Source organism: Chryseobacterium sp. MYb7, assembly GCF_002979455.1.
In the GTDB taxonomy this organism is placed as follows: domain Bacteria; phylum Bacteroidota; class Bacteroidia; order Flavobacteriales; family Weeksellaceae; genus Chryseobacterium.
On record NZ_PCOU01000010.1, the window covers coordinates 1 to 115343 of the forward strand.

Below are 115343 nucleotides of genomic sequence, written 5' to 3' on the forward strand. Positions count from 1 at the left end.
AACCCAGTAACCAGAAACTCGCAACATAATAACCCGAATCACTATACCCCGAAACCCATCATTCATCATTCATCATTCATCATTTATAATTCATCATTCATAATTGACTCCCCTCCCCTAGCCCTGATAGAAATGATTACCCCGCAGTATGGGTTGGAGGGCGAGAGGGTTTGGGTGTGGGAGTGCGCTGGCGCGAGGAGTATGAATGAATAGCAGGATGAAGCTCCTGAGAATGTTCGGGAGTGAGAGAGTCTGAGAGTGGGAGAGTGAGAAGGTTTGAGTGTAAGAGGTTGTGGGTGGGAGTTTTTTTGAGAGGAGAATGGTTGGGGAGAATTGGAGTGATTGAGAGGAAGATGAGAAAGTAAAGGATAAAGAGATTTAGAGAAGTGATGTACTAAGAGGTAAGAATAGGAATTCTGATATGTTTTAAGGGGAAGGAATAAAAAAACATTCCGTAAGAATCCTTTATATAAGGAACTCCTACGGAATGGGTATAAAACGAAGTTATATTTTTAGTTCAGGACGTATGATGTTCCGTCTCTTCCGTCTTTCAATTCGATACCTTCTGCAAGCAGTTTGTCTCTGATCTGGTCTGACAGGTCAAAGTTTTTGGATTTTCTTGCCTGGTTTCTCAATTCGATCAAAACTTTTAAGGTCTGATCAAGCTTTTCATGGTTGTTTTCTTCTACTGTCTGCAGTCCTAAAACATCAAAGATAAAGGCATTGAGAGTGGTTTTCAAATCTTCAAGATCTCCTGTTGAGATTGTTTCTTTACCATCGTTTAAGGCAAAGATGTATTTCACAGCTTCAAACAGGTGAGCAATCAGGATTGGTGAATTGAAATCGTCCGTTAAAGCTTCATAGGCTTTATCTTTCCATTCTTTCAGGCTAAAACCGGATTGTTTTGTGTCATCAGGAGTAATTGTATTCAATACTTTTACAGCTTCCATTAATCTGATGAATCCTTTTTCACTGGCAATCATGGCATCGTTTGAAATATCCAGCACACTTCTGTAATGCGCCTGCAGGAAGCAGAAACGCACGATTGAAGGATGGAAGGGTTTTTCAAAGAAGTCATTATCTCCGGTAACCAATTGCATTGGAAGGATATAATTCCCTGTAGATTTACTCATACGCTGAGAATTCATCGTTAACATGTTGGCGTGCATCCAATAATTTACAGGTGCTGCATCATTGCATGCTTTCCCTTGTGCGATTTCACATTCATGGTGAGGGAATTTAAGATCCATTCCTCCTCCATGGATATCGAATGTTTCACCTAAATATTTAGTACTCATTGCAGTACATTCAAGGTGCCATCCCGGGAAACCTTCTCCCCAAGGCGAATTCCATCTCATGATGTGAGCTGGGGATGCTTTTTTCCATAATGCAAAATCCTGTGGGTTCTTCTTTTCTCCCTGTCCGTCAAGGTCTCTGGTATTGGCAAAAAGTTCTTCTATATTACGTTTTGAAAGTTCGCCATAGTTCAATCCTCTCCTGTTGTATTCCAATACATCAAAGTATACTGAACCGTTGCTTTCGTAAGCAAAGCCTCTTTCAATCAGCTTTTGCGTTAATTCAATCTGCTCTACAATATGTCCTGTAGCGGTAGGTTCGATGTTTGGAGGAAGCAGATTGAACATATCCAATACTTTGTGGAAATCTACAGTGTACTTCTGTACAATTTCCATAGGCTCCAGCTTTTCAAGTCTGGTCTGTTTTACGAATCTGTCGTTGTCTACATTGCCATCATCGGTAAGATGCCCTGCATCGGTAATATTTCTTACGTATCTTACTTTATACCCTAAATGCACCAGAGTTCGGTAGATGAAATCGAAGGAAAGGAAAGTTCTCACATTCCCTAAATGCACATTGCTGTACACTGTAGGTCCGCAGACGTACATTCCGATATTTCCTTCTAAAATAGGTTTGAATATTTCTTTTTCCGCTGTAAGGGAGTTATATATTTTTAATTGCATTTATTTTTAAGTTAAAAGATTTAATGATTTTAAAGATTCAAAAATTAGTTAAAAAATTATTCTGTCACAACAAATAATCGTTGTGATAAAAATCTTATGGGAAACTTTTTTAAATTTTATCATAATTAAATCGCTTTTAGATGATGCTGTAAGTGGTCTACATAATCATCAATAATAAACTCCAGCGTATACACCCGAGGTTCTGTTTTTGTGGTATCGCAAGTTCTCTGCAATGCTTCATCGGGGATATTTTCCACGATATGAACAATCTGATAGTTCAAAGACTTCCACAGATCAATAAGATCTGAAGTAGGAACATTCTGATAGTTTTGAGCTTTTACCCAGAAATTCTGATCATATACAATATTTTCGTTCTCTTTATATTGGGTCACAACAAATCTACGGATATTTGTAAAAGCACTGTCACAAAGATGGCCAATAATTTCTTTTTTAGACCATTTTTCCGAAGAACTTCTATACGACCATTCTTCTTCCGAGATGTTTTGAAATCTCTGAAGCTCGGCATCAATAATATTTTTAAGGATCTGGTAGTTCATTGTTTAATAATCCAGTTTTGCATGGCTTCCTACGTAATGTAAGAATTCCTGTCTTGTAATAGGGTTTGTTCTGAAAATACCGCTCAATTCTGCAGTAATGGTAGAACTTGCCGTATCTTTTATTCCTCTGCAGTTTACGCAAAGGTGCTTTGCATCAATGATACACGCGACATCTTTTGTTCCCAAAGCTTCTTTCAAAGCATCTACAATCTGCATGGTAAGCCTTTCCTGAACCTGTGGTCTTTTCGCATAGTAATCCACAATTCTGTTAATTTTTGAAAGACCAATTACTTCTCCATTGGAAATATAAGCAACATGAGCTCTTCCAATGATAGGTAAAAAGTGGTGTTCGCAGAAAGAATATACGGTGATATCCTTTTCTACCAGCATCTGGCGGTATTTGTATTTATTGGAGAAAGTAGATATTCCTGGTTTGTTTTCAGGAAGCAGTCCTCCGAAAATCTCGTTGACGTACATTTTGGCAACACGTCTTGGAGAGTCTTTCAGAGAATCATCCGTCATGTCCATTCCTAATGTTTCCATAATCTCGCCAAAAAGCTCGGTAATTTTTTCAATTTTTTCCTGTGGCGATTTATCAAAAGCATCTTTCCTTATAGGCGTATGTTCTTTTCCAGTGAAAATATCATCGTCGTTATCAGTAAAATCAACCATTTTTATTTAATTTGCAGCAAAAATACGGATAATATCTATTTCTCTATTTTAAATAAGATGAAAAACATTATCTTTTATAGCTATTCTGATTAAAAAGCCTATGATTATTGTCGAAGAAGTACAAAACAAACTCCATAAGAGGGAATTTCTGGAATTCCCAGCCCGCCTTTATCAATCCGACAAAAATTATATCCGCCCTTTAGATAAACATATTGAGGAGATTTTTGATCCTGAAAAAAACAAGTTCTTTAAAAACGGTGAATGTAAAAGGTTTTTGTTTAAAAAGAATGGCGACACTGTTGGTAAAGTAGCCGTTTTTGTGAATGGTTGTTATGAGCAAAAGCAGCCTACAGGAGGATTTGGTTTTTTCGACTGCATTCATGATCAGGAAACGGCCAATTTTATTTTTGACCATTGTAAAAACTGGCTTCAGGAAAAAGGAATGGAAGCAATGGATGGTCCTATCAATTTTGGGGAACGGGATAAATTCTGGGGACTTTTGATTGAAGGCTTTATTGAGCCTTTGTTTGGAATGAATTACAACTTTCCTTACTACAAAGATCTTTTTGAAAATTACGGGTTTCAGATTTATTTTGAACAGCTTTGTTTTACCCGGCCTGTTTTTGCAGAAGTTTCGAGGATTTTTACGATTGCTCATGAAAGAAACAGAAGAAATCCTGCAATTTCGGCTCGGCCTATGAAAAAGAATAATCTGGCGAAATTTGCAAAAGATTTTACTGAGGTTTATAATAAAGCATGGGCATCTCATGGGGAAGGAAAACATCTGGAAGAATCCAAAGTTCTGAAAATGTTCAACACGATGAAACCTATCATCAATGAGCATATCTCCTGGTTTGTTTATGAAAATGAGAAACCGATTGCCATGTGGATTAATATTCCTGACCTCAACCAATGGTGTAAATATTTGAATGGGAAGTTCGGAATTTTTGAAAAGCTTAAATTTTTGTTTTTAAAGCGATTTAAAAAGAACGAGAAAATGGTGGGACTTGTCTTCGGTGTTGTTCCTGAGTGGCAGAAAAAAGGTATTGACGGATATATGATCTGGGAAGGAACCCAGCATTTGAGAAAACATACAGACTTTACTATTACGGAGCTTCAGTGGATTGGTGACTTTAATCCTAAAATGATCAAAATTGCAGAAACTCTTGATACCAGTATTACCCGAAAGCTGGCAACCTATAGGTATTTATTTGACAGAAATAAGGAGTTTGAGAGACACCCGAATTTATAGCTCAAGAACAATTATTTCTTTTCACATAAATTGATGGAATAGTTGTATTTTTGAAAGTAAATTTTTAACAAACTAAATAAAACCATATACAATGAGAAAAATCATTATAAGTATCTTATTAGTATCATTCATTCCTCTTTCTGCACAGCAGATGACTACATTGAGCTATGACGGATCACGATTACTGAATCACACGTTTTATCAAAATGGAGATTCAACCGGTAAGGGAATCAGCTATGATGACATCCAGGGTACTCCTTACTATGATAAAGCATTTTCGGCTGCCAAATTTATTGTTGCAGACAGAGCTGAAAATGCTGTAGCACGTTATAATATGTATTTTGATGAAGTAGAGTTCAAGAAGGATGAAGAAACGTATTCTTTAGTTCCGGACAGCCCTTTTACCAGAATTGAATTTACCAGAACAAAAGAGACATTGGTAAAGCTGGACACTGGTGATGATTTAAAAGGATATTTCTTTGAATTGGCAGGGGGTAAAAACGGACTTTATAAAAAACTGAAATCTCAATTTAAAAATGCTGTTGCTGCGAGAAATTCATACGAAATGGACAGACCAGCAAGCTTTAATACACTGGATCCGGTTTATTATATCAAAACAGAATCGGGATATATTAAAAATCCAAAGAAAGTAAAAGAGATAACGGAAGCTTTCCCAGCAAAAAAAGATGATATTGAAAAATTCGTAAAATCGAATAATATTAAAATCAATAAAGAAGCAGACCTCATCAAACTGGTTAAGTTCTTAAATCAATAAAAAATAAACCCCTGTGAAATTCACAGGGGTTCCTTCATTTTTGGTACTTTTATTAGAATAGCTCACCGGCTACTTTTTTAATGTTATCACTTTTCCCCATTGAGTAAAAGTGCAGAACAGGAACTCCGAAATCCAGAAGCTCTTTGCATTGTGCAATGGCCCATTCTATTCCGATTTGCTTCACTGCTTCATTATTTTTTGCATTTTCTACTTCATTGATCAGTTCTTCGGGAAGATCTATTTTGAATACCTGTGGCAGGATTTTCAAATGTTTCTTTGTGGCAATAGGTTTTATTCCTGGAATAATTGGAACCGTGATTCCTATTTCTCTTGCTTTCTGAACGAATTCTATATACTTTTTATTGTCAAAAAACATTTGGGTAACAATATAATCTGCTCCGGCATCAACTTTTTGTTTCAGCCACTTCAGGTCATAATTCATGGAAGGGGCTTCCATATGTTTTTCCGGATATCCGGCGACACCAATGCAGAATTTATTCAGTTCATCACATGCCTGTTCTTCGTTATGAAGATATTTTCCTCTTCCGAGATTATTAATCTGATTAACAAGATCCATGGCACTTGGATGTCCTCCCTGAGTAGGTTCGAAATACTGATGTCCTTTCATGGCATCTCCTCTTAAAGCCATTACATTATCAATTCCGAGATACATACAGTCTACCAACAGATATTCTGTTTCTTCTTTAGTGAATCCTCCGCAAAGAAGGTGTGGTACTGTATCTACATTATATTTATGCTGAATGGCGGCACAGATTCCCAGTGTTCCCGGACGCATTCTTGTAATACGGCGTTCCATTAACCCATTTCCTTTGTCTAAATAAATATATTCTTCTCTGGATGTGGTAACATCAATGAATGGTGGTTTGAATTCCATTAACGGATCTATATTGGTATAGAGATCTTCAATCCCGATTCCTTTCTGTGGCGGAACAACTTCTAAGGAGAATAAAGTTTTTCCATTGGCGTTTTTAATGTGTTCTGTTATCTTCATGTTAATTTTAATCTGCTAAATTTGGCGACAACCATTTTCTCGCTTCCTGAATGCTGCAACCTCTTCTTGCTGCATAATCTTTAAGCTGGTCTTCTGTAATTTTTCCTAATCCGAAGTATTTGGCATGCGGGCTTCCAAAGTAATATCCGGAAACAGATGCTGTTGGGAACATGGCAAGGCTTTCTGTAAGGAAAACGCCAGTATTTTCTTCTACTTTTAGTAGATCCCAGATTGTTTTCTTTTCCAGGTGGTCTGGGCAAGCCGGATATCCCGGAGCCGGACGGATTCCTTTATATTTTTCGGCAATCAATTCTTCATTGCTTAAAGTTTCCTGATTGGCATATCCCCAATATTCTGTTCTGACTTTTTTATGTAAAAATTCGGCGTAGGCTTCTGCAAAACGGTCAGCCAGGGCTTTTACCATGATGGAGTTGTAATCATCATTGGCTTTTTCATATTCGTTGGATAGTTCATCAGTTCCAAATCCTGTTGTTACACAGAATGCTCCTACATAATCAGTTTTTCCAGAACTTTGAGGGGCGATGAAATCACTTAGAGCTAAATAGTCTTTTCCTTTTGATCTCTGAGCCTGCTGTCTTAAGGTTAAAAACTTCGCTTGCTCATTATTATTTTCGTCAAAAATCAAGATATCATCAGAGTCATTGGAATTGGCTTTAAAGATTCCGAAGATGGCTTTTGCTGTTAGTAATTTCTCATCCAGAATTCTTTTCAGAATCACCTGGGCATCTTTAAATAGTTCTTTTGCCTGAGCACCTACAACCTCATCTTCTAATATATTTGGGTATTTCCCGTGAAGATCCCAGCTCCTGAAAAACGGAGACCAGTCGATGAAAGGAAGAAGTTCTCTCAGATCCTGATTTTCAATTACTTTTATTCCTACAGTATTCGGAGTGAAGATCTCTTCGTTTTTCCAATCAATTTTAAAATTGTTTTCTCTTGCTTCTTCAATGGAAACATAATCTTTGTCTACCTGTCTGTTCAGGAACTTTTCTCTGAAATCAGAATAGTCATTCTTTAAATCCGAAACATATTCTTTATTTCTGTCACCCAGCAATGAGCTTACTACATTTACAGCTCTTGAGGCATCATTCACGTGAACGACGGCATTTTTATATTTTAAATCGATTTTCACTGCGGTATGTGCTTTGGATGTTGTAGCACCACCGATTAATAAAGGAAAATCTAAGTTTTGTCTTTCTAATTCTGAAGCGATATATACCATTTCATCCAAACTTGGGGTAATCAATCCGCTTAATCCTATAACGTCTACTTTTTCTTCAATGGCAGTCTGGATAATCTTTTCAGCAGGAACCATTACTCCAAGATCAACAATTTCGTAATTGTTACAACCCAGAACAACGCTCACAATATTTTTACCAATATCATGAACGTCCCCTTTTACCGTTGCCATTAAAATCTTTCCGTTAGCCGGCCTTGTCCCATCTTTTTCTGCTTCAATGAAAGGCTGTAAATAAGCTACTGCTTTTTTCATTACTCTCGCAGATTTTACAACCTGCGGCAGAAACATTTTTCCGCTTCCGAATAAATCTCCTACAACCCCCATTCCAGTCATCAGATTAATTTCGATGACATGTAGAGGTCTTGAAGCCAATTGTCTTGCTTCTTCTACATCTTCTTCAATAAAACGGTCAATCCCTTTTACTAGCGCATAGGTAATTCTTTCCTGCAAAGGATTGTTTCTCCATTCAAGGTCTTCTGTTTTTTCTTTTTTTACTGATTTGTGCTTTTCGGAATAGTCAAGAAGTCTTTCTGTAGCATCTTCTCTTTTATCCAGAATTACATCTTCTACAAGCTCCAGTAATTCTTTATTGATCTCATCATACACCTCAAGCATGGCCGGATTCACGATACCAATGTTCATTCCTGCCTGGATTGCGTGGTAAAGGAATACGGAGTGCATCGCTTCTCTTACGGTATCATTTCCACGGAAAGAGAATGAAACATTGCTCACTCCCCCACTTACAGAGGCATAAGGAAGATTTTGTCTTACCCAGCGTGTCGCTTCAATAAAATCGATGGCATTTCTTCTGTGCTCATCCATTCCTGTTGCTACCGGAAATATATTTAAGTCGAAAATGATATCTTCTGCCGGGAAACCAAGCTGGTTTACCAGAATATCATAGGACCGTTTTGAAATTTCAATTCTTCGTTCAAAACTGTCAGCCTGCCCTACCTCATCAAATGCCATTACAATAACTGCTGCACCATATCTTTTAATGGCTTTGGCATGTTTGATAAATTCTTGTTCACCTTCTTTTAAGCTGATAGAATTCACTACACATTTTCCCTGAGCTACCTGAAGACCTGCTTCCAGGATTTCCCATTTGGAAGAGTCTACCATAATTGGAATTCTTGCGATATCCGGTTCGGAGGCAATTAAGTTCAGGAATTTGATCATGGATGCTTTTCCATCAATCAACCCATCATCAAAATTGACATCCAGAATCTGGGCACCTCCTTCTACCTGATGGCGGGCAATATCTAATGCTTCAGAGAATTTCTCCTCTTTGATCAGTCTTAAAAACTTTTTGGAACCGGCAACGTTTGTTCTTTCACCAACATTGATGAAATTACTTTCCGGCGTTATGATAAGAGGCTCAAGGCCTGATAATCTTAAATACTTCATTTTATTCTTCTAAAATATAGTAGGCATTATTGGCATTCTGCCTCAATAAATTCCAGTACTTGCCTGAAAGTTGCAATCACTGAAAATTTCCCGTATGCTAAATAACATTCTTTAGCAAATCCCCTGCTTTCCTTGGCGGATACTGTTCTACCAGATCAGCGATCGCTTTAATATGTTCAGGAGTTGTACCGCAGCATCCTCCGATAATATTGATAAGCCCTTTTTCCACATATTCTTTGATCTGTCTTGCCATATCTTCAGGGGTTTCGTCATATTTTCCGAAAGCATTGGGTAAACCGGCATTCGGATAAGCTGAAACATAGAATTCTGAATTATGAGCCAGTGTTTCAAGGTAAGGAGTCAGCTGATCGGCTCCCAATGCACAGTTGAAACCTACGCTTAATAAGTTCAGGTGGGAAACTGAGATCAGGAAAGCTTCTGCTGTCTGTCCGCTCAATGTTCTTCCTGAAGCATCGGTAATGGTTCCTGAAACCATGATTGGAATTTGTATTCCTCTTTCGTCTTGTAATTCATCAATCGCAAATAAGGCTGCTTTCGCATTCAAAGTATCGAAGATGGTTTCTACCAAAAGGATATCTGAACCTCCGTCAAGCAAAGCTTCACATTGTTGTTTATAAGCTACTCTCAATTCTTCAAAAGTAATTGCTCTGTATCCTGGATCATTCACATCCGGGCTTAAACTTGCCGTTCTGTTCGTTGGTCCAATAGATCCTGCTACAAATCTTGGTTTGTCCGGATTTTTTGCAGTGTATTCGTCACAGGCTTTTCTGGCAATTTTTGCAGACTCATAGTTCAGGTCGTATACCAGATCTTCCATATGATAATCTGCCATCGCAATAGTAGTTCCTGAAAACGTATTGGTTTCTATGATATCAGCTCCCGCTTCAAGGTATTTCTTGTGAACTTCTTCAATCGCCTGAGGCTGCGTCAGGGAAAGCAGGTCATTATTTCCTTTTACAGGATGTTCCCAGTCTTTGAAACGCTCTCCGCGATAGTCTTCTTCTTCAAATTTGTATCGCTGAAGCATGGTTCCCATTGCACCGTCAAGAATTAAAATTCTTTCGGATAGTGCTTTATATAATTGTTCTGAATTCTTCATTTTCTATCAATTTGTAACAGTTTATAAATCCGATGACCAATTTTTTACATAAGAGGATTTTTTTATTGATGACTTCAAAATCTTCTTTAGAAATGTAATGTTGGTCTAGAGCCAAATGGAAATGAGATTCCAGCTTATTAAGAGATTCTCCTGCGATATGTAGAAACTGTAAAGTATCTTCAGGGGTCACTCTTCTACTTCCTTCCGTAATATTGAACGAAACTGAAGTTGCCATTCTTCTTATTTGACTTGTTAAAGCCAATAATTCTTCTCCAGGAAAGTTTGTGGTCAAAATATAAGTCAGAGTAACCAACTTTCGTACTTCCCTATAAATTGCTAATTCTGTGTAGTCTCTATCCATTTTGGCTTTATAAACTGTTAATGATTAACTAATCTAAAGCCTGTTTCAGGTCTGCAATGACATCTTCTACATTCTCCAGTCCTACTGAGCAACGAACCAATCCTGCAGTAATCCCTACTTCATTTCTTTCTTCGTCTGACAGTTTGGAGTGTGTAGTAGATGCCGGGTGAGTAACGATCGTTCTTGTATCACCTAAGTTAGCAGACAGCGAACACATTTGTATCTTATCTAAAAAGGCTCTTCCCCCTTCTATTCCGCCTTTTATTTCAAATGCTACGATATTTCCTCCCAGCTTCATCTGCTTTTTGGCTATTTCATAACTTGGATGGGATTTCAGGAAAGGATATTTTACCAATTCTACATTAGGATGGTTTTCTAAAAACTCAGCTACCTTCAATGCATTTTCACAGTGCTTTTCTACTCGGATAGCTAATGTTTCAAGGCTTTTTGATAATACCCATGCATTAAAAGGAGACAATGCAGGTCCTGTATTTCTTGCAAAAAGATAAATTTCTCGGATCAGGTCTTCTTTTCCTACTGCTATTCCTCCTAAAACTCTTCCTTGTCCATCAATCAGTTTCGTGGCTGAGTGTACAACAATATCTGCACCGTATTTGATAGGCTGCTGAAGATAAGGTGTTGCAAAACAGTTATCTACAATAAAAATAAGATTATGTTTTTTAGCGATCTGCCCGAAAAACTCAAGATCCAGAATTTCAATAGCTGGATTGGTAGGTGTTTCAAGGTATAAGATCTTGGTATTAGGTTTAATATATTGCTCAATATTTTCTGCATCTCCTGCTTTGAAGTAAGAGGTTTCAATATTCCATTTCGGGAAATACTTAGTAAACAAAGTATGTGTAGAACCGAATACTGACTGACAGCTTACGATATGATCTCCTGCATTTAACAAAGCTGCAAATGTAGAATAGATCGCTGCCATTCCTGTTGCAAAGGCGTATCCAGCTTCTGCGCCTTCCATTTTAGCAATCTTATCTGTGAATTCTGTTACGTTGGGATTAGAAAAACGGCTGTATAGGTTTTTAGGTTTTTCTTCTGCAAAGCTTGCTCTCATATCTTCCGCATCCTGAAATATAAAACTGGAAGTAAGATAGAGCGGCGTAGAATGCTCATCAAACTGAGATCTTTCCGTTTGGGTTCTTATTGCTGATGTTTCAAAATTTTCCATATAGTTTTAATTTTAATAATGTACAATGTATTTTCAGGCTGCTATTCTATACTCCATTAAACAAATCCTTCTGCAGTGCTCTCTTCTTCATGAATACATTGTACATTTTACTTTGTACAAATTATTTAGTTTCACTTACTCTTAAAATATCTCCGAATACACCTCTTGCTGTCACCTGTGCTCCGGCTCCGGCTCCCATAATCACGATTGGGTTTTCACCATAGCTTTCTGTATAAATTTCAAAGATTGAATCTGAACCTTTCAGCTGTCCTAATGCGGAAGTTGCAGGAACAGAAACCAGTTTTACATCCAGCTCACCTTTGTCTTTCTGCAAATCACCGTGTAAGTCACCCACATATCTCAATACGTGTCCGGGTTCCTGATTTTCTTTTATTTTCTGGTATTCTTCATCCAGTTCTTCCAATCTTGAAAGGAATTCTGATTTTGAAACTTCAAGTAAGCTTTCCGGAACCAGATTTTGAATATTGATATCTCCAAATTCGTTGATTAAGTCTAATTCTCTTGCCAGGATCAATAATTTTCTTGCCACATCATTTCCAGATAAGTCTTCTCTTGGATCCGGTTCTGTGTATCCTTTTTCCAAAGCTTCATTGATAATGGTTGAGAATTTATCGTCTCTCAAAGAAAAATTATTGAAAACATAACTCAAGGTTCCGGAGAATACTCCTTTGATTCTTGTGATATTTTCTCCTGAAAGGTGTAATAATTTAATGGTATCAATTAACGGTAAACCCGCACCAACATTGGTTTCATACAGATAACGTCTGTTATTTTTACTTAACGTATATCTTAGTTTTCTATATTCTTCTATCGGAAGGGTATTGAAAATTTTGTTGGAAGAAACGAGATCGAATCCGTTTTCTGCCAAAGCATGGTAGTTCTTTACAAAATCTTTGCTTGCTGTATTATCCACAACAATTAGATTTTCCAGTTGATTTTCATTGGAGAAATTAATCAGTTCTTCTACATTCGATGGGTGTTCTGCTGTCAAAACCTCATCCCCCCAATTGGCATCAAATCCTTTTTTGTTGAAGGCAATTTTCTTTGAATTAGCTACTGCAACTACTTTAAGGTCTATTTTTTTACGCTTTTTAATTTCTTCTGCAGATTCCAAGACCTGTTGTATCAATGTCTTTCCTACGTTTCCATGACCAATGATTGCCAGATGAACTGTCTTTGGTTTTTTGAAAATTTCAGATTCTATAATGTTTCTCGTTTTTTCATCCTGTGAGGAAGTCACTACGATGTTGACTCTGTTTTCTCCTGCTACCTGATTCAAAAGCAACGGGAAAACATTGTTTCTTGCCAGTTCTGCAAAGACTTTATTGAAATCTTCTGCTACAAAACCGATTACAGAAACATTATTGATACTATAGATCTGAGAAACTTTTCCAGATTTTCTTTCTGCTTCGAACTCATCAATAAGACAAGCTACTGCTTTTTCTGCATCAATTTCCTGAACCAGGATAGAAATTCCGTTTTCTATGGCCTGCTGAGAGATTACTCCTACACTGATACGCGCTAAAGTAAGCGCTTTAAAAATTCGTCCATCAATCCCGATTTCTCCCAGGAAATCTTCTCCTTCAAATTTGATGATTGATCTGTTCTTCAAAAATTTTATTTCGTTAGCATTTTTCATTACTTCTGTAAAATGTTTTTAATGATATTATTTAATTGTTGATATTCCATTAGGAAGGCATCATGCCCGTGTATAGATTGGATCTCGTGATAAGAAACATCCTTATTTTTCTCTTGTAAGTTTTCAAAACACATTCGGATTTCAGAAGCCGGGAAGAATAAGTCTGTATCTACTGAGATCATGTGCATTCGTGCCTGTATGTTCTCCAGTGCTGTTTCATTAGCATTGATATTCATCAAGAGATGATTCATCAGTTTGTATGCTTTTAAACTAAACCTTTCGTTTAGTGCATTACCATGATAAACCAACCAGTCTTCTGATTCCAGGCGTTGTTTGTCCTGATTATATTGGTTTTGAAATCTGTCATTGAGTGACTGTGGAGTTCTGTAACACAGCATGGCGTGAATTCTTGCCTTCTGTAATGGTTCCTCTTTATCATTCAATAAAAATTTCTGAACCAGACACTGTGCATGAAGCCAGTCGTGTGTTCTGTAATCACAGGCTATGGGAATAAATATTTCTGCGAGATCTGGCTGCTTGGCAAGCATTTCCCAGGCAATCCCTCCTCCCAGAGAGCCTCCGATAATGGCATATAAATTTTTGATATGTAAAGCTTCAAACCCTTTCAGAAATATCGCTGCGATATCCGAAGGAGTGAAGTCTTCATAGTCTTCAATTAAAAAATCGTCATATCCGTTCCCGGGTATGTTGAAGCATAGAACAGTATATTTATCGGTATCAACGACCTGATTTTTTCCTACCAATTGTTTCCACCAGCCATTATCTTCGGATACATTGGAATTTCCGGTAAGAGCATGATTGATTAAAATGATAGGGGCTGTAAACAGATCTTTCCCAAAAAGCTGATAGCTTAACGGGATATGGTATTCCTTTTGGGAATAAGTTTGATACGAAAGATTAATATAGTTTAATTCTGTTTTCAATTCTATTAAATTTTAATACAATTGAAAATGCCACAGGAAATGGCTGAAAAAGAACTTCAGTGAGTTATCTGTCCAAAATACTTTGGTAGAACGTAGCACCTTCTTTGCTTGCGCAAAGGGTTGCTAAGGTTTCATAGGGTCTAATCCCTCAACCTTTCTTGATAACATTTTCAATATTTGAATGAACGAATGATGCAAAGGTAGTTCTTTTCTTTTAATTTCAAAAAAAAATTATTTTAATATTCAAAAAAGCCCTTAAACACAAGTATTTCAAGACTATATTAATAATTATTCAGATGAAAAAAATTGGAATTGCTTCTCAAAAAAACTAACTTCGTGGGGAAAAATGATGAGATATGACCGCTGAAAAAGAAAGATTACAAGATACCAAATGGAAAAACTGGGGACCTTATGTAAGCAACCGGCAGTGGGGAAATGTACGCGAAGATTATAGCCCAAACGGAAATGCCTGGAATTTTACCAATCATAATAATGCCGAAAGCTATGCCTACCGCTGGGGTGAAGAAGGTATTGCCGGAATTTCTGATGTAAAGCAGATTTTTTGTTTTTCGTTTTCATTTTGGAACAAGAAAGACAAAATGATAAAAGAAAGGTTCTTCGGATTGAGCAACCCCCAGGGGAATCATGGGGAAGACATCAAAGAAATCTTTTATTATCTGGATAATACACCTACTCATAGCTATATGAAAATGGTTTACAAATATCCGATCAACGAATTTCCTTACGATGAGCTTGTTGCAGAAAACGGGAGACGCAGTAAAAAGGAACCGGAATATGAACTATTCGACACCGGGATTTTTGATAATGATGAATATTTTGATATTTTCATAGAGTACTGTAAAGCCGACCACAATGATATTCTTGCCAGAGTAACCATCTGCAACCGAAGCCAGCACGAAGCACCTATTCTGGTAGCACCTACTGTATGGTTCAGAAACAACTGGAAATGGGGATATAATACCTATAAAGGAGAAATAAATGCTTCTGAGAACGGAAGTATCAATATTGGCCATGATAGTATTTCGATCAAAAAGTTCTATTCCCGAAATACCAATGCACAAAGCGTATTTTGCGATAATGAAACCAATAACGCTAAACTTTATGGAACACCTTCTGCTGAAAACAGCTATTTCAAAGATGGGATCAATCATTTTATTACCCATCAGGCAAATACGATAAATCCAGAAAAGAAAGGTACAAAAGCTTCTTTACTGATTGACGAAATTATTGGCTCCAGAGAATCAAAAGTTTTTGAATTCAGATTATGCCCTGATGAGGCAGATGAACCTTTTGAAAACTTTGATGAAATTTTCAATACTCGACAGGCTGAAGCTGAAGATTTTTATAAAGAAGTTCAGAATGATACCGTAAACGAAGATGAAAGAAATGTTCAGAGACAGGCTTTTGCAGGACTGCTTTGGAATAAACAGTTCTATCATTACAATATTGGAAAATGGCTGAAAGGTGATCCTAACTTTGAAGCCCCGAGAAATTTCAACGAATATGTAAGAAATACAGAATGGAATCATCTCCACAATAAGGATATTATTTCCATGCCTGACAAATGGGAATATCCATGGTATGCTACTTGGGATCTGGCATTTCACTGTGTTCCTTTTTCTATCATCGATGCAGAATTTGCCAAAGGACAGCTTTTACTCCTTACGAAAGAGTGGTATATGCATCCTAATGGCCAGCTTCCTGCCTATGAATGGAATATGAGTGACGTGAATCCGCCAGTACATGCATGGTCATGCTTCCGTGTTTTTAAAATTGATGAAAAAAATAACGGAAAGCCGGATTTATTATTCCTGGAGAAAGTATTCCAGAAACTGCTTCTTAATTTCACATGGTGGGTAAACCGAAAGGATAAAAACGGGAAAAACATCTTTGGAGGAGGTTTTCTTGGTCTCGATAATATCGGAGCTTTTGACCGAAATATGGAACTAAAGGATGGTCAGCATCTTGAACAGGCAGACGGAACAAGCTGGATGGCGATGTATGCACTGAATATGATGCGTATTGCAATGGAACTTGCCCAATATTATCAGGTATACGAAGATATGGCGATCAAATTTTTTGAACATTATCTTTATATTGCCGAAGCGATGGAAAATCTGGGTGAAGGTACAAAAGGTCTCTGGAATGAAGAAGACGGATTTTTCTATGATGTATTACAGCTTGGAAACGGAGACAGTGTTTCATTAAAATTAAGAACTATTGTAGGCTTGATTCCTATGTTTGCCGTTGAGATTGTGGATCATCATTTACTGGAAAAGATGCCGAATTTCAGAAGCAGAATGGAATGGATCTTAAAAAACAAGCCGGAACTCACCAAACTTGTTTCCCATTGGGACGAGGAAGGGCAAGGCCGAAAACACCTGATGAGCATCCTGCGTAAAAACAGACTGACAAAGGTTCTGACCAGAATGCTTGATGAAAATGAGTTCCTGAGTTCTTACGGAATCCGTGCCATGTCTAAGGTATATGAGGAAAATCCTTTTGTCTTCTCAGTGCACGGAAAAGAAAATATAGTATACTACACGCCTGCAGAAAGTGACAGCCGAATGTTCGGAGGAAACAGCAACTGGCGCGGACCCATCTGGTTTCCTATCAACTTTCTGATTGTAGAAAGTCTGCAACGTTTCCATTTTTATTATGGAAACAGTTTAAAAGTAGAATTCCCAACGGGAAGTGGTGATAAAAGAAATCTTGATGAAGTGGCTCAAAATATCAGCAAAAGACTTTGTTCGATATTTTTAAAGGATGAGCATGGGCAAAGGGCTTTCAATGGAGGTAATCCCAAGTTCAATTATGATGAACATTTCAGAGATTATATTACCTTCTTTGAATATTTCCATGGGGATAATGGCCGAGGTGTAGGCGCTTCCCACCAAACAGGATGGACTGCCACCGTGGCAAAACTGATCAAACCAAGACTTACCTTCTAGATGAATAATCAGTAATAGGTAATGAGTAATAAAAAAGCCGGATGAATCATCCGGCTTTTTCTATTTTTTTAAATGAGAGATTAAATTTTTTCTCCGTTCACGTATACTTCGTATCCGATTTCTACATTCGGTTCTAACGTTTTTGATACAGAACAGTATTTTTCAAAAGATAGCTCTGCTGCTTTCTGGGCTTTTTTAGGATCAATTTCTCCTTCTAAAAGGAACTTAACGTTAATCGATTTAAAAGGTTTTGCATCATCTACCTGTACTCTTTCTCCTTCTACTTCTGCCTGGAAGCTCTTGATTTCCTGACGTTGCTTCTTCAGAATAGAAACTACATCAATTCCGCTGCATCCAGCCACTGCCATCAGTACACTTTCCATGGGGGAAACTCCTTTTGCTCCCGGTTGGGAAGTATTATCCAAAAGAATAGAATTTCCCTGAGCGTTAGTACATTCAAATAAAAAATCGTCGTTTATTCTGTTAAGTGTAATTTTCATTATTTATTGCTTATTACTTCTACAAAGTTATAAAATTCCTCTTGCTTTTATCTCCAAATATTTATTGATAACATCGATATTCAAATTTTCCGGAAGAGTATACACTGTATAAATTCCATATTTACGGAGTTCCTGGATGATCAGTTTCTTTTCAAATTCGAATTTTTCAGCAATGACCTCATCATAAATTTCTTGCATATTCTCAGGATTTTTGTTGATGAGTGTCTGCAATTCCGAATTTTTGAAAAAAACGACAACCAGCAAATGGTTTTTAGCAATTCCACGAAGATATTTCAGCTGTCGGTTCAATCCGTCAAGAGTTTCAAAGTTGGTAAAAAGCAGAATTAAGCTTCTTTGATTGAGGGAATATTTTACATCCTGATACAAACGGTTGAAATCACTTTCAAAGAAATCTGTTTTAATATTATAAAGCGCTTCAGAGATTTTCTTTAGCTGTCCGGATTTATTATCAGCGGCAATTTTATTTTCAGCTTTTTTAGAAAATGTCATCATTCCGGCTCTGTCTCCTTTTCTCAAAATAATATGAGACAGTGCCATCGTAGCATTGATGGAATAATCCAGTAAGCTTAGTCCGTTAAAAGGCATTTTCATGGTTCTTCCTTTATCAATCAGCATAAAAATACGCTGTGATTTTTCATCCTGAAACTGATTTACCATTAAACGGTTAGTCTTGGAAGTAGCTTTCCAGTTGATCGTTCTGATATCATCGCCGGGAACATATTCTTTGATCTGTTCAAATTCCATGGTGTGTCCCAGCTTTCTGACTTTCTTGATTCCACCTAATAAAAATTCACTTTGAATGGCCATCAGCTCATATTTTCTGAGGTGAATAAAAGACGGATAAGCAGGCAGCATAGCATCCTTCTGGAAAATAAATCTTTTTGAGATTAATCCCAATGGTGATGATGCATAGACATTCAGACCTCCAAAATGATATTCTCCTCTTTCTTTAGGCTCTAATGTGTATTGAAAAAAAGTGTTCGCTCCTGAAGCAATTCGTTTTTCAATCAAAAAATCTCTTTTCTGAAACTGGAACGGGATTTCATCAATAATCTTAGTGTCTATGGTAAAGCTGTAATTATTTTTGATATCAATTTTTACAAAATTTTCATCTCCGTTGGAGAGCTTTTCCGGCAGAATCCTTTGAACCTGTAATGCATTCTTTTGATTAAAAAGCAACAGAAAATCTACCATTGCTGCAAGAAAACAAATCAGGAGTGCGATATGGGCTACCCACATCAGCATCGGAAAGAAAAATGCCAGGACATACAGAATCCCCACTCCGATGAGTGTAAAAAAGAAACGTGTATTGATGTATAAGTTTTTCATTGGTTAGGTGGCAGGTTGCAGATGAAAGGTTTTAGGTGGTTCTTTATTAGCTTTTTCACAATCATTATTATTGTAGAGAATTAATAAGTCCGTTCAACATTTTGGATATTTCTATAATTTCCTGATTTAGTTTTAAATAATCATCCTCACTAAAAAAAACGAGATTTTTTGAAATCATTAATTGTGTTTCTACTTCTGCACAACTGCCTCTTTCTATTTTTAAAAATTGTAGATAATCAGGCTTGCTTCGTCTCGAGTTTCCCTCAGCAATATTGGAGGGGATGGAAACAGCTGCTCTTCTGATTTGTGATACCAATCCGTAGATTTCGGCTTTAGAAAAAGTTTCGGTAATCCTATACATTTCAGTAACAAAATCAATAGACTTCTGCCAAACTAAAAGCTCTTTAAAATTTGCCATATGTAATATTTTGTACTTAATTAGAATTATTCACCCACTGCTACCTGCCACCTGTTATCTACTACCTAATATCTATTTACCTATCTCGGTATTTCAATTCCTTCTAAAATCTGACGGATAATTTCATCAGCGGTAAGTCCTTCCATTTCTCTTTCGGGAGATACGATTACCCTGTGTCTTAAAACAGCGTAGCTAGCTTCTTTAATATCTTCAGGAGTTACAAAATCCCTTCCTCTTAGTGCTGCAAATGCTTTTGAAGCTGTAAGAAGTGCCAGTGATGCTCTTGGAGAAGCTCCCAGATATAAGAATTGATTTTCTCTGGTATTGATGATAATTTTAGCAATATATTCCATCAGCTGAGCTTCCACAATGATTTCTTTTACCAGATGCTGGTAGCTCTTCAACTGTTCGGCTGTGATAACCCGGTTTACCCCTTCTGTTTTATCTTCTTTTTTACTTTCGTGCTGATTTTTAATGATCGCTATTTCCTGCTCAAGATTAGGATATCCTACATTAATTTTGAATAGAAAACGGTCCAGCTGAGCTTCCGGAAGCCGGTATGTTCCCTCATGTTCAATCGGGTTTTGTGTAGCAATAACCAGGAAAGGCTCTTCCAAAATATAACGTGTTCCGTCCATTGTGATCTGCCTTTCTTCCATTACTTCAAATAATGCAGACTGTGTCTTTGCCGGTGATCTGTTGATCTCATCAATCAGGATGAAATTGGAGAAGATAGGCCCTTTTTTAAATTCAAATTCCGAATTTTTCACATTGAAGATGGATGTTCCCAGAATATCGGAAGGCATCAAATCCGGTGTAAACTGGATTCTACTGAAACCTACGTCAATGGTCTTGGCTAGTAATTTTGCTGTAATTGTTTTCGCTACTCCCGGCACCCCTTCAATAAGAACATGGCCGTTAGAAAGTAGTGCAGCCAAAAGATGTTCAATCATCTTCTCCTGCCCTACAATTACTTTTCCAATCTCAGATTTTACTTTCTCTAAGCTTGCACGAAGTTCAATCATATCAATTCTCGACTGAAACTGTTCTTCCTGTTTATTAAGATTAATAGAACTTTCGTTTTCTATATTGGGATTATCAAAATTTTCCATAATAAATTTTCATTAGTCAGTTTAACAATGCATCTCTATAACCACACTATTCAGATGAATTACCGTTATCAGCATTGAAAAACTGTTGCATCTTTAGGTTATTATATTCTTCTATTATTTAAGTATTTCATCAAGGAGCTTATTGATCCTTGCAAGGTCTTCCTTCATTACACTGGCGTAAGGATCCTGAGCTTTTTTGATAAGTACTATCGCCTCACTGATCATTTCAATCGGTTTTCCGGTTTTCATCTGTAATTTTTTCGCAAATTCTTCGTCTAAATTCTGGGTATCTATCAACAGATCCATTCTCACTTTATTCAGAAAATATTGTGCTTTTTTTGCCATCATATCATGAAAATCTCCTTCCTGAAGATACAGATTTCCAATGCTTTTCACAAAATCCAGGGAAGTATTTCGCAAGGGTTCTTCTACAGGTACTATTCTCTGTTTTCTTTTTGCATTAAAGAAAATGAAAAGGACAAATCCACCCAAAAATACCCACCAGGCATATTTTAAAGCAGGATTCGACAATACGAATCTCATAAAGAAACGGGATGCAGAACTTTTGTTGGATACAAACCAAAGAGTTTCTCTATCCTTCAGGTATGAAAACACATCCTGAGCATATTTTACATTTCCGGGTTTCAGAAGATAATAATTAGTCAGGAAAAGAGGTTCGGTGTGAGCATAGATATGTCCTTTTCCAAATTTTATTTTAATAAAGTTGGCCTGATCCGTATTCTTTTTCTCTACTGTTTTACCAAGAACTTCCACTCTGGGTTTTATAAATGAAAATCCTCTCCCAGACGGAAATTTATCAAGCTTAATAAAATCATTCTGAAATTTTTTATCCGTAAGTTTCAGAACATTTTCCTCTTCGAAAGAGATCTCAGAATCATAATATCCAATACTGTCTGAGACTTCTTTAGGCATACGGGTTACCATCAGCATTGCATCTGAACCTTCAGATACCTGAGTCAGAATTTTATTCCAGGATTCTCTGTCAATATTATTTTCAATGACGACAATATTGTGAGGTGCTTTTTTATGCTGAGTGTAATATTCGTAAGGTGCCTGTTCAATCTTCTTCAGATTATTTTTAAAAAGATCTTTGGCTTCATTATTAAAAACAAACAACCCGAACGGAGACTTTTCGTTAAGATCAAAATTCCTCCGCCAGTCTGTCGTCTCTTTTTTGTTAACTTCAAGCAACGCCAAAATAATCATCACAATGACGAAAATTACAGCATATGTTTTGAAAGTTTTATTCATGGTTACTATTGTTATGGTTTAAATGCCTGATACTGATTTTTAAATTTCTGATAGCTCTCTTCTTCAATATTGAATTCTCCGTACCAAACATAATCAAAGATATAAGAAAGGTTCGAAAATTCATTTTTCAGATGAGGAGCTTTTAGCTCTGCAGCATAGTCTTTATTTGTTTTTTCCGGATTCCAGTTGATCAGCTTTTTGTCACTCAGTTTTTTAAGAACAAAAAGAAATTGGTAGCGAACTGCCGAACGATAATCTCCTGCATGTTCAAATTTCGCAATACTTTCAGGGAAATTGATTTCATGGATATTCTCATGAAGTTCCTGTACATTGAGATCCAGCTTTTTATTCTTTTTACCAAAAATAAAATTACCATCTTTTCCCATGATATATTTAATGATAAAATATAGCAGAAAACCAACAAGAAGAATCGCAAACAAACGAATAAGGACAGTGGTAAATTCTCCCGACTTACTGAGCGTAGTTTCACCAAAAATACTCTGTATGATCTGATCCAGTTTTCGCATCAGCTTCTGAAAGAAAGATTCTCTCGGTTTTGATACAGAATAATCAAATTCATTTCCTTTATATCTAGACGAAATGTTTTCTTTGAATGTTTTCGGATAAACCTCATTTTCTGAGACCGGATTTTTCATCAATACAGAATCCGCACGCAGCATATTTCTGTAATGTCCGGTGGTGTATAATGAATCTACCAGATCATCAGAATCGGAATTATCATCCTGAGCATGAACCAGCCCAAGAGAGAAAAAAAGCAGTATGAAAAAAATAATTTTATTCATTGATTCCAATCGTATCTATTTCTGCCAATTCTACTTTCTGGTGAAGATCTGTTCTGCTATCATAATACATCAGTCCTGCATTCACATACATCAGGTTTGAAAGAAAAAATGAAAGCAGCATCGAAATTCCATACAATACAAAAAACAGGATTCCCGCAGTTCCGGTAAAAGGATTTTGCTCAAAATTTCCGTCTGGTGTAGAAGTAAGAAGTGATCCGTAAAAAAACATCATCGGGATCAATGTGAATATGGATGTTATCATATAAATAATAATAAACATCACAAATGCAGATCCCCAATATTTCCAGTATGGTGATTTTTCACTACCATTCGGGTAAGAAAACTGAGAACGTAAAGCATAGCTCAAGCTTCCCCAGAAACCTCTGTCCGAATTAAAATAATCATACATCAGAAAGGTAGTAAAATTAAATATCGTAGGATAGAGCAGCAGGATCAAAAACAATCCGATAATAATAAAAATGAGGATATAAGAAAAACCTACAACAAACAATACAGCAGGAGTAACAATGAAGATCATCCCAAGGCACAGCTTGCCAATTCTTCCTGCATTATTTTTAAAATCACTCAGAATTTCATCCGTCTTTATCTTTTCTGTTCCCTGTGCTATTCTTTTTAAATAAAAAACAGGATACAGGTAATTGACAATCATCAGAATCATGAAAAGCAGGAATGTCAATAATCCCACAGTAATCAGCATTCCTGAATTTTCTGAAAAATATTGTTCAAAATAATACGTTTCACCGCCAAGATTAGACCCAAATATCTGTGAAAAGAGTTCTTTATACCCGAAAATCACCACAGTAACCATTAAGATCAAAAGCAGGCCATTGATCAGGATATAGTTTTTGAAATAATTCTTTCCGTATAATTTGAAAAAATTGAAACTATCGCTGATGAAAGTTCCAAAATCTCTTTTTTTATAAAATTGTATCATGGATGTGTTTATTAGTTTTTTTGTAGACAACAGACGGATATACAAAATAGTAGAATCCTATAATTGCCAGTGATCCCAAAATGATGATGAGGTTCAAAATTAAAGGCATTTTCAAAGCATGTCTTGTAACATAACCTTCTATAATCCCTGCACAAATAGTGAAAGGAACCGTACTTAAAAATATTTTAAATGAATCTTTAAATCCTTTTTTAAAAGAATTAAACCTTGAAAAAGTTCTCGGGAATAAAATAGAAGCTCCCAGAATCAATCCACACATGGCTTCCACCACCATAGCAAAAATTTCAAAAACTCCGTGAAGCCAAATTCCTCTTGCACTGTCTTTCAATGCTCCGTAATCATAGAAAAAATATTGAAAAGCTCCCAGCATGACACTATTGGAAAGTAGGGCAAACAGAGTTCCCACTCCTCCGGCAATTCCGTAAATATATAATTTTGCTCCAACCTGAATATTATTAAAAATAATTCCGATCGTGCTTCCCCACGTGCTTCCACTCTGATAAACGCCTACCGCATTATTATTTTTGATATTTTCAACGGTTTCATTCACATACCCTTCACCCAGAATAATATTCACAAAATCTTTATCATAGATTGCAGAAAGCACTCCTATTGAAGTAAATAAAATGAAAAAGAGAAATGCGTACATCAGATATCTCCGGTACTGATACATCAGCAATGGAACCTCAGTTTTAAAAAAATAAACCAGTCTGTTCTCCTCTACCCTTTTTGTTTTATAGATCTTCTGAAAAATCTGGGCAGATAAATGATTCAGATAAACAGTGGTGTTACTTTTAGGATAATAAGTCTGGGCAAAAGAAAGATCGTTGATCAGGTTTATATACAATGAAGACAGATCATCAGGATTTTTTTTAATTTTCCCTTGAATAACCTGTTCGATTCCCAACCATTTTTCTTTATTTTGTTTAATGAAATAAACTTCTCTCATAATTATTAAGGCTAAAATAATAAAAAATATGTCTCAAATTGCGATAAATACCTCACAAAATGTAAATATTAACTTTAATATTGCAGGCGTAGGAGAAAGAATGCTCGCCTTCATTATTGATCTTCTGATCAGGATTGCTTATGTGGTGATTGTCCTGTATTTATTCTTCAATATTTTTGATTTGGGATACATCTTAAATGGTCTTGACGACTGGTCTATAAGAGCAGTATATCTTATTCTTACCTTTCCCATCTATATTTATCCTCTTGTTTTGGAAAGCCTGATGGAGGGACAGACTCCCGGTAAAAAACTGATGAAAATAAAAGTGGTAAAAATTGATGGTTACCAAGCCAGTTTCGCAGATTATATGATCCGATGGGTTTTCAGAATTGTAGATGTTTCATTTGCCGGTGTGATAGGACTTATTTCTATGATTGTTTCTAAAAATAACCAACGTCTTGGCGATATTGCTTCCGGAACGGCTGTAATTTCTCTGAAAAACAACATCAATATCTCTCATACAATTCTGGAGAATATTCATGAAAATTATATTCCTTCTTTCCCTCAGGTAATTGCTTTAAGTGACAATGATATGAGGATCATCAAAGACAATTATACCAAAGCTTTAAAAGTAGACGACCGCCAAATCATCAATAAACTTTCCAATAAAATCAAAAGTATTCTGAAACTGGAAATAGATCCCACTAAAATGACAGAGAGACAGTTCATCAATGTTATTATCAAAGATTACAACTATTATACAGGAAAAGACAATTAGTAGAGTCAATCGTCAATTTTGCTTCGCAAGTGAATAGTCAATTTAAAAATGTTGAAAATTAACAACTAAGCACATCCATAATTACTTATTGCTTATGCAAAGCCCGGTGCAATTTTTGTATATTTATCATTAAAGTCCTGAAACATGAAATTTGAAAACAATAAATCCGGAAACGGCGGTGTTCTTACTTTAAATAATGAAACAAAAGAAGTGGGAAGGCTTACCTATACTATTTTCCCGGAAGATCATAAATTTATCATCTCTTTTGTATTGGTACACCCGGAATTTGAAGGCAGAGGAATGGGAAAATTTTTAGTAGAAGAAGCCATCAAATTCGCCAGAGAAAACAATTGGAAAGTATACCCGCATTGTTCCTATGCCAGATCTGTTATGATGAGAATGAGTGATGTGGAAGATATTTTTTTAAAGAATTAAAACTTCATTGAGTAATATATCTTCAATATCATCCGGATAATCTACTTTAAGATGATGGTCTGAGGCTACCCACTCCATAATTTCCTGAAGATTTAAAACCTTAGAATTGGGGATCCCCATTTTGTCAAGAGCACATGCATTGCATTCCTGCTCATATTGATTGTGGATAGGAATCACAAATAGTTTTTTGTCCATAAACAATGCTTCTGCAGGGCTCTCAAAACCTGCGTTGCATAAAATACCTTCACAACCTTCAAAATATTTCAGGTACTGGCTTTCATCAATAGGAAACACTTCTACGTTTTTCACTTTCACCTGTACTTTGCTGTATTTTGAAAATACTTTCCATTCTACAGGGATTTTTCTTAAAACCTTGATGATATTCTCGTCTGCAAAGCTGGGTAAATACACAAGATAATACCCCTGTTTGTAAGGATTAAGATTTCTGATCTTTCTTCTGATTACCGGTTTTTTGATCTGTGGATGATAATTTTCAAAATGAAACCCTATTTTTCTCTCACTGGGAACATAGTATTTTAAAATCATTTCTCCGAGAAAGTCTTTTTTCTTAGGTTTTGGAGTTTCCGGGAAACTCATGGAAGCCTGATGGCTGAGTTCTATCATCGGAAGATTTTTCAGTTTGGAGGCCCAACCTGTCAGAGGCTCATAATCATTAATGATTAAATCATATTGGGATAGTTCCAGTTCTCTGATTGTTTTGGCTGCTTCGATGAACTTATTTTCTGTAAACGTTTTTCGGTATGATAAACCGCCTGTTTTGTTATAAAGAAGGGAAATCCCTCTATATTGGAAATTAATGTCGAAATCAGCCTTTAATTGCGATTGGTGCCCACTAATCAATGTATCAACAGATGCGTATTTTTTAAGAAGAGGAATAATTTCCTGTGCTCTGGCAACATGCCCGTTTCCAGTACCCTGGAATGCATACAAAATCTTCATTTAGGAAAAGTTGGTTACAATTTTTAAAAGAGCAGAATTATCCATTTCCGGGATTTCTTCCACTTCATCATCTTTCAGTAAGTGTTTGTGTTCATCATAGTAAAAAATCTTCCATTCCTTATCATGATATTCTAAAGCAGATAGATTTTCAATCCAGTCACCGGAATTCAAATAAGTACAGGCTCCTTTTTTATTAACTACCTCACGAATCTGCGGCTGGTGGATATGCCCACACACCACATAGTCATATTGATTGTCAATAGCCAGTTCAGAAGCTGTAAGTTCAAAATCTCCAATGTATTTGACTGCTTTTTTCACATTATTTTTGATCTTTTTAGAAAACGAGTATTTCTCTTTACCCATTTTTTCTAAGAACCAATTTACAACATTATTGATAATAATAAGAAGATCGTAACCTTTTCCGCCAAGTTTGGCGATCCATTTGGAATGCTGGACGGATGCATCGAAAACATCACCGTGAAATATCCAGGCTTTTTTCTGATCGATAGTGAGACAGACTTTATTACACACTTTAAGTTTTCCCAGTTCAAAGTCTGTGAACTTACGGAACATTTCATCATGATTGCCCGTAATGTAATACACATCTGTGTTTTTTGTGGCTAATGAAAGAATCTTTCTGATTACTTTCAAATGAGGTTTAGGGAAGTAAGACTTTTTAAACTGCCAGATATCAATAATATCACCGTTTAAAACTAAAGTTTTAGGCTGGATAGAATTGAGGTATCTCAACAATTCTTTAGCCTTACATCCATAAGTTCCCAAATGAACATCCGATATAACAACTAATTCAACGTTTCTTTTCATAGTTTTGTACAAAGAAACTAATTGAAAATTAACTGTATATGAATGCTATATTATTTTTTATAAAGAGTCCATCAGCTCTTCTGTGATTTCCATGTTGTGGTAAACGTTTTGAACGTCATCATCCTCTTCGAAACGCTCAAGCATTTTCATATTAGCTTTGAACTGTTCTGCATTTACTTCTTTTGTATTGTTTGGAATTCTTTGAAGTTCTGCACTTTTAGCTTCAATTCCAAGATCATCCAGTTTGTGAGATAAAGAACCGAAATCTTCAAAAGCAGTGGTAATCATTACTTCTTCTTCGTCTTTTTCTACATCTTCTGCACCACCGTCAATCATTTCCATTTCGAAATCATCCCAATCCATTTTAATCTGAGCCAAATCAATTGTGAAAATTCCTTTTCTGTCGAAGATAAATGCTAATTCGCCATTTTTACCAAGGTTACCGTCAAACTTATTAAAGACAGCCCTTACATTAGCTACAGTTCTTGTCGTATTGTTTGTAGTACATTCTACAAAGAACGCAACACCACCTTGTCCATAACCTTCATAAGTGATTTCTTCATAGTTTTCTGCGTCTGCACCACTTGCTTTCTTAATAGCTCTTTCTACATTATCCTTAGGCATGTTGGCTCCTTTCGCGTTTTGGATACATCTTCTCAGCGCAGGATTAGATTCAGGATCTGTTCCGCCAGCTTTTACAGCTAGTGCAATGTCCTTTCCTATTTTAGAGAATGTTTTGGCCATTTTATCCCATCTGGCCATTTTAGAAGCTTTTCTATATTCAAATGCTCTTCCCATTTTAATTTTTAAATTTCCAACAAAATTACTCAAAAGTCAACAAAAAAAAAAATACCTCCAATAAAATTGGAGGTATTCATTATTTAGAAAAATTAATTATTTTTTCTTTTTAGCAGCAGCTTTTTTCTTAGCTGGAGCTTTTTTAGTAGCTTTCTTAGTAGCTTTTTTTGCTGGAGCAACAACATCAGATTTCTGATATTTGTTCCATTCGCTGTCATCACCAATGTATCTAACAGTTACTTTTCTATCAGCTTGTCTTTCAGCATCAGATGCAGATTCTGCAACTTTAGCATTTTGCTCACCAATACCTACTGATTTCAATGCGTTAACATCTACACCTCTTGCATCTAAAGCAGCAACTACAGAAGCAGCTCTTTCTTTAGATAATTTCAAGTTGTAAGCATCACTTCCTTTTTTGTCAGTTTCACCAACTAATAGGAATCTACCTCCATCTTTCTTGATGATTTCAGAAGCTGTATCTAAAGCACCTTTAGATTCTGGTCTGATAGTAGCTTTGTTGAAATCGAAGTATACGCTCTTAAGGTTCTTTTCAACGTCAGTAGCTGTTACTTCTTTTGGCTTAGGACATCCGTTGTATTCAGGAAGACCTGGAACAGTAGGACAAGCATCATCTTTATCTAAGATACCGTCACCGTCTGTATCTGGCCAAGGACAACCGTTGTTTTCAGCAGGACCTGCTACTGTAGGACAAGCGTCATCTTTGTCGATTACACCATCACCGTCAGTATCTGGCCAAGGGCATCCGTTGTTTTCAACTGGACCAGCCACTTCTGGACATTGATCGTCTTTATCTGGAACTCCGTCACCGTCAGTATCAGGACATCCTTGGAATTCTGGTAAACCTGGTGTATCTGGACAAAGGTCATCTTTATCTAGGATACCATCCTTATCTCTATCTCTGTTTCCGAATCTGAATAAGATAGAAGCAGAAGCTTGCCAGAAGTTAGCCACTGTAGAGTGGTCACCTGGAGTTGATACATAGTCTCCTTGAACACCAAGACCGAAGTTCTTAGTTACCCAGAAGTTAGCACCAGCACCTGTAGCTAAAGCAAAGTGGTTAGCTTTACCGTTTTCGTTACCATCCTTACCATTTGATACATTTTCGATTGGATTACCGTTAGCATCTACAGCAGTTCTTGGGAAAGTAAGAGCAGTATAATCGTGTCTTAAGTAGTTAGCACCAACTCTTAAATATGGATCAAACCAAGATTCTTCGTTCCATAAAAGACCTGCAGCGTGAGCCTGGAAACCAAGACCTGTCATTAGGAAAAATTCTTTCCCCATGTTGAATCTTTTGTTTTCAACATTTCCAACAGAAGTCTGCCAGTCAATTACTAAACCTTTACCAACGTTTCTAGCAACTGTTAACTTAGATAATGGAGGTGTAATAGAAAAGTTGTTCACATTGAACATACTTTTTGTCAAATTGTTAGCAGAGAACGTATTACTGAAACCTGCACGTGCTGCTACGTGGTTTTCTGCATGAGCACCAACTCCGATTAACCACGGATTGTTGGTAGTCTGTGCGAAAACAGTAGAGGCAACAGTAAGCGCCAATGCTGAAATTCCTAATTTTAGATTTTTCATAGAATTAAATGATTAAATAATTGATAATGCAAAATAAATATAATTTTTCTTTATATACAAAGTTTTTCAAATGATTTTTAACTTTTCTTTAATATTCTGTCCAGGTTCCGTTTATTTTCTCTATCTTTTATCGCCTCTCTTTTATCGAAAAGCTTTTTCCCTCTACCCAGCGCTATTAGCACCTTTGCTTTACCTCGGTCAGTGATATATAATTTTAAAGGTATTATGGTGTTCCCAGCATCCTTTAACTTTTTTTCAAGTTTTTGCAATTCTTTTTTGTGCAAGAGCAATTTCCGTTCCCTTTTTGTTTTATGATTGTAAAAAGTTCCTAATTTATATTCATCAATCATCATGTTGATGATGTATAATTCCCCATCAATAAACTGACAGAAGGATTCTGTGATGGATGCTTTGGAAGAACGTAAAGATTTTATTTCTGTACCCGTCAAAACCATTCCGGCTTCGTATTCTTCCAGAATTTCGTATTCAAAACGGGCTCTTTTGTTTAATATGCTAACTGTTTTCTCAATCTTCATCATTTTAAAATTTCGTTAATGAAATATATAAAAAATACCATACATTTAAAAACTTGACTATTATATTATTACAGAATACCCAAATTCTTTTCGTATTTTTGCGCCAAATTTACAAAACTATATGTTAACAGTATCTAACTTATCTTTACAATTCGGGAAAAGAGTTCTTTTTGACGAGGTAAATATTATGTTTACCAAAGGAAACTGCTACGGGATCATCGGAGCAAACGGTGCGGGAAAGTCTACATTCCTGAAAATACTAACAGGAAAGCAGGATCCTACAACAGGACATGTATCTCTGGAACCAGGGAAAAGAATGTCAGTTTTGGAGCAGGATCACTTTGCTTATGATCAGTATACTGTTCTTGAAGCAGTTTTAAGAGGTAACAAGAAATTATTTGAGATAAAAGAGGAAATGGATGCGTTATACGCAAAAGAAGATTTCTCTGATGAAGACGGAATTAAGGCCGGTGAATTAGGTGTAATTTATGATGAAATGGGAGGATGGACTGCAGAATCTGATGCACAGACTATGCTTTCAAATGTTGGAATCAAAGATGATATGCACTGGCAAATGATGAGTGAACTTGAGAATAAGGACAAAGTAAAAGTTCTTTTGGCTCAGGCACTTTTCGGAAACCCTGATGTATTGATTCTGGATGAACCTACCAACGACCTTGATATTGATACCATCTCATGGTTGGAAGATTTCCTTGCAGACTATGAAAACACCGTAATTGTTGTATCTCACGACCGTCACTTCCTGGATACGGTTTGTACGCACATTGGTGACTTGGATTATGCTAAACTAAACCTTTATACGGGTAACTACTCTTTCTGGTACCAGGCTTCTCAATTGGCAACAAGACAAAGAGCTCAGGCTAACAAGAAAGCAGAAGAGAAGAAAAAGGAACTTCAGGACTTCATTGCAAGATTCAGCTCTAACGTTGCTAAGGCAAAACAGGCTACTGCAAGAAAGAAAATGATCGACAAATTAAATATTGACGATATCAAGCCTTCTTCAAGAAGATACCCTGCAATTATTTTCGAAATGGAAAGAGAAGTAGGAGATCAGATTTTAGATGTAAAAGGTCTTGAAAAAACAAAAGACGGAGAATTATTATTCTCAAATATCGACCTTAACCTTAAAAAAGGTGATAAAGTAGCTATCCTTTCTAAAAACTCTTTAGCGATTACAGAATTTTTCGAAATTCTAGCGGGAAATGTTGAAGCTGACAAAGGAACTGTTGCCTGGGGAGTTACAACGAACCAATCTCACATGCCTTTAGACAATACAAGTTTCTTCCAGGAAGATCTTAGCTTAGTTGATTGGTTAAGACAATTTACTAAAAATGACGAAGAGCGTCACGAAGAATTCATGAGAGGATTCTTAGGAAGAATGCTATTCTCAGGAGATGAAGCTTTAAAATCTTGTAAAGTACTTTCCGGAGGTGAGAAAATGAGATGTATGTTCAGTAGAATGATGCTTCAGAAAGCTAACGTTCTTTTATTAGATGAACCTACCAACCACTTAGACCTTGAAAGTATCACAACTTTGAACAACTCTTTATCCAACTTCAAAGGAAATCTTTTACTGGCATCTCATGACCACGAAATGCTTTCAACAGTCTGTAACAGAATCATTGAACTGACTCCTACCGGAATCATTGACAGAGAAATGACTTATGACGAATACCTTGCTGATAAAAAGGTAAAAGAATTAAGAGAAAAAATGTATTCATAATCTGAACAACATTAAAATCTATATAAAAATACCTCAAAGCGTTGCTTTGGGGTATTTTCGTTTAAACAATAAATAAAATAATTATTTCGTTAATCTCACTGCAGGCAAAGAAACAGTTCCTGGATCTTTCCATAAGCCGTCTTTCTCTGCTTTCTTTTTAATAGCTTCTGCTCTCTTATTACTATCCGGATGAGAGTTGAACATTTTCTCAAAGTTGGTCTGCGTACTTCCTTCCGAAAGCAAACCTAATTTTTTGAATGCTGTGTACGCTCCTACTACATCATATTTATTAGCTTTCATAAAGTCACAACTTTTTTGACAATTATAAAGTCAAAAATTCTCCGAAATCTTTTTTGAATAGTATCTTTATTCCAGACAAAATGATCATAAAAAACACTTGAAAAGTATCATTTGAATGAGTACAGTATTATTATAAAGACAACCTCTGAAAGAAACAGAAAGAGAGATATTACTATCTTTTTTACTAACAGAGATAAGTTTTACAAAGGACACCCTTAGTCTTATTTCAAAATCTAATTTGCTGATTTTTAAAGCCACTTTTAGAACTTTTTTCCTTATTTTTGTGAAATGAGTCAAAAATGGATTTACAAGCCTGAACCCGATGAGGAAGTTGTGGACAGACTAAGTTCGTCACTTGGTTTTGGTACTTTTGAATCTAAACTTCTCGTTCTGAGAGGAATTGACAATTACCAAAAGGCCAGAGAATTTTTTAAACCCAACCTTAACGATATCCACAATCCATTTTTAATGGCAGATATGCAAAAAGCTGTAGAGCGTATTGCAACCGCAATTGAAAATGGTGAAAAAATATTGGTATATGGTGACTATGATGTGGACGGAACCACAGCGGTTGCTTTAATGTACCTTTATCTCAGTAAGATTGTTGAAAAAAAATATTTAGAATACTATATTCCAGACAGAAATTCTGAAGGATATGGTATTTCTACAGAAGGAATTGATTTTGCCAAAGAAAATGGTTTTTCATTAATCATTGCTCTGGACTGCGGAATCAAAGCACTAGACATGATCAGCTATGCCAGTAATCTGGATATAGATTTTATTATCTGTGATCATCACCTTCCGGGTGAAGAAATCCCCAATGCTGCAGCAGTACTTGATCCTAAAAGAAATGACTGCCGATATCCATTCAAAGAACTTTCAGGATGTGGTGTTGGTTTTAAACTATGCCAGGGACTTAATACAATTTATAAATTACCGGAAGCAGAATTATTTGAACTGACGGATCTTCTGGCCATCTCCATTGCAGCAGATATTGTTTCTATGACTGGAGAAAACAGGGTTTTGGCTAAAATGGGATTGAAAACACTCAGAAAGACCAGAAATCTTGGGTTAAGACTCTTAATTCCTGAGGATAAGCTTTCTCATTTTGAAATTTCCAATATTGTTTTTGAAATAGCGCCTAAAATCAACGCTGCCGGAAGAATCTCTCATGGTAAAGCAGCTGTAGAACTTATGGTTTCTGACAATCTGAAACATGCCAACCAGATTGTAAATGATATCATGAATCTCAATGATGAAAGGCGTGAACTGGACATGAATTCTACACTTTCTGCATTAAACCAGATTATAGAATCTCAGCAGGAAACCAAGCATACCACTATTGTTTACCATCCTGAATGGAACAAAGGAGTCATTGGTATTGTGGCATCAAGACTTATTGAAACCTATTATAAACCAACCCTTGTATTTACCGATGGTAATAACGGGGAAATGGTAGCTTCTGCAAGATCTGTTTCTGATTTTGATGTGCATGAAGCTCTTGATCTGTGTTCTGAATATTTCCTTAAATTCGGGGGACATCACGCTGCTGCCGGTCTTTCGATGGAGAAAGATAAGTTTGCTGCTTTCAAGGAAAAATTTGAAAGAATTGTTTCTGAAAAAATTAAAGAACATCAGAAGGAACCTTCCATTACCATTGATACGGAGATTACGGTGGATGAAATCAACAGAGAGTTTATCAATTTCCACAGAAAATTGGCTCCATTTGGGCCTCATAATATGAAACCTATTTTTACCCTGACAGATCAAAAACTTTCAGGATATGTAAAAACTATGGGGAAAGACAATAATCACCTTAAGTTTTATATCAAGCAGGAATCTACAGGACGAAATATTGAATGTGTCGGATTCAAACTGGGACAGTTTGTTGAAGATTTTAAAAATAAGAATTTTGATCTTGCTTTTACACTGGAAGAAAACCATTGGAAAGGCAATGTAACGCATTATCTGAACATTAAGGATGTAAAATTTAGGGAGTAAGAAGGTTGCAGGATTTAGGTTGCAGGGAGTAAAAGCCTGCACAAAGATAAAATTCTGATCAAAATATTGATATTTCAAACTACTGTAACCCGCTACCTACTACCTATTACCTAACAAAAATGAAAAAAATCGGTTTATTTTTCGGATCATTCAATCCTATTCATATCGGACATCTTATTCTGGCAAATTATATTCTGGAAAATTCTGATATGGACGAACTTTGGTTTGTGGTAAGCCCACAAAATCCTTTCAAAGACAAAAAATCTTTGCTGAAAGATCATAACCGGCTGGATATGGTACAGCTTGCAGTAAAGAATTATCCGAATATGAGAGCTTCCAATGTGGAATTTTCTCTTCCGATGCCCAGCTATACCATCGATACTCTTACTTATCTTCATGAGAAATATCCTGAATATTCTTTCAGCCTGATTATGGGAGAAGATAACCTGAAGAGCCTTCACAAGTGGAAAAATTCTGATATTCTGATCAAGAATCATCATATTATTGTATATCCAAGAGTATTTGAAGGAGAGAAAAAAGATTCCGAGTATTTACAACACGAAAATATCTCTTTGATAAAAGCACCGGTCATAGAGCTTTCTGCTACTGAAATCCGAAATATGATCAAAGATGGTAAAAATGTAAGACCTATGCTGCCTCCTGAAGTTTTTGAATATTTGGATGGTAGCAGTTTTTATAAGTAATTTTGCAACCAGAAATGAGAGGCTAAAAACTAAAAGCCAGAGAAAGACTCTTACCTTTTACCTCTCACCTCATACCTCAAGAAATGGAATTCATCGAAAAAATATTCTCAAAATATTCTCAGGAAAAAATCATCAAGTGGTTTAAACAGATTTGTCTGGCAGAAGCCATTTCATGTCTTTTACTGTACTGTGTTGCGATGATCTGGATTCGATATGATGAAAATTTATATTCTATTATCTTCATCAGCGTTATTGGGAGTTTACACGGATTATTTTTTACACTTTACCTCCTACTCTGCCTTCCTGCAAGAAAAATTTATCATTGGGACGATGAAGATTTTGTTTTCGCCTTACTATCTGCATTTTTCCCTTTTGCAACAATTTGGGTGGATAAAAAACTTGCCCGATTCGACAGAGAATAAATAATACAATAAAAAAAGGACCTTTTCGGTCCTTTTTATTTTTACAGTGATTACAGATCACGTTTTACGTGCCCTGTTGCCGTGAAAGTATGATTTCCTGAACTATTGGTGTAAGTTCCATTGACGGTGAAATCAATATAATCTCCTACAGCTCCAAAAGAAGTTACATTTACAACGAGGTTGCCATTATTTGAAGTAATAGCACCTCCTGAAAATTCAAATCCATAATTTGAAGTAAAGCTTGCAGCAACTCCCAACATATTATTCTGAGTCATGGAAAAAAATGGGCCTGCAGCATTCATTGAATTTATTCTCAATTGTTTAGGTGACATATTAGGTGATGTAGGTGTGAGGCCTGTCCATTGTGCATTAATCAGTCCTAACACATAAACAACAGGCTGATTATCAATCTTATAATTGATAAATTCACTCAAAGAATTACAAGCCATAATATTTCCCAGATTTACAGTATTAGTTGTTGCCGTGAAAGTAATTTCATTGGTTGTCTGAAAATTAACACTGTCAAATCCTTCATAAGTAAACTGTGGATTTGCATTGCATGAATAGGTATTAAATGTAAAAACTCCGGTACTGTTTACCGGTACTGACAAATATTGAAAGTAGTTAGTACTTATTACAGGTTTCAGGATTACATAACCATCTGTAACATCAGTATTCGAACAGGTTTTCAAATTTCCCTGAATGGTATAACTGGTAGTTGTAGTGGGATTTACAGTAATATCTGGGATTGTTGTTATAATCCCAGCTGGAAATGGCCCAACATTCGAGGTATAAATTACATTATTACAGATATCATAAACTTTTAAGTTAAGAACTTCACCTGCGGGAACAATTCCAGACACCATACCTGTATTATCTGTCATTCCATAGGTTTCATAGGATTGAGAACTTCTCTTTAAGGTCACTCTAATATTAGGCAAAACTTGTCCTGCTGAATTTTTTACCGTTACTTTCATGGTTGCCTGTGCAAACTGTGCATCACAATTCCACCAGGAAAAATGATTTACTGTTCCTACATAGTTATTTCCAATCTTTGTTGCGGAACCTTCTTCTTTCCACATTCCTGTGTCTTCGTTATAAGACCATAATGGAATTGTGCTGGGTGAATTGGAAGTTTGTGAAGCATCTACCGGAACTGTAATTTCCGCAGTATGGCCGTTTGCAATCTGAAGATTTTGTCCGGCACTACCCGTTAACTGTACATGCAACATCCCAAAAGTTTCCATCACTCTTGCATTCCCCCCGGAATTGGTTGCCAAAAAAGATCCTGGCATGAGTTCATTCAGGTATTGATTGGATGGAGCTAAATGAAAAACTCCAACACTCACATTTCCTGAATAAGCATTTCCGTTTGCATCTTTAAAGCTTCCGTCAAATTTTACTTTAGTTCCGTTTGGAAGTGAAACTGTAGAGGTAGAGCCTGAAGTAATTGTAGAAGTAGTTGTTACAGGAATCATCATGATATTCACCTGATTTATTCCGTTGGTAGGAACTAAAACCCTTGAGGCATTCACGTATCCGGTCTTTGTCACTTTTACATGGGCAAAGTTTTCTTTTACTGAAGCATTTTTAAAGGTAAACAAACCTTTAAGGTTGGTTGTTGCCGTATTGGCTCCAATGGTAACGGTTGCTCCTGAAACCGGTTGTCCGTTTGTGTCGAGAACTACACCCTGGAAATTCTTTTGCGCAGTACTTCCAAAATTATAATTAGATGTAGGATCTGATGTGTTGTCTTCTATTTCTAAGAAAGATTCATTTTTACATGAAAATATTAATATTAACAACAAAAATAATAAGTAAAATTTTCTCATATGATAATGATTTTTAGTTTTCACTAAATTAATAATAAAAAACAACCGCTTACATTTTTTATTCTTTTTCTTTATTTTTTTTATAAAAATCTTCATGAATTTCATTTTGTGATGTAACATTTACGATCTGTCATTTGTCTTATCATACAGAAAGATCAAGTACACTAAATTTTTAATTAATTTTTATTAACTGATAATCAATACGTTAAATTTAATTATAAATATTTTCAAGTACTTTGTATTGCATGATACTAAATTTATTATATATCTTTGCAATGTAAAATAACAAACCATACAAGCTATTAATTAAAAAAGAATAATCATGAAGACTCAAATTCTTATCGCAGCACTATTTTTCGGTGGACTTGTAACTGCCCAGCAGAAAAAAGACAGTATGAAAGTAAATGCTATTGATGCAGTGAATATCAAGAAGCAGGTTTTCAAAAAACAAGGTGACAGATTAGTTTATGATGTAGCATCTTCATCTATTGCTAAGGGAACCAACACCTTCAATCTTTTGAAACAAACTCCGATGATTTCCAGTATAGATGGAAAAACGCTGAAGATTTTGGGAAAAAACGATGCAATAATCTACATCAACAATAAGAAAACCAATATGGATTCTGAGGCATTGATTGAAATGCTGAAATCTACTCCATCAGAAGATATACAGAAAATTGAGGTCATTACAGTTCCGGGAAGTGAATTCCAGGTAGAATCTAAAGAAGGAGTTATCAATATTGTCATGAAAAAAAGTAAAAATAACGGCTACAACGGAACGTTGAAAATGCAGAATGAGCAAGGTTATTACAACAATCCCAATGCAGGAGCTTCTTTTAATTTCAGACAAGGAAAATGGTCCGGTAATTCTAATTTCAGAACAGGAAGCTGGACAGACAGACAAAGATACACACTGTCTAACGGAGACCCTACCTTCAGAAATGAGTCTTATGGATATAATGATGATCCCAATAAAAACTACGGTGGAGGGTTCAACATTGATTATGAGATCAATAAGAAACACAGTCTTGGACTCTCTTACAACATGAGATACAATAAAAGTTTCAATTCTGTGCTAGATATCACTAACTGGCAAGATGGAGTTTTGAACAACAGAACTGTCAATAATGAGGATGCACAAACCAGAAATCATTCTTTCAATTTAAATTATGAAATGAAAACCGATTCTCTGGGAAGTAAACTGACATCGAATGTGTCTTATCTATGGTTCAACAGGAATAAAGTAAGTTTTAATGAAAGCTTTCCTCTGAACAGTAATCCTGATAACAACTATTCTGCATTACATCAGTCTGTACCCCAAATTATCAATAACTATGCAGCCAATATCGACTATCTGAAAAAGACTGCTAAAGGATCAACATGGTTAATGGGTGTAAGCTATAATCACACCAATACAGATAATGATACCAAGCAGGATAAACTGAAAAACGGAGAGTTTGTAATAGATCCTAACCAGACTAATCACTTCATTTATAAAGAAAATATTTTGGGAATTTATCTGAATTATGAAAGAAAACTGACTGAAAAGTTATCCGGGAAAATAGGAGCTCGTTATGAAATGACAAGAAGTACGGGAGATATTGTAGACAAAACAGGATTTGAAAGAAACTATAATAACCTTTTACCTTATCTGAATTTAAATTATGCCATCAATTCAGATCATAATTTGAGTTACACTTTTTCCAGCAGAATCAGAAGACCAAGATTCTGGGAACTGAACCCTTCCAGAACTTACTTCACTCCTACCAATTATACGCAGAACAATCCTTTTATACTGGCTGCTAAATTTTATAATCAGGAGCTGAACTATATGTATAAAAATGCCTATTACGCGAATCTTAGTTTTAACATGGTAGAAGATGCTGCGGCTTCTGATCTGCTTCCGTTACAGGGAACGGTAACACGTCCTAAAAGAGATGCAAATGGTAATATTATCAATGATGGTAGCGGCAATGCAATCACGGAAAAAGTAAGATTTCTAAGATATATCAGAACCAATTACGGAAAAAACAGAGAGCTTGCCTTAACGCTTGGTATGAACAAGTCATGGTTCAAAGATATCTGGACAACCAATTATTCTGTGAACTTAGGATATGTAACATTTACAGGCGGTGTATGGGAAGACCCAACTTCTATGCCGGTTCCGGGAGAAACTGAACAAGTAGAACCTTATATCATTGATGTGAAAAACTATAATATGTCTCTAACCTTGAATAACGTAATCAGGCTTTCATCTAAAAAAGACTGGTTCTTAGGAGTTAACTACTTCTTTGGAAGCCAGACAGCCATGGAAGGAGGAATGATAGGAGCAAGACAGAGTTTTGATTTTAATGTGAAGAAAATTATTGGTGATTGGACGATTGTAGCGGAAGTAAGCGACCTATTTAATCAAAGTTTCTACAGAATTAAAGGAGTACAGCCCAACGGAACCTATAATAATATCACCAATTTCAATTATCCAAGGCTGATGAGTATCGGTGTTACTTACAATTTTGGAAATCAGAAACTGAAAAAAGCAAGGGAAATGAAATCAGCGAATGATGCTGTAAAATCAAGAACCTAAACTATAAAACTTATATCACTACATCCACTCTTAAATAAAAACAACATGAAACGTATAATTTTGTCAATGGCCATCGTATTCGGTACATGCGCATTTGCTCAGGAAAAGAAAGCTGACACGGCAAAAACAAAAAATATAGAAGGAATTACCATTACAAAACAGGTTTTCAAAAAACAAAGTGACCGTTTTGTATATGATGTAGCAGCTTCCCCCGTAGCCAAAGGAAATACCACGTTTGATCTGCTAAAGCAGACTCCGTTATTATCTTCAACAGATGATAAAACATTGAAAATCGCTGGAAAAAATAATGCCCTGATCTATATCAACGGAAGAAAAACGAACATGGATTCTGAGTCTCTGGCTCAATTTCTGAAAAATACTCCGGCAGAAAATATTCAGAAAATTGAAGTGATTACCGTTCCCGGAAGTGAATTTCAGGTAGAATCATCCGACGGGATCATCAACATCGTTCTTAAGAAAAAAATGAGCGATGGGCTTAGTGGAAACATGAGAATGTCTAATACCACCAATAAATATAACGGAAGCCAGGCCAGCTTCTCTGCCAATTACAGAAAAGGTAAGCTGGGAGTGAGCGCCAACCTTAGCGGTGGAGAAAATATTGAAGCACAAACCTACACATTAAGAAATGGTACTGCTAAAACTTCTAATCAATCCACAGGAGATATTGATGATCCTAATAAAAATCTAGGTGGCTATCTGAATATTGATTATCAGCTGAATGAAAAAAGCAATCTTGCTTTATCCTGGAACACATGGGCAAATAAAAGCTATAATTCAACAGTCAATCTTTTCAATACAATCAAGACAGAAGACGGCACAAAATATACATGGTCTAAAAACAAAGAAGATGCAAGATCTTATAACAATTCACTGAACTTAAATTATGAGTTAAAAACGGATTCTCTTGGAAGTAAGCTTAATGTAAATGCAGCTTATCTTAATTATAAAAGATTCCAGTTTACAGACAACAGAACGTATATGTCTGATGTGAATATGGGAACTGGAAATATGACAACACAAGTATTCCAGGATCTCCCTCAGATCATTAATAACTTCTCCGGAATGGTAGATTATATTCAGAAATTTAAAAATGACCTGACGATCTCTATAGGAGGAAATTACAACAAAACCAAAACAGACAACGATTCTAAAAACATAACGTATTCTTTTGATCCCGCAAAAGATCCGGATCCAAGACCAAATCACTTTATTTATGATGAAAATATTTACGGAGCATACCTTACTGTAGAAAAGAAATTCTCGGATAAAATTTCCGGAAAAATCGGGGCGAGATATGAAATTACAAACAGTCTCGGAACTTCTGATAATGCTCCTACAGACGAACTTAAAAGGATTGAAAGAAATTACAATAACTTACTTCCTTATTTAAGTTTCAATTACGCTATCAACGATAAAAACAATATTTCGTACTCTTTTTCAAGCAGAATGAGAAGACCTAGTTTCTGGGAAATCAATCCTGTAAGAAATATCCTGACGGATGATAACTATACACAGAACAACCCATTTGTAAAAGCTTCCTCTACTTATAACCAGGAACTTACATATATGTTTAAAAATTCATATTTCCTGATTTTAAACCATTCCTATATTAAAGATGCTATCACTCAGGTTCCGCTGCAGGGATATCCTGTATCACCGGATGGTACGGTGGGGACTAATCCTGTATTGAGATACATCAGAACCAATTTTGGAGATAAGCAGGAAATGTCTGCCATGGTAGGTATTCAGAAGTCATTTTTTAAACAATACTGGACCACCAATTTCAACATCGGAGTTCAGCACAATATCAACAACGGAAGTCTTGATACTGATCCTACTACAGGAGACCGATTCAGAAACCAGGATGGTAAAGATATCGCTTACACCAACAAAACGAATTCTACCAGTCTTTTGATTCAGACCAACAACACCATTCGTCTTGACAAAAAGAAAACATGGTTCTTTGGAGTTAATTATTTCTTCGTAGACAAACAGCAGATCGAGCTTGGATTACTGAAAGGTTTAATGAGTTTAGACCTCAGCTTGAAGAAAATGTGGAACGACTGGACCTTTGCAGTGAATGTAAATGATGTTCTGAATACCAACATCGTTAAAATTGAAGATTTTCAGGATAACGGAAATTACAATTACATCCACCAAAACCGATACAACAGAAGTTTTACGGTAAGCCTTACCTACAATTTCGGGAACCAGAAAGTGAAAAAGGTAAGAGACATCGAAGGCGCTTCAGATGCTATTAAAAGCAGAACAAGATAAAGATTATCTTTCTTCATATTCAATTATTCTTACGGTATCCGCTGATTCTTTTCAGCGGATTTTTTATATTTAATAGCTATGAAAAAGGATATAAATATTATTTTAATTTGCCTGAGCCTGCTCTTTCTATGGACAAGCTGTAAAGAAAAAAAGATAAAGCTAGGTAAAGGTGTCAGCTTTGATAAAGAGGAAAATATTCACTATGGGAAAAATTCTGACCAAATAATGGATCTTTATATTCCAAATACAAAGTCAGGAAAGGGAAAGGAAGTTTTCATCATTATTCATGGTGGTGGCTGGCGTGCTGGGGATAAGACACAGCTCACTTTTTTCACTCTTTCTATGATGCAAAGATTTCCTGATTATATTTTTGTCAATATGAATTACAGACTCGCTTCAGAAACCCAGTATGGATTACCCAATCAAATAAATGACATTAAAGATGTTTCCGCTTTTTTAGAAAAGAAACTTAAATACAGTCCTAAGTTTATATTACTTGGTAATAGTGCTGGAGCCCATTTATCTATGTTGTATGCTTATAAATTCGATACTGATAAGAAAGTAAAAGCCGTTATTAATATTGTGGGACCTACTGACCTCTCTGATTCTGGTTTCAAAAACTATCAGGAATATTCTTTTGTGGAAAGCAGGCTTGTAGATCCTCGTATAATGAAAACTGGAGTTTCAAGAATAGATTTTGCCAGCCCTGTCAAATGGATAAATAAAAACTCCCCTCCTACTTTATCTTATTATGGAAATTCGGATCGCGTTATTCCTTCTACGCAAGGAAAAATCTTAGATTCAGTTTTAAATAAATATCATGTACTCTATGAGTCTTATCCATTCAATGGCGGTCATCTGGATTGGGATAAACATCCTCATGATGAATTTCTCATCAATAAAATTGAAACATTTCTTAAGAAAACAGACAAAAAATAACACGTTCTGATTTTCAAAACGTGTTATTTATTTATTTTTTAATTCAATCTATTCAGATTTTGCAACGGCTGTTCTTTCTGAAACGCCATTCGCATTGAAAGCTTCAATCTGGAAATAGTATGCATCTGTTCTGTCTGCTCCTGTAAAGAAATATTCATTTTTTCCGTACACCATAATGCTTCCATACAATTTATCCGGAGTCTTACCAAAATAGATTACATAGCCGTCTGCATCAGGGTTCTGCTGCCATTTCATCCAGATACTTCTTCTTTCACCATACTTTTTGGGATCAGCTCTTAAAGGCACAAACCCTTCTACTTTAGCAGGCTGTTTCCCAGCTCCTTTTCCAAACACTCTGAAACCGCTTAATGCAAATTTTCCGGTAGGCATTTTCAGGTTTTCCATTTTCAGGAAACGGGCTTTTGCCGGCTGTTCAAGCTCAACATAATCGTGGGGAACATCTTTTGTATTTTTACTTTTATCTACAATCACATTCCATTTCTTACCATCATTGGAACCGTAAATTTTATACTGATGCATTTTCCCTAAGGTTTTCCCCATGAATTCAGCATCCTGATCCGCATAATTGATCTGAATGGCATTGATGGTGGAAACTTCACCAAGATCCGTCTGAAACCATTCTCCTGAATTCCCGGTTTTGGCACTCCAATACGTTTTGATATCTTCATCTACCGCATTATTGGGCTGATAACCTCCTAAAGTAGATGAAACCTGAACAGGTTTATTATAATTTAACAGCATCCATCCGGCAAAAAGACCCTTTGTAAAATCTTTCCCCTGTGCATACTGCGGAAGATAAGTTGGATAATCTCCATAAGCCGTGTTACAGTACATCACATCATCTTTATCAAAACCTGCAGGCCAGATTCCGAGTCTTCTTTCAAAATTATTTTTGGTTGAAATAAAGATGGTCGAAATGTGCCACCAGTTTTTATAATTGTCTTCAAACGTAGCGCCGTGGCCCGCTCCTCTGGCAAAACCTCCCGGTTTGTACGAAAATGGATTATGCTGTTGATATTCGAAGCCTTCCAAAGGACTTTTGCTCACATATACTCCATCAGAATATCCACTGAATTCTGTTGCCGGAGCACCATACTGCATATAATATTTCCCATTGTGTTTTGTCATCCATGCCCCTTCTACAAAAGGCTGAAGAAAAACATTATCATTGTATTCCCCAAAACGTTCCCAGCCATGATCTTCAGGTTTTAGCTTAATAATAGGCTTTACGAAACCTTCAGACTGAAGATTTTTCACTTTCACCTCTGTTCCCAGCAATGGCCATTCGTTACTTGAGCCCCAGTACAGATACAGTTTATTTTTATCTTCATCATAATGGAATGCCGGATCCCACGCTCCTACTTTCAAAGTATCCACTGCAATTTTCCAGTCATCTTTGGTAGGATTTGTACTTTTCCAGATTGGAAAATCCTGTTCCCAGGTAGAGCCATAGACGTACAGCGTATCTTTCATCGCCCAGACAGCCGGAGCATTAAGGTCATGGGTATATTTATTATCTCTTAAAAATTTCCTTTTCACAAACTTCCAGTCCAGCATATCATCACTGTACCAGTATCCTTCCTGATTGGTAGAAAAAAGAAACAGTTTATTCTTAAAATTAACAATTACCGGATCTGCCGTAGCACGGTGTTTTCCCTGTTTTGAAAAAACTTCGAAAGGCGTATAACCATAATCAATATTAATGGGATTACAGAACGTTTTCTGCTGAGCCCCTACAATCATTCCAAGAAAAATTGCTAATGACAGAAAGTATTGTCTCATTATTAGATTTTAAAGATTACCGCAAAGTTAACTAACTTTTTTTGGTTTTCTCCAAATAAAGCCATCAAGCAGATAATGAGTAAGCTGCGGAACCACCAATAAAGGAACGAGGAACTGAAACAATTTTTCTGAAATAATTATATTCAGGGAAAAATGTTCGTTCCATACCAAAGTTTCCCATAAAAATTCTTCCAAAAAGGCGAAACCTAAAATAACTCCTATAAATAAAAATATTCCTGAAAAAGATTTAAAAATCTGCATTCTTTTCAAGTGCCTATTTTCCTTTTGCTGTATTTCCCGGATATAAATCAATGCGATATAAGGAATTCCGTGAGAAACTACATTCAGAAAAGTAAACAGAAGGTCATTATTGAAATAGACAATCCCAAAATACCAGGAAAGAAAAGTTCCGGTGATCAATGCGATTTTCGGGATATTAATATTTCTTGTTTTAAAAGCTTCGAAAACAGTTTTAATGATCCAAATGAGCAGAATTGTAAAATACGCAATCGTAATCAGAGGAAGATAGTTTGGAAGATTTTGAAGCCAGTCAAACTCATTGTTGACAAACCATGTAAAGGCACGTGGAGTCTTAAACCAGTACAACATGGGAAAAATGGTAGCAGAATAAACAGCGACCTCATCTATTTTTTTGCTCCAGTTATTGGGTTCAAAGCGGGCATAGATCCTCATAAAACCATATTGCTGGCGTATAAAATGGAAAACAGCAACCAATGCCAGGACCGACCAGAATGTCAGGCTCCCAAACTGAAAAAGGATAATCCCTAAAATCCAGCTTATTGCAGGAATTCCGAGATAAAGCCATTTATTTTTCTGTATTTCTCCTTTTATGAAATACGTTTTGAAAAGGGTAGAATATACATGCGCCACATCCACAAAAACGATCAGGAAAAGCCATGTGTAAAAGGAATAATGATTTTCTAACCCTTGAATTTGTTTCTGAAAAAGAAAAATAATCAACAATACAACAAAAGGTGGTGATAAGATAAACCACCAGTCTGTTTTTGCATTATGTATCCACGGCTGTTTCATTGTATTATTTTATATCATTTGTTCTGCAGTCCGGATTCCCTGATAAAAGGCTTCTTCAAAAATAGATATTCCTGAAAGATCAGAATGGGCAAAGAAAATTTTCCCTTCTACAGGTTCTTTCGCTACTTTGGTTTCTTCCCCAAAAATCTGGTTGGGAACCGGAGCAATCATGGCGTGTCCTATTTTATGAAACTGCATTTCCAGGATAAAATCTTCTATCAGTGTATGTGCTTTCTTCAAATCATTTAAAACTAAACCTTTCAGTTCAGCATCTTTCATGGCATAAAGTTGTTTCCTTGCTTTCTTACAGTCTGCTGTTGAAAAACTCTTATAATGAGTAATTACTTTTTCACCTATAATCTGGTTCAGATTCTGATGTTGATCAAAGATGTAGCCTAATCCGGAAGAGCCGTAGATTACATTATCCCAGGCGAGTTCTTCATCTCCTCCAAATTCATTCTTCAGAGTAATGGTGGTTAAAAGCCACGGAACATAATGAAATGACGAAGCTTTTTTATGATTAAAAATCCTTTCATTCACAAATTGTGGTGAAGCAAACAGGACTTTATCCGCAATGATCTTCTTCGTTTTCTTTTGAGCATTATCAAAACTCAATACCTCAACTTTATCATTGATTTTTACATCAAAAACTAAGTTTTCAGGCATATGTTTTCCCTCCGTATATTTTGAAAAATGTTTTGCCAGCCTTGCATTTCCTTCCGGCCAAGTGAATACCTGATCTTTGTATTTCGTGCTCCAGTTGTTTTTTCTTCCGGCAAAATAATGAATTCCCGCCCATGCTGAAACGTAATCTATTCCTAATCCGAAATCATCTCTACAGGAATAATCCAACAGCCAGAGAAGTTCTTCGGAGTGATAATTATTTTCTCTGAGCCAGTCTTTAAAAATGATTTTTTCAAGCTTTACAACCTCATCTTCTCTGCTTGAATCATGTACCGGAATAGCAAACCAGTATTTTCCCTGTGAATCTTTCTTTGTACGAAGCTCATCCATCAACTTAAAAAAGCGGTTAAGTTCCTGTTGGGTTGTTGCTGAAATACCTCTTTGAGGCACAATATCATTTTGCCATGAATTCTTATAAAACAATCTTTCCTGCTGTGGAAAAGTCATTTGGTATTCGTCAAGAATGGGTTCTCCGTTATCTTCAGTTCCTAAAAATATTTTGCATTCTTTCAGGAAGTCTATAATTTCTACGTTTTCCTTATTGGGTAAAGGTAAATAATGTGCTCCTAACGGAAATTTTGAAAATGAATTTTGCCCGTTGGAAGAATTTCCTCCCAAATGGTTTTCCATTTCAAGGAGAAGATAATCTTTTTCATTATTCTGACTGAAGAATCTACAAGCTGAAAGTCCGGATATTCCTCCACCCACGATAAGATATTTTGTGTGGATAACTTCTGAAAACTGTGGAAAATCTTTAGCCCACAGTTTATGACCGAGAACATGGTTTGTCCCGGTGATTTTAAGCAGCGATGATTTTACTTTCTTTCCGCAATACTGCAAAAAGGGAAGCATCAGGCTACCTAAAAATATAGTTTTAAGAAAATCCTTTCTACTGTACTTTCCCCCACTCTTCATCGAAATAACGGACTAATATCTGGTTATCCAGACGGTTAACTTCTACATCTTTCACTTTCATATCTTTATTAAAATATGCCATTTGTGAAAAGTTGTAATCATAGTATTTTAAGCCGGGAAGCTTTCTGTAGACTCTGTTGTTGATGGGTTCAAATGAAGCCATCGAAAATCCCCATTCCCCAAAAGATGGAACATAGGTATGATAAGCTGCTGTGAAAGGGAAAATCTGATTGATTGTTTTTTCGATACACCAGAATGATTTCGGAGCAAAATACGGAGAGGTGGTCTGAACTACAATTTTGGTATCAAGCGTTGTTAACTTCTCCAATTCCTTATAAAACTGCAGGGAATAAAGTTTTCCTAAGCTGTAGTTAGACGGATCCGGAAAGTCTATGATAATGACATCAAATTTCTTTTTGCTGTCTTTTACCCAAATGTAAGCGTCTTTATTGATGATTTCTACTTTCGGATTGGAAAACGAGTTTTGGTTTAACCTGCGCATGGTTTCGTTGGTCTTAAAAAACTGAGTCATTTCACCATCTAAATCTACAAGGGTTATTTTTTTAACATCTTTGTATTTCAGTACTTCTCTGGCTGCGAAACCATCACCACCTCCCAAAATCAGGACATTATCAACGTTTTTGGCCATAGACATTGCAGGATGTACTAGTGCTTCATGATAGCGGTATTCATCGGTGGATGAAAACTGTAAGTTGTTATTCAGATATAAACGAAATTCGTGAGTATTTCTCGTTAAAACGATTCTTTGATAGGGTGAGCTTTTGGTATAGACTACATTTTCACCGTATAATTTTTCTTCAGAGTATGATAAAATCGTATCTGAGAAAAAGAAAAGTCCCAACAGAAATGCAAATGCTGCAATAGATTTTACTTTTAAGGACAAGGGTTTTGACAATTCCTTGGTGAGATAATAGCATAAAAATATAGCAATAGAGATATTAATCAATCCAAAAAACAAAGGTGTCTTTACAATTCCCAGTTTTGGAATCAAAACCAACGGAAAAAGAATCGATGCTAATAAAGCCCCGATATAATCGAATGCAAAGACATTTGAAACTAAATCTTTAAACTGTACCCTGTCTTTCAGAATGTTCATCAAAAGAGGGATTTCCACTCCAACCAAGCAGCCTGTGAAAAAGACAAAAAGGTATAGAACGCTTTCAAAGTGTGCCAGAGTATTAAATAGAATAAACAGCACCACAGAGCTGATTCCGCCTACGATTCCCACAAGGATTTCAATCTCGATGAATTTATCAATAAGATTTCCTTTGATGAATTTTGCAAGATAGGAACCTACTCCCATTGAAAAGAGATATACCCCGATAATGAAAGAAAACTGCTTTACAGAGTCTCCTAAAAGATAGCTCGCCAGGGCTCCGGCCACCAGCTCATAAATCAATCCACATGTAGCAATGACGAATACTGAAAACAATAAAAGCAGCTCAAGAGGAATCCTCTTCTTATCCATGAATTGCCGCGCTTATAATCATTGAAATTCCGATAATAAATGCTCCGAAGACAATAGCCAGTGCTATATTTTTGTTCTGAGCGATCTCATGCCAAGTTTTCTCCGGGGTAAGCTTTTCGATGATAAAATAGCATACGAGTAGAATTGCGATTCCTAAAAATGAATAAAGAACCGAGTTTAATATGGGTAAGAAATTGATGTTGTCCATAGTTTTTATATTTTATTTGTGATAGTATCTGTAGAATCCTACTCTGGAATGGCTTCTTGTGGTTCCGTCACGATACGTTTCCGTTTTGGCACAATCGCAGACCTGATTTCCCCGGTAGGTAAGGTATACAAACCAGGTCATGAAAAATCCTCCGATCAGGCAGAGCATCCAGTTTTGTCTTATATAATGTAAAATAGTGTTCATCATGATGTGGAATAAGGGGTGTTTGAGCTATTTTTCCATTTATTCACATTAAAGAAATGTCTTCCTATCAATAAAGCAATAAATAGTACAATCATCAGGAATAAAATAAATCCGAAATTCCAGAATGAAACGGGAAGCCAGGTTGCTTTGAGCTGTACATAGGTATTGCCTGATGTAGGATCTGTAGTAAGCTTAGGTGCTTCAGCATTGATCAGAGAATCTATTTTTGAAGTTCCGAATGATGCTTTCACCAGTTTACCCAATTCTGTTGTATCTTTTTCTAAAGTCTTTCCGTCTATGAAAGTGTTAGATTGTGCTTTATAGATATCGGTTACATCCAGAATTCCGGATTTATCCCTTGAGATTAATACTTTTGAATCTGGTGACTGAAGACCAGAAAATTCAGGTAATAGAGATCCTTCTTTTTCTGCTGATATAAGAAAATGATAATTCCCGGAACTTACTCCACAAAGGTTGAATTCTTCAGATTGATTTCCTTCCGACCAGCTTTCACCATCTTCATAACCATGATACTGTTCGATATCTTTAGAGGTATAAATAATTTCATTGGTTTTTTCATTCACAAGACTTAGCTGAACATTCGCCCATGAATTATCAACTGCTGAAAAAGCATTTACTTTCAATGGTGCTGAGCCTCCGGAAAGAGTAAAACTTTTGCTTACGAGTTCTTTATCTTTTACATCTGCAAAATTGATAGACTGTTCAAAAACAGTTTCATTAGTTCTAGAGATATAAACATACAACTGAATCAGGCATATCATTAACGCAGCCACACAAAAGATGTTGATCACCTGTTTGATATCAAAATAATAAGGCTGAACGATTCCTACTCCTGTATAATAAGGCATGTGAGCTATTTTAAAAGCTCTTTTAACATCATGTTTTGAAATGTGAACTCCATAGAAGTACTGGCTTTTCTTGCTCGTCTTCTCCTGAGAGATCATACGGGTTCCGTTGACATATTCTTTGTAGGTAGCAACGCTGAAATCAAGGTGTTCATCAAAAAAACCAGCAGCAGCATGAATAGTGCATGGAGTATTTTCATACCAGCGATAAGTTCGTCCGGCATAGGTTGGTAATTTCGAACTTTTACTTTTAAAATCGTCAGGATGCATTGGGAGTATAAAAACCCAATGTCCGTCACTTTCACTCAGGAAAGCATCATTTCCCTTACTGTCTTTTAAAGAATATTCACGCCAGAAAATACTGTTTCCGTATTTCCTGACAACAATTGCTACAACGGTATATTCTGCATCTTCAATTTTTCCTTTCTGTCCGACATCCAACACAACGTTTTCAGTCGGTACCTTCAAATGTTTGGTATTCTTATTTCCAGCTACATCAATGAGATGAGAGCAGGTTTTACAAACATATTCCTCGATAGGAAAAGTAAGATCTAATGTATTTTTTGATTCGCATGCTGGGCAGACATAATGCATTTTTTATCTGTAAATTTTGTGTTTCTGAATGGTATTAGCTTTAAAATACTGAACCACTTCATCTGCAATTTGCTCTACTTTTGTGGTATTGTCCTGTGTATAATTACAAAGAAAAACATCAAAAGTAAGCTGTTTAAATTCCGGCCACGTATGGATACAAAGGTGAGACTCTTTCAGGATCACTGCGGAAGTAAAACTATCATTTTCAAAAATATGATTGGTAACTCCTACAATTTCTACATCTTTTGTTTTCAGAATTTCTTCTGTAAACGTCAGAAAACCTTTGCTGTCTAATAACAAATCTTCTGACTCTGTTTCCAAAGTCAGAAGAATATGTAAACCTTTACTTGATAATGGGTTCAATTAATTTTTTCGTAAATATATTATTTTTTTGGAAGAAAAACCTCAGCAAGCATACATCTTGCGCTTCCGCCACCATTTACTTCAATGGTATTCAGGTCTGAATAAATAATTTCGCAGTATTTTTCAATAGCAGCTACCTGTTCTGAAGATAAAGACTGGTATGCTGTCTGGCTCATCACCAGGAATTTCTCACCATCTTTGTTTTGAACCTGAAGCATATTTCCTGCAAATTGCTGCATCTGTTCTTCAGAAATTTCAATAATTTCTTTTCCTGTACCTTTAATGGTTTCTATTACTTTTTCTCTTTCCAGCTCATCATCAATACAATCAAGACAGATTACGACAAATTGATCTGCCACACACATCATTACATTGGTGTGATAGATAGGAAGTCTTTCTGTCCCTACGGTCTGGAATGAATGGAAAACAACGGGAGTAAATCCGAATTTTGTACAGAATTCTCTGAACAGTTTTTCATCCAGCCTCAAAGAAACTGAACCGTAAGCGATTTTATTATCGTGGTCAAAGATCATACTTCCCGTTCCTTCCAGGAAATGTCCCTGAGTTTCAGAGAAAGACCAGTCATCAATTTCAGCCACTTCAAATCCTTGAGCTTCGATGGTTTCAATAATATCTTCTCTTCTTTCCACTCGTCTGTTGGATGCGAACATTGGGTATAAAACCACTTTCCCGTCGTTATGGAAACTTACCCAGTTATTTGGGAAAATAGAATCCGGAGTATGTGGATCCAGAGTATCTTTTATGGTGATTACATTAATTCCCTTTCCTCTCAGCTTTCCAACAAAAGTACTGAACTCAGCCAAAGCTTTTGACTGGATATCAGAACCTGTCTGTTCTACCTGAAAATAATTATTTTTCGCTGTCTCAGCGTTGTAACCGAATGCAATCGGTTCTATCATTAATACTGTATCTGTTGTTTGCATTTTTTTGATTTAAAAATTAAAGATTGAAAGGTTAAACTCCTCCCCTCAATTATTCTCTCACAAGCGGCATTGTAGAACATCTCAACAAACCACCCATTTTGGATATTTCTCTGTAAGGAATTTCTTCAACCGTCATTCCCCATTCGTTTCTCAAATGGTTATTCATTCTGGTGAAAGCTTTGTCTGAAACTACTACATCGGGAGAAATAGAGAAAATATTCGGGAACATTTCAAACATTTCTTCATCATTGATGTGGAAGCAGTTTTCTTCTCCGAAAATATCGATGATTAAACGGTAGTCGCTTTCATCCACAAATCCGTTTTTATAAATGATACATTTGTCTTCTCCTATTGGATTGAATGTACAATCCAAATGCAGGATACCTTCAAACGGAATTTTATCATTTTTCTTCAGTTCCAGGTCTATGATTCTTTTCTTTGGAAAATATTCTTTTAAGATTTCAATAGCATACTCGTTGGTTCTTGCCGTCTTATAGTTTCGATAGTCTTCGCTGAAGCAGGTTCCGATGAAAATAAAGTCATTCCATACGATTACATCCCCTCCTTCAATGTGTGCTGTTTCCGGAAGATTGATAATTTTTCTCCATGCTACTTTTTCAAAAACGCTTTTGTATGCTTCCTGCTCGTCTGCTCTGTCTGCAATCACATTGGAAATGATCATCTTGTCATCAATCACAAAAGCTACATCTCTTGAAAAAACCTGGTTATAGTCTTTAATGATACTTGGACGAAGTACTTCAACGTCATACTTTTTTAAAACTGCTTCAAAAGCGTTCATTTCATTGATAATATCCTCTTCTTTAGGATAAATATTATGTTCGATTGAGTAATATGACTTTGCGTCATAGCTTTCCTCTAGTGTGGGAACGGCTCCCAATGAATTAGGCTGGCCTAGAACTACTGACTTCAGCCTACCCGTTTCGTTTTTAATGTTTAGTCTCATAAAGATTTATGCAATACTACAAATATAAGTAAAGGGCGCTACCTATAAAACTTTTGCATTATTTTATGCATTAAATTTGATTTCTAAAATCAACACTCTTCAACAAAATTTCCTTGTCTGTGCAGCCAACTGCAGTGAATCGTCCCAAAAACATCTACAACTTACTATTTTCCATCTACATAAGAACAAAAAAATAGATAATTATATTATTTAATTTCCTATATTAGTGATATAATTTTCGCGAAATTATAAACCATAAAACTTAACTATTAACACCAAAAATCAAAGTTATGAACAAGAACAATCCGGTGCTGAAAAATGCACAAAAATTAGGAAGAGAGCAACAAAAATCCGTAATGGGAGGAGCGCCAATTTCAACAGCAAGAAGATGTTGCGAATGGGACGATACAGGAAAATGTTATATCTGGACATGTGACAGATGCCAATGTCCATAATAAAAAACGAAAACCTGCTTTCTCAAGCAGGTTTTCTTATCTCGTTCTGTTTTCTTCTTCTGTTTTCTGGGTTTCTTTTACCTGATATCTTGTACTTCCTATGCTGTAACTGAGCGAAAATACGAACCGGCTGCTATCCCACCAGTGGGTAAGGCGGTTATCCATAATCTGTTTATGCCGGAATTCCAGTTTCTGTTCGTATGAATCCAGGAGATTATTAAAACCAATTTTAGTGTTCAGTTTATTATCAAGCCATGACTTCTGAACTGATACATCTATGGTATATCTTGGTTTAATGATGTAAAGACTGTTACCTGTTTTGGATTCATAACTGCCAAATACATTCATTGTAAATCCTTTCGGAAGTGAAAAAACCTGGTTCAGTCTCAGCTCATAATTATAGATATTCAATGCAAAGACCTCATCCAGATAAGGCCTGAATTCATAATTATAATATCCCACAATCTGGCTGATGATATTCCACCATTTTGTAATCCTGACCGGAAAACTTGTTTCCAGAATAGCAAAATTTCTATAGGGAAGATTTGTTCCCAAATATTCCAGCACATTCGTTTTCGGATTATAAAGTGGATAACGGGTCATCACATCATGTTCTTTTCCAACAGTAAAACTTGTGATCCAGTTTTTATGCCGGTAGGTTGCTTTGATCTGGCTGGTAAAAGAAGGCAATAGATAAGGATTTCCAATCCAGTAATTTAGCGGACTGAAATAAAACCGGAACGGATTAAGTTGTGAGAAAACGGGTCTTGTTATTCTTCTGCTGTAAGAAAGAGACAACTCGTTGGAAGCATTAAAGGTGTACGCTGCACTTAGAGATGGCAGCCATTTTAGATAGTTTCTGGAAACAACAGAATCCACAGTAACGGCATTGGAAATACTGTTTGTATGTTCAAACCTTAATCCTGCATTGATTTGAAAGTTTCCCATTTTTTGTCTGTAGGCAATATATCCAGCCCATATTTTTTCTTTATAGGAGAATATATTACTTCGCGTAGGATCAAAAACAAACTGATTTCCCGTTGATAATGTATCATATCTGATATTGTTATTGGTATCTGAATGGCTGTATTTAACGCCTGCTTCAATATCGATGTTATTTATTTTTTGGGAAGCATCTATCTGGGCGGTATTGATATTAATTTTATTAAAAAGATCAGATTTCCAATAAGAAAGTATATTTGCTTTATCCTGATCTTTATTGATAAAATCATCATTCTGCTTATTTTTTACCGAAAGATAGTTTCCTAAAAAACTGAGCTTAAATCCTTTGTTCTGGAAAGAATAATCTGCTGCTATTCCATAGTTGTCCTGGCTGTAATCTGTCGGATTCTCACTGACAGTATTTACTACTACCTTGTTTTCACTTTGATCTGTTGTATATAGTGATCCGTTGCGTATTCGGTCAATGTTCCGGAAGTTTCCTCTCAGATTGAGTCCTACTCTGTTTTTATCATTCAGTCTGAAATCAACACCTGCCTGCAGATTGTAAACCTTTCCAAAATCTTCCTGATAAGTACGGGTGCGCATGATATTTGTATTTGCCAAATGCTGTAACGCATGATAACGATAGGTTGAAATTCCTTCATTGTAAACTGCCTGTACACTGTAGGTCACTTTTCCGGTATGATAGGAAATGTTTACTGCATTTTCATGATAGTTGAATTTATTGATGTATACATTCCCGATATAGCCTAATTTCCACCCAAGATTGATATTCTTTTTCAGTTTAATATCAATAACTCCTTTGAACTCTGCATCATACTTCGAAGACGGATTGGTATTTACCTCCACAGATTCTACCATATCGGGAGATAAAGACCGTAAATAAGTCTGCAATTCCTGATTACTCATGACGACAGGTTTTCCATCAATCAGAATAGCAGGTGTAATTCTTCCTCCGACAAAAATTCCGTCTTCCTGGTCTACTGTAACACCAGGAGTCTTTCTCAGGACATCAAGAAGATGAGTGGAGGTTTTAAAATCTTTGTTTCCGGCAACAGACTGGATAAGATTGCCGTCATTCAGTTTCATTTTTCGTGGAGCAGACTGGATAACAACTTCTGATATATTCGTTGTGGATGATTTTGCTTCAGCCAGAGAGTCCCGAACTTTTGCTTTTACAACACCCTGCTGTGCTTTTCCAAAGAATAACAGAAAAAACAGGAAGAGCAAGTACCATAATTTGATGATCATAACTTTTAAATTTTATGAAATCAAAAGTATCGGCTTGCTGCAACAATACGGTTTTGAAATTGAAATTCCGCAGTACTGAATTATAAATTTGAACTCTGAAACCTAGGCTCGGTAAGGGTTTGAGACTGTTTATACAAAAGAGGTGTTGTATTTTTTATTTTTTTGAATGTTGAGAAGAAAGTTGATTTCGAATTGAATCCCACCTCATAACCTATCTCTTCAATTTTCAGATAAGATCCGTTTTCTATTTTTTCACAAGCTTCATTGATTCTGTATTCATTGATGCAGGTAGCAAAACTTTTCCCCAGGTTATCATTCAGCAACTGGGAAAGCTGGTGAGAAGACATATTCATTTTAGAAGCAAGATCACTCAGTTTTAAATTCGGATTTTTATAGAGCTCTTCTGTATCCATTAATCGTTCTAATTTCGATACAAAACTATCAACCTGTTCTCCGGAAATCTTTTTATTGGAGTATTTCTCTGTTTCTTTTGCGGGAAGCTGCTGATATTTTTTATTAAATAAAATCAAAAAGTTGGCATACAGCACAAACGAAAACACAAGGCTGCCTCCTGCGCAATAAATTTGTAACCAGCCTGTCGAAATCAGCTGATAACTCAAAAATATAATCACATTGCTGACCAGAATTGGAAGTACAAAGTTATTCGGACTTTTATGTTTCTGTTTAAGCAAAATATAATAATGATAAACCGTAAGAAATATAAATACAGACCAAAAGGTATAGATAAAAGTAGCAAAATAGTTATCCCATGTAATCGGAAACACCAGATATAATAAACCAACAACTCCTAAGATAAGGGTTAATATCCCGAACCATCTCTGACAGTTCTTCCAATCAAACTGATCCTGCTGAAAAGAGGATTTTACATAGTAATACAAAGCCGGTCCGGTAAAAAATAGAGCAGACAGTCCTAGATGTGCAATAATTCGGAGTAAATCGGGGTAAAAATAAAAGCATACAGAGATCGCTACTCTTGAGCTTAACATGAAGAGAAGAATTCCGAGGAAAAAATCCGGAGGGTATTTCAGTTTTTTTACAAACAGCAGATAAATGCCCAGCAGAAGTCCGTTGAATGCTCCTACTGCGCTGAAGAAAAATAACATCTGTTCTCCGAAAGTCATTGGGTATTACTTTTTTACAGTAGTAAATTTAATCAAATTATTATATTCGATTTTGTAAAATAACGAAAATGTTTTACGTTGTTTTAAGAACCGCTTTCCTGCCTTTTCAGGATTAATGTTCTTAAGCGTTCTTCATGATCATCCCCCCATTTTCCTAATACAGCAATGACCGGAATCAATGTTTGTCCGAATTCTGTAAGCCTGTATTCCACCTTTGGAGGTACAACAGGATAAATTGTCTTGGCAACAAGCTCATGTTCTTCAAGTTCTTTCAACTGTACATTCAGTACTCTGCGGGAAGCATCAGGAATCTTTCTCTGCAACTCGCTGGGTCTTTGATACCCCTCATTAATAAACCACAGCAAACGAATTTTCCATTTACCATACAATACTTCTGCAATCAGATCAAGACCGCAGTTCAGGTTGGGTGGGATTTTTCTTTCATACATAAAACAAATTTAGCACAATGACAGGATATTACAATAGGGGATTAATTTATCCCTATGTGATTCGTAACCCCGTACTTGTAAGAACTTATCGTACTCCTGAAATTTGTACAAAAAAGAAATCATGCCAGAATCATTTAATTTCAACAACGAATTATCAGGTAAAATTGCTTTGGTAACGGGAGGAACGAAAGGAACCGGAAAAGCTATTGCAGAAAGATTATTAACCGCTGGTGCCACTGTGATTATTACTGCAAGAAATCAACCTGAAGACATGAATAACCAGCTACATTTTATTGCAGGAGATTTGAGCACGGCAAAAGACACTGAAAATCTCGTAAGGAAAGTTCTTTCTACTTTTGGAAAGCTTGATATTTTAATCAATACTTTAGGCGGTTCAGAAACTCCCGGTGGTGGCTTCTCTGTTTTAAGTGACGAAGATTGGGAAAACACAATTCAAACCAATCTATTGGCACCAGTTCGTTTAGACAGAGGTTTTTTACCCCAAATGCTGGAACGAAAATCGGGGGTTATCATCCACATTGCGTCCATTCAGGGAAGACTGCCTTTATTTGATTCTACATTACCTTATGCTGCTGCCAAAGCCGGACTGATCAATTACAGCAAAGGTTTATCTAAAGAAGTTTCACCCAAAGGAGTTCGTATACTGACTGTTTCCCCAGGTTGGATCATGACTTCATCTGCTACCCGAATGATGGAACGCATTGCTGAAAGCTCAAAGAGCTCAATAGAAGAAGCTACACAAAGTGTTATGGATGCTTTGGGTGGAATTCCTATTGGTAAACCAGCCCAGCCGGAAGATATTGCAGAGTTTGTTGGTTTTTTAGTTTCTCCCCGGGCACAATATTTAACCGGAACCGAATATGTAATAGACGGCGGCACCATTCCTACTGTTTAATCATTTAAAAATAACAATATGAAATTACCTATCATTTTACAGGAATTCTTAAAGGCACAGGAACTTTTTGACAGTATCTCTTTTGCTAATTGTTTTTCTGAATACGCCTCTGTATTTGACGAAGGAAAAATATACACTGGAAAAGATGAAATAAAACAATGGAATGAAAAATCTAATGAGCAATACAAAACCTTGTTTGAGGTGATGGATTTTTCTGTGAAGGATAATATGACAATTTTAAAAATCAATATTTCCGGTTCTTTTGACGGCAGTCCGGTAGTCCTGAATTTTTATTTCCGGATTGAGAATAATCTTATTAATGCTTTAGCTATTGTTGAATAAGTTTTTAAAAATAAAGAATCCCAAAGCTTGCTTTGGGATTCTTTTATGGTATAAGCAAATATTATCTGCTTGCGATGTCGATGTAGTTTCTTTCCTGAGCACCTTGGTAAACCTGTCTTGGTCTTCCGATTGGGTCTCCTTTCATTCTCATTTCTTTCCATTGAGAAATCCATCCTGGAAGTCTTCCTAATGCAAACATTACGGTAAACATTTCTGTAGGAATTCCTAACGCTCTGTAGATGATTCCTGAATAGAAATCCACGTTTGGATATAGTTTTCTTTCAATGAAGTACTCATCTTCAAGTGCTACTCTTTCTAACTGCATTGCAATATCAAGAGCTTTATCCTGGATTCCTAATGATTTAAGGATATCATCAGCAGCTTTCTTGATAATCTTCGCTCTTGGGTCGAAGTTTTTGTACACTCTGTGTCCGAATCCCATCAGACGGAAGCTATCATTTTTATCTTTTGCTTTAGCAACATATTTAGATACGTCACCACCATCTTTCTCGATAAGCTCAAGCATTTCGATTACAGCCTGGTTAGCACCACCGTGAAGTGGTCCCCAAAGTGCAGATACTCCAGCAGAGATAGAAGCGAAAAGACCTGTGTGAGCAGAACCTACCATTCTTACTGTAGAAGTAGAACAGTTTTGTTCATGATCTGCGTGAAGGATTAATAATTTATCTAAAGCATTTACAACTACCGGATCCATCTCGAAATCAACGTTTGGTAATCTGAATGCCATTTTGTAGAAGTTTTCTACGTAGTTTAGGTTGTTATCACCATGGTTTAATGGTAAACCTTGAGTTTTTCTGTACGTCCAAGCACAAAGGTGAGAGAACTTAGCGATCATAAGCTCAGCAGCATGATCCATTTCTTCTTTAGAGTTTACGTTCACTGCTTTCGGGTTGAAAGCGGTTAATGCAGATGTCATAGAAGATAAAACTCCCATAGGGTGAGCAGAACGAGGAAAAACATCAATGATTTTTTTCATTTCGTCTGCGATGAAGTTATATTTTTTAATATTGTTGTCGAATGAAGCAAACTCATCCTGATTAGGTAATTCTCCATGTAATAAAAGATACATTACTTCAGTAAAGTTAGATTTTTCAGCAATCTGCTCGATTGGATAACCTCTGTAAAGTAATTCTCCCTGATCTCCGTCTAAGTAAGTGATGTCGCTAATAGTAGCTCCCGTATTTTTGTAACCTAAATCCAGAGTGATCAAACCTGTCTGGTCTCTTAATTTTGAAATATCAATCCCTCTGTCTCCGATAGTACTATCCACGATTGGATATTCATATGAATTACCTGCGTAATTCAATATTACTTTGTTGTCTGACATTATTTATTTATTTTTTTTAAATATACCACTTTCCATAAAATACGGCAAACAAAAATTATCGCTTGCCGTTATTTATAAATTCAATTATCTTTTTATCTTAAATGCTTCCAGTCCTGGGAAAATTGCAGTTTCACCAAGAGCTTCTTCAATTCTTAATAGCTGGTTGTATTTTGCCATTCTGTCTGATCTTGAAGCTGAACCTGTTTTGATTTGTCCACAGTTCATTGCTACTGCTAAATCAGCAATTGTAGAATCTTCAGTTTCTCCTGATCTGTGAGACATTACTGAAGTGAATTTGTTGTTCTGAGCCATTTGTACTGCAGCCATTGTTTCAGAAAGAGAACCAATCTGGTTTACTTTTACAAGGATAGAGTTGGCAATATTTTCTTTTACTCCTCTTGATAGTCTTTCTACATTGGTTACAAATAAATCATCACCTACAAGCTGTACTCTGTCACCAATTTTATCTGTTAACATTTTCCAACCTTCCCAGTCATTTTCCTGCATACCATCTTCAATAGAAATGATTGGGTATTTTGCAGCCAGTTCAGCAAGGTAAGAAACCTGCTCGCTGCTCGAAAACTGAGCTGCATCCGGAGTCTGGAATTTTCTGTAATCATAAATTCCGTCTTTATAGAATTCAGAAGCCGCACAGTCAAGTGCTAACATAATATCGTCACCAGGCTTATATCCTGCTTTTTCGATCGCCTGAAGTAATGTATCCAAAGCATCTTCAGTTCCTTTGAAAGTTGGAGCAAAACCACCTTCATCACCTACTGCAGTAGATAAACCTCTTGAATGAAGAATAGATTTCAGGTTGTGGAAAATTTCAGTTCCTTTTCTCAATGCATGAGAGAAAGAATCTGCTTTTACCGGCATAACCATGAATTCCTGGAATGCGATAGGAGCATCTGAGTGAGATCCACCATTGATTACATTCATCATTGGAACAGGAAGTGTGTTGGCGTTCACACCACCTACATATTTGTATAGAGGCATTCCCAATTCTGCAGCTGCAGCTCTCGCTACTGCCAAAGAAACACCAAGAATAGCATTAGCCCCAAGATTTCCTTTGTTTGCCGTTCCGTCTAGATCGATCATAATCTGATCAATATAATTTTGTTCGAAAACCGGCTGTCCTACTAAATTCTCTGCAATTACTTCTTTTACATTTTCAACAGCTTTCAGAACTCCTTTTCCCTGGTATTCTGAACCACCGTCACGTAATTCTACTGCTTCGTGTTCTCCTGTAGATGCTCCTGAAGGTACAGCTGCGCGGCCCATTGCTCCGCTTTCTGTAAATACATCTACTTCGATGGTAGGGTTACCTCTGGAATCTAAAATCTGTCTTGCTTCTATGTAAGAAATTGCACTCATTTTTTATTTTTTTTAGTTTAGACAAATTTAATCAAAATTTAACTTTTAGGGGTATTTCGAGGGATTTTTTTGAGATAAATCCAAGTTAAATTTTAGTTAATTTATATTATGATAATTCCACAATTTCCGGGTGGCAGATCAGGGATTTAAAAAGAGAAAATCATAAATAAAAAACCCACCTTAAAAAGTGAGTTTCTATACAATTATATGAAGCTATTATTATTTTCTGGGTGTAGGAGACAGAAGGCCGGCTAAAGCCCCTATAGCTCCTGATGAAATGGTTGCAAAAATCGTTACCAGTTGATTGTCTTTCGAGGAGCCATCATTCCAGTAAGCAATGAGAATAAGTCCTGCTATAATACTAATTACTGCCAGCCCGAGCATAAGTACAATAATCCTGTAGATCCAATAGTCCGTATCTTTCGGATTTCTTATTTCTACATTTTTAATGGCTTCTATAGGATTTGTTTTGAACTTCTCCTGAAGATCACTGTTGTTTTTTAAAGCAGCTTCTAAATCTCCAATACTATCGTTAATAAGAGTTTTCATGGCTTTTAATTTTATATATCAAATTTCCCTCTAAAAAGCATATCAGTAAATTACACAAAGGGGTAATTTATTTATACTATTATTTTAAAAACCAGACAGGTTCCGAGATTTTCGGATACAACAGTACATTCTCCAGACAATTCATTCATTCTTCGTTTCATATTCCGCAGGCCGTTTCCTTTTGGCTGTTCATCCTGAATTCCTTTTCCATTATCAGCAATCCTCATGGAAAAGTTATTTTTTTCCTGTGAAAATGAAAGCTTTAAGGTATTGGCATGGCTGTGTTTGTATACATTATTAACAGCTTCTTTTAAACAGAGAAATAGATTACGCCTCATTTCTGTAGAAACTGGTGTTTCAGTAATGATATTTTCACATTCAGAATGCAGTACTATTTTTGTTTTCTTTAGGAAGTTTCCGGTATAGAGTATGGCATAATCAATGAAGCTGCCCAGTGTATCATTTCCGGAATTCAGGCTCCAAAGCATTTCACGCATAGAAATATTCATTTCTTCGGAAGTTTTCAGAAGTTCATCAATATCGTTTTGCAGATCATCATCTGATGCTTTTTGTTTTATAAATTCTGCCTGAAGTTTTAATGCGGAAATTCCTGCACCGAGGTCATCATGCATATCGTGAGAAATACGTTCCCTCTCCTGCTCCAGAATTTTTTGTTTTTCGAGTTCTTTCTGAAGGAGCTGATTTTGATACTCGGCTTCTTTGAGCTGTTGCTGCTGAATGAAAAAAAGCTGTTTCTTGTTATATAAAACAACGATTAAAACAATGAAAATAACAAAAGTTATTAACAGAATAACTGCAATAATGTAAGCCAACCTTATTGTATCCGGCAATTGTTTCATATTGTGTTTTTATTTTCCGCTATTCTCGAAATTCTTTAAGGCAATATAGAACATTCCATACATGATGATATTAACGCAATACTGCATGGTTTTTAAAATTTGCAAAAAACCCGGATCATTATCCTGAAGAAAAAACATAGGGATTGATCTGAAAATAAAAAAAATACTCCAAAAAAGTAATCCACAGGATACCCAGAAATGTGGGTCATTAAATATTTTTATTTCGTCAAAGTTTTTCAGTCTGATATAAAACCAAACCAGTGCGTTAATGATAAAATAAAAGCAAACTAATATTCCTAATGTGTTTTCATAGTTTTCACTGTAAAACTTTACAAACAGGGCAACATAGGCTAATATTGCAATCAGGACATACAGAAAGAATATTTTGAGTTTTTGAGGAAAGATTCTTGCATAGTATCTGTTGAAAAATATAATAAGAAAAATACTGTAGTAATTGAAGAGATAAGCAAAGTCAAATTCCTGAACATATATTTTATAGTGTCCATAAAGCTCAAGACATAAAGAAAGGAATAAGTATATTGTAAAATAGTTTTGGCTGGAAAGACCTTTCTTTCCAGCTAAAACCATCGACTTTATAGTATCTATAAAGAGTATTGATATGTAGATAATCTGAATGAGCATTTTATGGATATAGTGAGCCCATATCGAAGAATACTTCTTTCCCGACAAGGTCATCCGGCAGGTATTTTCCAATTGTGGTAAGTCGTTTTTCATTTCCGCCATAGGCTGCAGCATATGCCACATCATCGAAAATATAATAAGGATTGTCTCTAAAATACTCTCTGATGATGTCAAGCTCTATCACTTCACCAAGAAAAAACTGGACTTCTTTGTAAAGGCGGCCGTCTATATTTCTTTCATTCAGTATTTTATTGATATCCGCCCAGGTATAGTATATCCCTTCTGCCTGCATCAATGGAGCCCTGTAAGCATTCATATTACTATAAAATTGTGAGGAGAGATAGTTATCATGCAGGGTTCGTCTTTCTTCAGGGCTAATGAAATCCATACTTGCTTCAAACTTATGCCCCAAATTAAAGATAATATAATGTCCCATAGCGCTATCATTATGATCCAATGGTGTAGCGACAAAGTATAGAAATTCGGTTGCTCCAGTAGAAACATTCGTACTGCCCGTATACTTAATATAATCCTGCTGGCTAATGAAGATAAACTCAAATTTAATCCCTTTTCCCTGCGGACTGAAGGTGTTGAATAACGTTTCAAAAGTACTGATATCTACCGAATAGCTGTTCAGAAACGGATTTACCAATTTTGATGCAGCTCCGGAGTTGCTTAAAACACCTTTTTTCGCCTGAAACATAAACATGATTCCTATATCATGATCCATATGTCCTGCTGCAACTAATGGGTTAGTTCTTTCTTTTCTTAACGAAACCAGATCTGCAAGTTTGTTTCCAATAGCCTCTGTCCCAAATTCGGGATTTTTTAACTCTAATGTCTCCATAATTTCTTAGTTTTTAAAATTGTTAAATTTATTGATCGCCTCCACTTTATTGTTTACGTGAAGTTTTCTGTAGATATTTCCAACATGCTTTTTAACGGTATCAATACTGATACATTTTTTATCCGCTATTTCCTTATAAAGAAGTCCCTCTGAAAGAAGCTCAAGAACTTCTTTCTCACGTTCTGTGAGTTCATCGAAACCTTTGATTTCTGTAAGATTTCTTTCAAAATGCTTGAGAACTCTACGGGCAATTGAAAAACTCATTGGAGCACCACCGTGATATACATCCCGGATGGAAGAAAGAATTTTATCCATGCTTTCTCCTTTTACGAGATATCCCATTGCACCGGCTTTTAAAGAATTAAAGATCTTCTCATCATCATCGAAGCTGGTACACATGATGAATTGTGTATTGGGCATTTCTTTTCGTAGTTTTTCTATGATTTCTATTCCCAGCATATCTTGCAGCTGAATATCCATCATCACCACATCCGGAGAAATATCGGGAAGATTTTGCATGGCATCATTTCCATCAAAGAACTGAGCAATTACCTTCATATCCTGTTGGTAATTGATGACTTTCTTCAACGCATTGTTGTAGTTTTTTTCATCTTCTACTATGGCTATGGAAATGCTCATGACTTTGTTTGTTTGTAGCAAATTTCAACAGAAAACAAATTGAAATCAATTACACCTTTGTGTAATATTGACAATCGAGTTTAATAATTATGGTTTAGTTTTTTATTTCTATTAAATTTAATCAATTTTTCATTCCAAAATGCATATTAATTTAAATTAATAATAACATAATAAAATAAACGGTAAATAAATGGCAATCTATTATTTGAAAAATCAGTTTTACATGCAGAAAAACTCATTTTGAGGAACAAATACTTAAAGGATTTCAATTTAAAAGAAAAATAATCTCAATCAAGCTGAAAATTCTGTTCATAGGAAATTACTTTATTTAAGCAGAAAAAGAAGAGAATTATATTTCAATATTGACAGAAATTTCTCATCTTGTCAGGCATGATTTTTGTAAAAATTAAAGAATAAAAATCATAATAAATATCAAATAATATAATCATGAAAAAAGGTCTTTTAGCACTTGGTGCTGTACTTACATTATCAGCTGTGAGTTGTAAAAAAAGTGAAAGCGGAAACAAAAGCGTTATCAAAACAGACAGCTCAACAACTGTAGTGACAGACAACAACGGAAAAATAGATTCTGTGACAGAAAGTTCTTCAACAGTAGACATCAACGGGAAGAAAACTGTAAAGACAGATTTTGTTTATAAAGCCACAGACGGAACTTTAGTAAAAGTGGTATTCAAAAACGATCCTAAAGAAAATACAGTAGCTATTACAAGCAATAAGAAAACATTTACATTGCCTAAGACAGAAACCAAAAGTGACGAAACAATTTACAAGAAAGATGATATGACCGCAAGGGTAAAAGGAGACAGCCTTCACCTTGAACAGGGTAATAATGTTATTGAACTGAAAAGAACAAAAATTTAAAATAGTAATGTCCCTCAATGTTGAGGGACATTTTATTTTTATAAGTATTATATCTTTTTCAACAAATCACTATTGATCCAACCATATATTGGCTCCCCATCTTTCCCTGGCTTAAATAAAACATATACATAGAACCAACCCAGCTTACTTTGAATGAATTCAACCTGGGTATCTTTTTTAAGCTCTACGATGGCTTCAAATTCACTTCCCGCCCCATTTCTTACATTTGCATATTCGGCATTTACTTTATACATATCAGCTGTATCATCTTCTCTTCCTAATAGCTTTGCTCTGAAATTATCCATTGGAAAAGCAGGCCCCGGATCATTTTTCCTGAAGGGAGCGATATCATCATGGCCAAGGATATTTTTGATATTATAAGTTTCCATCAACAGTTTGCAAACCTGAAAACACGTGTCTAATTGTTTTTCTGTAAAACTATGCCAATAAGAAGTTTCCTTTTCATGTTTGTGCTTGGCGGTTACAACAACATCTTTTGAATATTCTTTTTCAAACCATGCATAAAATCTTTCATTTACTTTGGTAAGCCTTCCCGGATTTTCGAGTTCAATACCAATAGAAAAATCATTGAACCCTGAACGGTCTGCCCATCGGCTTCTTCCCGCATGCCAGGCCTTCTTGTTAAATTCCACCATTTGGGTAATCCTGCCATCACTATCTATAATAATATGTGCTGAAGCTTTTGCTGTAGGATCTTTAAACCAGTTTATCGAATTTTCAGCTCCCCGTCCCGCAGTAAAATGAATGATAATGTATTCCGGAATAATAATTCCCTCTTTATTGGGAGTCTCTATAAAGCTAATGCTCTCCCCGGAAATTGTTTTTCCTAACTTATCTTTTAAGATGATCATGCTCAAGATTTTTTTAAACCCTCAAAGTTATTCTAAATATATTAATTAAACGTTAACGAAATAAAAAAAACCATCCGTATTTCGGATGGTTTTTTTCAATATCTAAATGAATATTACTATTCTTCAGTTTTTTCTTCAGTAGTATCAGCTTTAGCTTCTTCTACTTTTTCTTCTACTACAGGAGCATCAGCAACAACTGCTGCTTTAGCTGGTGTAGATCTTCTGCTTCTTCTTGTAGCTTTTTTCTCTTCAGCATTAGGGTTGTAAAGCTCGTTGAAATCTACTAATTCGATAAGAGCCATATCAGCAGCATCACCTGGTCTGAAACCTGTCTTAATGATTCTTGTATAACCACCGTTTCTTTCAGCGATTTTAGGAGCTACAGTTCTGAATAATTCAGCAACCGCAAATTTATTTTGAAGGTAAGAGAATACTACTCTTCTGTTGTGTGTAGTATCTTCTTTTGCTTTTGTTAATAGAGGCTCAACATATACTCTTAAAGCTTTAGCTTTAGCTACAGTAGTGTTGATTCTTTTATGCTCAATTAGAGAACAAGCCATATTAGAAAGTAAAGCACTTCTGTGAGAAGCTGTTCTTCCTAAGTGATTGAATTTTTTACCGTGTCTCATTATTAATTATTTATCAGCGTCTAACTTATATTTTGCAACGTCGAAACCGAAGTTAAGACCTTTTGAATGCACTAATTCTTCTAGTTCTGTCAAAGATTTTTTACCAAAATTTCTGAATTTCATCAAATCAGACTTACTGTAAGAAACCAGTTCTCCAAGAGTTTCTACTTCAGCTGCTTTAAGACAGTTAAGGGCTCTTACTGAAAGATCCATATCTGCTAATTTAGACTTAAGAAGTTGTCTTGTGTGAAGTGTTTCTTCATCGTATTGGATAGATGCTTTTACAGCTTCAGTTTCAAGTGTGATTCTCTCATCAGAGAATAGCATGAAGTGATAAATTAATATCTTTGAAGCTTCAGTTAAAGCATTCTGAGGGCTTATAGACCCGTCAGTTTCTATATCTAATACAAGTTTTTCGTAGTCTGTTTTTTGCTCTACACGATAATTTTCAATGCTGTATTGTACTTTCTTGATCGGCGTGAAAATAGAGTCGATAGCAATAGTTCCTACAGGAGCATTGTTTGACTTATTTTGTTCAGAAGGAACATACCCCCTTCCTTTTTCAATATTGAAAGTAATTTCGAAAGTTACATCACTGTTTAGGTTGCAAATCACTAGATCTGGGTTTAAAACCTCAAATCCATTGACAGACTTACCTAAATCACCAGCAGTAATAACCGTTTGACCTGAAACTTTAGCAACAACCTGCTCGTTAGCCTGGCCTTCTGCTGCAGCTTTTAATCTTACCTGCTTAAGGTTAAGAATAATTTCGGTAACGTCTTCGATTACTCCTGGAATAGTTGAAAATTCGTGCTCTACACCTTCTATTTTGATAGATGAAATAGCGTATCCTTCCAGAGAAGAAAGCAACACTCTTCTCAAAGCATTACCGATTGTAAGCCCGAAACCTGGTTCTAAAGGTCTGAATTCAAATTGACCTTTAAATTCATCAGAGTTAAGTAAAATTACTTTATCGGGTTTTATGAATTGTAAAATTGCCATATTATTGGGTTGAGCAAAAATTTGATTAAAAAATTATTTAGAGTAAAGTTCGACGATAAGGTTCTCCTTAATGTCCTCCGGAATTTGGATTCTTTCAGGAGCAGAAATGAAGGTACCTTCTTTCTTCTCATCGTTGAATTGTAACCACTCATAGTTTGACTTAGAAGCCAATGCATTGGTAACAACATCAAGAGACTTAGACTTTTCTCTTACGGCGATTACATCACCAGCTTTTACCAAGTAAGAAGGGATATTAAGAATCTCTCCGTTCACAGTGATGTGTCTGTGAGAAACTAATTGTCTAGCACCAGATCTAGTTTTAGCAAAACCTAATCTGTAAACTACGTTATCCAATCTTGATTCACAAAGTTGTAATAGAACTTCCCCTGTTACTCCTTTGCTTCTGTGTGCTTTTTCAAATAAGTTAGCAAACTGTCTTTCTAAAATACCGTAAGTATATTTAGCTTTTTGTTTTTCAGCTAACTGAACTGCATATTCTGATTTTTTAGCACCTCTTCTTTTGTTAGGACCGTGTTGTCCTGGCGGTTGGTTTTTTCTCTTTTCGAAGTTTTTATCATCTCCGTAGATTGCAGCACCAAACTTTCTAGCAATCTTAGTTTTAGGTCCAATATATCTTGCCATAATGGGTAAATTCTAAAAATTAAACTCTTCTTCTTTTTGGTGGTCTACATCCGTTGTGTGGCATTGGAGTCACATCAACGATCTCGCTAACTTCAATTCCTGAATTGTGGATAGATCTGATAGCAGATTCTCTACCTGCACCTGGACCTTTCACAAACACCTTTACTCTTCTTAAACCAGCTTCGTGAGCTACAGCAGAGCAATTTTCAGCTGCCATCTGAGCAGCAAATGGAGTATTCTTTTTAGAACCTCTGAATCCCATTTTACCGGCAGAAGCCCAAGAGATAACCTCTCCGTTTTTATTTGTTAAAGAAATGATGATGTTATTGAAAGAAGCTTGAATATGCGCTTCTCCAATAGCTTCAACTTTTACTTTTCTCTTCTTAACTACTTTAGTTTGTTTTGCCATAATTCCTAACGATTATTTACTAGCTTTTTTCTTGTTAGCAACAGTTTTTCTCTTTCCTTTTCTGGTTCTAGAGTTGTTTTTCGTTCTCTGGCCTCTTAAAGGTAATCCAAGTCTGTGACGTATTCCTCGTTGGCATCCTATGTCCATTAATCTCTTAATGTTCAATTGCACTTCAGATCTTAATTCTCCTTCAACTTTTACGTTGTCTAAGATATAAGTTCTGATTGCAGCCAATTCATCGTCATTCCATTCGTTGACTTTTTTGTCTTCGCTGATACCGGCAGCTTTAAGGATTTCAGAAGAAGTACTTCTTCCAACACCATAAATGTAAGTTAAACCGATAACTCCTCTTTTGTTTTTTGGTAAATCAATACCTGCAATTCTCGCCATAATTTAATTAACCTTGTCTTTGTTTAAATTTTGGGTTCTTCTTGTTGATTACGAACAGTACACCTTTTCTGCGTACGATTTTGCAATCAGCGCTTCTTTTTTTAATTGATGCTCTTACTTTCATTTTGATAGTATTTATTTTTTAACAAGAGCCAAATGGAGATCCGTGGATTCCATTTGGCGTTTGTTTAATATCTAAATGTGATTCTCCCTTTTGATAAGTCATAAGGAGACATTTCTAGTTTTACCTTATCACCAGGTAAAAGTTTAATATAATGCATTCTCATTTTACCAGAAATATGAGCGATAAGAATATGCCCATTTTCTAGTTCTACACGGAACTGAGCGTTCGAAAGTGCTTCCGTTATAACGCCGTCTTGTTCAATATGTTTTTGTTTTGCCATAAATTAATATCCAGTCGTTCTTGATAATTTAGACTGCATTAAGCCATCATAATGATGGTTCAGCAGATATGTATTAATCTGTTGAACTGTATCTAAAATTACACCCACCATAATTAATAGTGACGTTCCCCCGAAAAATAGGGCAAACGCATCTGTCTGAACAAAGGTTCCATGCACAATTGCTGGAAGGATTGCAAAGATAGACAAAAATATTGCACCTGGCAAGGTAATTTTTGATAAAATATCATCTAAATAATCAGCTGTCTCTTTTCCTGGTCTTACTTTCGGTACTAAACCTCCATTTCTCTTCAAATCATCAGCCATTTGGTTTACCGGAATTGTAATTGCAGTATAGAAAAACGAGAAGATAATAATTAATAGTGCAAACAATACATTGTACTGCCAGCTAAAAACATTCTTGAAACCTGCAAGAAAAGTATTAGACTCATCGAATTTTGTTAATAATCCTGGTACGAACATCAATGCCTGAGCAAAGATAATCGGCATTACACCAGCAGCATTTACTTTCAATGGAATCCATTGTCTTGCTCCCTGCATAAGATTTCTGTTTACACCTCCTCTTGCTTGAGCTCTGCTTACATACTGAATTGGGATTTTTCTGACAGCAACTGATAAGATCACTGCTAAAAGAACAACCACCATCCAGAATAATACTTCAATAAGGATCATGATAGATCCCATTCCTCCTTTTCCATTCTGCACGGCCATTTCCTGAACGAATGCTTCCGGTAATCTTGAAAGGATCCCCACCATAATAAGGATAGAGATACCGTTTCCGATACCTTTGTCGGTAATTTTTTCACCTAACCACATTGCGAATACTGAACCAGCAACCAAGATAACAATACTTGGCAACCAGAACATGATAGAATTTGGCTCTACAAAGTATGCAGACTGGAACTGAGCATACGGTAAGAATAATTGAGTAATAGAAGTTAAGTAAGAAGGTGCCTGTACCAGACAAACTCCAATCGTTAACCATCTTGTAATTTGGTTCAATGTATTTCTACCTGACTCTCCATCTTTCTGAAGCTTCTGAAGATAAGGAATAGCCATTCCCATCAACTGAACAATAATAGAAGCAGAAATATAAGGCATGATACCTAACGCCATTACGGAAGCGTGGCTGAAAGCCCCCCCCGTAAAAGACGAAAGCAAGCCAAGGAGACCTGCTCCTTGCTTGTTACCGCCTTGATTTTTATAATGCTCTAAGAGATCTCCCACCTCTGCAAGATTAATTGCAGGAAGTGAGATATAAGATGCGAATCTATACACAAGGATAATACCTAACGTAAAGAGAATTTTATCTCTTAATTCCTTTAGGCTCCATATATTTTTAAGTGTTTGTATAAATTCTTTCATTAGTAAGTATTATAAGGTAATTGCTTTTCCACCTGCTTTAGCAATAAGCTCTTCAGCAGACTTAGTGAATTTGTCAGCAGAGATTGAAACCGCAGATTTCAATTCTCCTCTACCCATAATTTTCACTAGTTCGTTTTTAGAAACTATCCCGTTTGCTACTAAAACTTCTTTCGTGATTTCTCCCGTGATGGATTTGTTCTCGATTAAAGTTTGAATAGTATCAAGGTTAACTCCTCTAAACTCTTTTCTATTTACGTTTTTGAATCCGAATTTAGGTAATCTTCTTTGTAAAGGCATCTGTCCACCTTCGAAACCGATTTTTTGAGAATAACCAGCTCTAGCTTTCTGACCTTTGTGACCCTTTGTTGAAGTACCTCCTTTTCCGCTACCTTGACCTCTACCAATTCTTTTTGAGTTGAAAGTAGATCCTGCAGCAGGTTGTATGTTATTTAAATTCATTTTAATTTCTCTTTTATAAAATTATTTTTGAACTTCAAGTAAGTGTCCTACAGCAGCGATCATTCCTAAGATGGAAGGAGTAGCTTCATGTTCTACAACTTGGTGAAGTTTTTTTAATCCTAATGCTTCAAGCGTTCTCTTTTGGGTTTTTGTTCTACCAATAGCGCTTCTTACCTGCTTTACTTTAATTGTTGCCATTGTTTTATATATTAACCGTTAAACACTTTACTTAGAGAAACTCCTCTCATTCTAGCGATTTCTTCAGGTCTTCTGATGTCTAATAACGCTTTGAAAGTAGCTTTCACAACGTTGTGAGGGTTAGAAGATCCTTTAGATTTTGAAAGGATATCGTGAATACCAGCAGATTCCAATACCGCTCTTACCGCACCACCGGCGATAAGTCCTGTACCGTGAGAAGCAGGTCTTAAGAAGATATCTGCACCACCGTATCTAGCAGTAGTTTGGTGAGGGATAGTGTGGTTCATTACAGGAACTTTAACAAGGTTTTTCTTTGCGTCTTCAACTGCTTTAGCAATTGCAGAAGCAACCTCTTTAGATTTTCCTAAACCGAAACCGATAACACCTTCTTCGTTACCCACTACAACAATAGCAGAAAATCCGAAAGCTCTACCTCCTTTTGTTACTTTTGTTACTCTGTTAACAGCTACGAGACGATCTTTTAATTCTAATCCTCCCGGTTTTACTCTTTCTATATTATCTAGTCCTAACATATTTTCCGAAATTTAATGATTAGAATTTAAGTCCACCTTCTCTTGCACCATCAGCTAGAGCTTTTACTCTACCGTGGTATACGAATCCGTTTCTGTCAAATACAATACTTTCGATTCCTGCAGCGATAGCCTTAGCAGCAATAGCTTTACCAACAGCAGCAGAAACTTCAGTCTTAGTACCTTTAGCGTCTACACCTTTTTCTCTAGAAGAAGCTGATGCTAAAGTTTTACCATTTTTATCGTCGATTAACTGAGCGTAAATTTCCTTATTACTTTTATATACAGATAATCTTGGCAATTCAGAAGATCCAGAGATTTTCCCTCTTACTCTTCTTTTGATTCTTATTCTTTTTTCTAATTTACTTAATGCCATAATACTTATAATTTATTAAGCAGATTTACCAGCTTTACGTCTAACAATTTCTCCTACGAATTTCACACCTTTTCCTTTGTATGGCTCAGGCTTTCTGAAAGAACGGATCTTTGCAGTAACCATTCCTAGAAGTTGCTTGTCGTGAGACGTTAAAGTAATAATTGGGTTTTTACCTTTTTCAGTCAATGTATCAACTTTTACTTCACCTGGAAGTTCTAATACGATACCGTGAGAGAATCCTAAAGCTAACTCAAGTTTTTGACCTGTGTGAGAAGCTCTGTATCCTACCCCTACTAGTTCTAGTTTCTTTTCGAAACCTTCATTTACACCTACGATCATGTTGGCGATTAACGCTCTGTATAAACCGTGAAGTGCTTTGTGTTGTTTAGAATCAGATGGTCTGTTTACGTTAAGTTCACCATCTTTTTGTTCTAAAGTAATTCCTGCTGTAAGCTCTTGAGAAAGTTCTCCTTTTGCTCCTTTTACAGTTACTACACCGTTATTTTCAGTGATTGTAACTCCAGCTGGAATTGTTATAATTGCTTTACCAATTCTTGACATTTTCCTCTGATTAAAAATTAATAAACATAGCAGATTACTTCACCGCCTACTTTCTCTTCTCTAGCTTTCTTGTCAGTCATTACTCCTTTAGAAGTAGAGATGATAGAAATACCCAAACCGTTTAATACTCTTGGAAGTTCAGTAGAACCTTTGTACTGTCTCAAACCTGGTCTAGAAGCTCTTTGGATAGACTTGATAGCTGGTTTGTTGGTTTGCTTATCGTACTTTAAAGCGATTTTGATCACTCCTTGAACAGCGTTATCTTCAAACTTGAAGTTTAAGATATACCCTTGATCAAATAGGATCTTAGTAATCTCCTTTTTGATTTTCGATGCAGGAATTTCCACCACTTTGTGGCCTGCGCTTTGTGCGTTCCTTACTCTTGTTAGGAAATCTGAAATTGGATCTGTTACCATTTTTCTTTTATAAATTATTGGTTAAAGAACAATCAGTATTGAAAAGACTTGAAGATTAAAATATCAGACGTCAGAAATCTTCGGTCTGATATTTTTATTCTTTAGTATCTTGACAACTTAATTGTCCCGATTTTTAATTAGTAATTATTACCAACTAGCTTTTCTTACACCTGGGATAAGACCGTTGTTTGCCATTTCTCTGAAAGTTACTCTGGAAATACCGAACGTTCTCATGTATCCTCTTGGTCTACCTGTTAGTTTACATCTGTTGTGTAATCTTACAGGAGAAGCATTTTTAGGCAATTTTTGAAGTCCTTCGTAATCACCTGCTTCTTTAAGAGCTTGTCTTTTAGCAGCGTATTTAGCAACTAGTGCTTCTCTTTTGCGCTCACGCGCTTTCATTGATTCTTTAGCCATTTCTTAGTTCTTTTTAAATGGTAAACCGAAGTGAGTTAATAATGCTTTAGCTTCTTTATCTGTTTTCGCAGTAGTAACGAAAGTGATGTCCATCCCTTGGATTTTTTTCACTTTGTCAATTACGATTTCAGGGAAGATAATTTGCTCAGTAATACCTAAGTTGTAGTTACCTCTACCATCGAAACCATCTGCTTTGATACCAGAGAAATCTCTGATACGTGGTAAAGCAGAAGAAGTAAGTCTGTCTAAGAACTCATACATTCTCTGAGCTCTCAAGGTTACTTTTGCACCTACAGGCATTCCTTTTCTAAGTTTGAATGCAGCTTCGTCTTTCTTAGAGATCGTACCTACTGCTTTCTGACCTGTGATGTTTGTAAGTTCTTCTACAGCATAATCGATAATTTTCTTATCTGCAGTAGCGTCTCCTAAACCTTGTGATACAACGATTTTCTCTAATCTAGGTACTTGCATGATTGACTTGTACCCGAATTCTTCCATCATTGCAGGAACAATTGTCTCTTTGTATATTTTTTTGGGTCTTGCTATAAATTCCATGTTAATTCAAATTATAAAGTTTCACCCGTTTTTTTGTTAATTCTTACTTTCTTATCTCCTTCGATTTTGTAACCGATTTTAATAGCTTTTCCGTCTTTACCAACTAAAGCTACGTTTGAGATATGAATAGAAGCTTCCTTTTCAGTAATTCCTCCTTGAGGATTAGAAGCTGAAGGCTTAACGTGTTTTTTGATGATGTTAAGTCCTGCAACGATTACTCTTGGGTCTCTACCTTCTTTCTTGATCACTTCAATAACTTCACCAGTCTTACCTTTGATATCTTTCTTACCAGTAGTAATGATTACGTTATCTCCTCTTTTTATTTTTAACTTTGACATTTCTTTTAAAAATTTTTAAAATTAAAGTACTTCAGGAGCTAATGAAATGATTTTCATATATTCTTTGTCTCTCAACTCACGAGCAACTGGTCCGAAAACACGCGTTCCTCTCATTTCTCCCGCTGCGTTTAGTAATACACAAGCATTGTCGTCGAATTTGATGTATGAACCATCTTTTCTTCTTACTGCTTTTTTAGTTCTTACTACTACAGCTTTAGATACCTGACCTTTTTTAGCGTTTCCTGATGGTGTAGAATCCTTGATAGTAACAACGATTTTATCACCAACTGAAGCATATCTTCTTCTGGTTCCTCCCAGAACTCTAATAACTAGTACTTCTTTAGCACCTGTGTTATCAGCAACTTTTAATCTTGATTCTGTTTGTAACATTATTACTTAGCTTTTTCAATGATTCTTACTAATCTCCATCTCTTGCTCTTGCTCAAAGGTCTAGTTTCTTGGATAAGAACTGTATCACCTTCTGTGCATTCGTTGTTCTCGTCGTGTGCAGTATATTTTTTCGTTTTCAAAACGAATTTACCGTACATCGGGTGCTTTACTCTTGTAGTTTCACTAACAACAATAGTTTTTTCCATTTTATTGCTGGAAACCACTCCGATTCTTTCTTTTCTTAAATTTCTATCCATTGTAAAATGAAATTATTGTTTGTTAGTTAACTCAGTGTTTAGTCTTGCGATTGTCTTTCTCAAATCTCTGATTTGAATCGGGTTTTCAATTGGGCTGATTGCATGAGCCAATTTCAATTTAGAATATTGAGCTTTTGCTTCAGTTAATTGAGCTTGAATATCACCCGCGCTTAAATTTTTAATATCAGCATTTTTCATTGTATTCAAAGATTATAGAGGTTTAACAAAATCGTTAGCAACGATGAATTTAGTAACTACTGGTAATTTTTGTGCAGCAAGTCTTAAAGCTTCCTTAGCGATATCGTAAGGTACACCTCCGATTTCGAACATAATCTTACCTGGTTTTACTACAGCTACCCAATATTCAACAGCACCCTTACCTTTACCCATACGTACTTCCGCTGGTTTTTTAGTAATTGGCTTATCTGGGAAGATTTTGATCCATAGTTGACCTTCTCTCTTCATATATCTTGTCGCAGCGATACGAGCCGCTTCAATCTGTCTTGCAGTGATCCAAGCTCCTTCCGTTGCTTTGATCCCAAAAGTTCCGTAAGCAAGTTGACTACCTCTTTGGGCATTCCCCTTCATCTTCATCTTGTGAACTCTACGGAATTTGGTTCTTTTTGGTTGTAACATAATTTCTAAATTTTAGATTTTAGATTTTAGATTTTAGATTTTTTTTAATTTTAAAAAAGTAACGGTAATTTAAAATTCAAAATTTCTAATCTAAAATTTTAATTATTATTGTTATTGTTGTTGTTTTTTCTAGGTCTTCTGTTGTCTCTGTCTCCTCCTCTGTTTCCTCTGTCTGACTGACCTCCTTTTTTCTGTTGTCCTACTAATGGAGAAAGTTCTCTTTTACCGTAAACTTCACCTTTCATAATCCAAACTTTTACACCTAGTCTACCGTAAGTAGTGTGAGCTTCTGCCCAGTGGTAATCGATATCAGCTCTGAAAGTTGACAATGGAATTCTTCCTTCTTTGAAAGATTCTGATCTTGCCATCTCAGCTCCGTTCAATCTACCAGAGATTTGAACTTTGATACCTTCAGCACCCATTCTCATAGTACTTGCCATTGCCATTTTAACAGCTCTTCTGTAAGAAATTCTGTTTTCAATTTGCTTAGAAATACTATCAGCAACTAGTACAGCATCTAATTCAGGTCTTTTGATTTCGAAAATGTTGATTTGAATATCCTTACCTGTAAGTTTCTTCAATTCTTCTTTCAATTTATCAACTTCCTGACCTCCTTTACCGATGATAAGTCCCGGTCTAGCAGTAGTGATTGTAACTGTTACTAATTTAAGTGTTCTTTCAATATAGATTTTTGAAATACCACCTTTAGATAATCTAGCCTCAAGGTATCTTCTGATTTTGTAGTCTTCAGCGATTCTGTCTCCATAATCGTTTCCACCAAACCAGTTAGAATCCCATCCTCTGATGATACCTAATCTATTACCAATTGGATTTGTCTTCTGTCCCATACCTTGATTAATTTTCTTTTTTACCTAAGATTAATGTAATGTGGTTTGATCTTTTTCTGATTCTATACCCTCTACCTTGTGGAGCTGGTCTTAGTCTCTTCAATTGTCTTGCACTGTCTACAAAAATTTCTTTAACGATAAGATTAGCTTCTTCAATATCAGCACCTTCGTTTTTAGTCTGCCAGTTAGCCATTGCTGAAAGCAATACTTTTTCTAACTTGTTAGATGCGTCTTTTTTAGAATATTTTAGAATGTATAAAGCTTTGTCAACTTGCTCTCCTCTAATGATATCAGCAACTAATCTCATTTTTCTTGGAGAAGATGGGCAATCATTGTGTATTGCTTTTACTACATCTTGGTTTGTCAATTTACGTGCTAATGCACTTTCTCTTTTTCTTGATCCCATGATTATCTGCTTCCTTTGTTTTTGTTACCACCATGACCTCTGAAAGATCTTGTTGGAGAAAATTCGCCTAGCTTGTGACCAACCATGTTTTCTGTAACATAAACAGGGATAAAAGATTTCCCGTTGTGTACTGCAATAGTTTGTCCTACGAAGTCTGGAGAGATCATTGATGCTCTAGACCAAGTTTTGATAACTGTCTTCTTACCAGACTCTATGTTTGTCTGAACCTTCTTATCTAAAGTATGATGAATGAATGGTCCTTTTTTAAGTGATCTTGCCATAATTATTTACGTTTAGATATGATATGACGGTTAGACGCTTTATTTTTCTTTCTGGTTTTGTAACCTTTAGCAGGCATACCGTTTCTAGATCTTGGGTGACCTCCTGAAGAACGTCCTTCACCACCTCCCATTGGGTGATCTACCGGGTTCATTACAACTGCTCTTGTTCTAGGTCTTCTACCTAACCATCTGCTTCTACCAGCCTTACCTGATACAGTTAATTGGTGATCCGAGTTAGAAACAGATCCAATCATTGCCATACATTCAGTAAGGATCATTCTTGATTCTCCTGAAGGCAATTTGATGATTGCATATTTACCATCTCTAGAAGTTAATTGAGCTGAAGAACCAGCACTTCTTGCTAAAATAGCACCTTGTCCAGGCTTCATTTCAACACAAGAGATTACAGTACCCAATGGAATGTTTTTCAATTTCATTGCGTTACCTACGTTTGGTTCAACGCTTTCTCCTGATACTACCTTCTGATCAACTTTGATACCGTTTGGAGCGATGATATATCTCTTCTCTCCATCAGCATACTCTAATAAAGCGATAAATGCAGTTCTGTTTGGATCATACTCTACAGTTTTTACAGTTGCTTCAACGTTTGCTTTGTTTCTTTTGAAGTCAATAATTCTGTATTTCTTTTTGTGTCCACCTCCGGTGTAACGCATGGTCATTTTACCAGTTTGGTTACGTCCACCTGACTTACTAATACCAACTGTTAGAGATTTCTCTGGTTTGTTGGTAGTAATTTCTTCAAAATTGTTTACAATTCTGAATCTCTGTCCCGGGGTGATAGGTTTTAATTTTCTAACAGACATTACTATTATTTATAATTAATAATTAATTTACAGCAAAAATATCGATAACCTCACCTTCAACAAGTTTAATTACCGCTTTTTTCAATTTGTTTGTCTTTCCTACTTGAAGACCTTTTTTAGTGTATTTTGAAGAAACCTTCGGAGCATAAATCATTGTGTTAACGTCTGCTACTTTTACACCGTAAGCTGCTTCAACAGCTTTTTTAATCTGGATTTTATTCGCCTTAGGTTCAACTAAGAAAGAATAAGAACCTCTTAAATCTGTAAGGTAATTAGCCTTTTCTGAAATAACTGGTTTAATAATAATAGACATGACTTATTTCTTTAAATTTTCCTGGAATTTTTCAACTGCACCTTCAAAGAATACAACTTCACCTGCATTTACTAAATCGTAAGAGCTAACTTCGTTGAAGTTCATTACTTTAGTTTTAGGTAAGTTTCTTGAAGATAAATACACATTCTTGTTAGCTTCAGGAAGAATGAATAAAGATTTTTTACCGTTCAATGCTAATGCATCCAATAAAGTAATGAAATCTTTAGTCTTAGGAGCATTTAAGCTCATATCTTCTAAAACTCTGATGCTGTTGTCTCTCATTTTCTGAGATAAAACAGATTTCTTCGCCAATCTCTTAAGAGCTTTGTTCAATTTGAATCTGTAGTCTCTTGGTTTTGGTCCAAATACTCTACCTCCACCTCTGAAAGTTGGAGATTTAATATCACCATATCTAGCAGATCCAGATCCTTTTTGCTTCTTAAGCTTTTTAGTAGAAGCAGTAATTTCGCTTCTTTCTTTTGCTTTATGAGTCCCTTGTCTTTGTGCAGCAAGGTACTGTTTAACTTCTAAGTAAACCGCGTGCTGATTTGGCTCAATTCCGAATACTGTTTCGTCTAGAGTTACTTTTCTTCCGGTCTCTTTTCCTGATGTATTTAATACTACTAGTTCCATTTTCTGATAATTACATAAGAATTTTTAGCTCCCGGAACAGCACCTTTTACTACTAAAAGATTTTGTTCTTGATCAACTTTTAACACTTGAAGGTTTTGAACAGTTACCTGCTCACCTCCCATTCTTCCAGCCATTCTCATCCCTTTGAATACTCTTGAAGGGTCTGAACCAGCACCGATAGAACCTGGAGCTCTAAGTCTGTTGTGCTGACCATGAGTTGCCTGCATTACACCTCCAAATCCGTGTCTTTTAACAACACCCTGGAAGCCTTTACCTTTTGAAGTTCCTGTTACATCTACATACTCACCTTCGATGAATAGATCAACACTTACTACCTCTCCTACTTTTGCTTCAGTAAATCCATCGTGGAATTCTACTAATTTAGCTTTAGGAGCAGAACCAGCCTTTTTAAAATGACCAGCTAACGCTTTACCAACGTTCTTCTCACTCTTGTCATCGAAACCTAATTGAACAGCTGTATAACCGTCTTTTTCTAAGGTTCTGACCTGTAAAATCGAGCATGGACCAGCTTGAATAACTGTACAAGGAATGTTTTTCCCTTCTTCGTTAAACAAAGACGTCATACCGATTTTTTTACCAATAATACCTGACATTGTTTATATTATAATAAAATTTATCCTTTATTTATCACCATTTTTTGGAAGTCTGAAGTAATTTCTACTTTTGATATAGGCATACTACGCTCCTAAAATGAGTGTGCAAATTTATGAATAATTTTATAACTGACAAATATTTCGGGTAAAATATTTTGATTTTTAATCAATTAGGTGATTTTGAAAAAATCCAGACCAGATTTCCCAAAGATTTATTTTGATTTTGAAAAATAAATTAAGATGAAAGCATTATTGAGACAAAACATTCACTCCCAATTCCTCCAGCTCAGCCCTGTCTTCAATGGAAATACCATGATCAGTAATTAGGTAATCTACCTGGTCTAACGCTGCAATTTTCCCAAAACCTTTTTTATTTAATTTAGAAGAATCAGCAAGAATAACAGTCTGATCAGCGCATTCCATCATAATCTGATTAAGGTGAGCTTCTGCTGCATTGGAGGTACTGATTCCGAATTCAGGATCAATGCCATCTACACCTAGAAAAAGTTTATTGCATGAAAACTGTTTAAGAATTCCTTCGGAAATAGATCCTACAATAGAAGTAGAGCTTTTTCGTACCTCTCCTCCCAACTGTATGATATTAATATTAGGATTATTGCAAAGTTCAATAGCCACCCTCAAAGAAGATGTCAATACTGTAAGAGGCCCAAAATTCACCAGCATTCTTGCCAGATAATGCATTGTAGTTCCGGATGCCAATATAATACAGTCATTTTCCTGAATCAATGACAAAGCCGCTTTTGCAATAGCCTGCTTTGCCTCCACATTGATACTTTCTTTCTCCCCTACATTTTTCTCATAGGCATATCTTACCTGCTTACTCGCTCCTCCGTGGTTTCTGAAAAGAAGTCCCAGACTTTCGAGATAGTTCAGATCCTTTCGGATCGTAACCGAAGAAACGCTAAGCTTCTCACACAGATCCTGAACAAGCACATGTCCTTTTTCCTCAAGCTCTTTCAGTATTTCATCCTGCCTTGGTAGTAGCTTTTCCATTTTATTCGTTTCATCAAAAATACCGATTTTTTTTCACATCTTAAAATTTCATTTATTTTCTTTTTGCTTTCATTTTTAATTTATATATTTGAAAACGAAACATAAACGAAACATTTATGAAACGAAACGAAGAACTCAGTAAGTTAACCAATGTAAAAGAATGGGACTTTATTGTCATAGGAGGAGGAGCCAGTGGTTTAGGTTCAGCATTAGACGCGGTAAGCAGAGGATTCAAAACATTATTGCTTGAATCTCATGACTTTGCAAAAGCAACATCCAGCAGAAGTACCAAGTTGGTACATGGTGGAGTTAGATATCTCGCTCAGGGAGATGTCGGATTGGTAAAAGAAGCATTAAAAGAAAGAGGACTCTTAGCAAAAAATGCAGCACATATCGTAAAAAACCAGTCTTTCATTATTCCGAACTACACATGGTGGGGAGGAATCTACTACAAAATAGGGCTGTCTGTTTACGATTTCCTTGCCGGAAAACTAAGTTTAGGAAAAACAAGATACATCAGCAAATCAAAAACCGTTGAAAAGCTTCCTACTATTGAACAAAACCACTTAATGAGCGGTGTTGTTTACCAGGACGGACAATTTGACGATGCCAGACTTGCGATTAATCTTACCCAAACGATTATTGAGAAAGGCGGAAGTGCTGTTAATTATGTAAAGGTAATCAACCTTTTGAAAGATGACTCTGATAAAGTAATAGGGGTGGTTGCAGAAGATCAGATTTCTAAGCAGCAATATCAGATTCATGGTAAAGTAGTCATCAACGCCACCGGTGTATTTACGAATGACATTCTTAATATGAATAACCCCAAGCATGGTAAATTAGTTGTACCAAGCCAGGGAATTCACCTTGTATTAGATAAATCTTTCCTGAAAAGTGATGACGCCATCATGATTCCTAAAACTTCAGACGGCAGGGTTTTATTTGTCGTTCCATGGCACGACAGAGCTTTAGTAGGAACTACGGATACTCTTTTAAAGGATGAAAGTTTCGAACCTCGTGCTTTAGAAGAAGAAATTAGTTTTGTTTTAAATACCGCCAGACAATATCTATCTAAGAAACCAACTCGTGAAGATGTAAAATCAGTTTTCGCAGGCCTTCGTCCACTTGCCGCTCCTAAAGACGGAAGCAAAAGTACAAAAGAGGTTTCCCGAAGCCATAAAGTGATTACTTCAGAAACCGGATTAGTTTCTATTATCGGAGGAAAATGGACAACATACCGTAAAATGGCCGAAGATACAGTAGACGAAGCGATGAAAGTCCACAGGTTGGGTAACAATCCATCTAAAACAGAACATCTTTCCATTCATGGAAATGTAAAACCAGAACAGGTAGACAGAACCAATCACCTGTACGTTTACGGATCTGATATCCCCGCTATAAAAGCATTGCAGGAAAGCAATCCCCGTTATGCGCAAAAAATCCACCCTGATCATCCTTTCACTGTAGCAGAAGTTGTATGGGCTGTAAGAACAGAAATGGCAGAAACTATTGAAGATATTCTGGCCAGAAGAGTACGTTTACTGTTTCTTGATGCAAGAGCTGCTATAGACAGTGCTCATAACGTAGCAAGAATCATTGCTGAAGAAAAAGGATATTCTGAAGAATGGGCTCAGCAACAGGAAAATGAATTTATTGAATTAGCAAAAGGATATTTATTAACTCCTTATTCACCTAAAGTTATCAACCTAAATTAGCATTATATACATGAATGAAAAACTAATTCTCGCTCTAGACCAGGGAACAACTTCCTCCAGAGCGATTCTCTTCAATCACAGCGGAGAAATCAAATATGTATCGCAAAAAGATTTCAGTCAGATATTCCCCACCCCAGGCTGGGTAGAGCATGATCCTAACGAAATCTGGTCATCACAAATCTCCGTAGCAGCAGAAGTTATAGCGAAAGCAGGTATCTCCGGACTGGAAGTTGCCGCTATCGGTATTACCAACCAACGTGAAACGACAATCGTTTGGGACAAAGAAACCGGTGAGCCTATCTACAATGCAATTGTATGGCAAGACCGCAGGACCTCAAAGTACTGCGATGAACTGAAAGAACAAGGGCATGCAGAAATGATCAAAGAGAAAACAGGACTTGTTCTGGATGCTTACTTTTCAGCAACCAAACTGAAATGGATTCTTGATAATGTAGAAGGAGCAAGACAAAAGGCGGAAGAAGGAAAATTATGTTTCGGAACTGTTGACACATGGCTTGTCTGGAAACTTACCCGTGGAAAAATGTTTATTACAGACGTTTCCAATGGCAGCAGAACAATGCTTCTGAATATTCATACCTTGGAATGGGATAATGATTTATTAGAATTATTCAACATTCCGAAAACTATTCTTCCTGAAGTAAAACAAAGCAGTGAAATATATGGTGAAACTGCCACTACTCTATTCTCTACCAAAATTCCGATTGCTGGAATTGCGGGCGACCAGCAGGCTGCTTTATTCGGACAAATGTGCACTACTCCGGGAATGGTTAAAAACACATACGGAACAGGCTGTTTCTTATTAATGAATACAGGAACTGAAGCTGTTTCTTCTAAAAATAATCTGCTTACAACCGTAGCCTGGAAAATTAATGGAGAAGTGAACTATGCACTGGAAGGAAGTGTATTTGTAGGAGGTGCAGCCATTCAATGGTTGAGAGACGGTCTTAAAATTATTCATTCTTCAGATCAGGTGAACGAACTGGCTGCTTCTGTGCCAGATAATGGCGGAGTGTATTTCGTTCCTGCATTGACTGGTCTTGGCGCCCCTTACTGGGATCAATATGCACGAGGAACTATTGTAGGAATTACCCGCGGTACTACTGACGCACATATCGCAAGAGCTACGCTGGAAGGAATAGCATTCCAGGTTTATGAGATTGTAAAAGCTATGGAAGCAGATTCCGGAAGAGCAAGCCTTGAATTAAGAGTAGACGGTGGTGCTTCTGCAAGTGATCTTCTGATGCAGATACAGTCTGACCTATTCGGTTTCAAAACTACGAGACCTAAAACACTTGAAACAACAGCACTAGGAGCAGCTTATCTTGCCGGCCTTGCTGTAGGATATTGGAAAAACATTGATGAAATTCAGGAACAATGGATTATAGATAAAGACTTCCACCCTCAATTGAGCAGGGAGCAAGTAGATAAAATGACCCATTTCTGGAAGAAAGCTGTAAAAAGCGCTCAAAGCTGGATAGAAGATTAATTCACTTATAAAAAAAACTTATATGACCCCATTTATTGCAGAAGTTATCGGAACGATGCTTCTTATATTGTTAGGCAACGGTGTTGTAGCCAATGTTGTCTTAAAAGATACGAAAGGAAATAATTCCGGATGGATCGTTATTACTACCGCATGGGCACTTGCCGTTTTCGTGGGAGTAACCGTTGCCGGGCCAATAAGTGGGGCTCACCTGAACCCGGCTGTAACTATTGGTCTTGCAGCTGCAGGAAAATTTTCATGGGATTTGGTTCCGTCTTATATCGCCGCTCAAATGATCGGAGGAATGCTGGGTGCTTTTCTGGTATGGTTATTTAATAAAGATCATTTTGCCATTACAGAAGATGAAGGGGCTAAACTGGCTTGTTTCAGTACAAGTCCTGCCATCAGAAAAACATCTTCTAATCTGATCAGCGAAATCATTGGAACATTCGTTCTGGTATTCGTTATTTTTCATTTTTCAGATCCGAGTATCTCTTTACAGGCAGATCCAACCGCAAAAGTAGGATTAGGCACAGTAGGGGCTATTCCGGTTACCTTTCTTGTATGGGTAATAGGATTATCGCTTGGAGGTACTACAGGATATGCAATCAACCCTGCAAGAGATCTTGCTCCAAGAATCATGCATGCCATCTTACCTGTAAAAGGAAGCAGTGATTGGGGATATGCCTGGATTCCGGTAGTAGGTCCTGTTACAGGAGCTATTATCGCAGCAGTTTTATATGGATTTTTAAAATAAAAACAAATGATGAAAAAAGTCTTAAAGGGGATCTTCCTTCTTGCCATCGGCACAGGAAGATTATTTTCACAGGAAAATGGCGAAACCAAGGAAACCAAAGAAGGCAGGCTTGATTTTACAGCCAACATTCAGAACAATCACTTATGGAGAGGGCTTATTATTACAGACAAACCTGTTGTAATGGGAAATCTTTCTTATGCCTTAGATGCGGAAAAGAAATGGAAGGTAGGAATTTGGGGTGCATCTGCATTAGCAGATGATAAGGACAACACTCATTATAAGGAGATCAATTATTATGTTCAATATTCCAACGGACGTTTTTATATTGGATTATGGGATCTTTATAACTCCCGAAACATCAATACTGCAGTGGCTGCTGATGATATCTTCAGCTATTCGCAGAGGAGGACTGCCCATATCATTGATTTAAGAACAAACTATACTTTCGGCCCTTCATTCCCGATCAATATTGAAGCTGATATCATGCTGTATGGTGGGGCTAACGCAGGAGAAGTTATTCTGGAAGCTGATGGAACCTACAAAAAGAACAGATACTCTACTTATGTACAGGCAAGCTATCCTGTCATTAAGGGAGAGAAAGTGAATCTGGATGCATTTGTAGGAGCAGGATTTGCGCTCAACGACAAAACATTTTTATATGGCAATGGCAAAAACAGCTTTGACATCGTGAATGTAGGAGTAAAAGCTGGAAAAGTAGTTAAGATTACCGATCATTACAGCCTTCCTGTCTCTATGATGGCCATGTGGAATCCGTCCAATAAATATGCAAGAATTCAACTTGCAGCAACGGTTTTTTAATCTGATTTTAGCTAAATTATAGAAAAGCCACTCCTTTTGGGGTGGTTTTTATTACACCTCGGCTTAAAAAGGAGAATTGCTTAAAAATACACTGTAAAAAAAACCATACAATAACCGGGTTTTTACGGAGGCTCCTTTGCTTAAATATATTTACTTTTGAAAAAAATATGTATGAAAAAGATTTTCAGTTTACTGATTCTGTGTATTAGTCTTTTTACTTTGGCCCAGCAGGTGAAAGTTCCTTTTACCGGACACAGAAGCTTTGATATCATGAAAGGTTACAGTGGCACCGGTACACCTCATTATTATGTGGATATTAAAAAGAGTGGTGATGTTCATTTTGGATATGTTCAGGTGAATCAGGCTGACGGAAAAGAAACAAAAGAAGAAATAAATGCCGGACAATATGCTCCTAATAAAGTCATGAAAGTAGGTTTTAAGGAATATGAAGAGAATTTTTTGGTGAAATTTGACAAAGATAAAATCTATCTTACCGATGAAAGAGGAAATATTCTACACCTTGAGGACTGCTGTTCATCCAGTGAGAGTGTTAATAAAGACACGTGTAAGTGTGAAAGTGAACTTTATAAGTAGTTAAAATTGTATATATAGAGAGAGCCACTCCATCTGGGGTGGTTTTCTTTTTGTAGTGAAATGCCAATCACCGGGATTTTACGGTTTATATTCTGCCTGAATATCCTTATTTTTGATGAGTGATTTATCCCCATGAAAAATTATAAAATCCTTTTTCTGCTTATCTTTTCCCTTATTGTGTCATGCAGCAAGAAAGAAAATCATCCTTACACGTTTTATTACTGGAAAACCAAATTAAAACTTGACAGCGAGGAGAAGAAAGCATTGGACAAATCAACTGTTCCTTATTTGTACACAAGATTCTTTGATGTAGATAAAGTGAACGGAAAATTTCAGCCAGTGGCTGTTATTACTAAAGACAAAAGTTTTCAGACTGACAAGCAGATTGTCCCTACAGTTTTCATTACCAATCAGACCTTGCTGGGTATTTCTGCGGATGAAATCAAATTTCTGGCGGAAAGTATTCATCATTTAGTTCAAAAGAAAGCGGAAGAATATCAACTGAAAACCAATAACGAAATCCAAATCGACTGTGACTGGACAGCTGGAACGAGGAATGATTATTTTAAATTTCTGAAAGAGCTCAAAAGAGTTTCCGGAAAAGAAATTACCTGCACCCTTCGTCTTCATCAGGTGAAAGATAAAAAACTGACCGGAATTCCTCCTGTGGAAAAAGTCTATCTGATGTGCTACTCTACTTCATCCCCCTTGGAAAAATCTGACAAGAATTCTATTCTGGATGTTAGCATTCTGAAAAGCTATCTTTCAAAAATGGAAGAATATCCCATCAAAAAAGTTGAAGTGGCACTTCCTATTTATTCATGGGGAATTGTCACCAATCATTTAGGGAAGCATAAACTGATTAATGCCTTATCCAAAAGAGATCTGGAAAATCCCAACTTTAAGAAAACGTCCGATCATGAGATTGAAGTTCTGAAAGATGGATTCTACTTTGGAAGTTATTTAAACAAAGGCTTTACAATAAAGATAGAGGAAATTTCTGAAGATCAGCTAAACGATGTTATACAGTTTTTACAGAAAAAAATCCCACATTTTACTATTATTTATTATCAATTAGATAGTAAATTTGTGTCAGACAGGAAATTTTAATCTCTTGCAGATAGAGGCAAACTGCCAGAACCATACCATCATACAATATTAAATTAAAAATAAAAAACACTACACACCCTATGAAAAAGTACATTCTTTCACTTGCGGTTGTATCACTTTTCTATACACAATCTGACGCCTGTGCGTGGTCAGATCCTGATTATGATTACTTCAACCTTTTTACACAAACCATCATCAAGGACAAGGCTTATCTTCCTTTTCTGCACAACTATTCAAGCAGATTTTATGGAGGATATAATTCATCATTGATTCCTGATGACAATATCGAAACATGGAAAAAGTTCTTCAACAATCAGCTTAGCTATTCTGAAACCCAGAATCTGGTGTATAAGATCAGTATGAACGATCTGAATGCTTTAAAGAACGGAAATCCTGCCAATCCACTTTTACAAAAACTAGGCACCGGATTTTACCAGAAATATAAGGACGGTATTGATTATTTGATTGAGGCCAAATATATTGAACCTTTTATGAGCATCAATTATATTGAAAGCGAGAACTCATTCTATTACGATAGAGATACCAACAGAAAAAATGCCACAGCTATTGATTATCATAAAACCATTGCAGCCTTAACGTCTTTGTACAATGCAGCGAGAAATCCTGAAATCAAACAACGTTACGGCTATCAGTTGGTAAGATTAAATCATTATACAAGAAACTATGATTCTGCAGTACAGGCTTTCAAAACTTATGTTGCTCCTATAAAACTAAAGGGGTCGGTTTACTTCATGTCCCTGGATCAGCTGGCGGGAGCTCAAAGAGGATTGGAAATGAACAGTGATGCCAACTGGAACTTTTTTCAGGTATTCATGAACAGCAAAGACCGCAAGGAATCTGCATTTGTTTCTATGAAGCTTTCGGATACGGCATCTTTCAGCAATATCCTGAAAAGAGCCAATACGAATGATGAAAAAAATATGGCTTATTTCCTTTTAGGATATGAAGATTTCAACAATCCTATTCCGATGATGGAAAAGATGTATGAAATCAATCCTGATTCTGAGATCCTGAAGGTAATGGCAGCAAGAAGTATCAATGAACTTGAAAGAAGCTATCTGCCTACTTATTACTATACTTCAGAGGCTCAAAAAACAGAAGCAAAGGAAAACTCTAAGGACAATGCTTCAAAGAACCAATCAACAGATCAAACCAAAACTGAGGTAAAAGAAGAAAAGCTTTCTTTCTGGCAGAAAATTGTAAGGTTCTTTAAAAATCTTTTCGGAGGTTCAAAATCAGAAAAAACAGGTGATAATGCTAAGGCTGATCAAAGTGATGATGAATTATTCAGCAATCCGGACAGAATTCCGTTCTACAACAGAACGGGCTATTATTACGATGAAAAAAGACAGGACTTTCTGGACAGCCTGGAGAAATTCACCGATAAAACCAAAGAAAAGTCTAAAGATGAATACTGGCAGATTGCAGATGCTTATCTTAAATTTTTAAAGAAAGACTATAAAGCGAGTTCTGAAATTTTGAATGACATCAAAACAACCAATCCGGAATATCTGGAGGAAATAAAAAGAATGAAAGTTCTTAATGATATTGTTTCCCAACCTAAAATTGATGCAGAATATGAAGATCATTTAATGAAAGATTATGCTGAGTATTTTGTGGAGAAAAAAGTAGTGAAAGATACAGCAGCAACAGATAATTTCGATTATTATGGAGAAGCTCCGTCTACTGCGGATTTCCTTAAAGATGTGATTGCCAACCGTTATTTCCTTCAGGGAGAGGATGGAAAATCTTTCCTGATGAATAACAAACTTTCGGATCTCCAATATAACCCGAATTCAAGTTTAGTAAAAAGTGTGGAAGAGTTTTACAGAAAGCCAAACAAAACACAGTTTGAACAGCAGATCATTGCGAAAAACATGGATAGTGTAGGTAGCGTAGATGCATTCTTCAGCACCATTTACGGAGACAGAGCCATGAGACTTGCCGATTTTGAAAAGGCGAAAGCTTATTATGAAAAAGCAAAAAGCTTCGCGGGTATTCCAAGACAAAATTATGACTGGAATGAAAAGAGCAGTCAAACCATCACCCCAAAACAATATACTCCTGCTGAATACAACGGATTTAAAAATATTTCAAATCTTGTATTCGGACATAATGTTTGGGAAAGCTTCGGAAGTGCTGATACCGAAAGTATGAAAGCGGAAAACTATACTGATTTCCCTTTCATCAAAACAAGCATGGATAAACTTGAACTGGCAGATGCACTGATTAAATTGAAAAAAATTGGAAACGGGACAGGTGAAAAAGCAGCCAAAGCCAATCAGCTTATCGGTAACTTACTTTACAATACTTCTATTCTAGGATATTACCGTGAATTGTTTGTAATGGATATCGACAACAGCAACGGAGGTAAATACAACTTCTGGAACACCGACAGAAAGAACCCTTACAAGTATTATTATAAAAACTTCCTGGACACTTCTTATATTGAACCTGATAATTTTGATCTGAGTATCAATTACTATCAAAAGGCACTTAAGCTTTCCAACAACAAGGAAGAAAAAGCAAGAATCTTATTCCAGATGGCAAGTGCTGAGCAGGGTAAATATTACCAGTATGAAGCTAAAGCACCAAAAGATTTTGATTACTCAGATCCTAAATGGTCTGAAAAAGAAGATGCCCGCCAAAAAGAAATGGACAACCTTAAAAACCAAAAATACAGAACTTATTTCGTTCAGTTGAAAGCTCAGTATTCTGATACCGAGACAACGAAAAACCTAATGGGCAGCTGTAGTTATTTCAGCTATTTTATGAGATAATATAAACCATAAAAAAACCTCTGAGTGATCAGAGGTTTTTTATTTTATTTTTTGTTCACCTATTTTTTAACAAATTTAGTTGTGGTCTTTTCTTCTTTACCATTTTTAATTGTAATAAAGTAAACACCTTTTACAAGAGTGCTGACATTAATTTTGCCTTCACCAATATTTCCGCTTGCAACCAATTGCCCCGGAGCATTAAAGATTTCATAAGATGCGTTGGCTGAAACATTCATAACATTCAATACATCTTCTACAGGGTTTGGATAGATCTTAACAGATTTTACATTTCCTGCTTCAGAAACTGCCAATAAACTAGCAACACTAGCCTGCTTCACTGCATAGAAAACATTCCCAAGTGCAGAAACTCTCAGGTAAATTGTTTTTCCGGCTAAAGATGCAGGGATGAAAACACTTGCTGATCCATTATTCGGAACTGATGCTGCAAGATCTGTCCAGGTTACTCCCATATCTTCTGTATAATCAATTTTAACATTTGCTACGTTGTATGGAGAAGCCGTAGTTCCGGAAACCGTCCATGTAATAGTAGAATTCACATTAGGAGTAAGTGATGTTGTATTGACTGTAAATGCAGCTGCAGATCCTACAACAATAGTTTGTGTTGCATAAGCAGTCTGAGCCTGTCCTCCAGGTTTATTATCTCTTACTGTCACACGGAAGTTGGTTGTTCTTGCCACCGTACTTGCCGCTTCAAAATCTGTAGTGTTTTTTACAGTACCTCCTAATACCGTTGCCAGCTTAGGGAAATATCTTGTAGGGCTTGCGGTAGGCGCCCAAGATCTGAAACTTGCTCCTGAGCTTGTATTTCCAATATTAGATTTAGTAACTCCATTAGCAAGCTTACTAGGGTTAACCTGTTCCCAGCAGTATGTCAAAGCATCTCCATCAGGATCTGTTGCTGAAGCTGTTAAAACAAAAGCTGTTGATTTTGGAATAGTATATGTGGTATTCATCGCAGTCACTACCGGAGGATTATTGGTAATAGGTGTTTCTACATCTACAGTTACAGTGGAAAGATTTGTCTGTACCTGATCAATACTCACACTATGGAAATAGGCATCAGAATGTTGCTGAACATCAGTACTGGCACCGGTAATACCTGCATAGCCCATAATAGTTGATCCTGACCCTGGCTCAACCTCTTGATTCAGGTAATTTTCGTAAAAGCTGTATGTATGTGAATCACCTAACTGGTGCCCTATCTCATGAGCAACATAGTCTATATCAAAATTGTCACCCATTGGTACATTACTGGCCGGAGAAGTTATTCCGCTTCCTTTATAATTATCCGGAGCGGTGTAAGCATAATAATTTCCACCTGCATCCTGGCAGTCACTTTGAGCAGCCGTGTAAGAAGTTGTGGAAATATCATTACTTCCTATACAACCAATACAGCCAGCATTTCCTCCGCCACCTGAAGCCCCGAACAAATGTCCAATATCAAAACTAGCATCAGTAACACCGTACGCTCCTCCATGTAAAGTATTCATCAATTCATTATTCCACTTACACATAAACTCAGATGTACTATAAGGATCAGTAGCGGCGTTGGTAAAAATAAGGTTAGGAGCATCAATAGCATTAACGTGAAGGTTAAATTCTTTTTCGAATACACCATTCACCCTCGATAAAGTAGCATTAATCTGGGTAAGCGCTCCAGCAACACCACCAAAATAATTAGTATACTCACCTGTCACCGACATAGCCAGCCTAAGAGTATGGAAAGTTTTGTTATTGGATTTAGCCACTGCACCTGCATTCATTAGTTTTTGCAGGTTTTCCACAGATTCTTTACTTTCTTTGGTCTTACAGGTAAATGCGTGTCCACTCTTATTAGTCTTCCCATGGATGGAGTAATAAGATTTATCTGATGTTGCAGGTTCTATAAATTCATATTTCCCGTCTGTACCAATAATCATGGATTGGAAATCATTGGGAGCAACACTAAATCTGATATATTTGGTAGGATCATCAATTCCTATCCCTACATAAGACCCAAGCTGATATTTATTCGCCAACGTCTCATCCATTACCGGAAAACTATTTACTGTAAATTTTTCAATTTTTCCATCTAAGGTAGGAATGCTAACTGTAGTGGGAGCTCCCTCACCCATTTTAGGAGCTCTGAGAAGCTGAGTTCTTATCTGATCCAAATCAAGTTTATAATAAACTGAATGATCACTTTTCTTAATAATTTTTTGTTCAGGAATCCCTCTGTTCCATTGCGCATTTGCCGAAAATGCTAAAAACAGCACAGGCAAACAAAATAATTTTGTTTTCATATATTTTTTTTGACAAATGTAAATATTTCTCAAAAAAAACAATTAAAAATAGATAAAAAAATAACTATGAAAAAATAATTAACACATATGAGAAATAAAAAATCATTTTCTTTGCTCCTGTTTCTGCATCCATTCTTCATGTCTTCTTTTAAAAAACTCATATTTATAATCATGATTTATCTGTGCAACATCAATGGAATGAGACATATGAATATCTGTATCTTTTTTAGCAAGTTCACCCAGTTTCTCATAATAGATGTGAAGCTGATCCAATTCTGCTTCTGTAAGATCTTCAATATCTACCATTCGGTTGCTTGCTTTTTCATGGGCAGCAATAAGTTCATTCAATTTGATTTGTATTGCTTTTGAGTCTTTATTCTGGGCTTTTTGAATCAAAAATACCATCAAAAAGGTAATGATTGTCGTTCCGGTATTAATTACCAACTGCCAGGTTTCAGAGTAGTCAAAGAAAGGACCGGAAACTGCCCATACCAAAACGATAAGAAAAGCCCCAACAAAAGCATAGGCACTTCCTGTAAATTTTACAGCCCAGTTTGAAAATTTCTCAAAAAAACTATTCCCTTTATGGCTCATGATCTTTATTTTTAGAATAATAAATGTATAAAATTAACAGGAATCAGACATAATAAATACTGATAAAAAAAAACATTAAAACAGAAATTCTGTCTTAATGTTTTTTTAATTAAAATTGATATGAATGTTTGAAATTATCTTATTTGATTTTTTCTGAGAACCGATATTCCAGGTTTTGTCTTTCTTCTGCTAAGATACTCTTTCCGATTTGAGCAGGTGAAAAGGTTTTTGTATAAAAAGGATTATTCCAATGATCCTTCCATGGAGAAATGTTACCCCAAGAGTATATGCTTTTAGGATCAGTGTAATGTCTTTCAATATTTTCTCTGGCTGTTTTCAGTTCTTCTTCGGACAAATGTTCTTCGGAGCATGAAGCTAAACCAGCTATGCCAATCAATGATAAAAATACTGTTCTGGTAATTTTCATAATATTTTTTTCAAGTTAGAATTTATAGTTTACCTGTACAGCAAAGTTTCTAGGCTGAATCTGATCGATGTATCCTCCTCTGAAATAAGAACTATATCCTACACTATCAAAGATATTGTTAAAGAATATTCTTATTCCCATTCCGTTTTTCATAGCATACCCTACCTGAGCGTCTACTGTAGTATATTCCGGCATATCGAAAGGTTTATCTCCTGGTTTCACACTGTTCAGGTGACCTGCTGTAAATGTTTTCTGAGTCCATTCATCAACCGGTCTTTTCCCTACATAATAAATTCCTGCACCTACATCAAGACCTGATAAAGTCCCTTTATTGAATTTATAATTCAGCCATCCGTTTGCTGTTTGCTTAGGAGCATTCATAGGTGCTGAACCATTGATATAAGCCGGGCTGTCCTGATATTGTGCATCCAGATAAGCCCAACCTGACATCACCTGAAGATTTGGAAGAATTCTTCCGATTAATTCTACTTCAACTCCTTTTCTTCTAAGGTTTCCTGCAAGACCATACATGGTTTGTTTGTTGATCACAACAGGGTTATAGTTTTCGTCAAGAATAGTAAAAGAAAGATGATCTGTTTTAATATCAAATACGGTTACATTAAATCTTAAACGCTCATTGAACCAGTCTGATTTAATACCTGCTTCCCACTGTTTAGTCATTGACGGCCCTACTCTACCACCATCTAAAAGGAAATTATTAGAAGACCTTAAAGAGGTTGTAGTGGTATATGATCCAAATACATTAACATTTGGAAGTGGTGAAAGGATCAATCCGAAATTAGGGTTCCATGTATCTACAGATTCATTAGTGGAACCATTTAATCTGCTGTAACGAAGTCCTACATGTGCTTTTACATATTTCCCGATCGTCATTACATCCTGAGCCATCGCCCCAATACTTGGTGTCAAAACAGCATTTGATCTTCCAAGGTTTTTGTAAACAACATTCACAGGAAGCTGATTCGGGATACTTCCGTTTACTACATCAAAAATATCCAGAGGATTAGCAGCGTAAGTTGTATTTCCGATTTTTGTAGCACGTGCCGTGATTAAGTTCCCAGGTGCGATTGAGTTTTTATATGCTTCATATGTTGTAGATGAAGTTTCTGTTTCTCTCCAGTCAAAACCAACCTGGAAGGTATGATTAATAAATCCTGTTTTTATTTGCTCTCCGATGAAGTCTAACTGTAATACTTTATTGATATCTTCACCCTGTGATTTTCCAATAGTCCGTTGTCTGATATTATAGTTCGTTTCACCCGCCGGTAATGATACAGATGAAGCTTCAGAATCAGTATTGCTTACTGAATTAACGAAAGCTGCTCTTACCTTTAATTTATCAGTAAGGTTACGTACAATTGTAGTAGCAAAGTTGAACGTTTCCGTTTTTGAATAATCAGATGTATATCCTAAAAACTTTCCTTTTGGCATGTGATATAATGCTTCAACAGTTCCTGGAGCAAGGTTTATGGTTCCTCTGTCCGGTGTTCTTTTATCGTGCAAATAATCCATTTCCACATTGATTAATGTTTTATCATCAGGACGGAAAGCAATGGATGGATTTACATAAATTCTTTCTCCTTTTACATGGCTTCTGAATGAATTGTTATTCTGATATGCCCCATTGAATCTAACCGCTACTTTACCCTGAGAATCCAGTACTCTCTGGAAATCTACCGTAGGTCTGTAAAAATCCCAGCTTCCGTAACGGAATCCTACATTCGTCTGATCAATAAACTGTGGTCTTTTTGTTACAACGTTGATGACTCCTCCTGCAGATCCCAAACCATTTCCTATTCCCTGGCCAATAGCAGCAGATCCTTTGATTACCTGAATACTTTCTACTCCCTGCATATCTGTGATCATCCCTGCAGTACGGAAGTCTGAATCCAGCTGAACCCCATTTTTCAATACGGGAACTCCACGATATCCTCTGATAGACATACTTTCGTTTCCTCCTCCATAACTTGAAAATAAGGTTACCCCCGGAACGTTTTTGGCAACATCAGTGACTGTAAGTGCTCCTAGTTCTTCAATAGCTTTGTGGGAGATTACTGAAATGCTCTGAATCTGATCTCTGGTTTTCAAAGGCAATCTGGTAATGGCATCCAGACCTTGCGGCTGTTTCTTTTTTTCACCAAACAGTTCTACTTCTTCAATTTTCTTGTGTTTTACTGAATCATTTACTTTCTGCGCATTGGCAAGAACCCCACCTAATAATAGCAGAGAAAAGGATACTACTTTATTCATCTGATAATTTTCTGCAAAATTATTATTTTTATTCATTCTAAATAAATAAACACAAGTGACATATGTCACCTTGAAAAGAACTATTAATATCAGATCATTAATCCTTCCTAAGGACTCTTTAGAATCCCTAAACAGATCTATTCTATCATTAAGAGTTATCCCTTCAAGGCTTTTTATGGTTACAGAAAGTACAATGTAAAAAAAACAGATTTGTAAATCATCAAATCTGTTTTTAATCCTGGTTTGGTTTTTTAGATAGTATGCACAAAAAAAATCCGTCCCTAAAAAGGAACGGATTTGTATAATCATTGCAAAGTATGCATTTATCACACTTTAATTTCAACATCTACACCTGAAGGAAGTTCTAATTTCATTAGAGCATCAACAGTTTTAGAAGAAGAAGAGTAGATATCCATTAGTCTCTTGTGAGCTGAAAGTTGGAACTGCTCTCTTGCTTTCTTGTTTACGTGCGGAGATCTCAACACTGTGAAGATTCTCTTGTTCGTTGGCAATGGAATTGGACCGTTTACAACAGCACCAGTAGCCTTTACCGTTTTTACGATTTTCTCAGCAGACTTGTCTACCAAGTTGTAATCGTAAGATTTTAGTTTTATTCTGATTCTTTGTGACATTTCTTTAATTTAAAAATTAACCTTTTGCTTTAGCTATGATTTCTTCAGCAACGTTTTGTGGAGTAGCCTGGTACTTCTCTAATTCCATAGAAGAAGTAGCTCTTCCTGATGAAAGTGTTCTTAGAGTAGTTACGTATCCAAACATTTCAGAAAGTGGAACAGAACCTTTGATTACAACAGCACCGTTTTTCTCTTCCTGACCACTGATAGTACCTCTTCTTTTGTTAAGGTCACCAATGATGTTACCCATATATTCTTCCGGAGTTACAACTTCCAGTTTCATAATTGGCTCCATAATTACTGGCTTAGCAGCACGTCCAGCTTCTTTAAATCCTAATTTAGCAGCCATTTCAAATGAAAGAGCATCAGAATCCACTGCGTGGAAAGATCCATCTTTAAGAGTAACTTTAATACCTTCAACTTCGAAACCAGCCAATGGACCGTTCTTCATTGCAGCTTTAAATCCTTTTTCAATTGCAGGAACAAATTCTCTAGGAACGTTACCACCTTTGATCTCATTGATGAATTCTAAACCAACTTTACCTTCGTCTGCAGGTCCTAGTTCAAATACAATATCAGCAAATTTACCTTTACCACCAGATTGTTTTTTGTAAACTTCTCTGTGTTGAGCAACTTTTGTTAAGTTTTCTTTGTACTCTACCTGAGGTTGTCCTTGGTTTACTTCAACTTTGAATTCTCTCTTCATACGGTCAACAATGATATCCAAGTGAAGCTCACCCATACCAGAGATAATCGTTTGTCCAGAAGCTTCGTCAGTTCTAACAGTAAACGTAGGATCTTCTTCAGCCAATTTAGCTAGAGCGTTACCCATTTTATCCTGGTCAGCTTTAGTTTTAGGCTCAACAGCGATACCAATTACCGGATCAGGGAAAACCATCGATTCAAGAACGATTGGGTTTTTCTCATCACACATAGTATCACCAGTTTTGATAGATTTGAATCCAACTGCTGCACCAATATCACCAGCTTCAATATATTCTACTGGATTTTGCTTGTTAGCGTGCATCTGATAGATTCTAGAGATTCTTTCTTTATCACCTGAACGAGTGTTCAAGATATAAGAACCAGCATCCAGTCTTCCAGAGTATGCTCTGAAGAATGCTAATCTTCCCACGAACGGGTCAGTAGCAATCTTAAATGCTAATGCAGAGAAAGGCTCATCTACAGATGGTTTTCTTGTGATTTCAGCGTCTGTTCTTGGATCAGTACCTTTGATATCATCTTTATCCAATGGAGAAGGCAAGTATTTACATACTGCATCCAACATAAACTGTACTCCTTTATTCTTAAATGAAGAACCACAAGTCATTGGGATAATAGATAAATCGATAGTAGCTTTTCTAAGAGCTTCGTTGATTTCTTCTTCAGAGATTGAATCTGGATCTTCGAAGAATTTCTCCATCAAAGTCTCATCGTAGTCAGCTACAGCTTCTACTAATTTCTCTCTATATTCAAGAACTTCAGCTTTCATGTCTTCAGGAATTGGCACTACTTCGAAAGTAGCTCCTTGTCCTGCTTCATCCCAGATGATAGCTCTGTTTTTAATTAAGTCAACAACACCTTTGAAATCTTCTTCAGCACCGATTGGTAAAACGATTGGAACTGCGTTAGATCCTAACATGTCTTTAACCTGGTTTACCACGTTAAGGAAGTCAGCACCTTGTCTGTCCATTTTGTTTACGAATCCCATTCTAGCAACTTTGTAGTTGTCAGCAAGTCTCCAGTTTGTTTCAGACTGAGGCTCTACTCCATCTACTGCTGAGAATAAGAATACCAATCCATCTAATACTCTTAAAGATCTGTTTACTTCTACAGTGAAGTCAACGTGTCCCGGTGTATCGATAATGTTGAAGTGGTAAGGTTTAGTGTCTGCAACAGGTTTTCCTTGATCAGTTGGAAAGTTCCAAGAACAAGTAGTTGCAGCAGAAGTAATAGTAATACCTCTTTCTGCTTCCTGCTCCATCCAGTCCATTGTAGAAGCACCATCGTGAACTTCTCCAATTTTATGGTTTACACCTGTATAGAATAAGATTCTTTCTGTAGTAGTAGTTTTACCAGCATCAATGTGAGCGGCAATACCAATATTTCTTGTAAATTTAAGATCTCTACTCATTTCTAATTAGAATTTAAAGTGTGAGAAAGCTTTGTTAGCTTCCGCCATTTTGTGAGTATCAGATTTCTTTTTGAAAGCAGCACCTTCTTCTCTTGAAGCAGCTACTACTTCATTAGCTAATTTCAAAGCCATAGACTTATCATTTCTCTTTTTAGAGTAGCTAATTAACCATTTCATTGCCATAGAAATTTTTCTATCAGCTCTGATTGGCATTGGAATCTGAAAGTTAGCTCCACCTACTCTTCTAGAACGTACTTCTACGTGAGGCATTACATTTGTAAGTGCATCTTTCCAGATTTCAAGTGCAGTTTTTTCAGTTTCTCCTTTTTTAGTTTCTACGATATCTAATGCATCATAGAAAATTTTGAATGCGATTGACTTCTTACCGTCAAGCATTAAGTTGTTTACGAATCTCGTTACCAATTGATCATTAAATTTCGGATCTGGTAACAACGGTCTTTTTTTCGCTTTTGTCTTTCTCATTGCTTTTGTACCTTATTTAATGATTATTTTTTCTTTCCTTTTGCAGGAGCAGCAGCTGCTTGTCCTGGTTTAGGTCTCTTAGCTCCGTACTTAGATCTTCTCTGTGTTCTTCCATTTACACCTGCAGTGTCTAATGCACCTCTTACGATGTGGTAACGTACTCCCGGTAGGTCTTTCACCCTTCCGCCTCTAACCAATACTATCGAGTGCTCCTGAAGATTGTGTCCTTCGCCCGGGATATAGGCGTTAACTTCTTTACCGTTAGAAAGTCTTACCCTTGCAACTTTTCTAAGTGCAGAGTTTGGTTTCTTAGGTGTAGTAGTATATACTCTCGTACATACACCACGTCTTTGTGGACAAGAATCTAGGGCAGCCGATTTGCTCTTCTTGGCAAGCGTGGCTCTTCCTTTTCTTACTAATTGTTGAATAGTAGGCATTTAATTGCTTTTTATTTTAGGGTGCAAAAATAGTAATATTTTTTTAATCTGCAAACACTTATATAAAAATTAAAATCAAATACTTACAGTAAAATACAGCGCGTTTCAATATGATCATCGAAGAAACATAATATATAAAAGGAAAAGAGAACAGGAAAAAAGAATTTTAGCTTTTAAAAAAGAGTATTAAATAATTATGAAATTTATCTTACTATAAAATTTTTCATTTAAAAACAGATTCACAGCACCTCATCTGATATATCCAAACTATATTTAAAAACTTTCTTATAGTTATGATCTATTAATAATCAGGGGAGTTCGGCACGATATTTCGTAAATTTGGGAGATACAAAATGATAAACTTATCAATCACTATAACAAAGTCTTCTTATACCACCCAATTGAAGCAGTGATTGTATCTCATCTTAAAAAAATAAATATATACATATGAAAAATGCTAGTATCATTGGCCTTAAAGAAGCCGATTGCAAAAAGATTTCAGAAAAATTAAATGTACTGTTGGCTAACTATTCTGTATTCTATCAGAACACAAGAGGTTCACACTGGAATATCAAAGGAGAGCAATTCTTTACCCTTCATCCGAAGTTTGAGGAATTGTATAACAGCCTTGTATTAAAGATTGATGAAATTGCAGAAAGAATCCTTACGTTAGGAGCAATTCCTGCACACAACTATTCGGACTATCTAAAAGTAGCAACTATTAAAGAAAGTAAAGAAGTTACTGACGGAACGAAAAGTGTTGAGCAGATTCTAAGTTCATTCAAAGTCGTAATTGATCTTCAGAGAGAACTTTTAGATATTACTGATGAAGCAGGAGATGAAGGTACAAATTCGCAAATGAGCGACTATATTACCGAGCAGGAAAAAGAAGTTTGGATGTATAATTCTTATCTTGGGAAGTAATTATATTTAAACTCTTCTAAACTTTTCCTTAAATAGGGTATGTCACTTTTTGTAACAGCATAAAAATTGACATACCTTATATGAGGATTTCTGAAATCACTCATTTTCCATTTTCCCACCAAAACCCAATTTTGGGGAATTTGTTTCCCAAACCATTCTGGATATATTACAGCAATTCGCGCATTTTTACGGTGACTTAATTCCCCCATAAAATAGGAAAAATTATTCCCATCAGGGTTTTTATATTTGTATTTTGCAACATCTGTACTTCCCAATCCATACATATCTAAAACTTCAATATTTGTAAAATAGGTAATTGCGCCAATATCATTGGCTACAATTGTTTCAGAATGATAGTACTTTTTTAAAAACTGTGCGAGCTTATATTGATTGTAGTAAAGATTTTTAGAATCAATATATAAAACCGGATGATACCAGTACACTTTGAATAGTCCGAAAATTACTGAGTAACCAATAAATAAAACAGCAAAAAGCTTAGGAATAGAGAAAACCGAAGTTTTAAAATAAAAATCACAAATTTTAACTCCAATAAAAAGATAGGCCATCATCAGATAATTTTCATATCTAAATGTCATTATTCCAAAAATGAGCTGTCCATAGGAAGTAAGCAAAATTATGATTGGCAATGATTCCATTTCAAGAACTCTTTGAAGTTTTACATTTCTATATCTGGAAAAAGCATACATAAAGTAAAATACACTGAAAGGAAGTAAATATTTGATATAATCTATACTCAAAAACTTACTTTTCAACATTGTTATCAAGCTTTCTACATCTGAAACATGAAAATTACTTTTGACAAGTACGGAATTGGGGAAAAACAATCCTCCCATAAGAAGAGAATATAGTCCATACATAATTATGGGGAAAAATCCGACTAGACCAATCAACAAGCCTTGTCTAAATTTCTTCTGACCTATAAAAACAAAAATAACAGCAGAAATAAAGAACACACTTTCAAATCTTACAGCACCGAGAAAAAAAACAACGATTAATACATGCGAGAAAGCCTTCAAATTTCCTGAAACTAATTTATTATAAAAAATAAAAAAAAGAACTATTAGAAATATATGAATGGTATGCTCCATTCCTAATATAGAGGAAAGATAAATCATTGCTAATGGCTGCAATAGAAGAGCAAAAAACAAAGCAAACTTCTTTCCATATTGATGGACAACAAAATTGATCGCGTAAAAACTTGCTAAAACCCCAAACATAAGATTAATAAACAAAGGATAATAAGATGAATCCCCAAAAACTTTTATTAAAAGGCTCAAAAAAAAACTATATAAAATAGATGAAGATGCCGGATCAAATGAATTGGAGTTGATAGAAAATAAAAATTGATCAGCTATATTTTTTGCCACCTCCAAATGAATATAAACATCATCAACAGGATAAAAATAGCCTACACCTTTTGGCAAAGAAAGAATCTCCGAAACTAAGTAAAAAAAATAGCTTAATAGAAAAACAAAAACACTTATAAATCCGTACTTTTTCATTTTACTGCCTAAATATATAGAACAAAATTAAATTTTTAAATTTTATTACAAAAAAATGGCTGTAATAACCTTTAACTCAATACTCGACAATAATTTTCGTACCCTTACCATTCAAAATATCACTGTAAAATTATGCATGGGTTAAATTATCAAAGGAGCGACCATATTCCGAGCAGGTAAAAGAGGTTTGGATGTATAATTCTTATATTGGAAAATAACATCATCCCAAGCATGGAAATATTTCAAAAAAATCGCCTTACATTTAAGCGATTTTATTTTTTATTTTTATATTTGCGTTAAAATTACACATATTATGAGCAACGTAAGATTGAACTCTATCCTCGATAATGATTTTTATAAAATAACCATGCAGAATGCTGTGGTAAAGCTATTCCCAAGTTCTATTGTAAAATACGAATTTATCAACAGGGGAAAACACTACTTTCCGGAAGGATTTGATGTTGCTTTAAGAGAAGCTGTTAATAAAATGGCTGAACTTAAACTTACGAAAGACGAAAAAAAGTTCATGGCAAGAACATGTCCTTATATAGATCTTCCTTATCTTGATTTTTTAGAAGGCTATCATTATGATCCATCTGAAGTAAAAATTCATCAGGAAGGAGGAGACCTTTCCGTTACTGTGGAAGGGCTTTGGTACAGAACAATTCTTTGGGAGGTTCCATTGCTGGCACTGATTAGTGAGCTGCATTATGAAATGAACCACATGGAAAGAGATTCCAATGAAGTAGTAATGAGCAAGACCCTTGAAAAAGCAGACTCATTAGCCAGGCTTGGGGTAACGTTTGCCGAGTTCGGAACAAGAAGAAGACATTCTTATAAGGTACAGAATCTGGTGATGGAAGCTTTAACACAGAAAAAAGAATCTACTTTTATCGGAAGTTCAAATGTTCATTTCGCCATGAAATACGGGGTAAAGCCAATCGGAACACACGCTCATGAATGGTTTATGTTCCATGCTGCTGAATATGGATTCAAGATGGCTAATGAAATGGCTCTGGAACATTGGGTAGATGTATACAGAGGTGATCTTGGAGTGGCACTGTCTGATACTTATACTACGGATGTGTTCTTCCAGCAGTTTGATAAAAAATTCGCGAAACTTTTTGACGGTGTACGTCATGATAGTGGTGATGCTTTAGAATTTGCCGATAAAACAATAGCCCACTATCAAAGAAACGGCATCAATCCGATGTTTAAATATATTATTTTCTCAGATGCATTAAATCTTGAGAAAGTAGAAGAAATTACCAATTACTGCAGAGGAAAAATTGGGATCTCATTCGGAATTGGAACCAACCTTACGAATGATGTAGGATTGAAACCAATGAATATCGTGATGAAGCTTATCGGTGTGCAGGCTACCAATAAAGAATGGATTCCTACGGTAAAACTTTCTGATGAACACGGTAAATACACCGGAGACCCAAAAATGATTGAATTAGCCAAAGAATTTTTAAGAATTAAAGATTAGTAATCTTATCAGAACAATTATATAATCTCGTCATCATCGAGTTTTTTTTATCATACCATTATTGAAATTTAGTTTTCAGAAATCGATAAGGTTTTGGTATATTTATCAAAATAAAACAAGATGAAATCAAGAACATTACTAACGGTATCCCTCCTTATATCAGCACTGTCCTTTGCTCAAGAAAAGAAAGCTGAAAAACCTAAATATAACCAGGAACTGGCCACTTCTTTAGGAGCTGATCAATATGGAATGAAACCCTATACTATTGTCATGCTGACGACAGGTTCTGCTAAGATTGAAGACAAAGCTAAAATGGGTGAACTTATGAAAGGCCACATGACCAATATCGGTAAGCTGGCAGATGAAGGTAAAATTGTTGTAGCCGGACCTTTTCTTGAAAAGAATAAAGAAAACTACCGTGGCATGTTTATTTTCAATACCAAGTCTAAGGAAGAAGCTGAGCAATGGGTAAAAACAGATCCCGCTGTACAAGCTGGAGTCTTTAGTTATGAAATTTTCCCTTGGTATGGTTCAGCAGCACTGCCTTTGTATCTCAAACATCATGATGAAATCTCAAAAGAAAATCATTAAGAAATAAGAAATCCCTCAGTTGAGGGATTTTTTTATTAATCAAAACAAATATACGGTTTTCTTGGTGGATAACAGCAATAAGGATTGCTGCAGAATATGTATCCCGCAGGACATCCTCCATCAACAGGTGTTTCACAGACTAATGCTGCACCACCTAAAACAGTTTTTAGCTCTTTTCTGTTTAAGCTTTTTAAATTTTTCATGATTAATTTAGTTTAATTTGATTTCCTACTCTTAAGATTTTCGGATTCCTCTTTATTATTTCTCTTTGTCTGGAAATAAATATACAATTTATTTTTAAAACTTCTATATTTCAATCAATTATCCATGAATTATATAAAAATTTTAATAATATTTCTTGTTTTAATGAATTGATTTAATTATTTTAGCTAAACAACAATTCGCCATATCTAATTAATTGTGAGCGAGTTACAATAAACCAACACCATAATTAAAAATTAATTTCATGAAAAGATTAAACATTACAAAACTTTCAAGAACAGAGCTGAAAGATGTATTCGGAGGAACACTGTATCCGGCAGAATGTCCCGGAGGATGCCATGGTGAAGGCATGATCAGATGTCCAGACGGCACTACCACGATGACTAATTTTATATGCATGGGAGGAACCTGCCAACCGGCTGCCATGTGCAAGCCACTTATTCTTGAACCCTTCCCAGATCCGATTATCTTCACTCCATAATCTGAACGAACAATACATAAAGTGAGCTTTCCGGCTCACTTTTTTAGTATCTTTAAGTAAACAAAAAACTATCATGAAAACCATTGAGGAAGTTCTGAAAAAACTGGATGAAATTATTATCTGGTGCAAAGAAAGCAAGAGTCCTGCAGGATATTTTGCCTGTACTTATAGAATTATGACAGCACAGGTTCTGAAAGGAATCCAGCAGAAAAAATTTGAAGACAATCCCAGAATGACATCTCTTGACATTGCTTTCGCACAAAGGTATCTTCAGGCATGGGAAAGCTACAGCAAAGGAAAAAGATGCACCAACTCTTGGTATACTGCTTTTGAAGCTGCTAAAAACAAGAATTTATTGATATTGCAGCATATATTTTTGGGTATGAATGCTCACATCAATCTGGATCTGGGAATTTCGGCTGCCACTATAATGCCTTACCGGAAGATCAATCCATTGAAAAAAGATTTCGAGAACATTAATAATGTCATTGCTTCCATCAATCAGAATGTGCAGGATTCTCTGAATAAAATCTGTTATCCTGTAGATCTTATTGATAAACTCTCTAACGGAAAGGATAATGCTGTACTTGATTTTGCTATTTCCAAAGCAAGAGACACTTCCTGGGCAACAGCAGTGATTGCATCCAACACACCGAATTTCCTGAGAGAATCCGTTATTGGCATTGTAGATTATGCTGCCGCAAAAGTTGCTACCCAAATTCTGAGCCCAAAAATCCTCACTCCCGCTCTTTTAAAAGAACTTAAAAATTGTGAAAGCGGTGATGTGGTAAAAAATATTGAGATTTTGGAGTCTACAAAGAATACGTAACAAAAAGGCCGGGATCTTCCTCACGGATCCCGGCCTCATAATGAACAAAATAAAAGAAACTATATTGCTTCCTTATGCTTTTTTCGGTAGGCATAATGGAAAATGATTGGCAGTATTGTAAATGACAGCAGCATACAGACGATCAGCCCGCCTACAATCATAATGGCTAAAGGTTTCTGAATTTCAGAGCCCATTCCGTTTGACATCGCTGCCGGAAGAAGTCCCATAGATCCCATCAGCGCGATCATTACCACCGGACGGATTCTGCTTTTCACTCCTAAAGAAATAGATTCTTTGAGCGACATTCTGTTTTGCAGGTTCTCTTTCATTACTCCGATCAGAACGATACCGTCTATGGTTGCTACTCCGAAAAGGATGATAAAACCGATTCCTGCTGAAATTCCGAAGATGGTTCCCGTAAACCAAAGGGATAAAAATCCTCCGATGAACGCAAATGCCAGTGTAATAGAAGAAATCAGCGTGTCTTTTATGTTTCCAAAGTTGAAATACAACAGCATCAGAATAAGAACTAAAGAAATTGGTACTACCATTGCCAGTTGTTTTGCAGCTCTTTCTTTACTTTCAAATTCTCCGGCCCAAGTCATTTTATGATTTTTCGGAAGTTTTACTTCTTTATCTACTTTCGCTTTGGCTTCCTGAATGGTACTTCCTAAGTCACGTCCTTCGATATTAAACCCAACACCGATGTATCTGCTGTTTCCTTCACGGTAAATAAATGATGGCCCGGTATGATAATCAATGGTTGCAATTTCTTTCAGCGGAACTTTTTTATTATCCTGAGTCGGGATGAGAATATTTCCCATCTTTTCAGGAGTGTCCCTGTATTGTTTTTCAAACCTAAGCATTACGTCGAACATTCTTTCTTCTTCGTAAAACTTCGTGGCAGCCTGTCCTCCGATGGTCATTTCAATAACAGCTTGTGCATCTGCTGTGGAAACACCATATTTTGCCATTTTAGAATCATGGAGCTGGATTCTCAATTCCGGAAGCCCAATATTTTTGAAAACATTCACATCTGATATTCCCGGAACGGTTCTGATGGAATTGGCTACTTTATTGGCATAATTTTCAAGTTCGAAAAGATCATTTCCAAAAATCTTAATCACCAATGGAGCTTTTACTCCTGCTACATATTCTTCTACATTATCCTGTATCGGCTGGCTGAATCCAAAATTGATTCCCGGAAATCTCTCAAGGGAAACTCTCATTTCTTCCAGAAGTTCTTCTTTGGATATTTTTTTCTTCCATTCATTTTCCGGCTTGAGCTGGATATTAAATTCAATATTAAAAAATCCGGTGGGATCTGTTCCGTCATTCGGCCGGCCGGTCTGGGTCATGACAAATTTCACTTCATCATATTTCATAAGGATCTCCTTCATCTCTTTGGTTAATCGTACAGATTCATCCAGATTGACACTGTTTGGAAGGGTTGCCCTTACGTAGATTGCACCTTCGTTTAATTTTGGTAAAAATTCAGATCCGTAATTGGAGAATCTCCATCCACAAATGGCAAGCAAGGCAACGAAGCCAATGATAAATCCTTTTTTGTGACGGTCACTGAACTCATAAATTCTGTAAATATTGACTCTGAAGAATCTTGAAATAAAGTTTTCTTTCTCTTCAATATTTTTCGTCAGCAAAAGCTTACACATTGCCGGAACGTAGGTCAAGCTTAAAATTAATGATCCTAATAATGCATATCCCAATGTAAATGCTAATGGTGAGAACATTTTTCCTTCTACTTTCTGGAAAGAGAAAATTGGCATCAGGGCAACGATCAGAATCAGCAGGGCAAAGAAAATATAACTTGCCACACTGCCTGCACTTTTCTTGATGATTCCCAATTTTGAAATTTTATTGAACCTCCTCACTCCTATTGCCCTGGCTTTAAGTTCAAGGGCGACGAAGACATGTTCTACAATGACCAGCGTTCCCTCCAGAAGCAGTCCGAAATCCAAAGCTCCCATGGAGATCAGGTTGGCTGGCAACCCTTGAATTTTCAACATAATAATAGCAAACAGGAAAGCTAACGGAATCACTGATGCTACAATGAAAGTTGTTCTCCAGTTGTAAAGAAAAATAAATACAATAATGGAAACGAGAATAACCCCTTCAATAAGGTTTTTGGAAACGGTATGAACCGTAGTATTCACAAGCTCTGTACGGTCGATGATCGGAACAATCTGCACATCACCGGGAAGCTCTCCCCCGTTAAGTTCTTGTATTCTGTCTTTCAGTCTTGCAATGACTTCACTTGGGTTTTCACCTCGAAGCATGATTACAATTCCTTCTACAACATCATTTTCTTTGTTGTATCCTACTTGCCCTAATCTTGGTTTCGCTGAAACTTTTACTTCCGCAACATGTTTTACCAAAATAGGGGTAGAACCTTTAACTTCGATCTGAATATTCTCAATATCTTCTTTTTTCTCTAAAAGACCGATCCCCCGCACTACATAAGCCTGATCACCCTTTGCCACTACATCTCCTCCTACATTGATATTACTCTTCGAAACCGCTTCATACACATCCAGGGGGGAAAGGTCATAATTGTGTAGTTCCGTAGGATTAATTTTTATTTCATAGGTCTTTTCTTCTCCACCAAAACTCACCACATCAGCTACACCCGGAACAGCAAGCAATTCTCTTTCTACCACCCAATCCTGAATGGCTGTTACTTCTTTGATGGGAAGTTTACTTTTGATAATATACCTGTAAATTTCACCTGTAGCACCGGAAGGAGGCTCAATACTATACTCTGCTCCGGCGGGGAGGTTTACATTTCCTAATTTATTGGAAGCATATTGTTGTGCATAAAAATCATTCACATGATCATCAAAAATCACAGTAACCACAGACAATCCGAATAAGGAAATAGAACGTACCGAGGTTTTATTCGGGATGGCATTCATTTCTTTGGAAATCGGTAATGTGACAAATTTTTCTATTTCCTCAGCACTTCTTCCCGGCCATTGGGTAATGACTCTCACTCTTGTATTGGTAACATCCGGAAATGCTTCAATGGGAGTATGCATGTAGGAATAGATTCCTCCTGCCAGCAAAAGAAAAGTTCCCAAAAGAACGATCAGTGAGTTTTTTAAAGAGAAGGAAACTATATTCTGTACAAATTTTCGCATTACTTCGTGGAATTATTTAATTGGTTTTTCAGGTTTTCATAAATCAGCAGTCCGTTGGAAGCAATGACGTTTTCACCTGGTTTTAAATTACCTTCTACATAAATATACTGGCTGTTGGATGCGATTTCCGTTACAGGTCTGATCTCAAGTTCACAGTCTTTTTTATAAACCACTACATAGCTTTGGTTGTTATCAAAGATTAATGCTTTTGCAGGAATTGCCAATGCACTTTTGTTTTGTGAATTGATCGGTAATACAACATCTGCGGACATTCCCGGTCTTAGCTTCATTCCGTTATTATCCATAATGATTTTAGCCTTCAGCACTCTTTCATTTTCATTAAAAACCTGAGAGATATTATTGATTTTTCCAGAGAAACTGTCATCAGGATAAGCAAGTGTTTTTACTACTACAGGCTGATCGACATACACATGTCTCATGTTGGTTGCGTAGACATTCGCCATAACCCATACTTTATCCAGATTGGAAATGGTAAACAGCTGATCTCCTCCTGCGGTAACTGGCATTCCTTTGGAAATATTCTTTGAAATAACATATCCGTCTGCCGGAGCTTTTATCTGAATCGTATTCCCTCCCGCTGAATACAACTGCATATTTTTATGTGTCTTGGAAATATTGGATTGTAATATAGCCACTTCGGAGCGAGCTTCCTGCAAATCTTTCTGCGAGGCAATATCATCTTTATACATGGCTTCTACAGAAGATAACTTTCTTTTCGCAACGGCCAGCTGAGCCTGCAAAGTTTGGGTATCATCCTGCATTTCATTCACAGCGGTACTTTTTACACTTGCCAACGTTTGCCCTTTTTTCACGTAATCACCAAGTGAGAAATAGGTATCAATCACCACTCCGTCCACAAGACTTACGAAAGGAACCGTTTTGTCCGAATTGCTTTCCACTTCTCCGGTAAGGGTGATACTTTCCTCTATGGTAAGCATTTCTGCTTTGGCCAGTTTAATATCTTTCTTAAGCTCTTTGCTGATGCAGTAGCCTTTTTCAGCTTCTTTATTTTCCTGTTCTCCGGCACAGCCTGTAAAAATCATGAGGGCAGACAGGTAAGCTGCAGCAATGTATTGGGTAATATTTTTGTTCATATCTTATAAATCTTGTCCTACAACATATTGCAGGTTTTCATAATATTGATTCAATTCTTTTTTAGTATCCAGGATGATCATTTTATTTCCGATGTAGGTATCCAGAAAATCCATGTATTCCAGCATGCTGATATTTCTTAGTCTGAAGTTTTTCTCATGGCTGACCAATAAACCATCCAGTGTAGATTCATAATCTCCATCAATCTCTTCTGAAACTTGCTGTGTTCTGATATAATTTCTGAAAACAGAGACAATTTCGTTCTCGGATTTCAGCATATTTTTTCGGGTTTCCAGTTTGCTTTTCTCAATCTCAAGCTTAGCTTCCTGAATATTCCCTTTGTTGCGATCGAAAATGGGTAGATCCATAGAAACACCTAATCCTATAAAGTCTTTCATAATATTTCCTCCGCGGTCATATCCAATAGAAACAGCAATATCAGGAGTTTTCATTGCATTTTGAATTTCCAAGTTTTTCGCAGCGTGTTTCTCTTTATTTTTTGAGATCATAATATCGGGGCGGTTTTCTTTTGCCCTGTCTATCCATTGGTTCACTTCCAGCTCAGAAAGTTGTTTTTCAGGCATCACAAATGAATCTGTTATAATCAGATAAGATTGAGAAGGCAGCATCAATAAGGCTTTGAGCTCTACCTGCTGATCTTCGATTTCCTGTTTTAATGAAATCAGTTTCTTTTTGAATTCAATTTCCTGTGCTTTCAGACGGACATATTCAGCTTTACTGATGTTTCCAAGACTTAATTGATTATTATAGGATTTTGTTAATTTCTCAATAGAAGCAATCTGTCCCTGATAAATTTTCTGCTGTTCCTGATTGTAAAGAATATCGGTAATAGTATTTCTGAGTGTTTTTTTAAGCTCACGCAGAACTTCCTGTAATTCATACTTTTCTCCTTCCACTTCTATTTTCTGGAGTTCAATATTTTTCCTTCTTTTACCAGCAGTCTGAATTACCTGTTCGATCTCGGCAGAAATCTGGGTATTTTTTCCCCAGTTTCCGATAAGAGCAGGTTGTTCTTCTATGTCATAAGTTCTCCATAGATTCACTTCACTGATACTTAATTTGGGATTAGGCCAGTATTTAGCCTGAACAGCTCTTGCCTCGGCTTGTGAAATTTCAAGCTTTTGGACAATGAGGTCCAGGTTTTTAGCCAAAAAGATAGTCTCAGCTTCCTTTCTGCCAATTTTCAGGGTATCTGAAATCTGTGCTGAAAAGAAACTGAAACAATGAATATAAAATAGTGTAAAAAATAGTTTCTTCAAGGTCTCTTATTTTAAGACCACAAAGCTATTTGTCTAATATTAGAGGGAATTTCAAACAAAATTAAAATTCGGTTAGTTCAACATTAGAGTTTGATTAGAACTTTTAAAAACACGAATATTTTCACGAATAACACAATCAGGAATGAGCCGGAAATTCAAGGAGAACATTGGTTCCAACATTTACAACAGAATCAATTTTCATTACAATATGATGATGATCAAAAATGCTTTTTGAAAGGGATAAACCAATACCGCTGCCTTTCACGGTATCAACATTTTTCCCTCTGTAAAAAGTCTCTGATATTTTTATAAGATCATCTGACGGAATTCCTCTTCCTTGATCTCTGACCTCAATATACAATTGATTGTTTTTTTCTGATAATGTAATCACGATAGGTTTATCGTAAGAATATTTGATGGCGTTTTCAACAATATTATATAATGCTAAGTATAGCAGTGTTTCGTTACCGGGAAATTCCAGCAAAGAAGGTTTTGTTACCTCAAGCTGTATTTTAATGGATGAATGGCTCTCTTTTGCTTTAGGTTCTAATTTCTCATAAATCTTCCAGATCAGCTCATCCATTCTCATAGGTTTGTGAGAAGATTCTAATTTTGTCATTCCGGACATCAGCAGAAGGTTGTTGAGGATATTTTCAATCTCATATACGTTTTCCAATGACTCTTTGGCCACTTCCTTATATTCTTCCGGCGTGCGGTCTTTTTGGGCGAAGACTTCCAAATTTCCGGAAATAGCGGCTAAAGGTGTTTTAAATTCATGAGAAACATAGTTGATAAAGTTCTGCTGTAAGAGTACATTTTCAGAAATTCTTCCCAGCAATTTATTATAGGATTTTATAAGATCTTCAATCTCATCATTGGTATTAGTGGAAGTAATGGCTGTGGAAATATTATTATAATCCACTTTATTAATACGTTCCACAACATTAGAGATAGGCTTATAAACCACCTTGGAAAGGTATCTACTCAAAAAATAAATTGCCAAAAGCCCGATCAGCAATACAGAAAGCATGATAATAGCCAATCTCAGGATCTGCGACTGAAATGAATCATTTGATGATTTTACAAAAACCACAAAATCTCCCTGATTATCCGGATAAAAAATTCCATAGTAGAATTGATTATCAGACATGAACTGTATTCCTTTATTATTGCGGACAGCCTGTAAATGGGAAAGTTTTATATTCTTGTCATTCAGATTATGTCCAAAAGTCACTTCGTTATTCTGATTGTAAACCGCTACTTTGTTATTTTGAATCAGATGATTGTATTCATTTTTGATCTGGGCATGCCGGTCTTTCGGAAGCTCATCTTTTTCGAGATAATAAATAGCAGAAATAAGAGCCGCATTCCGAAGTTTTTCAAAATAAAAAATCTTGGTGCTGTCATAATAGGCAAAGAATATCACCGCTGATGTGATGATAGAAACGATGCCAAATGAGAGGCTTGAAATAAGGGTAAATCTGTTTCTGAGCGTCATTTTCAGTCTTTGATCAAATAGCCGGTTCCTTTTACCGTATGAATAATTTTCTGTTCCGTTTCATCAATCTTATTACGGACGTAGGAAATATAAACATCCACTACATTCGTTGTATTATCAAAATCAATTCCCCAAACCTTATGTAAAATCTGAGTTCTGCTCAGCACTTTATTTTTATTCTCCATCAGGAAAGTAAAAAGTTTGTATTCCGTAGGAGAAAATTCTATTTCTTTATCGTTCTGAGTTACTTTATGAAGATCGGTATCAATTGTAATATTTCCACATGATAAATATTGGTCTTCTTTCTGGTAGCTCATTTTATTTCTTCTGGTTAAGGCTTTAATCCTAGAAATCAGTTCTTCAAAGTGAAAAGGTTTTGATAAATAATCATCAGCTCCCATATCCAGCATTTTGATCTTATCATCAGGGCTGTTCAATGCACTTAAAACCAAAATCGGAGTATAATTTCCTTTAAATCTGATAATTTGAGTAAGCTGCATCCCATCCAATCCGGGAAGCATAATATCCATCAAAATAATATCAAAATCATAGATATGAATAAGGTCACGCGCTTTTTCTCCGGAATCTGCAAGGGTCATATTGTAGCCAGCCTCGGAAAGGCCTTTTATCAGGAAATTGCTGATTCTTTGATCATCTTCTACCAACAAAATATTCATAAGTCTCTGAAATTTCCTATAAATATAAGTAATCTTGTTCAGAAAGGAATCTGGAAGAAGGAAGAGAGAGGTAACTTCCAGCCTTTTTTCATAATTTTGGAAGATGGAGATGATATATTTAATTATTGGGCTGTTTGCAGGTATTATCCTTGGTGCGGTAATCCTATATTTTGCGTTGAAATCATCAATGGTTTCAAGGAATTCTTATGATACGCTGAACACCTTATCTATAAAAACCCAGTCTGATCTTGACAATTCAAACCTGAAGATTCAGGAACTTAATCAGACTATCAGTAAAGAGAAAGAAGCCAACATGCTGCAACAGGATCTTCTGGATGATCTGAAAAATGAATTCTCTAAAATCTCCGCCGAATATTCATCGTTAAATACTCAGTTTCAAGAGTTAAAACAAACCCATCAGAGACAGACCTCTCAGATAGACACCCATATTCTTGAAAAACAGACTCTTTTTGCTAAAAACTCTGAGCTTTCTGCCAAAAATGAAGGTCTCCAAAACTCTCTTGATACCCAGAAAGAAGAAATTGTTAAGATTCAGGAAGATTCTAAACTTCAGTTTGAAAACCTTGCCAATAAAATTTTAGAAGAAAAAACAGAAAAGTTTACCACTTTAAATCAAAATAATTTAAAAAATATCCTTGAGCCTTTTCAGGAGAAAATAGCTGATTTAAAAAACAAAGTCAATGAAGCTTACGAAAAGGAAAATAAAGAACGTTTCTCTCTTGCAGAAAAAGTGAAAGAACTGGCAGAACTGAACCAGCAGATTTCTGATGATGCAAAAAAACTGACCCGTGCACTGAAAGGCGAAAGTAAAACCCAAGGAAATTGGGGTGAGATGATTCTGGAAAGTATCCTTGAAAAATCCGGACTCGTAAAAGGAAGAGAATATTTCCTTGAACATGAATTGCGCGATGAAGACAACAATGCTTTATTCTCAGAATTCTCCGGAAAGAAAATGCGCCCGGATGCCGTTATAAAATATCCGGATGAAAGAAATGTCATCATCGATTCTAAAGTTTCTCTGACTGCTTTTACAGAATTGGTAGATGAAACCGATCCTGATGTGTATGCCATCAAGCTAAGCCAGCACCTTGGCTCTATCAAAAAC

General features: G+C 36.1%; 118 protein-coding genes, 1 pseudogene and 1 riboswitch (1 of these 120 running past the window's edge). Of the genes and pseudogenes, 29 read left to right on the plus strand and 90 right to left on the minus strand.

Going from position 1 to position 115343, the window contains the following annotated elements; all coding sequences use genetic code 11:
• Window positions 1–512: 512 nt before the first annotated feature.
• From cysS to folE, 3 genes are all read right to left on the minus strand, one after another.
• Window positions 513–1979: a cysteine--tRNA ligase gene (gene cysS / locus CQ046_RS09775; RefSeq protein ID WP_105702086.1), complete on the minus strand. Its 1467-nt coding sequence runs from the start codon at window positions 1977–1979 to the stop codon at window positions 513–515.
• 125 nt (window positions 1980–2104) lie between these two features.
• Complete coding sequence (locus CQ046_RS09780; protein ID WP_105702087.1) at window positions 2105–2536, minus strand: DinB family protein; 432 nt, start codon at window positions 2534–2536, stop codon at window positions 2105–2107.
• A gap of 3 nt (window positions 2537–2539) precedes the next feature.
• Window positions 2540–3208, minus strand: coding sequence for a GTP cyclohydrolase I FolE (folE, locus tag CQ046_RS09785; RefSeq protein WP_047376638.1), 669 nt, complete (start codon window positions 3206–3208; stop codon window positions 2540–2542).
• A gap of 100 nt (window positions 3209–3308) precedes the next feature.
• On the opposite strand from folE, the gene CQ046_RS09790 reads away from it, so the two are divergent.
• Both CQ046_RS09790 and CQ046_RS09795 read left to right on the plus strand, forming a co-directional pair.
• Window positions 3309–4460, plus strand: a complete 1152-nt coding sequence (locus CQ046_RS09790; protein ID WP_105702088.1) for a hypothetical protein — start codon at window positions 3309–3311, stop codon at window positions 4458–4460.
• Between the two features lie 91 nt (window positions 4461–4551).
• A complete protein-coding gene (locus tag CQ046_RS09795) occupies window positions 4552–5235 on the plus strand; it encodes a hypothetical protein (protein ID WP_105702089.1) in 684 nt (227 codons plus the stop codon).
• A 52-nt stretch (window positions 5236–5287) separates the two neighbouring features.
• On the opposite strand, the gene metF is transcribed toward CQ046_RS09795, so the two are convergent.
• From metF to CQ046_RS09830, 7 genes are all read right to left on the minus strand, one after another.
• Entirely contained in the window at window positions 5288–6247 is a 960-nt protein-coding gene (gene metF / locus CQ046_RS09800; RefSeq protein WP_105702090.1) for a methylenetetrahydrofolate reductase [NAD(P)H], read from the minus strand.
• 7 nt (window positions 6248–6254) lie between these two features.
• The gene (metH, locus tag CQ046_RS09805) at window positions 6255–8915 is read right to left on the minus strand and encodes a methionine synthase (RefSeq protein WP_105702091.1); all 2661 of its coding nucleotides are present in this window, start codon (window positions 8913–8915) and stop codon (window positions 6255–6257) included.
• A gap of 97 nt (window positions 8916–9012) precedes the next feature.
• Window positions 9013–10035 (minus strand): homocysteine S-methyltransferase family protein, encoded by a 1023-nt coding sequence (locus tag CQ046_RS09810; protein WP_105702092.1) that lies wholly within the window; start codon window positions 10033–10035, stop codon window positions 9013–9015.
• A complete protein-coding gene (locus tag CQ046_RS09815; protein WP_105702093.1) occupies window positions 10010–10396 on the minus strand; it encodes a four helix bundle protein in 387 nt (128 codons plus the stop codon). The genes CQ046_RS09810 and CQ046_RS09815 overlap by 26 nt, the downstream gene beginning before the upstream one ends.
• Before the next feature lie 28 nt (window positions 10397–10424).
• On the minus strand, window positions 10425–11585 hold the full coding sequence (locus tag CQ046_RS09820; RefSeq protein WP_105702094.1) for an O-succinylhomoserine sulfhydrylase: 1161 nt from the start codon (window positions 11583–11585) through the stop codon (window positions 10425–10427).
• Between the two features lie 121 nt (window positions 11586–11706).
• On the minus strand, window positions 11707–13245 hold the full coding sequence (locus tag CQ046_RS09825; RefSeq protein ID WP_105702095.1) for an ACT domain-containing protein: 1539 nt from the start codon (window positions 13243–13245) through the stop codon (window positions 11707–11709).
• Complete coding sequence (locus CQ046_RS09830; protein ID WP_105702096.1) at window positions 13245–14189, minus strand: alpha/beta fold hydrolase; 945 nt, start codon at window positions 14187–14189, stop codon at window positions 13245–13247. The genes CQ046_RS09825 and CQ046_RS09830 overlap by 1 nt, the downstream gene beginning before the upstream one ends.
• Before the next feature lie 61 nt (window positions 14190–14250).
• Window positions 14251–14357: riboswitch (SAM riboswitch) on the minus strand.
• 188 nt (window positions 14358–14545) lie between these two features.
• Between CQ046_RS09830 and CQ046_RS09835 the strand changes: the two genes are divergently transcribed.
• Complete coding sequence (locus CQ046_RS09835) at window positions 14546–17161, plus strand: MGH1-like glycoside hydrolase domain-containing protein (protein WP_105702097.1); 2616 nt, start codon at window positions 14546–14548, stop codon at window positions 17159–17161.
• An 80-nt stretch (window positions 17162–17241) separates the two neighbouring features.
• On the opposite strand, the gene CQ046_RS09840 is transcribed toward CQ046_RS09835, so the two are convergent.
• From CQ046_RS09840 to CQ046_RS09875, 8 genes are all read right to left on the minus strand, one after another.
• Window positions 17242–17661, minus strand: coding sequence for an OsmC family protein (locus CQ046_RS09840; protein WP_105702098.1), 420 nt, complete (start codon window positions 17659–17661; stop codon window positions 17242–17244).
• A 27-nt stretch (window positions 17662–17688) separates the two neighbouring features.
• Complete coding sequence (locus CQ046_RS09845) at window positions 17689–19011, minus strand: DUF58 domain-containing protein (protein ID WP_105702099.1); 1323 nt, start codon at window positions 19009–19011, stop codon at window positions 17689–17691.
• A gap of 67 nt (window positions 19012–19078) precedes the next feature.
• On the minus strand, window positions 19079–19429 hold the full coding sequence (locus tag CQ046_RS09850; RefSeq protein WP_105702100.1) for a four helix bundle protein: 351 nt from the start codon (window positions 19427–19429) through the stop codon (window positions 19079–19081).
• A gap of 80 nt (window positions 19430–19509) precedes the next feature.
• Window positions 19510–20541 carry an AAA family ATPase gene (locus CQ046_RS09855; protein WP_185126174.1) on the minus strand — a complete coding sequence of 344 codons (1032 nt, stop codon included), beginning with the start codon at window positions 20539–20541 and terminating at the stop codon, window positions 19510–19512.
• Between the two features lie 114 nt (window positions 20542–20655).
• A complete protein-coding gene (locus tag CQ046_RS09860) occupies window positions 20656–21813 on the minus strand; it encodes a hypothetical protein (RefSeq protein ID WP_105702101.1) in 1158 nt (385 codons plus the stop codon).
• Window positions 21814–21824: 11 nt separating this feature from the next.
• Complete coding sequence (locus tag CQ046_RS09865) at window positions 21825–22616, minus strand: DUF4129 domain-containing protein (RefSeq protein WP_105702102.1); 792 nt, start codon at window positions 22614–22616, stop codon at window positions 21825–21827.
• Window positions 22609–23571: a DUF4013 domain-containing protein gene (locus CQ046_RS09870; protein ID WP_105702103.1), complete on the minus strand. Its 963-nt coding sequence runs from the start codon at window positions 23569–23571 to the stop codon at window positions 22609–22611. Before CQ046_RS09870 ends, CQ046_RS09865 begins: the two co-directional genes overlap by 8 nt.
• A complete protein-coding gene (locus tag CQ046_RS09875; protein ID WP_105702104.1) occupies window positions 23555–24538 on the minus strand; it encodes a stage II sporulation protein M in 984 nt (327 codons plus the stop codon). Before CQ046_RS09875 ends, CQ046_RS09870 begins: the two co-directional genes overlap by 17 nt.
• Before the next feature lie 28 nt (window positions 24539–24566).
• Here CQ046_RS09875 and CQ046_RS09880 point away from each other — a divergent pair, with 28 nt between their 5' ends.
• Window positions 24567–25316, plus strand: a complete 750-nt coding sequence (locus CQ046_RS09880) for an RDD family protein (RefSeq protein ID WP_105702105.1) — start codon at window positions 24567–24569, stop codon at window positions 25314–25316.
• A gap of 144 nt (window positions 25317–25460) precedes the next feature.
• On the plus strand, window positions 25461–25751 hold the full coding sequence (locus CQ046_RS09885; RefSeq protein ID WP_105702106.1) for a GNAT family N-acetyltransferase: 291 nt from the start codon (window positions 25461–25463) through the stop codon (window positions 25749–25751).
• Here the strand turns inward: CQ046_RS09885 and CQ046_RS09890 are convergent.
• The 5 genes from CQ046_RS09890 to smpB form a co-directional block, all read right to left on the minus strand.
• The gene (locus tag CQ046_RS09890) at window positions 25740–26711 is read right to left on the minus strand and encodes a glycosyltransferase family protein (RefSeq protein WP_105702107.1); all 972 of its coding nucleotides are present in this window, start codon (window positions 26709–26711) and stop codon (window positions 25740–25742) included. The genes CQ046_RS09885 and CQ046_RS09890 overlap by 12 nt on opposite strands.
• Window positions 26712–27536, minus strand: a complete 825-nt coding sequence (locus CQ046_RS09895; protein ID WP_105702108.1) for a UDP-2,3-diacylglucosamine diphosphatase — start codon at window positions 27534–27536, stop codon at window positions 26712–26714.
• A gap of 57 nt (window positions 27537–27593) precedes the next feature.
• Window positions 27594–28334: a YebC/PmpR family DNA-binding transcriptional regulator gene (locus CQ046_RS09900; protein WP_105702109.1), complete on the minus strand. Its 741-nt coding sequence runs from the start codon at window positions 28332–28334 to the stop codon at window positions 27594–27596.
• Window positions 28335–28430: 96 nt separating this feature from the next.
• Window positions 28431–29942, minus strand: a complete 1512-nt coding sequence (locus CQ046_RS09905; protein WP_105702110.1) for an OmpA family protein — start codon at window positions 29940–29942, stop codon at window positions 28431–28433.
• A 77-nt stretch (window positions 29943–30019) separates the two neighbouring features.
• Complete coding sequence (gene smpB, locus CQ046_RS09910) at window positions 30020–30478, minus strand: SsrA-binding protein SmpB (RefSeq protein ID WP_034694839.1); 459 nt, start codon at window positions 30476–30478, stop codon at window positions 30020–30022.
• 121 nt (window positions 30479–30599) lie between these two features.
• Between smpB and CQ046_RS09915 the strand changes: the two genes are divergently transcribed.
• Window positions 30600–32222: an ABC-F family ATP-binding cassette domain-containing protein gene (locus tag CQ046_RS09915; protein WP_105702111.1), complete on the plus strand. Its 1623-nt coding sequence runs from the start codon at window positions 30600–30602 to the stop codon at window positions 32220–32222.
• Between the two features lie 81 nt (window positions 32223–32303).
• Here the strand turns inward: CQ046_RS09915 and CQ046_RS09920 are convergent.
• A pseudogene (locus CQ046_RS09920) lies at window positions 32304–32534 on the minus strand (peptidase); the annotation flags it as partial.
• Between the two features lie 276 nt (window positions 32535–32810).
• On the opposite strand from CQ046_RS09920, the gene recJ reads away from it, so the two are divergent.
• The 3 genes from recJ to CQ046_RS09935 all read left to right on the plus strand — a co-directional run bounded on the left by recJ (window position 32811) and on the right by CQ046_RS09935 (window position 35649).
• Complete coding sequence (gene recJ / locus CQ046_RS09925) at window positions 32811–34523, plus strand: single-stranded-DNA-specific exonuclease RecJ (protein ID WP_105702112.1); 1713 nt, start codon at window positions 32811–32813, stop codon at window positions 34521–34523.
• A gap of 119 nt (window positions 34524–34642) precedes the next feature.
• Complete coding sequence (gene nadD / locus CQ046_RS09930) at window positions 34643–35227, plus strand: nicotinate (nicotinamide) nucleotide adenylyltransferase (RefSeq protein ID WP_105702113.1); 585 nt, start codon at window positions 34643–34645, stop codon at window positions 35225–35227.
• An 83-nt stretch (window positions 35228–35310) separates the two neighbouring features.
• Window positions 35311–35649, plus strand: a complete 339-nt coding sequence (locus CQ046_RS09935; RefSeq protein WP_105702114.1) for a DUF3817 domain-containing protein — start codon at window positions 35311–35313, stop codon at window positions 35647–35649.
• Window positions 35650–35699: 50 nt separating this feature from the next.
• Here CQ046_RS09935 and CQ046_RS09940 read toward each other — a convergent pair whose 3' ends face one another.
• A complete protein-coding gene (locus CQ046_RS09940) occupies window positions 35700–37481 on the minus strand; it encodes a carboxypeptidase-like regulatory domain-containing protein (protein WP_123906601.1) in 1782 nt (593 codons plus the stop codon).
• A gap of 322 nt (window positions 37482–37803) precedes the next feature.
• Between CQ046_RS09940 and CQ046_RS09945 the strand changes: the two genes are divergently transcribed.
• From CQ046_RS09945 to CQ046_RS09955, 3 genes are all read left to right on the plus strand, one after another.
• Complete coding sequence (locus CQ046_RS09945; protein WP_105702116.1) at window positions 37804–40065, plus strand: outer membrane beta-barrel family protein; 2262 nt, start codon at window positions 37804–37806, stop codon at window positions 40063–40065.
• A 45-nt stretch (window positions 40066–40110) separates the two neighbouring features.
• Complete coding sequence (locus tag CQ046_RS09950) at window positions 40111–42363, plus strand: TonB-dependent receptor domain-containing protein (protein ID WP_105702117.1); 2253 nt, start codon at window positions 40111–40113, stop codon at window positions 42361–42363.
• 78 nt (window positions 42364–42441) lie between these two features.
• Window positions 42442–43302, plus strand: coding sequence for an alpha/beta hydrolase (locus CQ046_RS09955; RefSeq protein ID WP_105702118.1), 861 nt, complete (start codon window positions 42442–42444; stop codon window positions 43300–43302).
• 48 nt (window positions 43303–43350) lie between these two features.
• Here CQ046_RS09955 and CQ046_RS09960 read toward each other — a convergent pair whose 3' ends face one another.
• Genes CQ046_RS09960 through CQ046_RS10005 form a run of 10 tightly spaced genes read right to left on the minus strand, consistent with a single transcriptional unit; the run spans window position 43351 to window position 53389 of the window.
• The gene (locus CQ046_RS09960) at window positions 43351–45105 is read right to left on the minus strand and encodes a discoidin domain-containing protein (protein ID WP_105702119.1); all 1755 of its coding nucleotides are present in this window, start codon (window positions 45103–45105) and stop codon (window positions 43351–43353) included.
• A 27-nt stretch (window positions 45106–45132) separates the two neighbouring features.
• Entirely contained in the window at window positions 45133–46158 is a 1026-nt protein-coding gene (locus CQ046_RS09965) for a hypothetical protein (protein WP_105702120.1), read from the minus strand.
• Between the two features lie 9 nt (window positions 46159–46167).
• On the minus strand, window positions 46168–47694 hold the full coding sequence (locus CQ046_RS09970; protein WP_228406924.1) for an NAD(P)-binding protein: 1527 nt from the start codon (window positions 47692–47694) through the stop codon (window positions 46168–46170).
• Window positions 47695–47731: 37 nt separating this feature from the next.
• Entirely contained in the window at window positions 47732–49246 is a 1515-nt protein-coding gene (locus CQ046_RS09975; RefSeq protein WP_105702122.1) for a polyamine aminopropyltransferase, read from the minus strand.
• Window positions 49239–49454 (minus strand): DUF350 domain-containing protein, encoded by a 216-nt coding sequence (locus CQ046_RS09980; protein ID WP_045491052.1) that lies wholly within the window; start codon window positions 49452–49454, stop codon window positions 49239–49241. The genes CQ046_RS09975 and CQ046_RS09980 overlap by 8 nt, the downstream gene beginning before the upstream one ends.
• Before the next feature lie 12 nt (window positions 49455–49466).
• Entirely contained in the window at window positions 49467–49661 is a 195-nt protein-coding gene (locus tag CQ046_RS09985; RefSeq protein ID WP_164976703.1) for a hypothetical protein, read from the minus strand.
• The gene (locus CQ046_RS09990) at window positions 49658–51118 is read right to left on the minus strand and encodes a DUF4178 domain-containing protein (RefSeq protein ID WP_105702123.1); all 1461 of its coding nucleotides are present in this window, start codon (window positions 51116–51118) and stop codon (window positions 49658–49660) included. The genes CQ046_RS09985 and CQ046_RS09990 overlap by 4 nt, the downstream gene beginning before the upstream one ends.
• 3 nt (window positions 51119–51121) lie before the next feature.
• Window positions 51122–51481, minus strand: coding sequence for an S-adenosylmethionine decarboxylase family protein (locus CQ046_RS09995; protein WP_047380623.1), 360 nt, complete (start codon window positions 51479–51481; stop codon window positions 51122–51124).
• A gap of 20 nt (window positions 51482–51501) precedes the next feature.
• Entirely contained in the window at window positions 51502–52425 is a 924-nt protein-coding gene (gene ctlX / locus CQ046_RS10000) for a citrulline utilization hydrolase CtlX (protein ID WP_105702124.1), read from the minus strand.
• A 49-nt stretch (window positions 52426–52474) separates the two neighbouring features.
• Window positions 52475–53389, minus strand: coding sequence for a dimethylarginine dimethylaminohydrolase family protein (locus CQ046_RS10005; RefSeq protein WP_105702125.1), 915 nt, complete (start codon window positions 53387–53389; stop codon window positions 52475–52477).
• Window positions 53390–53679: 290 nt separating this feature from the next.
• Here CQ046_RS10005 and CQ046_RS23550 point away from each other — a divergent pair, with 290 nt between their 5' ends.
• Window positions 53680–53844 (plus strand): hypothetical protein, encoded by a 165-nt coding sequence (locus CQ046_RS23550; RefSeq protein WP_165790500.1) that lies wholly within the window; start codon window positions 53680–53682, stop codon window positions 53842–53844.
• A 36-nt stretch (window positions 53845–53880) separates the two neighbouring features.
• On the opposite strand, the gene CQ046_RS10010 is transcribed toward CQ046_RS23550, so the two are convergent.
• The 3 genes from CQ046_RS10010 to CQ046_RS10020 form a co-directional block, all read right to left on the minus strand.
• Complete coding sequence (locus CQ046_RS10010) at window positions 53881–56058, minus strand: TonB-dependent receptor domain-containing protein (RefSeq protein ID WP_105702126.1); 2178 nt, start codon at window positions 56056–56058, stop codon at window positions 53881–53883.
• An 80-nt stretch (window positions 56059–56138) separates the two neighbouring features.
• A complete protein-coding gene (locus CQ046_RS10015) occupies window positions 56139–57200 on the minus strand; it encodes a helix-turn-helix domain-containing protein (RefSeq protein WP_105702127.1) in 1062 nt (353 codons plus the stop codon).
• An 83-nt stretch (window positions 57201–57283) separates the two neighbouring features.
• A complete protein-coding gene (locus CQ046_RS10020; RefSeq protein ID WP_105702128.1) occupies window positions 57284–57649 on the minus strand; it encodes a winged helix-turn-helix transcriptional regulator in 366 nt (121 codons plus the stop codon).
• 121 nt (window positions 57650–57770) lie between these two features.
• On the opposite strand from CQ046_RS10020, the gene CQ046_RS10025 reads away from it, so the two are divergent.
• On the plus strand, window positions 57771–58565 hold the full coding sequence (locus CQ046_RS10025) for an SDR family oxidoreductase (RefSeq protein WP_105702129.1): 795 nt from the start codon (window positions 57771–57773) through the stop codon (window positions 58563–58565).
• Window positions 58566–58583: 18 nt separating this feature from the next.
• A complete protein-coding gene (locus tag CQ046_RS10030; RefSeq protein WP_105702130.1) occupies window positions 58584–58907 on the plus strand; it encodes a hypothetical protein in 324 nt (107 codons plus the stop codon).
• 61 nt (window positions 58908–58968) lie between these two features.
• Here CQ046_RS10030 and CQ046_RS10035 read toward each other — a convergent pair whose 3' ends face one another.
• From CQ046_RS10035 to CQ046_RS10065, 7 genes are all read right to left on the minus strand, one after another.
• Window positions 58969–60255 (minus strand): citrate synthase, encoded by a 1287-nt coding sequence (locus tag CQ046_RS10035; RefSeq protein WP_105702131.1) that lies wholly within the window; start codon window positions 60253–60255, stop codon window positions 58969–58971.
• 84 nt (window positions 60256–60339) lie between these two features.
• A complete protein-coding gene (eno, locus tag CQ046_RS10040) occupies window positions 60340–61632 on the minus strand; it encodes a phosphopyruvate hydratase (protein ID WP_105702132.1) in 1293 nt (430 codons plus the stop codon).
• 219 nt (window positions 61633–61851) lie between these two features.
• Window positions 61852–62181 carry a hypothetical protein gene (locus CQ046_RS10045; protein WP_105702133.1) on the minus strand — a complete coding sequence of 110 codons (330 nt, stop codon included), beginning with the start codon at window positions 62179–62181 and terminating at the stop codon, window positions 61852–61854.
• A gap of 71 nt (window positions 62182–62252) precedes the next feature.
• The gene (locus CQ046_RS10050) at window positions 62253–63041 is read right to left on the minus strand and encodes a sensor histidine kinase (protein ID WP_105702134.1); all 789 of its coding nucleotides are present in this window, start codon (window positions 63039–63041) and stop codon (window positions 62253–62255) included.
• Window positions 63042–63050: 9 nt separating this feature from the next.
• Complete coding sequence (locus CQ046_RS10055; RefSeq protein ID WP_123906602.1) at window positions 63051–63776, minus strand: hypothetical protein; 726 nt, start codon at window positions 63774–63776, stop codon at window positions 63051–63053.
• On the minus strand, window positions 63685–64530 hold the full coding sequence (locus CQ046_RS10060) for a hypothetical protein (protein ID WP_105702136.1): 846 nt from the start codon (window positions 64528–64530) through the stop codon (window positions 63685–63687). The genes CQ046_RS10055 and CQ046_RS10060 overlap by 92 nt, the downstream gene beginning before the upstream one ends.
• A 6-nt stretch (window positions 64531–64536) precedes the next feature.
• A complete protein-coding gene (locus CQ046_RS10065; RefSeq protein ID WP_105702137.1) occupies window positions 64537–65169 on the minus strand; it encodes a response regulator transcription factor in 633 nt (210 codons plus the stop codon).
• Between the two features lie 447 nt (window positions 65170–65616).
• Here CQ046_RS10065 and CQ046_RS10070 point away from each other — a divergent pair, with 447 nt between their 5' ends.
• Entirely contained in the window at window positions 65617–66051 is a 435-nt protein-coding gene (locus tag CQ046_RS10070) for a hypothetical protein (protein WP_105702138.1), read from the plus strand.
• 47 nt (window positions 66052–66098) lie between these two features.
• Here the strand turns inward: CQ046_RS10070 and CQ046_RS10075 are convergent, their stop codons facing one another.
• The 30 genes from CQ046_RS10075 to CQ046_RS10220 all read right to left on the minus strand — a co-directional run bounded on the left by CQ046_RS10075 (window position 66099) and on the right by CQ046_RS10220 (window position 81848).
• Window positions 66099–66923 carry an N-acetylmuramoyl-L-alanine amidase gene (locus tag CQ046_RS10075; RefSeq protein ID WP_105702139.1) on the minus strand — a complete coding sequence of 275 codons (825 nt, stop codon included), beginning with the start codon at window positions 66921–66923 and terminating at the stop codon, window positions 66099–66101.
• A 116-nt stretch (window positions 66924–67039) separates the two neighbouring features.
• Window positions 67040–67552 carry a 50S ribosomal protein L17 gene (gene rplQ / locus CQ046_RS10080; RefSeq protein WP_105702140.1) on the minus strand — a complete coding sequence of 171 codons (513 nt, stop codon included), beginning with the start codon at window positions 67550–67552 and terminating at the stop codon, window positions 67040–67042.
• A gap of 6 nt (window positions 67553–67558) precedes the next feature.
• Window positions 67559–68554 (minus strand): DNA-directed RNA polymerase subunit alpha, encoded by a 996-nt coding sequence (locus CQ046_RS10085; RefSeq protein WP_105702141.1) that lies wholly within the window; start codon window positions 68552–68554, stop codon window positions 67559–67561.
• Between the two features lie 33 nt (window positions 68555–68587).
• A complete protein-coding gene (gene rpsD / locus CQ046_RS10090; RefSeq protein ID WP_105702142.1) occupies window positions 68588–69196 on the minus strand; it encodes a 30S ribosomal protein S4 in 609 nt (202 codons plus the stop codon).
• 19 nt (window positions 69197–69215) lie between these two features.
• Entirely contained in the window at window positions 69216–69605 is a 390-nt protein-coding gene (gene rpsK, locus CQ046_RS10095; RefSeq protein WP_034694697.1) for a 30S ribosomal protein S11, read from the minus strand.
• Between the two features lie 12 nt (window positions 69606–69617).
• The gene (gene rpsM, locus CQ046_RS10100) at window positions 69618–69995 is read right to left on the minus strand and encodes a 30S ribosomal protein S13 (RefSeq protein ID WP_068940272.1); all 378 of its coding nucleotides are present in this window, start codon (window positions 69993–69995) and stop codon (window positions 69618–69620) included.
• A 7-nt stretch (window positions 69996–70002) separates the two neighbouring features.
• On the minus strand, window positions 70003–70119 hold the full coding sequence (gene rpmJ, locus CQ046_RS10105; protein WP_007839480.1) for a 50S ribosomal protein L36: 117 nt from the start codon (window positions 70117–70119) through the stop codon (window positions 70003–70005).
• 64 nt (window positions 70120–70183) lie between these two features.
• Complete coding sequence (infA, locus tag CQ046_RS10110; RefSeq protein WP_027381317.1) at window positions 70184–70399, minus strand: translation initiation factor IF-1; 216 nt, start codon at window positions 70397–70399, stop codon at window positions 70184–70186.
• A gap of 3 nt (window positions 70400–70402) precedes the next feature.
• The gene (secY, locus tag CQ046_RS10115) at window positions 70403–71782 is read right to left on the minus strand and encodes a preprotein translocase subunit SecY (RefSeq protein ID WP_089692682.1); all 1380 of its coding nucleotides are present in this window, start codon (window positions 71780–71782) and stop codon (window positions 70403–70405) included.
• A gap of 9 nt (window positions 71783–71791) precedes the next feature.
• On the minus strand, window positions 71792–72241 hold the full coding sequence (gene rplO, locus CQ046_RS10120) for a 50S ribosomal protein L15 (RefSeq protein WP_047096813.1): 450 nt from the start codon (window positions 72239–72241) through the stop codon (window positions 71792–71794).
• Window positions 72242–72262: 21 nt separating this feature from the next.
• On the minus strand, window positions 72263–72439 hold the full coding sequence (gene rpmD / locus CQ046_RS10125) for a 50S ribosomal protein L30 (RefSeq protein WP_027371710.1): 177 nt from the start codon (window positions 72437–72439) through the stop codon (window positions 72263–72265).
• Window positions 72440–72450: 11 nt separating this feature from the next.
• Window positions 72451–72972: a 30S ribosomal protein S5 gene (gene rpsE / locus CQ046_RS10130; RefSeq protein WP_042721505.1), complete on the minus strand. Its 522-nt coding sequence runs from the start codon at window positions 72970–72972 to the stop codon at window positions 72451–72453.
• A 19-nt stretch (window positions 72973–72991) separates the two neighbouring features.
• Window positions 72992–73345: a 50S ribosomal protein L18 gene (rplR, locus tag CQ046_RS10135; protein WP_034694689.1), complete on the minus strand. Its 354-nt coding sequence runs from the start codon at window positions 73343–73345 to the stop codon at window positions 72992–72994.
• 15 nt (window positions 73346–73360) lie between these two features.
• Window positions 73361–73906, minus strand: coding sequence for a 50S ribosomal protein L6 (gene rplF, locus CQ046_RS10140; RefSeq protein ID WP_105702143.1), 546 nt, complete (start codon window positions 73904–73906; stop codon window positions 73361–73363).
• 17 nt (window positions 73907–73923) lie between these two features.
• The gene (rpsH, locus tag CQ046_RS10145; RefSeq protein WP_047376575.1) at window positions 73924–74322 is read right to left on the minus strand and encodes a 30S ribosomal protein S8; all 399 of its coding nucleotides are present in this window, start codon (window positions 74320–74322) and stop codon (window positions 73924–73926) included.
• A 147-nt stretch (window positions 74323–74469) separates the two neighbouring features.
• Window positions 74470–74739, minus strand: a complete 270-nt coding sequence (rpsN, locus tag CQ046_RS10150) for a 30S ribosomal protein S14 (RefSeq protein ID WP_002983233.1) — start codon at window positions 74737–74739, stop codon at window positions 74470–74472.
• A gap of 3 nt (window positions 74740–74742) precedes the next feature.
• Window positions 74743–75294 (minus strand): 50S ribosomal protein L5, encoded by a 552-nt coding sequence (gene rplE, locus CQ046_RS10155; protein WP_105702144.1) that lies wholly within the window; start codon window positions 75292–75294, stop codon window positions 74743–74745.
• An 11-nt stretch (window positions 75295–75305) separates the two neighbouring features.
• Window positions 75306–75632, minus strand: a complete 327-nt coding sequence (rplX, locus tag CQ046_RS10160) for a 50S ribosomal protein L24 (protein ID WP_034694681.1) — start codon at window positions 75630–75632, stop codon at window positions 75306–75308.
• 21 nt (window positions 75633–75653) lie between these two features.
• On the minus strand, window positions 75654–76022 hold the full coding sequence (gene rplN, locus CQ046_RS10165; protein WP_002983226.1) for a 50S ribosomal protein L14: 369 nt from the start codon (window positions 76020–76022) through the stop codon (window positions 75654–75656).
• 2 nt (window positions 76023–76024) lie between these two features.
• The gene (rpsQ, locus tag CQ046_RS10170) at window positions 76025–76279 is read right to left on the minus strand and encodes a 30S ribosomal protein S17 (RefSeq protein ID WP_027371715.1); all 255 of its coding nucleotides are present in this window, start codon (window positions 76277–76279) and stop codon (window positions 76025–76027) included.
• 12 nt (window positions 76280–76291) lie between these two features.
• Window positions 76292–76477 carry a 50S ribosomal protein L29 gene (rpmC, locus tag CQ046_RS10175; RefSeq protein ID WP_034694678.1) on the minus strand — a complete coding sequence of 62 codons (186 nt, stop codon included), beginning with the start codon at window positions 76475–76477 and terminating at the stop codon, window positions 76292–76294.
• A gap of 12 nt (window positions 76478–76489) precedes the next feature.
• Window positions 76490–76915 (minus strand): 50S ribosomal protein L16, encoded by a 426-nt coding sequence (rplP, locus tag CQ046_RS10180; RefSeq protein WP_029297776.1) that lies wholly within the window; start codon window positions 76913–76915, stop codon window positions 76490–76492.
• A gap of 98 nt (window positions 76916–77013) precedes the next feature.
• On the minus strand, window positions 77014–77763 hold the full coding sequence (rpsC, locus tag CQ046_RS10185) for a 30S ribosomal protein S3 (protein WP_034694675.1): 750 nt from the start codon (window positions 77761–77763) through the stop codon (window positions 77014–77016).
• Between the two features lie 7 nt (window positions 77764–77770).
• The gene (gene rplV / locus CQ046_RS10190; protein WP_034694674.1) at window positions 77771–78169 is read right to left on the minus strand and encodes a 50S ribosomal protein L22; all 399 of its coding nucleotides are present in this window, start codon (window positions 78167–78169) and stop codon (window positions 77771–77773) included.
• 2 nt (window positions 78170–78171) lie between these two features.
• Complete coding sequence (gene rpsS, locus CQ046_RS10195; protein WP_034702850.1) at window positions 78172–78450, minus strand: 30S ribosomal protein S19; 279 nt, start codon at window positions 78448–78450, stop codon at window positions 78172–78174.
• Window positions 78451–78452: 2 nt separating this feature from the next.
• Window positions 78453–79274, minus strand: a complete 822-nt coding sequence (gene rplB, locus CQ046_RS10200; RefSeq protein ID WP_047380579.1) for a 50S ribosomal protein L2 — start codon at window positions 79272–79274, stop codon at window positions 78453–78455.
• Window positions 79275–79296: 22 nt separating this feature from the next.
• Window positions 79297–79587, minus strand: coding sequence for a 50S ribosomal protein L23 (gene rplW / locus CQ046_RS10205; RefSeq protein ID WP_105702145.1), 291 nt, complete (start codon window positions 79585–79587; stop codon window positions 79297–79299).
• Window positions 79588–79590: 3 nt separating this feature from the next.
• The gene (gene rplD / locus CQ046_RS10210) at window positions 79591–80220 is read right to left on the minus strand and encodes a 50S ribosomal protein L4 (protein WP_105702146.1); all 630 of its coding nucleotides are present in this window, start codon (window positions 80218–80220) and stop codon (window positions 79591–79593) included.
• Window positions 80211–80834 (minus strand): 50S ribosomal protein L3, encoded by a 624-nt coding sequence (gene rplC, locus CQ046_RS10215; protein WP_047422405.1) that lies wholly within the window; start codon window positions 80832–80834, stop codon window positions 80211–80213. The genes rplD and rplC overlap by 10 nt, the downstream gene beginning before the upstream one ends.
• Before the next feature lie 249 nt (window positions 80835–81083).
• Window positions 81084–81848: a DeoR/GlpR family DNA-binding transcription regulator gene (locus CQ046_RS10220; RefSeq protein WP_105702147.1), complete on the minus strand. Its 765-nt coding sequence runs from the start codon at window positions 81846–81848 to the stop codon at window positions 81084–81086.
• A gap of 116 nt (window positions 81849–81964) precedes the next feature.
• Between CQ046_RS10220 and CQ046_RS10225 the strand changes: the two genes are divergently transcribed.
• The 7 genes from CQ046_RS10225 to CQ046_RS10255 all read left to right on the plus strand — a co-directional run bounded on the left by CQ046_RS10225 (window position 81965) and on the right by CQ046_RS10255 (window position 91148).
• On the plus strand, window positions 81965–83563 hold the full coding sequence (locus CQ046_RS10225) for a glycerol-3-phosphate dehydrogenase/oxidase (protein WP_105702148.1): 1599 nt from the start codon (window positions 81965–81967) through the stop codon (window positions 83561–83563).
• 10 nt (window positions 83564–83573) lie between these two features.
• A complete protein-coding gene (gene glpK, locus CQ046_RS10230; RefSeq protein WP_105702149.1) occupies window positions 83574–85070 on the plus strand; it encodes a glycerol kinase GlpK in 1497 nt (498 codons plus the stop codon).
• Between the two features lie 22 nt (window positions 85071–85092).
• Complete coding sequence (locus CQ046_RS10235; protein WP_105702150.1) at window positions 85093–85824, plus strand: MIP/aquaporin family protein; 732 nt, start codon at window positions 85093–85095, stop codon at window positions 85822–85824.
• Between the two features lie 6 nt (window positions 85825–85830).
• Entirely contained in the window at window positions 85831–86643 is an 813-nt protein-coding gene (locus CQ046_RS10240) for a hypothetical protein (RefSeq protein ID WP_410493680.1), read from the plus strand.
• A 171-nt stretch (window positions 86644–86814) separates the two neighbouring features.
• A complete protein-coding gene (locus tag CQ046_RS10245; RefSeq protein ID WP_105702152.1) occupies window positions 86815–87237 on the plus strand; it encodes a hypothetical protein in 423 nt (140 codons plus the stop codon).
• A 132-nt stretch (window positions 87238–87369) separates the two neighbouring features.
• Window positions 87370–88347, plus strand: coding sequence for a hypothetical protein (locus CQ046_RS10250; protein WP_105702153.1), 978 nt, complete (start codon window positions 87370–87372; stop codon window positions 88345–88347).
• 80 nt (window positions 88348–88427) lie between these two features.
• Window positions 88428–91148 (plus strand): hypothetical protein, encoded by a 2721-nt coding sequence (locus CQ046_RS10255; protein WP_105702154.1) that lies wholly within the window; start codon window positions 88428–88430, stop codon window positions 91146–91148.
• Window positions 91149–91207: 59 nt separating this feature from the next.
• Here the strand turns inward: CQ046_RS10255 and CQ046_RS10260 are convergent, their stop codons facing one another.
• The 8 genes from CQ046_RS10260 to rpsL form a co-directional block, all read right to left on the minus strand.
• The gene (locus CQ046_RS10260) at window positions 91208–93451 is read right to left on the minus strand and encodes a zinc-dependent metalloprotease (protein WP_105702155.1); all 2244 of its coding nucleotides are present in this window, start codon (window positions 93449–93451) and stop codon (window positions 91208–91210) included.
• A gap of 102 nt (window positions 93452–93553) precedes the next feature.
• The gene (locus CQ046_RS10265) at window positions 93554–94045 is read right to left on the minus strand and encodes a low affinity iron permease family protein (RefSeq protein ID WP_105702156.1); all 492 of its coding nucleotides are present in this window, start codon (window positions 94043–94045) and stop codon (window positions 93554–93556) included.
• Between the two features lie 139 nt (window positions 94046–94184).
• The gene (locus CQ046_RS10270; protein ID WP_105702157.1) at window positions 94185–94472 is read right to left on the minus strand and encodes a hypothetical protein; all 288 of its coding nucleotides are present in this window, start codon (window positions 94470–94472) and stop codon (window positions 94185–94187) included.
• Window positions 94473–94487: 15 nt separating this feature from the next.
• Window positions 94488–96743: a TonB-dependent siderophore receptor gene (locus CQ046_RS10275; RefSeq protein ID WP_105702197.1), complete on the minus strand. Its 2256-nt coding sequence runs from the start codon at window positions 96741–96743 to the stop codon at window positions 94488–94490.
• A gap of 326 nt (window positions 96744–97069) precedes the next feature.
• Entirely contained in the window at window positions 97070–97375 is a 306-nt protein-coding gene (gene rpsJ, locus CQ046_RS10280) for a 30S ribosomal protein S10 (protein WP_002661363.1), read from the minus strand.
• Window positions 97376–97391: 16 nt separating this feature from the next.
• Entirely contained in the window at window positions 97392–99509 is a 2118-nt protein-coding gene (gene fusA / locus CQ046_RS10285; RefSeq protein WP_105702158.1) for an elongation factor G, read from the minus strand.
• A gap of 6 nt (window positions 99510–99515) precedes the next feature.
• Window positions 99516–99992, minus strand: a complete 477-nt coding sequence (gene rpsG / locus CQ046_RS10290; RefSeq protein ID WP_034677991.1) for a 30S ribosomal protein S7 — start codon at window positions 99990–99992, stop codon at window positions 99516–99518.
• Window positions 99993–100015: 23 nt separating this feature from the next.
• Window positions 100016–100429 carry a 30S ribosomal protein S12 gene (rpsL, locus tag CQ046_RS10295; protein WP_002983146.1) on the minus strand — a complete coding sequence of 138 codons (414 nt, stop codon included), beginning with the start codon at window positions 100427–100429 and terminating at the stop codon, window positions 100016–100018.
• 447 nt (window positions 100430–100876) lie between these two features.
• On the opposite strand from rpsL, the gene CQ046_RS10300 reads away from it, so the two are divergent.
• Complete coding sequence (locus tag CQ046_RS10300; protein ID WP_105702159.1) at window positions 100877–101353, plus strand: Dps family protein; 477 nt, start codon at window positions 100877–100879, stop codon at window positions 101351–101353.
• On the opposite strand, the gene CQ046_RS10305 is transcribed toward CQ046_RS10300, so the two are convergent.
• A complete protein-coding gene (locus CQ046_RS10305; RefSeq protein ID WP_123906603.1) occupies window positions 101338–102741 on the minus strand; it encodes a hypothetical protein in 1404 nt (467 codons plus the stop codon). The genes CQ046_RS10300 and CQ046_RS10305 overlap by 16 nt on opposite strands.
• A gap of 448 nt (window positions 102742–103189) precedes the next feature.
• Between CQ046_RS10305 and pncB the strand changes: the two genes are divergently transcribed.
• The gene (pncB, locus tag CQ046_RS10310) at window positions 103190–104368 is read left to right on the plus strand and encodes a nicotinate phosphoribosyltransferase (RefSeq protein ID WP_105702161.1); all 1179 of its coding nucleotides are present in this window, start codon (window positions 103190–103192) and stop codon (window positions 104366–104368) included.
• 120 nt (window positions 104369–104488) lie between these two features.
• Window positions 104489–104959, plus strand: coding sequence for a YciI family protein (locus CQ046_RS10315; RefSeq protein ID WP_105702162.1), 471 nt, complete (start codon window positions 104489–104491; stop codon window positions 104957–104959).
• 35 nt (window positions 104960–104994) lie between these two features.
• Here the strand turns inward: CQ046_RS10315 and CQ046_RS23555 are convergent, their stop codons facing one another.
• Window positions 104995–105162, minus strand: coding sequence for a bacteriocin-like protein (locus CQ046_RS23555; protein ID WP_165790501.1), 168 nt, complete (start codon window positions 105160–105162; stop codon window positions 104995–104997).
• A 263-nt stretch (window positions 105163–105425) separates the two neighbouring features.
• Here CQ046_RS23555 and CQ046_RS23415 point away from each other — a divergent pair, with 263 nt between their 5' ends.
• Both CQ046_RS23415 and CQ046_RS10325 read left to right on the plus strand, forming a co-directional pair.
• Window positions 105426–105662: a hypothetical protein gene (locus CQ046_RS23415; protein ID WP_123906604.1), complete on the plus strand. Its 237-nt coding sequence runs from the start codon at window positions 105426–105428 to the stop codon at window positions 105660–105662.
• 73 nt (window positions 105663–105735) lie between these two features.
• A complete protein-coding gene (locus CQ046_RS10325; RefSeq protein ID WP_105702164.1) occupies window positions 105736–106491 on the plus strand; it encodes a DUF5995 family protein in 756 nt (251 codons plus the stop codon).
• Window positions 106492–106550: 59 nt separating this feature from the next.
• On the opposite strand, the gene CQ046_RS10330 is transcribed toward CQ046_RS10325, so the two are convergent.
• From CQ046_RS10330 to CQ046_RS10350, 5 genes are all read right to left on the minus strand, one after another.
• Window positions 106551–109649 carry an efflux RND transporter permease subunit gene (locus tag CQ046_RS10330; protein ID WP_105702165.1) on the minus strand — a complete coding sequence of 1033 codons (3099 nt, stop codon included), beginning with the start codon at window positions 109647–109649 and terminating at the stop codon, window positions 106551–106553.
• Window positions 109649–110764: an efflux RND transporter periplasmic adaptor subunit gene (locus CQ046_RS10335; protein WP_105702166.1), complete on the minus strand. Its 1116-nt coding sequence runs from the start codon at window positions 110762–110764 to the stop codon at window positions 109649–109651. Before CQ046_RS10335 ends, CQ046_RS10330 begins: the two co-directional genes overlap by 1 nt.
• Window positions 110765–110767: 3 nt before the next feature.
• Window positions 110768–112042: a TolC family protein gene (locus tag CQ046_RS10340; RefSeq protein WP_105702167.1), complete on the minus strand. Its 1275-nt coding sequence runs from the start codon at window positions 112040–112042 to the stop codon at window positions 110768–110770.
• Window positions 112043–112178: 136 nt separating this feature from the next.
• Window positions 112179–113540, minus strand: coding sequence for a sensor histidine kinase (locus CQ046_RS10345; protein ID WP_105702168.1), 1362 nt, complete (start codon window positions 113538–113540; stop codon window positions 112179–112181).
• Between the two features lie 2 nt (window positions 113541–113542).
• Entirely contained in the window at window positions 113543–114217 is a 675-nt protein-coding gene (locus tag CQ046_RS10350; RefSeq protein ID WP_105702169.1) for a response regulator transcription factor, read from the minus strand.
• 103 nt (window positions 114218–114320) lie between these two features.
• On the opposite strand from CQ046_RS10350, the gene rmuC reads away from it, so the two are divergent.
• Window positions 114321–115343, plus strand: partial view of a DNA recombination protein RmuC gene (rmuC, locus tag CQ046_RS10355; protein WP_105702170.1) — the 5' portion only. The gene runs 483 nt beyond the window's last position; 1023 of the gene's 1506 nt are visible here — the first part of the coding sequence; it begins with the start codon at window positions 114321–114323; its stop codon lies off the right edge, out of view.

Coding starts and splice junctions, on each gene's coding strand:
- cysS (WP_105702086.1), bottom strand. CDS start 1,979: ATGCAATTAAAAATATATAACTCCCTTACAGCGGAAAAAGAAATATTC.
- CQ046_RS09780 (WP_105702087.1), bottom strand. CDS start 2,536: ATGAACTACCAGATCCTTAAAAATATTATTGATGCCGAGCTTCAGAGA.
- folE (WP_047376638.1), bottom strand. CDS start 3,208: ATGGTTGATTTTACTGATAACGACGATGATATTTTCACTGGAAAAGAA.
- CQ046_RS09790 (WP_105702088.1), top strand. CDS start 3,309: ATGATTATTGTCGAAGAAGTACAAAACAAACTCCATAAGAGGGAATTT.
- CQ046_RS09795 (WP_105702089.1), top strand. CDS start 4,552: ATGAGAAAAATCATTATAAGTATCTTATTAGTATCATTCATTCCTCTT.
- metF (WP_105702090.1), bottom strand. CDS start 6,247: ATGAAGATAACAGAACACATTAAAAACGCCAATGGAAAAACTTTATTC.
- metH (WP_105702091.1), bottom strand. CDS start 8,915: ATGAAGTATTTAAGATTATCAGGCCTTGAGCCTCTTATCATAACGCCG.
- CQ046_RS09810 (WP_105702092.1), bottom strand. CDS start 10,035: ATGAAGAATTCAGAACAATTATATAAAGCACTATCCGAAAGAATTTTA.
- CQ046_RS09815 (WP_105702093.1), bottom strand. CDS start 10,396: ATGGATAGAGACTACACAGAATTAGCAATTTATAGGGAAGTACGAAAG.
- CQ046_RS09820 (WP_105702094.1), bottom strand. CDS start 11,585: ATGGAAAATTTTGAAACATCAGCAATAAGAACCCAAACGGAAAGATCT.
- CQ046_RS09825 (WP_105702095.1), bottom strand. CDS start 13,245: ATGAAAAATGCTAACGAAATAAAATTTTTGAAGAACAGATCAATCATC.
- CQ046_RS09835 (WP_105702097.1), top strand. CDS start 14,546: ATGACCGCTGAAAAAGAAAGATTACAAGATACCAAATGGAAAAACTGG.
- CQ046_RS09840 (WP_105702098.1), bottom strand. CDS start 17,661: ATGAAAATTACACTTAACAGAATAAACGACGATTTTTTATTTGAATGT.
- CQ046_RS09845 (WP_105702099.1), bottom strand. CDS start 19,011: ATGAAAAACTTATACATCAATACACGTTTCTTTTTTACACTCATCGGA.
- CQ046_RS09850 (WP_105702100.1), bottom strand. CDS start 19,429: ATGGCAAATTTTAAAGAGCTTTTAGTTTGGCAGAAGTCTATTGATTTT.
- CQ046_RS09855 (WP_185126174.1), bottom strand. CDS start 20,541: ATGGAAAATTTTGATAATCCCAATATAGAAAACGAAAGTTCTATTAAT.
- CQ046_RS09860 (WP_105702101.1), bottom strand. CDS start 21,813: ATGAATAAAACTTTCAAAACATATGCTGTAATTTTCGTCATTGTGATG.
- CQ046_RS09865 (WP_105702102.1), bottom strand. CDS start 22,616: ATGAATAAAATTATTTTTTTCATACTGCTTTTTTTCTCTCTTGGGCTG.
- CQ046_RS09870 (WP_105702103.1), bottom strand. CDS start 23,571: ATGATACAATTTTATAAAAAAAGAGATTTTGGAACTTTCATCAGCGAT.
- CQ046_RS09875 (WP_105702104.1), bottom strand. CDS start 24,538: ATGAGAGAAGTTTATTTCATTAAACAAAATAAAGAAAAATGGTTGGGA.
- CQ046_RS09880 (WP_105702105.1), top strand. CDS start 24,567: ATGTCTCAAATTGCGATAAATACCTCACAAAATGTAAATATTAACTTT.
- CQ046_RS09885 (WP_105702106.1), top strand. CDS start 25,461: ATGAAATTTGAAAACAATAAATCCGGAAACGGCGGTGTTCTTACTTTA.
- CQ046_RS09890 (WP_105702107.1), bottom strand. CDS start 26,711: ATGAAGATTTTGTATGCATTCCAGGGTACTGGAAACGGGCATGTTGCC.
- CQ046_RS09895 (WP_105702108.1), bottom strand. CDS start 27,536: ATGAAAAGAAACGTTGAATTAGTTGTTATATCGGATGTTCATTTGGGA.
- CQ046_RS09900 (WP_105702109.1), bottom strand. CDS start 28,334: ATGGGAAGAGCATTTGAATATAGAAAAGCTTCTAAAATGGCCAGATGG.
- CQ046_RS09905 (WP_105702110.1), bottom strand. CDS start 29,942: ATGAAAAATCTAAAATTAGGAATTTCAGCATTGGCGCTTACTGTTGCC.
- smpB (WP_034694839.1), bottom strand. CDS start 30,478: ATGAAGATTGAGAAAACAGTTAGCATATTAAACAAAAGAGCCCGTTTT.
- CQ046_RS09915 (WP_105702111.1), top strand. CDS start 30,600: ATGTTAACAGTATCTAACTTATCTTTACAATTCGGGAAAAGAGTTCTT.
- recJ (WP_105702112.1), top strand. CDS start 32,811: ATGAGTCAAAAATGGATTTACAAGCCTGAACCCGATGAGGAAGTTGTG.
- nadD (WP_105702113.1), top strand. CDS start 34,643: ATGAAAAAAATCGGTTTATTTTTCGGATCATTCAATCCTATTCATATC.
- CQ046_RS09935 (WP_105702114.1), top strand. CDS start 35,311: ATGGAATTCATCGAAAAAATATTCTCAAAATATTCTCAGGAAAAAATC.
- CQ046_RS09940 (WP_123906601.1), bottom strand. CDS start 37,481: ATGAGAAAATTTTACTTATTATTTTTGTTGTTAATATTAATATTTTCA.
- CQ046_RS09945 (WP_105702116.1), top strand. CDS start 37,804: ATGAAGACTCAAATTCTTATCGCAGCACTATTTTTCGGTGGACTTGTA.
- CQ046_RS09950 (WP_105702117.1), top strand. CDS start 40,111: ATGAAACGTATAATTTTGTCAATGGCCATCGTATTCGGTACATGCGCA.
- CQ046_RS09955 (WP_105702118.1), top strand. CDS start 42,442: ATGAAAAAGGATATAAATATTATTTTAATTTGCCTGAGCCTGCTCTTT.
- CQ046_RS09960 (WP_105702119.1), bottom strand. CDS start 45,105: ATGAGACAATACTTTCTGTCATTAGCAATTTTTCTTGGAATGATTGTA.
- CQ046_RS09965 (WP_105702120.1), bottom strand. CDS start 46,158: ATGAAACAGCCGTGGATACATAATGCAAAAACAGACTGGTGGTTTATC.
- CQ046_RS09970 (WP_228406924.1), bottom strand. CDS start 47,694: ATGCTTCCCTTTTTGCAGTATTGCGGAAAGAAAGTAAAATCATCGCTG.
- CQ046_RS09975 (WP_105702122.1), bottom strand. CDS start 49,246: ATGGATAAGAAGAGGATTCCTCTTGAGCTGCTTTTATTGTTTTCAGTA.
- CQ046_RS09980 (WP_045491052.1), bottom strand. CDS start 49,454: ATGGACAACATCAATTTCTTACCCATATTAAACTCGGTTCTTTATTCA.
- CQ046_RS09985 (WP_164976703.1), bottom strand. CDS start 49,661: ATGATGAACACTATTTTACATTATATAAGACAAAACTGGATGCTCTGC.
- CQ046_RS09990 (WP_105702123.1), bottom strand. CDS start 51,118: ATGCATTATGTCTGCCCAGCATGCGAATCAAAAAATACATTAGATCTT.
- ctlX (WP_105702124.1), bottom strand. CDS start 52,425: ATGCAAACAACAGATACAGTATTAATGATAGAACCGATTGCATTCGGT.
- CQ046_RS10005 (WP_105702125.1), bottom strand. CDS start 53,389: ATGAGACTAAACATTAAAAACGAAACGGGTAGGCTGAAGTCAGTAGTT.
- CQ046_RS23550 (WP_165790500.1), top strand. CDS start 53,680: ATGAACAAGAACAATCCGGTGCTGAAAAATGCACAAAAATTAGGAAGA.
- CQ046_RS10010 (WP_105702126.1), bottom strand. CDS start 56,058: ATGATCATCAAATTATGGTACTTGCTCTTCCTGTTTTTTCTGTTATTC.
- CQ046_RS10015 (WP_105702127.1), bottom strand. CDS start 57,200: ATGACTTTCGGAGAACAGATGTTATTTTTCTTCAGCGCAGTAGGAGCA.
- CQ046_RS10020 (WP_105702128.1), bottom strand. CDS start 57,649: ATGTATGAAAGAAAAATCCCACCCAACCTGAACTGCGGTCTTGATCTG.
- CQ046_RS10025 (WP_105702129.1), top strand. CDS start 57,771: ATGCCAGAATCATTTAATTTCAACAACGAATTATCAGGTAAAATTGCT.
- CQ046_RS10030 (WP_105702130.1), top strand. CDS start 58,584: ATGAAATTACCTATCATTTTACAGGAATTCTTAAAGGCACAGGAACTT.
- CQ046_RS10035 (WP_105702131.1), bottom strand. CDS start 60,255: ATGTCAGACAACAAAGTAATATTGAATTACGCAGGTAATTCATATGAA.
- eno (WP_105702132.1), bottom strand. CDS start 61,632: ATGAGTGCAATTTCTTACATAGAAGCAAGACAGATTTTAGATTCCAGA.
- CQ046_RS10045 (WP_105702133.1), bottom strand. CDS start 62,181: ATGAAAACTCTTATTAACGATAGTATTGGAGATTTAGAAGCTGCTTTA.
- CQ046_RS10050 (WP_105702134.1), bottom strand. CDS start 63,041: ATGAAACAATTGCCGGATACAATAAGGTTGGCTTACATTATTGCAGTT.
- CQ046_RS10055 (WP_123906602.1), bottom strand. CDS start 63,776: ATGAAAAACGACTTACCACAATTGGAAAATACCTGCCGGATGACCTTG.
- CQ046_RS10060 (WP_105702136.1), bottom strand. CDS start 64,530: ATGGAGACATTAGAGTTAAAAAATCCCGAATTTGGGACAGAGGCTATT.
- CQ046_RS10065 (WP_105702137.1), bottom strand. CDS start 65,169: ATGAGCATTTCCATAGCCATAGTAGAAGATGAAAAAAACTACAACAAT.
- CQ046_RS10070 (WP_105702138.1), top strand. CDS start 65,617: ATGAAAAAAGGTCTTTTAGCACTTGGTGCTGTACTTACATTATCAGCT.
- CQ046_RS10075 (WP_105702139.1), bottom strand. CDS start 66,923: ATGATCATCTTAAAAGATAAGTTAGGAAAAACAATTTCCGGGGAGAGC.
- rplQ (WP_105702140.1), bottom strand. CDS start 67,552: ATGAGACACGGTAAAAAATTCAATCACTTAGGAAGAACAGCTTCTCAC.
- CQ046_RS10085 (WP_105702141.1), bottom strand. CDS start 68,554: ATGGCAATTTTACAATTCATAAAACCCGATAAAGTAATTTTACTTAAC.
- rpsD (WP_105702142.1), bottom strand. CDS start 69,196: ATGGCAAGATATATTGGACCTAAAACTAAGATTGCTAGAAAGTTTGGT.
- rpsK (WP_034694697.1), bottom strand. CDS start 69,605: ATGGCAAAACAAACTAAAGTAGTTAAGAAGAGAAAAGTAAAAGTTGAA.
- rpsM (WP_068940272.1), bottom strand. CDS start 69,995: ATGGCGAGAATTGCAGGTATTGATTTACCAAAAAACAAAAGAGGAGTT.
- rpmJ (WP_007839480.1), bottom strand. CDS start 70,119: ATGAAAGTAAGAGCATCAATTAAAAAAAGAAGCGCTGATTGCAAAATC.
- infA (WP_027381317.1), bottom strand. CDS start 70,399: ATGGCAAAACAAAAACATATTGAACAAGACGGCGTTATAACGGAAGCA.
- secY (WP_089692682.1), bottom strand. CDS start 71,782: ATGAAAGAATTTATACAAACACTTAAAAATATATGGAGCCTAAAGGAA.
- rplO (WP_047096813.1), bottom strand. CDS start 72,241: ATGAATTTAAATAACATACAACCTGCTGCAGGATCTACTTTCAACTCA.
- rpmD (WP_027371710.1), bottom strand. CDS start 72,439: ATGGCAACAATTAAAGTAAAGCAGGTAAGAAGCGCTATTGGTAGAACA.
- rpsE (WP_042721505.1), bottom strand. CDS start 72,972: ATGTTAGGACTAGATAATATAGAAAGAGTAAAACCGGGAGGATTAGAA.
- rplR (WP_034694689.1), bottom strand. CDS start 73,345: ATGGCATTAAGTAAATTAGAAAAAAGAATAAGAATCAAAAGAAGAGTA.
- rplF (WP_105702143.1), bottom strand. CDS start 73,906: ATGTCAAGAATTGGTAAAGCAATTATAACAATTCCAGCTGGAGTTACA.
- rpsH (WP_047376575.1), bottom strand. CDS start 74,322: ATGGTAACAGATCCAATTTCAGATTTCCTAACAAGAGTAAGGAACGCA.
- rpsN (WP_002983233.1), bottom strand. CDS start 74,739: ATGGCTAAAGAATCAATGAAAGCGCGTGAGCGCAAAAGAGAAGCACTA.
- rplE (WP_105702144.1), bottom strand. CDS start 75,294: ATGGAATTTATAGCAAGACCCAAAAAAATATACAAAGAGACAATTGTT.
- rplX (WP_034694681.1), bottom strand. CDS start 75,632: ATGTCAAAGTTAAAAATAAAAAGAGGAGATAACGTAATCATTACTACT.
- rplN (WP_002983226.1), bottom strand. CDS start 76,022: ATGTTACAAACAGAATCAAGATTAAAAGTTGCTGATAACACAGGTGCT.
- rpsQ (WP_027371715.1), bottom strand. CDS start 76,279: ATGGATAGAAATTTAAGAAAAGAAAGAATCGGAGTGGTTTCCAGCAAT.
- rpmC (WP_034694678.1), bottom strand. CDS start 76,477: ATGAAAAATGCTGATATTAAAAATTTAAGCGCGGGTGATATTCAAGCT.
- rplP (WP_029297776.1), bottom strand. CDS start 76,915: ATGTTACAACCAAAAAGAACCAAATTCCGTAGAGTTCACAAGATGAAG.
- rpsC (WP_034694675.1), bottom strand. CDS start 77,763: ATGGGACAGAAGACAAATCCAATTGGTAATAGATTAGGTATCATCAGA.
- rplV (WP_034694674.1), bottom strand. CDS start 78,169: ATGGGATCAAGAAAAAGAGAAAGTGCATTAGCACGTAAATTGACAAAC.
- rpsS (WP_034702850.1), bottom strand. CDS start 78,450: ATGGCAAGATCACTTAAAAAAGGACCATTCATTCATCATACTTTAGAT.
- rplB (WP_047380579.1), bottom strand. CDS start 79,274: ATGTCTGTTAGAAAATTAAAACCTATCACCCCGGGACAGAGATTCAGA.
- rplW (WP_105702145.1), bottom strand. CDS start 79,587: ATGTCTATTATTATTAAACCAGTTATTTCAGAAAAGGCTAATTACCTT.
- rplD (WP_105702146.1), bottom strand. CDS start 80,220: ATGGAACTAGTAGTATTAAATACATCAGGAAAAGAGACCGGAAGAAAA.
- rplC (WP_047422405.1), bottom strand. CDS start 80,834: ATGTCAGGTATTATTGGTAAAAAAATCGGTATGACGTCTTTGTTTAAC.
- CQ046_RS10220 (WP_105702147.1), bottom strand. CDS start 81,848: ATGGAAAAGCTACTACCAAGGCAGGATGAAATACTGAAAGAGCTTGAG.
- CQ046_RS10225 (WP_105702148.1), top strand. CDS start 81,965: ATGAAACGAAACGAAGAACTCAGTAAGTTAACCAATGTAAAAGAATGG.
- glpK (WP_105702149.1), top strand. CDS start 83,574: ATGAATGAAAAACTAATTCTCGCTCTAGACCAGGGAACAACTTCCTCC.
- CQ046_RS10235 (WP_105702150.1), top strand. CDS start 85,093: ATGACCCCATTTATTGCAGAAGTTATCGGAACGATGCTTCTTATATTG.
- CQ046_RS10240 (WP_410493680.1), top strand. CDS start 85,831: ATGATGAAAAAAGTCTTAAAGGGGATCTTCCTTCTTGCCATCGGCACA.
- CQ046_RS10245 (WP_105702152.1), top strand. CDS start 86,815: ATGAAAAAGATTTTCAGTTTACTGATTCTGTGTATTAGTCTTTTTACT.
- CQ046_RS10250 (WP_105702153.1), top strand. CDS start 87,370: ATGAAAAATTATAAAATCCTTTTTCTGCTTATCTTTTCCCTTATTGTG.
- CQ046_RS10255 (WP_105702154.1), top strand. CDS start 88,428: ATGAAAAAGTACATTCTTTCACTTGCGGTTGTATCACTTTTCTATACA.
- CQ046_RS10260 (WP_105702155.1), bottom strand. CDS start 93,451: ATGAAAACAAAATTATTTTGTTTGCCTGTGCTGTTTTTAGCATTTTCG.
- CQ046_RS10265 (WP_105702156.1), bottom strand. CDS start 94,045: ATGAGCCATAAAGGGAATAGTTTTTTTGAGAAATTTTCAAACTGGGCT.
- CQ046_RS10270 (WP_105702157.1), bottom strand. CDS start 94,472: ATGAAAATTACCAGAACAGTATTTTTATCATTGATTGGCATAGCTGGT.
- CQ046_RS10275 (WP_105702197.1), bottom strand. CDS start 96,743: ATGAATAAAGTAGTATCCTTTTCTCTGCTATTATTAGGTGGGGTTCTT.
- rpsJ (WP_002661363.1), bottom strand. CDS start 97,375: ATGTCACAAAGAATCAGAATAAAACTAAAATCTTACGATTACAACTTG.
- fusA (WP_105702158.1), bottom strand. CDS start 99,509: ATGAGTAGAGATCTTAAATTTACAAGAAATATTGGTATTGCCGCTCAC.
- rpsG (WP_034677991.1), bottom strand. CDS start 99,992: ATGAGAAAGACAAAAGCGAAAAAAAGACCGTTGTTACCAGATCCGAAA.
- rpsL (WP_002983146.1), bottom strand. CDS start 100,429: ATGCCTACTATTCAACAATTAGTAAGAAAAGGAAGAGCCACGCTTGCC.
- CQ046_RS10300 (WP_105702159.1), top strand. CDS start 100,877: ATGAAAAATGCTAGTATCATTGGCCTTAAAGAAGCCGATTGCAAAAAG.
- pncB (WP_105702161.1), top strand. CDS start 103,190: ATGAGCAACGTAAGATTGAACTCTATCCTCGATAATGATTTTTATAAA.
- CQ046_RS10315 (WP_105702162.1), top strand. CDS start 104,489: ATGAAATCAAGAACATTACTAACGGTATCCCTCCTTATATCAGCACTG.
- CQ046_RS23555 (WP_165790501.1), bottom strand. CDS start 105,162: ATGAAAAATTTAAAAAGCTTAAACAGAAAAGAGCTAAAAACTGTTTTA.
- CQ046_RS23415 (WP_123906604.1), top strand. CDS start 105,426: ATGAAAAGATTAAACATTACAAAACTTTCAAGAACAGAGCTGAAAGAT.
- CQ046_RS10325 (WP_105702164.1), top strand. CDS start 105,736: ATGAAAACCATTGAGGAAGTTCTGAAAAAACTGGATGAAATTATTATC.
- CQ046_RS10330 (WP_105702165.1), bottom strand. CDS start 109,649: ATGCGAAAATTTGTACAGAATATAGTTTCCTTCTCTTTAAAAAACTCA.
- CQ046_RS10335 (WP_105702166.1), bottom strand. CDS start 110,764: ATGAACAAAAATATTACCCAATACATTGCTGCAGCTTACCTGTCTGCC.
- CQ046_RS10345 (WP_105702168.1), bottom strand. CDS start 113,540: ATGACGCTCAGAAACAGATTTACCCTTATTTCAAGCCTCTCATTTGGC.
- CQ046_RS10350 (WP_105702169.1), bottom strand. CDS start 114,217: ATGAATATTTTGTTGGTAGAAGATGATCAAAGAATCAGCAATTTCCTG.